The 113396-nt window shown below is 38.2% G+C and carries 98 protein-coding genes and 2 pseudogenes; 70 read left to right on the forward strand and 30 right to left on the reverse strand.

Annotation, left to right across the window (positions count from 1 at the left end):
* The 13 genes from pepN to H5090_RS10435 all read left to right on the forward strand — a co-directional run.
* On the forward strand, positions 1-2589 hold a 2589-nt coding region (pepN, locus tag H5090_RS10375; RefSeq protein ID WP_182695646.1), incomplete at its 5' end, for an aminopeptidase N.
* Complete coding sequence (locus tag H5090_RS10380; protein ID WP_010552655.1) at positions 2590-2811, forward strand: DUF2835 family protein; 222 nt, start codon at positions 2590-2592, stop codon at positions 2809-2811. It abuts the gene before it with no gap.
* Between the two features lie 252 nt (positions 2812-3063).
* Positions 3064-5163 carry a DUF1302 domain-containing protein gene (locus H5090_RS10385; protein WP_182695647.1) on the forward strand — a complete coding sequence of 700 codons (2100 nt, stop codon included), beginning with the start codon at positions 3064-3066 and terminating at the stop codon, positions 5161-5163.
* 13 nt (positions 5164-5176) lie between these two features.
* Entirely contained in the window at positions 5177-6541 is a 1365-nt protein-coding gene (locus tag H5090_RS10390; RefSeq protein ID WP_182695648.1) for a DUF1329 domain-containing protein, read from the forward strand.
* A 126-nt stretch (positions 6542-6667) separates the two neighbouring features.
* Complete coding sequence (locus H5090_RS10395) at positions 6668-7663, forward strand: YCF48-related protein (protein ID WP_182695649.1); 996 nt, start codon at positions 6668-6670, stop codon at positions 7661-7663.
* Positions 7663-9984 (forward strand): RND family transporter, encoded by a 2322-nt coding sequence (locus tag H5090_RS10400; RefSeq protein ID WP_182695650.1) that lies wholly within the window; start codon positions 7663-7665, stop codon positions 9982-9984. Before H5090_RS10395 ends, H5090_RS10400 begins: the two co-directional genes overlap by 1 nt.
* 208 nt (positions 9985-10192) lie before the next feature.
* Positions 10193-15034: an NAD-glutamate dehydrogenase gene (locus H5090_RS10405; protein WP_182695651.1), complete on the forward strand. Its 4842-nt coding sequence runs from the start codon at positions 10193-10195 to the stop codon at positions 15032-15034.
* Between the two features lie 120 nt (positions 15035-15154).
* Entirely contained in the window at positions 15155-16165 is a 1011-nt protein-coding gene (gene pyrD, locus H5090_RS10410) for a quinone-dependent dihydroorotate dehydrogenase (protein ID WP_182695652.1), read from the forward strand.
* Positions 16166-16282: 117 nt separating this feature from the next.
* A complete protein-coding gene (locus tag H5090_RS10415; RefSeq protein ID WP_182695653.1) occupies positions 16283-16813 on the forward strand; it encodes a cell division protein ZapC domain-containing protein in 531 nt (176 codons plus the stop codon).
* Positions 16814-16904: 91 nt separating this feature from the next.
* Positions 16905-19022: a bifunctional 23S rRNA (guanine(2069)-N(7))-methyltransferase RlmK/23S rRNA (guanine(2445)-N(2))-methyltransferase RlmL gene (rlmKL, locus tag H5090_RS10420; RefSeq protein ID WP_138489126.1), complete on the forward strand. Its 2118-nt coding sequence runs from the start codon at positions 16905-16907 to the stop codon at positions 19020-19022.
* Positions 19015-19254, forward strand: a complete 240-nt coding sequence (locus H5090_RS10425; protein WP_002961779.1) for a glutaredoxin family protein — start codon at positions 19015-19017, stop codon at positions 19252-19254. Before rlmKL ends, H5090_RS10425 begins: the two co-directional genes overlap by 8 nt.
* A 15-nt stretch (positions 19255-19269) precedes the next feature.
* Positions 19270-21183: an ABC transporter ATP-binding protein gene (locus H5090_RS10430; RefSeq protein ID WP_002961781.1), complete on the forward strand. Its 1914-nt coding sequence runs from the start codon at positions 19270-19272 to the stop codon at positions 21181-21183.
* An 11-nt stretch (positions 21184-21194) separates the two neighbouring features.
* Positions 21195-22952: a DUF3466 family protein gene (locus tag H5090_RS10435; protein ID WP_182695654.1), complete on the forward strand. Its 1758-nt coding sequence runs from the start codon at positions 21195-21197 to the stop codon at positions 22950-22952.
* A gap of 102 nt (positions 22953-23054) precedes the next feature.
* On the opposite strand, the gene H5090_RS10440 is transcribed toward H5090_RS10435, so the two are convergent.
* The gene (locus H5090_RS10440; RefSeq protein ID WP_024595571.1) at positions 23055-23561 is read right to left on the reverse strand and encodes a DUF2062 domain-containing protein; all 507 of its coding nucleotides are present in this window, start codon (positions 23559-23561) and stop codon (positions 23055-23057) included.
* Here H5090_RS10440 and H5090_RS10445 point away from each other — a divergent pair.
* Genes H5090_RS10445 through tcdA form a run of 7 tightly spaced genes read left to right on the forward strand, consistent with a single transcriptional unit; the run spans position 23541 to position 31002 of the window.
* Positions 23541-25808 (forward strand): DNA internalization-related competence protein ComEC/Rec2, encoded by a 2268-nt coding sequence (locus H5090_RS10445; protein ID WP_182695655.1) that lies wholly within the window; start codon positions 23541-23543, stop codon positions 25806-25808. The genes H5090_RS10440 and H5090_RS10445 overlap by 21 nt on opposite strands.
* A gap of 60 nt (positions 25809-25868) precedes the next feature.
* The gene (msbA, locus tag H5090_RS10450; RefSeq protein WP_182695656.1) at positions 25869-27614 is read left to right on the forward strand and encodes a lipid A export permease/ATP-binding protein MsbA; all 1746 of its coding nucleotides are present in this window, start codon (positions 25869-25871) and stop codon (positions 27612-27614) included.
* Positions 27611-28591, forward strand: a complete 981-nt coding sequence (gene lpxK / locus H5090_RS10455) for a tetraacyldisaccharide 4'-kinase (RefSeq protein ID WP_165743199.1) — start codon at positions 27611-27613, stop codon at positions 28589-28591. The genes msbA and lpxK overlap by 4 nt, the downstream gene beginning before the upstream one ends.
* Complete coding sequence (locus tag H5090_RS10460; RefSeq protein ID WP_182681254.1) at positions 28581-28778, forward strand: Trm112 family protein; 198 nt, start codon at positions 28581-28583, stop codon at positions 28776-28778. Before lpxK ends, H5090_RS10460 begins: the two co-directional genes overlap by 11 nt.
* Positions 28766-29527 carry a 3-deoxy-manno-octulosonate cytidylyltransferase gene (kdsB, locus tag H5090_RS10465; protein ID WP_165743201.1) on the forward strand — a complete coding sequence of 254 codons (762 nt, stop codon included), beginning with the start codon at positions 28766-28768 and terminating at the stop codon, positions 29525-29527. The genes H5090_RS10460 and kdsB overlap by 13 nt, the downstream gene beginning before the upstream one ends.
* Positions 29524-30204, forward strand: coding sequence for a TIGR01621 family pseudouridine synthase (locus H5090_RS10470; RefSeq protein WP_182695657.1), 681 nt, complete (start codon positions 29524-29526; stop codon positions 30202-30204). The genes kdsB and H5090_RS10470 overlap by 4 nt, the downstream gene beginning before the upstream one ends.
* Positions 30205-31002, forward strand: coding sequence for a tRNA cyclic N6-threonylcarbamoyladenosine(37) synthase TcdA (gene tcdA, locus H5090_RS10475; RefSeq protein ID WP_182695658.1), 798 nt, complete (start codon positions 30205-30207; stop codon positions 31000-31002).
* Between the two features lie 6 nt (positions 31003-31008).
* Here tcdA and H5090_RS10480 read toward each other — a convergent pair whose 3' ends face one another.
* From H5090_RS10480 to H5090_RS10490, 3 genes are all read right to left on the reverse strand, one after another.
* A complete protein-coding gene (locus tag H5090_RS10480; RefSeq protein ID WP_182671593.1) occupies positions 31009-31425 on the reverse strand; it encodes a SufE family protein in 417 nt (138 codons plus the stop codon).
* A 33-nt stretch (positions 31426-31458) separates the two neighbouring features.
* Complete coding sequence (locus H5090_RS10485; RefSeq protein ID WP_182695659.1) at positions 31459-32685, reverse strand: SufS family cysteine desulfurase; 1227 nt, start codon at positions 32683-32685, stop codon at positions 31459-31461.
* A 115-nt stretch (positions 32686-32800) separates the two neighbouring features.
* A complete protein-coding gene (locus H5090_RS10490; protein ID WP_002961796.1) occupies positions 32801-34087 on the reverse strand; it encodes a citrate synthase in 1287 nt (428 codons plus the stop codon).
* A gap of 420 nt (positions 34088-34507) precedes the next feature.
* Here H5090_RS10490 and sdhC point away from each other — a divergent pair, with 420 nt between their 5' ends.
* The 8 genes from sdhC to sucD all read left to right on the forward strand — a co-directional run bounded on the left by sdhC (position 34508) and on the right by sucD (position 44371).
* Entirely contained in the window at positions 34508-34885 is a 378-nt protein-coding gene (gene sdhC, locus H5090_RS10495; RefSeq protein ID WP_122975019.1) for a succinate dehydrogenase, cytochrome b556 subunit, read from the forward strand.
* Positions 34876-35223, forward strand: coding sequence for a succinate dehydrogenase, hydrophobic membrane anchor protein (gene sdhD, locus H5090_RS10500; RefSeq protein WP_002961798.1), 348 nt, complete (start codon positions 34876-34878; stop codon positions 35221-35223). Before sdhC ends, sdhD begins: the two co-directional genes overlap by 10 nt.
* Positions 35224-36996: a succinate dehydrogenase flavoprotein subunit gene (gene sdhA / locus H5090_RS10505; protein WP_002961801.1), complete on the forward strand. Its 1773-nt coding sequence runs from the start codon at positions 35224-35226 to the stop codon at positions 36994-36996.
* 10 nt (positions 36997-37006) lie between these two features.
* The gene (locus tag H5090_RS10510; protein ID WP_002961804.1) at positions 37007-37723 is read left to right on the forward strand and encodes a succinate dehydrogenase iron-sulfur subunit; all 717 of its coding nucleotides are present in this window, start codon (positions 37007-37009) and stop codon (positions 37721-37723) included.
* Positions 37724-37814: 91 nt separating this feature from the next.
* Complete coding sequence (sucA, locus tag H5090_RS10515) at positions 37815-40634, forward strand: 2-oxoglutarate dehydrogenase E1 component (protein ID WP_033021680.1); 2820 nt, start codon at positions 37815-37817, stop codon at positions 40632-40634.
* A gap of 3 nt (positions 40635-40637) precedes the next feature.
* Entirely contained in the window at positions 40638-42155 is a 1518-nt protein-coding gene (gene odhB, locus H5090_RS10520) for a 2-oxoglutarate dehydrogenase complex dihydrolipoyllysine-residue succinyltransferase (RefSeq protein ID WP_039487977.1), read from the forward strand.
* 177 nt (positions 42156-42332) lie between these two features.
* On the forward strand, positions 42333-43499 hold the full coding sequence (gene sucC, locus H5090_RS10525) for an ADP-forming succinate--CoA ligase subunit beta (RefSeq protein ID WP_002961809.1): 1167 nt from the start codon (positions 42333-42335) through the stop codon (positions 43497-43499).
* Positions 43499-44371, forward strand: coding sequence for a succinate--CoA ligase subunit alpha (sucD, locus tag H5090_RS10530; RefSeq protein WP_002961811.1), 873 nt, complete (start codon positions 43499-43501; stop codon positions 44369-44371). The genes sucC and sucD overlap by 1 nt, the downstream gene beginning before the upstream one ends.
* Positions 44372-44429: 58 nt before the next feature.
* Here the strand turns inward: sucD and H5090_RS10535 are convergent, their stop codons facing one another.
* On the reverse strand, positions 44430-45500 hold the full coding sequence (locus H5090_RS10535; RefSeq protein WP_182695660.1) for a DUF3083 family protein: 1071 nt from the start codon (positions 45498-45500) through the stop codon (positions 44430-44432).
* 218 nt (positions 45501-45718) lie between these two features.
* Here H5090_RS10535 and glnS point away from each other — a divergent pair, with 218 nt between their 5' ends.
* A complete protein-coding gene (gene glnS / locus H5090_RS10540) occupies positions 45719-47377 on the forward strand; it encodes a glutamine--tRNA ligase (RefSeq protein ID WP_182695661.1) in 1659 nt (552 codons plus the stop codon).
* 274 nt (positions 47378-47651) lie between these two features.
* Here glnS and fur read toward each other — a convergent pair whose 3' ends face one another.
* The 5 genes from fur to H5090_RS10565 form a co-directional block, all read right to left on the reverse strand.
* Positions 47652-48095 carry a ferric iron uptake transcriptional regulator gene (gene fur, locus H5090_RS10545; protein WP_002962922.1) on the reverse strand — a complete coding sequence of 148 codons (444 nt, stop codon included), beginning with the start codon at positions 48093-48095 and terminating at the stop codon, positions 47652-47654.
* A 186-nt stretch (positions 48096-48281) separates the two neighbouring features.
* Positions 48282-48809 carry a flavodoxin FldA gene (fldA, locus tag H5090_RS10550; RefSeq protein WP_007586856.1) on the reverse strand — a complete coding sequence of 176 codons (528 nt, stop codon included), beginning with the start codon at positions 48807-48809 and terminating at the stop codon, positions 48282-48284.
* Between the two features lie 14 nt (positions 48810-48823).
* Positions 48824-49102, reverse strand: coding sequence for a LexA regulated protein (gene ybfE, locus H5090_RS10555; RefSeq protein ID WP_002962928.1), 279 nt, complete (start codon positions 49100-49102; stop codon positions 48824-48826).
* A gap of 2 nt (positions 49103-49104) precedes the next feature.
* On the reverse strand, positions 49105-49326 hold the full coding sequence (locus tag H5090_RS10560) for a DUF2788 domain-containing protein (protein WP_002962930.1): 222 nt from the start codon (positions 49324-49326) through the stop codon (positions 49105-49107).
* Between the two features lie 95 nt (positions 49327-49421).
* Entirely contained in the window at positions 49422-50189 is a 768-nt protein-coding gene (locus H5090_RS10565) for an alpha/beta fold hydrolase (protein ID WP_002962931.1), read from the reverse strand.
* A 220-nt stretch (positions 50190-50409) separates the two neighbouring features.
* Here H5090_RS10565 and seqA point away from each other — a divergent pair, with 220 nt between their 5' ends.
* The 7 genes from seqA to H5090_RS10600 all read left to right on the forward strand — a co-directional run bounded on the left by seqA (position 50410) and on the right by H5090_RS10600 (position 58659).
* Positions 50410-51006, forward strand: coding sequence for a replication initiation negative regulator SeqA (gene seqA / locus H5090_RS10570; protein ID WP_182695662.1), 597 nt, complete (start codon positions 50410-50412; stop codon positions 51004-51006).
* Positions 51007-51015: 9 nt separating this feature from the next.
* Positions 51016-52653, forward strand: coding sequence for a phosphoglucomutase (alpha-D-glucose-1,6-bisphosphate-dependent) (pgm, locus tag H5090_RS10575; protein ID WP_182692743.1), 1638 nt, complete (start codon positions 51016-51018; stop codon positions 52651-52653).
* A gap of 119 nt (positions 52654-52772) precedes the next feature.
* Positions 52773-53825: a succinylglutamate desuccinylase gene (astE, locus tag H5090_RS10580; protein WP_182695663.1), complete on the forward strand. Its 1053-nt coding sequence runs from the start codon at positions 52773-52775 to the stop codon at positions 53823-53825.
* Positions 53826-54090: 265 nt separating this feature from the next.
* Positions 54091-55305 (forward strand): thiamine pyrophosphate-dependent dehydrogenase E1 component subunit alpha, encoded by a 1215-nt coding sequence (locus H5090_RS10585; protein WP_002962935.1) that lies wholly within the window; start codon positions 54091-54093, stop codon positions 55303-55305.
* The gene (locus H5090_RS10590) at positions 55305-56282 is read left to right on the forward strand and encodes an alpha-ketoacid dehydrogenase subunit beta (RefSeq protein WP_182695664.1); all 978 of its coding nucleotides are present in this window, start codon (positions 55305-55307) and stop codon (positions 56280-56282) included. Before H5090_RS10585 ends, H5090_RS10590 begins: the two co-directional genes overlap by 1 nt.
* An 8-nt stretch (positions 56283-56290) precedes the next feature.
* A complete protein-coding gene (locus tag H5090_RS10595; RefSeq protein WP_182695665.1) occupies positions 56291-57877 on the forward strand; it encodes a dihydrolipoyllysine-residue acetyltransferase in 1587 nt (528 codons plus the stop codon).
* Between the two features lie 416 nt (positions 57878-58293).
* Positions 58294-58659, forward strand: coding sequence for a DUF805 domain-containing protein (locus H5090_RS10600; RefSeq protein ID WP_182695666.1), 366 nt, complete (start codon positions 58294-58296; stop codon positions 58657-58659).
* Between the two features lie 61 nt (positions 58660-58720).
* Here H5090_RS10600 and H5090_RS10605 read toward each other — a convergent pair whose 3' ends face one another.
* Both H5090_RS10605 and H5090_RS10610 read right to left on the reverse strand, forming a co-directional pair.
* Complete coding sequence (locus H5090_RS10605; protein WP_182695667.1) at positions 58721-59890, reverse strand: putative manganese transporter; 1170 nt, start codon at positions 59888-59890, stop codon at positions 58721-58723.
* A gap of 120 nt (positions 59891-60010) precedes the next feature.
* Entirely contained in the window at positions 60011-61636 is a 1626-nt protein-coding gene (locus H5090_RS10610) for a M28 family metallopeptidase (RefSeq protein WP_182695668.1), read from the reverse strand.
* A 113-nt stretch (positions 61637-61749) separates the two neighbouring features.
* Here H5090_RS10610 and H5090_RS10615 point away from each other — a divergent pair, with 113 nt between their 5' ends.
* The 10 genes from H5090_RS10615 to H5090_RS10660 all read left to right on the forward strand — a co-directional run bounded on the left by H5090_RS10615 (position 61750) and on the right by H5090_RS10660 (position 73192).
* Positions 61750-62562, forward strand: coding sequence for a DUF3025 domain-containing protein (locus H5090_RS10615; protein ID WP_096793172.1), 813 nt, complete (start codon positions 61750-61752; stop codon positions 62560-62562).
* Entirely contained in the window at positions 62559-63347 is a 789-nt protein-coding gene (locus H5090_RS10620) for an ABC transporter ATP-binding protein (RefSeq protein ID WP_024596859.1), read from the forward strand. Before H5090_RS10615 ends, H5090_RS10620 begins: the two co-directional genes overlap by 4 nt.
* Complete coding sequence (locus H5090_RS10625) at positions 63340-64548, forward strand: ABC transporter permease (RefSeq protein WP_182695704.1); 1209 nt, start codon at positions 63340-63342, stop codon at positions 64546-64548. Before H5090_RS10620 ends, H5090_RS10625 begins: the two co-directional genes overlap by 8 nt.
* A 137-nt stretch (positions 64549-64685) precedes the next feature.
* The gene (locus tag H5090_RS10630; protein ID WP_182695669.1) at positions 64686-66740 is read left to right on the forward strand and encodes a hypothetical protein; all 2055 of its coding nucleotides are present in this window, start codon (positions 64686-64688) and stop codon (positions 66738-66740) included.
* A 19-nt stretch (positions 66741-66759) separates the two neighbouring features.
* On the forward strand, positions 66760-67179 hold the full coding sequence (locus tag H5090_RS10635) for a hypothetical protein (protein WP_182695670.1): 420 nt from the start codon (positions 66760-66762) through the stop codon (positions 67177-67179).
* The gene (locus tag H5090_RS10640) at positions 67176-67613 is read left to right on the forward strand and encodes a hypothetical protein (RefSeq protein ID WP_170173886.1); all 438 of its coding nucleotides are present in this window, start codon (positions 67176-67178) and stop codon (positions 67611-67613) included. The genes H5090_RS10635 and H5090_RS10640 overlap by 4 nt, the downstream gene beginning before the upstream one ends.
* A gap of 80 nt (positions 67614-67693) precedes the next feature.
* Complete coding sequence (locus tag H5090_RS10645) at positions 67694-68857, forward strand: hypothetical protein (RefSeq protein WP_182695671.1); 1164 nt, start codon at positions 67694-67696, stop codon at positions 68855-68857.
* 88 nt (positions 68858-68945) lie between these two features.
* Positions 68946-69740 carry a hypothetical protein gene (locus tag H5090_RS10650; protein ID WP_182695672.1) on the forward strand — a complete coding sequence of 265 codons (795 nt, stop codon included), beginning with the start codon at positions 68946-68948 and terminating at the stop codon, positions 69738-69740.
* Positions 69737-69949: a hypothetical protein gene (locus tag H5090_RS10655; protein WP_010552728.1), complete on the forward strand. Its 213-nt coding sequence runs from the start codon at positions 69737-69739 to the stop codon at positions 69947-69949. Before H5090_RS10650 ends, H5090_RS10655 begins: the two co-directional genes overlap by 4 nt.
* 183 nt (positions 69950-70132) lie before the next feature.
* On the forward strand, positions 70133-73192 hold the full coding sequence (locus H5090_RS10660; protein ID WP_259395085.1) for an ATP-binding protein: 3060 nt from the start codon (positions 70133-70135) through the stop codon (positions 73190-73192).
* Positions 73193-73211: 19 nt separating this feature from the next.
* On the opposite strand, the gene H5090_RS10665 is transcribed toward H5090_RS10660, so the two are convergent.
* The 6 genes from H5090_RS10665 to H5090_RS10690 all read right to left on the reverse strand — a co-directional run bounded on the left by H5090_RS10665 (position 73212) and on the right by H5090_RS10690 (position 80078).
* A complete protein-coding gene (locus H5090_RS10665; protein ID WP_024596856.1) occupies positions 73212-74057 on the reverse strand; it encodes a UDP-2,3-diacylglucosamine diphosphatase in 846 nt (281 codons plus the stop codon).
* Positions 74058-74273: 216 nt separating this feature from the next.
* The gene (locus tag H5090_RS10670; RefSeq protein ID WP_182695673.1) at positions 74274-75998 is read right to left on the reverse strand and encodes a proline--tRNA ligase; all 1725 of its coding nucleotides are present in this window, start codon (positions 75996-75998) and stop codon (positions 74274-74276) included.
* A gap of 89 nt (positions 75999-76087) precedes the next feature.
* The gene (gene tsaA, locus H5090_RS10675; RefSeq protein WP_002961223.1) at positions 76088-76792 is read right to left on the reverse strand and encodes a tRNA (N6-threonylcarbamoyladenosine(37)-N6)-methyltransferase TrmO; all 705 of its coding nucleotides are present in this window, start codon (positions 76790-76792) and stop codon (positions 76088-76090) included.
* Between the two features lie 213 nt (positions 76793-77005).
* The gene (locus H5090_RS10680; protein ID WP_002961225.1) at positions 77006-77575 is read right to left on the reverse strand and encodes an outer membrane beta-barrel protein; all 570 of its coding nucleotides are present in this window, start codon (positions 77573-77575) and stop codon (positions 77006-77008) included.
* Positions 77576-77834: 259 nt separating this feature from the next.
* Entirely contained in the window at positions 77835-78299 is a 465-nt protein-coding gene (locus H5090_RS10685; RefSeq protein WP_024596822.1) for an acyl-CoA thioesterase, read from the reverse strand.
* 132 nt (positions 78300-78431) lie between these two features.
* Complete coding sequence (locus tag H5090_RS10690; RefSeq protein ID WP_182695674.1) at positions 78432-80078, reverse strand: electron transfer flavoprotein-ubiquinone oxidoreductase; 1647 nt, start codon at positions 80076-80078, stop codon at positions 78432-78434.
* Between the two features lie 221 nt (positions 80079-80299).
* On the opposite strand from H5090_RS10690, the gene H5090_RS10695 reads away from it, so the two are divergent.
* Positions 80300-81049: an electron transfer flavoprotein subunit beta/FixA family protein gene (locus H5090_RS10695; RefSeq protein WP_182695675.1), complete on the forward strand. Its 750-nt coding sequence runs from the start codon at positions 80300-80302 to the stop codon at positions 81047-81049.
* Entirely contained in the window at positions 81050-81976 is a 927-nt protein-coding gene (locus H5090_RS10700; protein ID WP_182695676.1) for an electron transfer flavoprotein subunit alpha/FixB family protein, read from the forward strand.
* A 139-nt stretch (positions 81977-82115) separates the two neighbouring features.
* Here the strand turns inward: H5090_RS10700 and asnS are convergent, their stop codons facing one another.
* Entirely contained in the window at positions 82116-83513 is a 1398-nt protein-coding gene (asnS, locus tag H5090_RS10705) for an asparagine--tRNA ligase (protein ID WP_182695677.1), read from the reverse strand.
* Between the two features lie 297 nt (positions 83514-83810).
* Here asnS and H5090_RS10710 point away from each other — a divergent pair, with 297 nt between their 5' ends.
* Positions 83811-84245: an ATP-binding protein gene (locus H5090_RS10710; protein WP_002961231.1), complete on the forward strand. Its 435-nt coding sequence runs from the start codon at positions 83811-83813 to the stop codon at positions 84243-84245.
* A 4-nt stretch (positions 84246-84249) separates the two neighbouring features.
* Here H5090_RS10710 and H5090_RS10715 read toward each other — a convergent pair whose 3' ends face one another.
* From H5090_RS10715 to bioA, 6 genes are all read right to left on the reverse strand, one after another.
* On the reverse strand, positions 84250-84879 hold the full coding sequence (locus tag H5090_RS10715; protein WP_182695678.1) for a Vat family streptogramin A O-acetyltransferase: 630 nt from the start codon (positions 84877-84879) through the stop codon (positions 84250-84252).
* A gap of 35 nt (positions 84880-84914) precedes the next feature.
* The gene (locus H5090_RS10720) at positions 84915-85931 is read right to left on the reverse strand and encodes an ABC transporter ATP-binding protein (RefSeq protein WP_024604310.1); all 1017 of its coding nucleotides are present in this window, start codon (positions 85929-85931) and stop codon (positions 84915-84917) included.
* A 14-nt stretch (positions 85932-85945) separates the two neighbouring features.
* The gene (locus H5090_RS10725) at positions 85946-87445 is read right to left on the reverse strand and encodes an iron ABC transporter permease (protein ID WP_182695679.1); all 1500 of its coding nucleotides are present in this window, start codon (positions 87443-87445) and stop codon (positions 85946-85948) included.
* Positions 87445-88485: an extracellular solute-binding protein gene (locus H5090_RS10730; protein WP_024606722.1), complete on the reverse strand. Its 1041-nt coding sequence runs from the start codon at positions 88483-88485 to the stop codon at positions 87445-87447. The genes H5090_RS10725 and H5090_RS10730 overlap by 1 nt, the downstream gene beginning before the upstream one ends.
* A complete protein-coding gene (locus tag H5090_RS10735) occupies positions 88486-89298 on the reverse strand; it encodes a hypothetical protein (protein ID WP_182695680.1) in 813 nt (270 codons plus the stop codon).
* Positions 89299-89469: 171 nt separating this feature from the next.
* A complete protein-coding gene (bioA, locus tag H5090_RS10740; RefSeq protein WP_182695681.1) occupies positions 89470-90771 on the reverse strand; it encodes an adenosylmethionine--8-amino-7-oxononanoate transaminase in 1302 nt (433 codons plus the stop codon).
* Between the two features lie 94 nt (positions 90772-90865).
* Between bioA and bioB the strand changes: the two genes are divergently transcribed.
* From bioB to H5090_RS10775, 7 genes are all read left to right on the forward strand, one after another.
* Positions 90866-91906 carry a biotin synthase BioB gene (bioB, locus tag H5090_RS10745; RefSeq protein ID WP_002961242.1) on the forward strand — a complete coding sequence of 347 codons (1041 nt, stop codon included), beginning with the start codon at positions 90866-90868 and terminating at the stop codon, positions 91904-91906.
* Between the two features lie 10 nt (positions 91907-91916).
* Positions 91917-93068: an 8-amino-7-oxononanoate synthase gene (locus H5090_RS10750; protein ID WP_182695682.1), complete on the forward strand. Its 1152-nt coding sequence runs from the start codon at positions 91917-91919 to the stop codon at positions 93066-93068.
* Positions 93065-93943, forward strand: a complete 879-nt coding sequence (locus H5090_RS10755) for a methyltransferase domain-containing protein (RefSeq protein ID WP_182695683.1) — start codon at positions 93065-93067, stop codon at positions 93941-93943. Before H5090_RS10750 ends, H5090_RS10755 begins: the two co-directional genes overlap by 4 nt.
* 72 nt (positions 93944-94015) lie before the next feature.
* Positions 94016-94699, forward strand: a complete 684-nt coding sequence (bioD, locus tag H5090_RS10760; RefSeq protein ID WP_182695684.1) for a dethiobiotin synthase — start codon at positions 94016-94018, stop codon at positions 94697-94699.
* A gap of 122 nt (positions 94700-94821) precedes the next feature.
* Positions 94822-96405, forward strand: a complete 1584-nt coding sequence (locus H5090_RS10765; protein ID WP_182695685.1) for an FAD-dependent oxidoreductase — start codon at positions 94822-94824, stop codon at positions 96403-96405.
* 212 nt (positions 96406-96617) lie between these two features.
* Positions 96618-97481 (forward strand): protease HtpX, encoded by an 864-nt coding sequence (htpX, locus tag H5090_RS10770; protein ID WP_182695686.1) that lies wholly within the window; start codon positions 96618-96620, stop codon positions 97479-97481.
* Between the two features lie 198 nt (positions 97482-97679).
* On the forward strand, positions 97680-97913 hold the full coding sequence (locus tag H5090_RS10775; RefSeq protein WP_259395086.1) for a hypothetical protein: 234 nt from the start codon (positions 97680-97682) through the stop codon (positions 97911-97913).
* Between the two features lie 110 nt (positions 97914-98023).
* Here H5090_RS10775 and gloA read toward each other — a convergent pair whose 3' ends face one another.
* The 3 genes from gloA to H5090_RS10790 form a co-directional block, all read right to left on the reverse strand.
* On the reverse strand, positions 98024-98551 hold the full coding sequence (gene gloA / locus H5090_RS10780) for a lactoylglutathione lyase (protein WP_182695687.1): 528 nt from the start codon (positions 98549-98551) through the stop codon (positions 98024-98026).
* 132 nt (positions 98552-98683) lie between these two features.
* A complete protein-coding gene (locus tag H5090_RS10785) occupies positions 98684-99169 on the reverse strand; it encodes a hypothetical protein (protein ID WP_182695688.1) in 486 nt (161 codons plus the stop codon).
* 19 nt (positions 99170-99188) lie between these two features.
* Positions 99189-99968: a hypothetical protein gene (locus H5090_RS10790; RefSeq protein ID WP_182695689.1), complete on the reverse strand. Its 780-nt coding sequence runs from the start codon at positions 99966-99968 to the stop codon at positions 99189-99191.
* 987 nt (positions 99969-100955) lie between these two features.
* On the opposite strand from H5090_RS10790, the gene H5090_RS21025 reads away from it, so the two are divergent.
* The 3 genes from H5090_RS21025 to H5090_RS10805 are packed head-to-tail and all read left to right on the forward strand — an operon-like array spanning position 100956 to position 104132.
* Positions 100956-102611 (forward strand): RHS repeat-associated core domain-containing protein, encoded by a 1656-nt coding sequence (locus H5090_RS21025; RefSeq protein ID WP_310736316.1) that lies wholly within the window; start codon positions 100956-100958, stop codon positions 102609-102611.
* Positions 102608-103582: an ankyrin repeat domain-containing protein gene (locus tag H5090_RS10800; RefSeq protein WP_182695690.1), complete on the forward strand. Its 975-nt coding sequence runs from the start codon at positions 102608-102610 to the stop codon at positions 103580-103582. Before H5090_RS21025 ends, H5090_RS10800 begins: the two co-directional genes overlap by 4 nt.
* Positions 103583-103637: 55 nt before the next feature.
* The gene (locus tag H5090_RS10805; RefSeq protein WP_182695691.1) at positions 103638-104132 is read left to right on the forward strand and encodes a DUF6795 domain-containing protein; all 495 of its coding nucleotides are present in this window, start codon (positions 103638-103640) and stop codon (positions 104130-104132) included.
* A gap of 204 nt (positions 104133-104336) precedes the next feature.
* On the opposite strand, the pseudogene H5090_RS10810 reads toward H5090_RS10805, so the two are convergent.
* Positions 104337-104667 (reverse strand): annotated as a pseudogene (locus tag H5090_RS10810) (transposase); the annotation flags it as partial.
* A gap of 223 nt (positions 104668-104890) precedes the next feature.
* On the opposite strand from H5090_RS10810, the gene H5090_RS10815 reads away from it, so the two are divergent.
* Positions 104891-105649: an immunity protein YezG family protein gene (locus H5090_RS10815; RefSeq protein WP_182695692.1), complete on the forward strand. Its 759-nt coding sequence runs from the start codon at positions 104891-104893 to the stop codon at positions 105647-105649.
* Here H5090_RS10815 and H5090_RS10820 read toward each other — a convergent pair.
* Positions 105646-105885, reverse strand: coding sequence for a transposase (locus tag H5090_RS10820; protein WP_182695693.1), 240 nt, complete (start codon positions 105883-105885; stop codon positions 105646-105648). The two genes, H5090_RS10815 and H5090_RS10820, sit on opposite strands and share 4 nt — an antisense overlap.
* 178 nt (positions 105886-106063) lie before the next feature.
* Between H5090_RS10820 and H5090_RS10825 the strand changes: the two genes are divergently transcribed.
* The 10 genes and pseudogenes from H5090_RS10825 to H5090_RS10870 all read left to right on the forward strand — a co-directional run bounded on the left by H5090_RS10825 (position 106064) and on the right by H5090_RS10870 (position 113315).
* Positions 106064-106804 carry a PoNe immunity protein domain-containing protein gene (locus tag H5090_RS10825; protein WP_182695694.1) on the forward strand — a complete coding sequence of 247 codons (741 nt, stop codon included), beginning with the start codon at positions 106064-106066 and terminating at the stop codon, positions 106802-106804.
* 427 nt (positions 106805-107231) lie between these two features.
* Complete coding sequence (locus H5090_RS10830; RefSeq protein WP_182695695.1) at positions 107232-107465, forward strand: hypothetical protein; 234 nt, start codon at positions 107232-107234, stop codon at positions 107463-107465.
* Between the two features lie 14 nt (positions 107466-107479).
* Positions 107480-108412: a hypothetical protein gene (locus H5090_RS10835; RefSeq protein ID WP_182695696.1), complete on the forward strand. Its 933-nt coding sequence runs from the start codon at positions 107480-107482 to the stop codon at positions 108410-108412.
* A 70-nt stretch (positions 108413-108482) separates the two neighbouring features.
* Entirely contained in the window at positions 108483-108875 is a 393-nt protein-coding gene (locus tag H5090_RS10840) for a hypothetical protein (RefSeq protein WP_182695697.1), read from the forward strand.
* A 346-nt stretch (positions 108876-109221) separates the two neighbouring features.
* Positions 109222-110412, forward strand: a complete 1191-nt coding sequence (locus tag H5090_RS10845) for an ADP-ribosylglycohydrolase family protein (RefSeq protein ID WP_182695698.1) — start codon at positions 109222-109224, stop codon at positions 110410-110412.
* An 840-nt stretch (positions 110413-111252) separates the two neighbouring features.
* Positions 111253-112116, forward strand: a complete 864-nt coding sequence (locus H5090_RS10850; RefSeq protein ID WP_182695699.1) for an immunity 49 family protein — start codon at positions 111253-111255, stop codon at positions 112114-112116.
* A 44-nt stretch (positions 112117-112160) separates the two neighbouring features.
* Positions 112161-112553, forward strand: a pseudogene (locus H5090_RS21085) (DNA/RNA non-specific endonuclease); the annotation flags it as partial.
* Between the two features lie 5 nt (positions 112554-112558).
* Complete coding sequence (locus H5090_RS10860) at positions 112559-112720, forward strand: hypothetical protein (RefSeq protein ID WP_182695701.1); 162 nt, start codon at positions 112559-112561, stop codon at positions 112718-112720.
* 9 nt (positions 112721-112729) lie between these two features.
* The gene (locus H5090_RS10865) at positions 112730-113170 is read left to right on the forward strand and encodes an immunity protein YezG family protein (RefSeq protein ID WP_182695702.1); all 441 of its coding nucleotides are present in this window, start codon (positions 112730-112732) and stop codon (positions 113168-113170) included.
* Positions 113136-113315 carry a hypothetical protein gene (locus H5090_RS10870; RefSeq protein ID WP_182695703.1) on the forward strand — a complete coding sequence of 60 codons (180 nt, stop codon included), beginning with the start codon at positions 113136-113138 and terminating at the stop codon, positions 113313-113315. Before H5090_RS10865 ends, H5090_RS10870 begins: the two co-directional genes overlap by 35 nt.
* Positions 113316-113396 lie beyond the last annotated feature (81 nt).

Below are 113396 nucleotides of genomic sequence, written 5' to 3' on the forward strand. Positions count from 1 at the left end.
GAATCAAGTAAACCTCAAGCACAATATCTTAAAGACTATAAAGCTCCTGACTTTCTAATTGACCACACAGAGCTAACATTTGACTTACAGCCTTTATCAACCAAAGTAAGCTCTTTACTAACACTTACCCGAGTTGGTGATAAAAAAGCACCTTTAGTGCTTGATGGTATTGATTTGAGTTTACTGTCTTTATCTGTTGATACAGTTGATATAACGGATTATGAAATTGTCGGTGAGCAGCTAATAATTAATAACCTACCGGATAGTTGCCAATTAAGTATTGTGACCGAGATATCACCTGAGACAAATACTTCTTTAGAAGGTTTATATTTATCGGGCGGTGCGTATTGCACACAGTGCGAAGCGCAGGGGTTTAGAAAAATCACCTATTACATGGATCGCCCTGACGTACTTGCCACGTTTGATGTAACTATTATTGCGGATAAAAAGTATCTACAACTTCTTTCTAATGGTAATCAAGTAGATAGCGGTGAAACATCAGATGGTCGTCATTTTGTGAAATGGCAAGACCCATTTAAAAAGCCGAGCTATTTATTTGCACTTGTAGCGGGCGATTTTGATGTTTTGAAAGATACTTACACGACTAAAAGCGGCAAAGACGTAGAGTTAGCATTATTTGTTGATAAGGGTAATTTATCTAAAACACCTCATGCTATTGCTTCACTTAAAAAAGCAATGCAATGGGATGAAGAACGCTTTAATTTAGAGTATGACCTTGATATTTATATGATTGTAGCCGTCGATTTTTTCAACATGGGCGCGATGGAAAATAAAGGGCTAAACGTTTTTAATAGTAAATGTGTATTAGCCAATCAAGAAACAGCGACAGACAAAGACTACCATACGATTGAATCCATTGTAGGGCATGAGTACTTTCATAACTGGACAGGTAACCGAGTTACTTGTAGAGATTGGTTTCAGTTATCGCTAAAAGAAGGGTTAACCGTATTTAGAGACCAAGAGTTTAGTAGTGATTTAGGCTCTCGTGCACTTAACCGAATTGATGCAGTTAAAGTAATGCGTACGCATCAGTTTAGCGAAGATGCAGGCCCTATGGCGCATCCAATTCGTCCTGAAAAAGTTATTGAAATGAATAACTTTTATACTGTAACAGTATACGATAAAGGTGCTGAAGTTATCCGTATGATGCACACGTTACTGGGTGAAACTAATTTTCAAAAAGGGATGACACTTTACTTTGAGCGCCACGATGGGCAAGCAGTAACATGTGATGACTTTGTCAGTGCAATGAGCGATGCATCAGGTGTTAATTTAGAGCAATTTAAGCTGTGGTATAGCCAATCGGGTACACCGCGCTTAAATGCAATACAACATTTTGATAGCAGTTCAAATACGTATACATTGACAATAGAACAAGCAGCACCGGACAATCAGCCAGACAATAAACCACTTCATATACCTTTTGCTATTGAATTACTTGATGCGAATGGGAAAAGTATTGCTCCGCAATATAATGGTAAAAAACTAGATCATGTGCTTGATGTAACAAGTACGACTCAAACATTTAGCTTTGATAATATCTTAGAAAAGCCTGTTGCGGTTTTACTCGAAGATTTTTCTGCACCTTGTATTTTAAATCAGCAAACAACAGAGCCCGAACTATTGCATATTATGCGTTTTGCACGCAGTGATTTTTCACGTTGGGATGCACAACAGCAGCTATTTATTAAAGCGATTAAGTCTCAGATTACCGACACGACTAATAGCATGTTAAGCAGCGAAACTATAAATGCGCTACGTGTACTTATAAACACCAAAGAGGGTGATTTAGCCTTAATTGCAGAGCTGTTTAAACTGCCAAGTTTTGATACATTAGCCGCTGAATTTGAAGTAATACCTGTTGATGAGATTATTGAAATAACAGAAAAGTTTGAGCAACAAATTGCTGACGAACTTGCTGATGAACTGCTTGCTTGTTACGAATCTCTTGAAGATGATGGCAGTATAAGTGCAAGCTCTGTTGCTAAACGCGCTTTAAAACAAATATGCTTGCATTATTTGGCTAAAACTCAAAAGCCAGAGGCTGTAAGCTTTATTAAAGAAGCCGCAAGTTCGACTAATATGACCAATGTACTTGGTGCACTAAGCGCAGTGGTAAAAGCATCCCACCCTATACAAGAAGAGCTTTTGAATCATTTTGATAGTCAATGGCGCCATGATGTTTTAGTGATGGATAAGTGGTTTGCACTGCAAGCTATGCAGTCAGGCAATAAAGCTATAGATAATATTAAGGCACTTTACGAACATCCGTGTTTTGATTTTTCAAACCCGAACCGTGTACGTGCACTTGTAGGAAGCTTTAGTCACTTTAATACAGCACAATTTCATCGCTCAGATGCCCAAGGCTATACGTTATTAGGTGACTTGTTAATAAAACTTAATGCAATTAATCCACAAAATGCGTCTCGTATGCTAACACCGTTCATGTCATGGAAGCGTTACGATGATGTTCGCTCTCAAGCAATGAAACTGCAATTACAACGCATAGCTAATCTAGATGGACTAAGTGCTGATTTGTATGAAAAGGTTGAAAAAGCGCTCGCATAAATGATTGAGTATTATTTTACCTTAAGATTGAGCTATAACGAGTGCATGGATTACTACCATGGCCGTTTTAGCTCTTTACAAGTTGTAGAAGATGGCGGTAAAACGATTCGTTTTGCTGCTACACATTTAAGGCCCTTCATTTCAAGTTTAGGTGTACGTGGCCGTTTTAGACTCTTATTAACCCCCGAAAACAAGTTTATCCGTCTAGAGCGAGTGGCCTGACACTCGGTTTTTATGTTATATATACATAAAAATATTGTATTTTTGTTAATTTCAATTTGTCCTATTGTTAAATTACGTGTATAAATTATCTGGTACGACGTCTTACCAATACGTAAGCGTCAACCAAAATATAAAGTATACGGAAGATTAGAGCGAGTATTTGTAATTTCACTGATTCGCTTCTATCGTTATGATTACACTAAAAACAATAACTTGATCACACAAAATGACCCGCGACAGGGGGGAACCAAAATGATAAGAAGATCGCTTTTTGTTAAAAATAGAATCGCTATAGGTATAGCAGCCGCTAGCTTAGGTTTATCTGCAGCAAGTACACAAGCTGTAACATTTGAAGCTGGAGGTTTTGACATTACCTTCGATTCAACCTTTTCATATGGGCAAAGTGTTCGCGTAGAAGACAGAGACTTTAGCCTAATTGGTAAAAGTAACAATCCGGCATTTGATTGGACAGGTTACAACCCTGCGCTAAACAACACTATTTACTCATCTCAAGATGTATGGGCTCAACCTGGCTCTTATTCAAATAATGGTGATGCTGGTAATTTAAATTTTGACAGTGGTGACTCATTTTCAAAACTTTTGAAGGGAACACACGACCTTTCAATAAATAAAGATAACTACGGTTTGTTCACTCGCTTCATGTATTTTTATGACTTTGCGTTGATGGATGGCTATCATGCATATTCAAATCCTACATCAGGGCGGGGGGTTGATCCGTGTGATGATAAAGACACTAAAGCGCAAAGCTGTGCAGATATTCGTTTATTAGATGCGTTTGTGTGGGCTGATTTTGATTTAAATGATGGTAATAACCCTTTATCTGTCCGTTTAGGTCAACAAGTAGTTAACTGGGGTGAGAGTACACTTATATCTCATGGTATTAACGTAAACCCAGTTGATATTGACCGATTGAAAGCGCCAGGTGCTGAGCTTAAAGAAGCATTCATACCTGTAGGCATGCTTTGGGCATCGCTTGGCATTACTGACAACATTACCCTTGAAGGTTTCTACCAATACCAATGGCAAGAAACGCGTTTGCCCGCAGCTGGTACGTATTTTTCGACTAATGACTTTGCAGCAGAAAATGGTTATCAGCAGAATGTTCAATTAGGTTTTACGTCTAATCCTGATATTGATGTTGCTTTTTTAACAGATAGCTTGAATAACTTAACATCTGATTTTGCATTAGCCGCAGCAGCACAAGGTATTGATCCTTCAAGTGCAGAAGGAAGTGCTTTATTAGCTCAAATGTATCTTGCATACCCAACTAAAGTTGCTTTAAAAGGTAAAGGGGATAATGGTAAAACAGAGCCTGAAGATGGCGGTCAGTATGGTTTACGTTTAGGTGTATTTTTACCTGAATTTAATGATACTGAAATTGCACTCTATCACGTGAATTATCATAGCCGTCGACCGCTTATATCTGGTCGCGTATCAAACTTTTCACAAGCTGCAATTGCCCAAGATTTAGCGATGATCATGACAACAGAAATCACGTCAGATAATGTTGCTGATTTAACTGCTTTTTCTAAAGCTGAAAACGAGTACCCTGAAGATATTAAGTTATATGGTTTAAGTTTTAATACGACTATCGGCGAAACAGCCTTCGCGGGTGAATTTGCTTTTCGCCAAGATGAACCGCTACAAATTGATGACGTAGAGTTACTTTACACAGCTATGCCTGAGCAATTGGCGGTCGCTGGTATTCGTCCTGATTTTGCGGGTATTTCGCAAATGAGTATAGGCGATGCGGTAAGCTCAGTTGGTGCAGGTGAAGTTGCCAAAGGCTACATTGAACGCGACACATCACAAATTCAATTTACAGCAACACATTTATTTGGCCCTTCATTAGGTGCTGATAGTTGGGCTGTAGTTGGTGAAGTGGGTGTAGTTAAAATTCACGATATGCCTGGCTATGACGAAATGCGTTTAAATGTATCAGGCACTGGCCGTAGTGGCACAATAACAGGCCCAGGTACTACTGATTATTCAACATTGCAACTTGGTCTATCAAATGGCGCTGAAGAGAAATCATTCGCTACAGCATCGTCTTGGGGTTACCGCCTAATTGCGAAAGGCGATTACTTCAACTTTTACAAAGGTATTAACTTTTCACCACGTTTTGTATTTTCTCATGACGTAAACGGTAATACACCAGATCCTATGTTCTTATTTATCGAAGATCGTAAATCTTTAGGTGCTACGATGAACTTTAACTACCAAAATGCGTGGTCACTTGATGTGAGCTATAACTCGTTTTGGGGCGGTGGCGGTGTTAATACATTCTCAGACCGCGATTACGTTTCTTTTAACTTAAAATATTCTATTTAGGGGTAACATTACTATGATTAAAAAACCTACCCTCATTGCTACAGCATTTTGTAGTTTGTTTGCAAGCAGCGCAGCCTTGGCTAAATTAAGCGCTGATGAAGTTGCTCAATTAGGCCAAAACTTAACGCCAATGGGTGCAGAAAAAGCTGCGAATGCTGATGGTTCTATTCCAGCGTGGAATAATGGAATTACAACAGCGCCTGCAGGTTATAAAGCTGGTATGCATCATCTTGACCCATTTACAGCTGATAAAGTGCTTTTCACTATCGATAAAAGTAATATTGAAAAGTACAAAGCCAATTTAAGTCCGGGTCAAATTGCTTTATTTGAAGCATACCCAGACACATTTAAAATGCCAGTGTATGAAACACGCCGCTCAGCTTCGTACCCTCAGTTTGTTTATGACGCGACTAAAAAGTTTGCACCGACTGCTGAATTAATCGAAGGCGGTAACGGTATTAAAAATACCGCGATAGGTATTCCTTTCCCTATTCCTAAAACAGGTTTAGAGGCAATTTGGAATCACTTATTACGTTACCGTGGCCAGTCTATTGAGCGCTTTGGTGGTCAAGCTGCACCGACTGCATCTGGCTCTTACAACTATGTTGGTTTTGATGAGCAGCTATTAGTTAAATACTCAGACCCAAGCGCAACACCTGCAGAGCTACAAGACTCAAACATTTTGTTTAAGTTTAAACAAAGCGTTACAGAGCCTGCACGTTTAGCGGGTACTGCATTATTAGTTCATGAAACAATGGACCAAATATTAACGCCGCGCCAAGCATGGACTTATAACTCGGGGCAACGTCGTGTTCGTCGTGCACCTAATGTTGCATATGATGCACCAGGCACAGCTGCAGATAGCCTGCGCACTACCGATGATTTTGATATGTTTAATGGCTCACCAAATCGTTACAACTGGACGCTAAAGGGTAAGCAAGAGTTATACATACCTTACAACAGCTATAAACTTCATAGCGACAAGCTAGAGTACAATGATATTTTAATGCCTGGCCATATTAACCCAGAACATACACGTTACGAAAAACATCGTGTTTGGGTTGTTGAAGCTAACTTAAAAGATGATACACGCCATATCTATAAAAAACGTGTGTTTTACATTGATGAAGATAGCTGGCAAGTACAGGTTACTGATATTTATGATAACCGCGACCAACTTTACCGTGTAGCCATGGCTTATGGCCTTAACTATTACGAAGTTCCTACACAGTGGAGTACTCTTGAGGTTTATCATGATTTGAATTCTCGTCGTTATTTAGCAATTGGTTTAGATAACCAAGAAAAAATGTACGATTTTTCAAAGTCGTTTAACGATAACGAATTTACTTCAAGTGCTTTACGTCGCGCAGGTAGATAGTATTAAACTAGGCACTTAACAATATGTTAAGTGCCTTTTCCTTTCTCATCGCGTTTGTCTTACAGCGCGCAACGCACTCCCTAGTAAAAAGACAAACAACTCTCTCGTACAAGGCGATTAAAATTTATGAAGTATTTGGTATATGCCAGCCTGATAATAAGCGGTGCGAGTGTTGCACAAGAAGCCCCTAACTATGCAATCAGTGCAACAAATGCAGCTAAAACCTTACTCACTGATATAACTAACACGGGTAATGGCTTAATTGCTGTTGGTAAACACGGTACTGTTATTAAAAGTACATCGGGTGATTCATGGCAACAAGCTGAGCTAGTTCCAACTCAAGTGCTCTTAACTGCCGTTGATTTTAGTAACGAAAATAATGGATGGGCGTGTGGCCACGATGCAACAATCATAAATACTACTGACGGTGGCGTTAATTGGCAGCTACAACAAGCATTACCTGAATTAGACAAACCATGTTTAGATATTTTATTTGAAGATGACTTAAAAGGTTTTGCAGTTGGCGCATATGGCATGTTTTATCAAACTACAGACGGTGGTCAACATTGGCAAAAGCGCTTTTTAGATTCGCTACTTTTTAGTGATGATCGTGATTACTTAAACGATTTAAAAGAAAATGACCCACAAGGATACGAAGCGGAAACTGCTTCTATCTTACCGCACTTTAATCGTATAGAAAAAACAGACAATGGATTAATGCTCGTTGGTGAAATGGGTTTAATGGCCAGAAGCGTTGACGATGGTCAAACTTGGCAAAGAATAGAAGAAGTTTATCCCGGTTCATTCTTTGCAGTTGCCTCTGATAGCACTCAAGAAATTGTGGCGGGGCTACGAGGTAATGTTTTTGCAAAGCAAAGTGGCGAAAAGCAGTGGCAGCATTTTGAAAATGTTAAAACAGCGACGATTAATAACATTATTAATTATAATAACAAACAATGGCTCATGCTCGCTAATAGTGGCGTTATTTTTCATCTTCAAGATGGGTTACTCACCCATGAGCAGCTTGCTGACGGTAAAGCGATTCTTGATGGTGTAATTTTAGATAACAGATTGATCATGGCTACAGAAGATGGCATTAAAGTGAAGGAGTTAACCCCTTAATGCATAAGTTACTCGATTTTATTGAAAAGGCGATTTTTAGACATCGCTTAATTATGCTTATAAGTTTTGCACTTATAACCTGTTTACTTGTATTTAAAGCGACTCAAATTCAACTTGATGCATCGTTTAATAAAAATATCCCGTTAAATCACGATTACATGAAGGTATACACTAAACATGAAAAACAGTTTGGTGGTGCAAACAGTATTTTAATTTCAGTATGTGACGACAGCGGAGATATATTTAATCCAGAATTTTTTACTCAATTAAAAGCGGTTCACGATCAGCTTTATTTTATTCCTGGTGTAAATCGTCCTTTAGTGAATTCTATATTTTCACCTAGTGCTCGCTTTGTAGAAGTAGTAGAGGATGGCTTTGCCGGTGGTCCAATTATTCCTGCAAACTTTAAAGCAGATACGCGTGGATTAGGTGTAGTAAAGGAAAACATTGAAAAAGCAAAAGTTGTAGGGCGTATGATTGCCAGCGATTACTCTTGTGCAATGGTAACGGCTCAACTTTTAGAAACAGATCCTCAAACACAACAAAAATTAGACACATTAGCTTTTGCACAAAAGCTAGAAAGTGATTTAAGAGAGCCTTTAAGTACAGACAAAGTAAGTATTCATATTATTGGCTTTGCAAAAATGGCTGGTGATATAGCTGAAGGCGCAAAAGGGGTAGTCGCATTTTTTGCCATTGCTATCGCCTTTACCTTTATTATGGTTTGGCTATTTTGTGGCAGTTTAAAGCTAACTATTTTGCCAATCGCGTGTTCTATTATTGCTGTTATTTGGCAATTAGGCCTGCTTTCAAGTTTAGGGTTTGGACTAGACCCTATGTCTATTTTGGTGCCGTTTTTAGTGTTTGCTATTGGTGTAAGCCATGGTGTGCAGATGATCAATGCGATTGGCAAAAAAGTAGGTGAAGGAAAAAGTACGCGAATTTGTTGTCAGTCAAGTTTCAGGGCTTTATTAATACCTGGTGGTATTGCACTGCTTTCAGATACCGTAGGCTTTTTAACATTACTTACTATTGATATTGGTATTATCCGCGAACTTGCTATTACAGCGAGTTTAGGTGTGGCAGTAATTATATTTACAAATTTAATTTTGCTGCCAGTTTGGGCGTCGTACATGAACTTTGAAAACAGTGTACATATTCAATCTGGTGATGCTGAGAAGCCTAATATACTTGATAAGATCAGAGACATTTTAGTAAAAGCAACCGATCCTAAAATCGCTAAAATGATTATCGGTTTTACCCTTGTTTTATTTGCTCTAGGCTACTGGCAAGCAGATAAAATGCGTATAGGTGACTTACACGCAGGCGCGCCATCTCTGCATCAAGATGCCCGTTATAACCAAGACACGTTTTTAATTTCGGATAAGTACACTATCTCGTCTGATATTTTAAAAGTAATTGTAGAGGCGTATCCTGCAGCATGTACTGAGCATGATGTGATGGAGCGTATAAGCCGTTTTCAATACAAAGTTGAGAATGTGGCCGGTGTGCAGTCTGCTGTAAGTTTGAGCTCTGTAGCTCAATCGGTTAACGCGGGCTACAACGAAGGCAATTTAAAATGGCAGAGTTTGCCACGAAATTCAGCAAGCTTAGTACAGTCAACGTCTCGAGTTGAAACTAGTACAGGCTTACTTAACGGTGATTGTTCAGTTATGCCAGTGATTATATTCTTAGATGATCATAAAGCACAAACTATCGATACCGTAATTAAGAGTGTTAAGCAATTTGCCCAAGAAGAGGGCACTGATAAATTGGCATTTAAATTAGCGTCAGGACCTGTGGGCGTAATGGCAGCTACTAATGAGTCTGTATCAGAAGCACAAATACCCATGATGCTTTACGTTTATGGTGCCGTTATTATTTTATGTTTAATGAGCTTTAGAAGCGTAAAAGCAACAGTAGCCGTGGTATTACCGCTTTATATTGTATCAACCCTTGCCCAAGCACTTATGGTACAGCTGGAAATAGGCTTAACAGTTTCTACTTTACCTGTAATTGCATTAGGTGTAGGTATTGGTGTTGATTACGGTATTTATATACTGTCGTCGATGATGGGGCAGCTTAAGCAAAACGTACCGCTTAGTGTTGCTTATCGTAATGCGCTTGTTGAGCGTGGCAGCGCGGTTCTATTTACTGGTATTACATTAGCTATTGGTGTGAGCACTTGGATATTCTCAGATCTTAAATTCCAAGTTGATATGGGTATACTATTAACCTTCATGTTTTTAGTGAATATGTTAGGTGCAGTGTTGTTATTACCCGCAATTGGTAGCCTTCTCTGGACTGACCAGAAAAAATAATGTGAATACTTTTGCTCCTAAATGGCCAGTAATGGCCATTTATATCTATATTTTGTGAATAGATGACCAAATAGCTGAAATGCTTAAAATGTTTTCATCGAAAAGGCTGTTTATTAGCTGTAAAAGGGTTAGAATTTAACTGACTCCACGCTAATAATACGCTGTACAAATATTCTGCTTTTAGCAGTAATAGATTAAGGAACATACAATGACACGAAATGAAGGCCAAGCCTCGGTTATCCTAGATAATGTCTGTAAGCTGATCCAGAAAAAAGTTCGCGCTGATAATGTGTTACTCGTTGAGAAATTCGCCAAAGCCTTGTACAGCAATATGTCTAAAGAGGATTTGGCAAACCGCAACGATAGTGACCTATATGGCGCAGCATTAAGCCTTTGGAACTCGCTAGAAAAAAATACTACTGACGACGCTGTTATCCGCGTTTTCAATCCAGAAGTGGCAAAAGATGGCTGGCAGTCATCACATACAATCGTTGAAATTATCACTAAAGATATGCCGTTCTTAGTTGATTCTGTTCGTATGGCCATGACTCGTGAAAATATCGCCTCTCACTTATTACTTCACTGCCCATTAAAAATTAAGCGTGATGAAAACGCTAAAATTTCTGGATTATCAAATTTAAAAGCAGAGCAAGAATCTTCATCTACTAAAACAGTATTTTTTATTGAAATTGACCGTCAAACAGATTCTTCTGTGATTGAGTCTTTCAAAAAAGAATTAGAGTCTGTGCTTGTTGATGTATCAGTTGCTGTTGATGATTGGCAACCAATCCGTAAAAAATTGATTGCAGTGACTAAAGAGTTACCTAAACGTCATCATAATAAAAGTAAAGATGAAGTTTCAGAAACAACTGAGTTTTTAGATTGGTTAGCTAAAGATAATTTTACCCTAATGGGTTACCGTGAATATGAGTTAAGCCCAGTTCAAGGTGATTACCAACTAAAAGGTAAAATGGATACAAGCCTAGGCTTGATGAAAAACTCGACTGAAGAACACACTCGCTTATTATCAGAATTACCTGAAGTTGCACGTCAAGAAGCTCGTAGCAGCAACCTACTGATTTTAACAAAAACTAACTCTGTTTCTCGTGTTCATCGTCCAGCTTACATCGATTATGTAGGCATTAAGCGTTTTGACGATGAAGGCAATGTAATTGGTGAAGACCGCTTTATCGGTTTATTTTCATCAAGCTTTTACAATAACAGTGCTACTGATGTACCTGTGTTAAAAAGTAAAATTAATCGCATTATGGAAATGTGTGATTTTGCTAAAGGTACTCACGCTTACAAAGCTGTTTTAAATATTTTAGAAACCTACCCACGTGATGAGCTAGTTCAAGCGCGCGAAGGTGAGCTACTTGAAGTTGCTATGGGTGTGTTACAAGTACAAGAGCGCGATATGTGTCGCTTGTTTGTACGTAAAGATGCGTATGGTCGTTTTTTATCTTGTATGGTTTATGTACCTCGCGAGCGTTATAACACGGCTCTTCGTCGTGAAACGCAAGATATATTAGCTAATGCATTTAATTCTGACGATAAAGTCGAATTTACTACTTATTTCTCTGAGTCAACACTGGCGCGTACTCATTACACCGTTCGTGTGACCGACAACAAGATCGAATATAATGTGAAAGACATCGAAAACAATTTAGTAGAAGCTGCACGTACGTGGGAAGATAAACTTCAATCTGCTCTTTTAGAGTCTGCGGGTGAAGCTCGTGGTAACGATTTAAATCGTAAATACTGTAACGCGTTTGCACGCTCATACAAAGATGAAGTGCTTCCAAGTGCTGCGGTTGTTGATATTGAAAAGTTAGAACTACTTAGCGATGAAAACAAACTAGAAATGCTGTTTTATCGTCCTCAAGAAGAAGCAAACAGCAATATTGTACGATTAAGCTTATTCCATAAAGATGAGCCGATTCACTTATCTGATGTCATGCCAATGCTTGAAAACTTTGGCCTTCGTGTTGTTGGTGAAACACCATATTCAGTTAAAACTAGCGATGGTCGTATCAACTGGATCATGGACTTCTCGATGCTTATTGACAGCAAAGGGATGGCAGATTTTGATAAAATCTCAGCACGTTTTCGTGCTGCATTAACAAATGTTTGGGGCAACCGTCTTGAAAACGATGGTTTTAACCGTTTAGTGTTAATGGGTGGCCTAACAGGCCGCGAAGCATCTATCTTACGTGCGTACGCTAAGTACATGCGTCAAATTGGTGTAACTTTCTCACAAAGCTACATAGAAAGTACATTTGCAAATTATCCAAATATCGCAGCGCAAATTGTTAACTTGTTTGCTAAAAAGTTCTCAGTTAAAAGCCCTGCAAGTGCTAAAACACTTGAAAAGCTAAGCACGCAAATTTATTTAGAGCTTGAAAATGTAGCAAACCTTGATGATGACCGTATTATACGTTTATACGTAGATATGATTGTTGCGACGCTGCGTACTAACTATTTCCAAAAAGACGATGCCGGACAGTTTAAGTCTTATGTGTCGTTTAAAATACAACCTAGCTTAATTCCAGATGTACCACTTCCTTTACCTGCGTTTGAAATTTTTGTTTATTCTCCGCGCGTAGAAGGTGTGCATTTACGTTACGGCAAAGTAGCGCGTGGTGGTCTGCGTTGGTCAGATCGTCGTGAAGACTTCCGTACTGAAGTACTTGGCTTAGTTAAAGCACAACAAGTTAAAAATACGGTAATCGTACCTGTTGGTTCTAAAGGTGGCTTTGTATGTAAACAACTACCGACTGAGCGTGAAGCGTTTATCAAAGAAGGCCAAGAGTGTTATAAAATCTTTATCCGTGGTCTTTTAGATATTACTGATAATATTGAGCGTGGTGAAATAGTACCTGCGCGCGATGTTGTTCGTCACGATGAAGATGATGCTTACCTAGTAGTTGCAGCCGATAAAGGAACCGCTACTTTCTCTGATATCGCAAATGGCATTGCTAACGAATACAATTTCTGGCTAGGTGATGCATTTGCATCTGGTGGCTCGGTTGGTTATGACCATAAGAAAATGGGTATCACAGCAAAAGGCGCATGGGAGTCAGTTAAACGACATTTCCGTGAAATGGATATTGATTGTCAATCTACCAATTTTACAGTAGTAGCAATTGGCGATATGGCAGGCGATGTATTTGGTAATGGTATGCTCTTATCTAAGCATATTCGTCTACAAGTTGCCTTTAACCATATGCACATTTTTGTTGACCCTAATCCAGATGCTGCTACATCTTACCCTGAACGCGAACGTTTATTTAATATGCCGCGTTCTTCTTGGGAAGATTACAATAAAGAGCTAATTTCTGCCGGTGGCGGTGTGTTCTCTCGTGCAGCTAAATCAATTACGCTTAGCCCAGAAATGAAAAAAATGTTGGGCACTAAAAAAGCTAGTATGACACCAAATGAGTTAATGAAAGCCTCATTAATGATGGAGTTTGATTTACTGTGGAATGGCGGTATTGGTACATACATTAAACACTCTAAAGAAACTGATGCCGATGTAGGGGATCGTGCAAACGATGCACTACGTATCAATGGTAGAGATTTAGGCGCTAAAATAATAGGTGAGGGCGGTAACTTAGGTGCAACGCAATTAGGTCGTGTTGAATTTGCAGCTAAAGGTGGTCGTGTTAATACTGACTTTATTGATAACGTAGGGGGTGTTGCCTGTTCAGATAACGAAGTTAACATTAAGATTTTACTTAATGGCTTAGTCGCTGAAGGTGACCTAACACGTAAACAACGTGATGAGCTACTTTACTCAATGACAGATGAAGTTTCTGAATTAGTATTAAAAGACTGTTACCGTCAAACACATACTATTTCAATTACGCAGTCTAAAGGAACTTCAACGCTCAAAGAAAAGATTCGCTTTATTCATGCGCTTGAAAAAGAAGGCAAGTTAAACCGTGCTATCGAATTTATTCCAAGTGATGAAGAATTGGCAGAACGCGCCGCTGCAGGTAAAGACTTAACTCGTCCTGAGCTTTCAGTGCTAGTGTCTTACGCAAAAATGGTATTAAAAGAGTCTTTAGTAAGTGATGAAATTACTGAAAACCCTTACTATCGCCAATTGCTTGTTAAGTCATTCCCACGTCCATTGCGTGAGAAGTTTAACGATGCGATGAACAACCACCCACTTCGTAAAGAAATTATTGCAACTAAACTTGCAAACAGTATCGTTAACGATATGGGTTTAAACTTCATGGTACGTATGCATGAAGAAACTGGTGCTAATGAAGCTGAGATAGCAATGTGTTACTCAATTGCTAGCGAAATATTTGAAATGCGTGAAACATGGTCTTCTATTAGTGCACTTGATAATAAAATACCAGCAGCAGTTCAAACTGAAATGCTTTACCAACTTCGTCGTACTGTGCGCCGTGCAACGCGTTGGTTCTTACGTCACCGTAATAAGTCACAAACTATTGAACAAGGAATTGAATTCTTTGCGCCAACCTTTAAAGATTTAAGCGATAACTTAAATACGTATATGATTGAAAAAGAAAATGATCGTATTGTAATTGAGGCCAATAAGTTAATTGACGCGGGCGTTCCAACAGATATAGCTAATCGTATTGTTTCTTTATCAAGCTTATTCTCTGTGATGGATTTAGCAGAAGTTGCGAATAGTTCAGGTAAGAGTATTTCGATGGTGTCCAATACTTACTTTAAACTAGGTGCAAGAATGGGTCTGCATTGGTTCTTAGAGCAAATAACTAAGCAACCAGTAGCAAATCATTGGCAAGCACTTGCTCGCTCGTCTTATCGAGAAGAGCTTGATTGGCAGCAACGTACGTTATCTGAAGTTGTATTAAATAGCTTTGAAGGTGATGAGAGCGATGTTGATAGTCAAATAGACGAGTGGATGGATAGCCAAGATTTATTACTTCAACGCTGGAAACAAATGCTGGCTGAGTTTAAAACATCACAAAGCCACGACTTTGCTAAGTTCTCGGTCGCACTTCGTGAACTTATGTTGTTAAGCCACAATTGTGATACATCAGGAAAATAATTTAGCTTTAATCAGTTAATTGTTTAGTAAATAAATAACTGATTGTTAAAATTGTTATACAATACCTCAGCCTTGTCTGAGGTATTTTTTTGTCTAAAATTTAAAAAGAGGATTATATTGATGTTTTATGATTTAGCTCGCCGTTTTATGTTTACCCGTGATGCGGAGTGGGCGCATGAGTTTGCACTTAATAATCTTCGTCGTTTTACCAATACACCTTTAAATTTAGCTTGGTCGCAAAATATTTCTGATAAGCCAGTCGATTTTTTGGGTCTGAAATTTAAAAACCCTGTAGGGCTAGCAGCTGGCCTTGATAAAAATGCGGAATGTATTGATGCATTTAGCCAAATGGGCTTTGGTTTTATTGAAGTTGGCACTATTACGCCGCGTGCTCAAGCTGGTAATGATAAACCTCGTATTTTTAGGTTGCCAGAATCAAACGCTATTATTAACCGTATGGGTTTTAATAATAAAGGCGTTGATAACTTAGTTGCAAATGTAAAAGCAGCAAAATACAGCGGCATACTCGGTATTAATATTGGTAAAAATAAAGATACGCCAAATGAACAAGGTAAAGATGACTATATTCATTGTATGCGTAAAGTGTTTGAACATGCCTCATATATTACGGTAAATATTTCATCACCAAATACACCTGGCTTGCGTGATTTGCAATATGGCGCTGCACTTGATGATTTACTGCAAAGTCTTAAAAACGAACAGTTAGATTTAGTTGCAAAGCACAATAAACAAGTACCTATGCTTGTAAAAATTGCACCGGATCTAGATCAAATTCAAATTCAGCAAGTAAGTGAATCACTTTTAAATAATAAAATCGATGGTGTAATTGCCACCAACACCACGCTTGAGCGAGCTGCAGTTATGGGCCAGCAATATGCAGAAGAAGCCGGCGGTTTATCAGGTCACCCTGTTAGAATGCGCTCTACAGAGATAGTGAGTGAATTGAAACGCTTAACACAAGGTAAATTACCAATCATCGGAGTAGGCGGAATAGATGATGCGCAATCAGCAAAAGAAAAGTTCGATGCAGGCGCAAATTTAGTCCAGGTTTATACTGGGTTCATCTACAAAGGCCCACAATTGGTAAAGTCGATCGTTAACGGCTTATAAGGATCAGTTATCTAAGCTTTTGATCGTTCGATAAATGTTCTAAGCAAGCATTTTAAAAGTGGTCAAAAGCGGTTATACTGTGAGCAATAATTATTCAACATACCCAAGGAGGAGTAAATGTTACAAGCATCAAAGCAATGGCAGTGGATTACTTGTCCTAATAAAAATCGTTTGTTACTTGATTTAAATGACGACATGCAATTATGTACGCCCTATAAGTTAAGACAACTCACCGATTCTGTTTTTAAAAATCCACGTTTTAGTTTAGAAGATGCTGCATTTTATGAACAAGTTTATAACTATTTAGATGGGTTTGAATTGTGGTCTGCTGCTCAAATTTGTCAAATATCGCTAAATGCAACCGCCGTTAAGTATCACTTAAAACCCGTTTTATCAAAAAGCTGGTTTTTTGAAGAGTACACTGGAACAGAGCCAAGTGTAGAAGCAATAGTAAAATTAATATCTAAATCGCAGACTGGCGATTTTTTAATTGTAGAGCATTGCCCTGATGCATCTATTTGCTTAAATTTAAGCGAAACCTTTAAATTAGACGAAAATTTATCTTTAGCACAATTTGAAGTAATCCGTATTTTGAATAATCGAGTCCACCCCATCTTAAATCAGCAATATCAAAGTCAAACCGCCTAACCAAATTTAAGTCTTAAGCGTGTCTTTATGGCGTGTTTGTCGCCCAACCTATGTTATAATCCTGCGCAATTAGCTATTAAGGGTTATTACTTTGCAATTTATCGCACTTACTTCTATCGGAATCGAAAATTTATTGGTTGATGAACTAACAGAACTTGGCGCAACTGTGTCTAAGCAAACTGTTGGTTCTGTTCGTTTTGAGGCTGACTCATTACTGGCGCAAAAGGTTTGTTTATCAAGTCGTTTTGCAACGCGTGTGCTTATGCTTATTGAAGAAAAAGAAGGCGTAGATGACAAGAATAGCCTGTATAATTTTGCTCGCTCGCAACCTTGGCAAGAGTGGTTTGGACCAACTCAAACATTCGCTGTCGACTTCAACGGTACCAATGACTCATTAAAAAACACACAATTTTCGGGTCTTGTAATAAAAGATGCGATTGTTGACTACTTTAATGATTTATACGAGCAGCGTCCTAACGTTGATAAGCAAGATGCAAATGTGCGTGTTGTTGCACGATTAAATCGTTACGGCGTTTCTATGTATATTGATTATTCGGGCCCTCGTTTATCTGAACGTGGTTACCGTCAAGGTCAAGGTAAAGCACCAATTAAAGAACATTTAGCTGCTGCATTAATTAAACGAAGTGGTTGGCTTGATAATGTAAAACAACCTTTATTCGATCCATGTTGTGGTGCGGGTACTATTTTAATCGAAGCGGCTGGGATGGCACGAAACGAAGCACCGGGATTATTTCGTGAAGGCTTTGCTTTTGAGCGTTTACCCAGTTTTAGAGCCGCTAAGTTTAAAGAACTTAAAGAAGAGTTACTTGCTAACATTACCGATCCTAAATTGTGGTTAATTGGCCACGATTACGATGAACAAGTTTTAAATAAAGCGATTGATAATGCCAAACGTGCTGAGCTTGATGATGTTATTAAGTTTAAGCAAAGCGATGCAACTAAACTTACTGCTGTTGCAAAATTACCGGGTGTTGTAATTTCAAACTTACCTTATGGTGAACGTATTGGTTCTATGGCTGAGCTTGTTGATTTACACCGTAATTTAGGTGTTGGCTTTAAAAAGCACTTTAATCATTGGAAACTTGCCTTACTAGGTATGGACGAGAGCTTATTTAAACTTTTAAAACTTGTGCGCCTTAAGCGTTATAAGTTTAAAAATGGCCCACTTGATGTTGAACTTAACTTATATCAATTAGATGATAAGCAAGTAAGTTTGACTACCGATGATAAAAAAGCGCTTAATTTTGAGGGCTCTACGTCATTCGCAAATAGATTGAAAAAGAATAAGCAAGGCTTAAAAAACTGGCTTAAACAAAATAAAGTAGACGCTTATCGTGTTTATGAAGCGGATATCCCTGAGTACAATGTTGCTGTAGATATCTACGGTGATTCTGCGGTTATTTTTGAATATGCAGCGCCTAAAGAAATTGATGAAAAAACATCAGAAAAACGCCTGCAAGACGTAATAACATTGACTTCGCAACAACTTGATATCTCACCTGAAAATATTGCTGTAAAAGTGCGTAAAAAGCAAAAGGGCGAAGAGCAGTATACGGCCATGTCTAAACAAAACCGAACTATGGTAGTTGAAGAGTTTGGTGCTAAGTTTAAAGTTAATTTATTTGACTACTTAGACACAGGTTTGTTTTTAGATCACCGTTTAATGCGTCGTTATATTCAAGAAAATGCGAAAGATAAGCGCTTTTTAAACTTGTTTGCATACACAGGTACTGCCTCTGTGCATGCTGCACTTGGTGGCGCTAAAGCAATTACAACAGTTGATTTATCTAAAACCTATTTAAAATGGGGCCAAGATAACTTCGATTTAAACAATATCAGTAATACACGTTACCGTTTTGAACAAGCAGATTGTTTAAAATGGTTAGAGCATGCGACAGCACAATATGATTTGATATTTTTAGACCCTCCAACGTTCTCAAACTCAAAACGTATGAAAGACGCGTTTGATGTGCAAAGTGATCACATTAAATTATTAACGTGGGTTAAAAAGATCTTAAGTCCATCAGGTACTTTGATTTTCTCTAATAACAAACGTGGTTTTGTAATGGATGAAGTTGGCCTGATTGGTTTAGGTTTAAAAGCCGTTAATATCTCAGATAAAACGCTATCACCAGACTTCAAACGTAATAAAAAAATCCATAATAGCTGGCTAATTACGCATGGCTAAATGGATTTTATATCATACTGATGGCTGCCACTTGTGCGAACAGGCTGAGCAACTTATCACTGATGTACTAAATGACAACAGTGAGTTATTACTAATCGATATTATGACTGATGAGCAGCTTATTGCTGAGTATCAAATTACTATTCCTGTATTAAAAAGTGAAAAAGGCGAGAAATTATATTGGCCTTTTACTTTACACTCTGTGCGCGAATTTTTAGCACAAGCAGAATAAGAGCAAATAAGAACTATGGATTTAATAAGAATTTTAAAAGCACAACTTGCTTTTGGTACACATGCTTTGCTTAACAAAGCAGACGCTGTTATAGAAAGTGGCGAAAGAGTGTGTGTAGTTGGTCGAAATGGCGCGGGTAAGTCAACGTTATTAAAAGTACTCGATGGACAAGTTGTTTTAGATGATGGTGAAATAAATCAGCTTGGTGGTATTCGAATTTCTCGTTTAGAGCAAGATCCACCAAAAGGTGCAAGCGGAACTGTATTTGATTACGTTGCACAGGGTATGCCAGAAATCGCTAACCTACTCATTGATTTTCATCATGTTAGCAACGAACTGCAAACACAATGTACTGATAAGTTATTAAATAAACTTGAACGTTTATCAAACCAACTTGAAGCCGCTGATGGTTGGCGTTTTGATAGCCGAATTCAATTAGTTTTGACACAATTAGAATTAACACCAGAGGCTAAGCTTGAGTCTCTTTCTGGTGGCTGGTTACGTAAAGTAGCACTTGCGCGTGCACTTGTAAGTGAGCCTGACTTATTATTACTAGATGAGCCAACAAACCATTTAGATATGGCAAGTGTAATGTGGCTTGAACAGTTTTTAAAAGAATTTAAAGGCGGCATTGTATTTATATCGCATGACCGTGCGTTTATTCGCGCTGTCGCTACGCGTATTTTAGATTTAGATCGCGGTAAACTTATTTCGTACCCAGGTGATTACGCGACTTATCTAGAGCAAAAAGCGCATGATTTAAAAGTAGAAGAAGCGCAAAATGCATTGTTTGATAAGCGTTTAGCTGAAGAAGAAACGTGGATTCGCCAAGGTGTTAAAGCGCGAAGAACGCGTAACGAAGGGCGTGTTCGAGAGCTAAAACAGCTACGTAATGAGCGCAAGCAACGTGTTGATCAAGTTGGAAAAACTGACTTTAATATTGAAACAGCTGATCGCTCAGGTAAGTTGGTATTTGAAGCTAAGAACCTTTGCCATGCATTTAAAGACAAAGTTATTGCTGATGATTTTTCGACACTTGTAATGCGTGGCGACAGAATTGGCTTAGTAGGCCCAAATGGTATTGGTAAAACAACACTATTAAAACTAATGTTTGGTGATTTAGAACCTGATAGTGGTATTACTAAGCAAGGTGTTAATTTAGAGTTTGCTTACTTTGACCAATACCGTGAAAAACTTGACGAAGAAGCAACTGTTCAAGATAACGTTGCCGAAGGTAAACAAGAAGTGATGATGGGCGGTCGTTCACGCCATGTTTTAGGTTACCTGCAAGACTTTTTGTTCCCTCCAGCACGCGCTCGAACCCCGGTTAAAGCACTCTCTGGTGGTGAAAAAAATAGACTGCTATTAGCTAAACTGTTTTTAAAACCATCTAATATACTTGTTCTCGATGAGCCAACGAATGACTTGGACATTGAAACGTTAGAGTTATTAGAGGACATTATTAATCAATATCAAGGTACAGTGCTGATTGTAAGCCATGACCGAGAATTTATTGATAATACATGTTCTAGTGTATGGGCATTCGAAGGCAATGGTAAAGTAACAGATATCGTCGGTGGTTATAGCGACTATGAAGCTTATGTAGGTTACTTAGCTGAACAAGAAAAAAAAATTCAGCAACAACCAGTAAAAAAAGTTGAAAAAGTAGCCGCTCCAGCTGCAAAACCAGCAGCTAAGACAAATAAACTCTCTTACAAATTAAAACTTGAATTAGAGCAACTACCGAATAAAATGGAAAAACTAGAAGCTGAAATTGAAGCTCAACAAGCTGTAGTGAGTGACGCAAACTTTTTTAAACAAGAGAGTGATGTAACAACTAAAGCATTGAACCATTTAGCACAACTTGAGTCTGACCTTGAAGCTGCCCTTGAGCGCTGGGAAGAACTTGAAGAATTACAGAATCAGTAGTAAGGACTAAAATGAAATATAAATTACTCGCTGCCAGTATTTTAGCGACATTAAGCACTTCAGCAACAAGTGCGACGTACCAGTTAAGTGAATTAGGGACTCTTGAAGACGCTAAATATTCTTATGTAACAGATGTAAGCGAAAGCGGGCATATTATTGGTTTCGCAAATGGTTTATACAATTTACCTATTGATACCAGCTATATAGATTTTACTGAAAATGTTATTGAAAGTGCTTACGACAGCACAGAAGCAGCATATGAATTAAGTGATAAAGAAATTACTTTCACACTTGATGACATTGAAAATAATGATGCCGTAAGCACTAATCCTGATGCTCATGCTTTTATGGTTAGTTTTTTGGCAAATTCGAATTTAGGAATTCCGTCTAACTTTGAATATCAAAAAATGAGCTCTTTAGTTGGGATTAAATTTAACGAATCAGAGATTACTGAACAACCGATTTTTGATATAGCTTCTGTTGATTATGATGGATTAACTCGTTCTACTGTCAATCTTTTAAATGCAGTAAGTGAAGATGGCGTTACAGTCGGTTGGGGTAGCGCCCCATACGATAAAGTATCTTTTACACCTGATGGCGAAGATGATGCAGAAACGTGGTTTACTCATGAATTTATAGAACGTGGAATTGTAATAAGCGCTGATGGCAGTGTAAGTGTTGAGTTAGAGCCTGAGTTTAATGAATACGGTGGCACAAGCCGCGCTAACGATATTGTTAAAACTAACAGTGGTTATACCGTTGTAGGTAATATGTCTACAAGCATTCCAGATGACAGACAAGATAATATTGATGATAACTGTGATAATGAAGACGAACCTACGTCAGTATGTATCAACTTGTTAAATTCAAATATTACACGAGGCTTATTTAATAAGCGCGCTGTTAAATGGGAACTTGATGAATCACTTAATATCACGTCTGTTGAAGAGCTTGGTATGGCACTGACACCTGATGAAGGTGAAGCGGAAGATGATGCATTTACAAGTACTGCTTTAGCAGTGAACAGCAACGGGACAATTGTAGGTTCATCGAATACACGTTATTACAAAAATGACGATACAATTCTTACAATGCCAGTTTATTTTAAAGACGGTGCGGTTGTTGATTTTATTAATCAAGAAGATGACTGGCAGTCTGGTAAATCAATTGCTATTAATGATAACGATGTAATTACAGGTTATGCAACTAAACGTATTGAAGGTACTCTTCGTAATAAATTCTTTTACCATGATATAGCAACGGGTAGTACGGTTTTCCCTACTGATTACTTTTCAAGCTCAAGTTCTTACGGTAACGATATAAACAACCAAGGTTATATTGTAGGTGAAGGGGAAGTGGGTGTTTCTGATAGCTCGCGACTCAAAGAGGCCTTTATTTACAAAATTGGTGAAGACAAAATCACTAATCTAAACGATTTACTGCCTTGTTATGACACCGACGGTGAAACTGATTACGCTTATACTATGGTTGAAGCGACTGCTATCAACGAAAATAATGAAATATTTGGTACTGCGACTAAAACAGTTGAAAAGCTAGATTCATTAGGCGGTGTAGTAACTGATATTAATGGTGAAATTGAATATGAGAGTATTGCAATAGCAGTTAAACTAACGCCCATTGCAAATGGTGAAGTAGAAAGCTGTGCTCCAGTAGAAGCTGAAGTTTATGAGCGTAACTCTGCTAGCTTCCCTTGGTATACATTATTGTTATTACCACTGGTTGGCTTAAGGCGTGTATTTCGCTTTTAAAGTTTATTGATTATAAAAAAACCAACTTGATAAAGTTGGTTTTTTTTCGTCTATAATATTTTATTAGATTAGGATTGCAGCGATTATTTAGCTTTAACGCCACTAATTATTTCGTGATAACCATGCTTTTTTCACAGAGCGGCGCCAAATAATATCGATACCAAAATATCCTATAATTGATGCAATAGAAGCACATACTAATGAACCTAATAAAAATGCAGGACCAATTGTTTCTATACTTTCTAAAAACCAAGACCAACTTGCTTCAAATACAAAGTGTTGTTCTGGCTGATTAAGTATTAACGTACCCACTAAGTATGAGCCATAAAAGATAGGTGGCATGGTTAATGGATTCGTAAGCCATACTAAAGCAACTGATATGGGTAAATTAACCCTAAATAATATAGCACCTGCTGCGGCTAAAACCATTTGAAAAGGAACAGGGATGAAAGCAAAAAATAACCCGACCGCGAAGGCCCCTCGAGCTGAACGTCTATTTAAATGCCAAAGATTTGCGTCTTGCAAAAGTCGTCCAAATATTTTTAGTGATTTATGATGTCTAATTTTATTTGGATCAGGTAAAAATCTTTGGATCGTTTTTTTAGCCATTTAAAGCAACCATTTACATCAGTGTGGATAAGTCTTGGGTTTGTAATTGGCTGTGTAGCAACCGTGTTTTATTATCAAACTCTCGAATTTACAGTCTTCACAATTTTCATTGTAATAGTGAGCGCTTATTTTAAGCCGTTTTTAAACGTATTGTTAGGCTTTATTTGTGCAATTTGCTTTGTTGGTATGCATTTCTACCTTTTTTATAGTTTTGAAATACCAAAATCGAACGAAAAGTATGCACTTGATTCTACATTAGTTGTTGAAGAGGTTATTTCTGATAAAAAACCTCAGTATATCAAAGCCAAAATAGTGGCATTAGATGGGAGTAGTTTTTCGAGTTTTAGAGCACCCAAAGCAATGCTCAGTGTTAATTCTGCACAGCCCTTTACAGTCGGGGATGAATTCTCTGCATTAATCCATTTAAAATATTTTCGCAGTAATAAAAATTTTAATGTGTTTGATAATGAACGTTATGCATTTATAAATAGAATATTATTTAAAGGCAAAGTTCTCAATAAAGAGCTTAATATAATACACAGCGATAAACAAAGCATCGTACTAGATTATCAAAACTTCATTAAAAATACCTATACAAATACAAGATTGCAGTGGCTCTATTATGCATTACTCAGTGGTGATAAATCGTTAATGAGCTATACAGATAAACAATTAATGCAATCACTTGGGTTAAGTCATTTACTGGCTATATCGGGTTTACATATTGGTTTGATTTTTAGCTTTGGTTATTTATTCATTCGATTTATCTGTACGAAAATAAACTTTTCAATTGGTCAATCATTTAACCTTACACTTTACTACAGTTCGTTCGGTTTTATAGCTGCATTAGTTTACGTATATTTAAGTGACTTTTTAGTATCAGCAACGCGAGCGCTAATTATGCTGGGTTGTTATTTGTTACTTTATTTTCTTGCTAAACAGCCGCTGCGTTGGCGTAGTATTTTATTTGCCTTGGTTATAGTGCTTGCTGTTAATCCATTTAATTTACTTAATCCAGGTCTGTATTTTTCATTTTTAGCGGTCGCTATAATTTTTACTGTTATTAATAAATTACCAATATTAAATACACGAATAAAAAACAAAATTATTGCGTTATTTGTTATTCAAGTAGCATTGTTTATCGGTTTATTACCACTTTCACTTTATTTTTTTAATGGCGTAAGTATTGCGGGACTAGTGATTAACTTAATTGCGATACCGTTTCTTTCCATCATTATTTTACCATTTTTGATTGTTTTTACATTACTGAGTACTTTTATAGATATAGGTAATTTAATACATTTGTTTGATACAGGGTTATATGCGTTATTTAAATTACTTTATGAAATACCCGAGTCGTTAAGATGGCTGACAACAGGAAGAATCGAGTTAATATTCGTCATTTTTACCTATATTACTATGTTGATGATTTACTTCCTCCCCTATAAATTGCTCTGTTTCATTCCTTTAACAGTACTTTTATTGAATAATCTTCTAAAAGAAAAGCCTAACTGGCAACTTCATGTGTTTGATGTTGGGCATGGTCTCATGGCATTAATTGAAAAAGATAACCAAGTGCTTATCTATGATTTTGGTCCAAGTTATTTTAATCGTTTTAGCCGTACGCGAAGTATCTTATTGCCTTATATAAAAGCAAATAATTTCACAGTAAAAACAGCGATTCTAAGTCATGAAGACAGCGATCACGCTGGAGGAATACAGCATTTTATTGAAGCTGGATTTGGGGAAACATTAAAGCAATTTCACCCTGAAAATACACTTAATGTGTGTGAAGTCCAAAGTGTTGATTTTGTCGGTTTAAGAGTAGAAAGCTTTAGCACTAGAGGGTATGGGAATGAAAACGACGATTCATGCGTTGTTAGAGTATCGAGTAATACTCATAGTGTGTTATTTACAGGTGATATATCAAAATCCCGTGAAGCCTCTTTATTAGCGAATAATATACCGTTGAAAAGTACAGTCATGTTAAGCCCTCATCATGGCAGTGATACATCCTCAAGTGTTAATTTTATTAGTGATGTAGCCCCTAAAGTTGTGATTCATTCAAGTGCTTATAAAGGACAGTGGGAATTTCCCAAGCCCGTTGTTGTCGAGCGTTACAAAGCAATAAGCGCCGAGCAATTTACAACAGGCGTTGAAGGACAAATTAGTATTAAATTCTACTCAAACAATTTGGCCATAGAAACAGCAAGAGGGCAGGAAAGTTATTGGTTTATCAAAGATTGACGTTTAGTTTTATCTCATCGAAGGATACAATACAGGGAGTTACTGTATTTAGAGAGTGTTATGGATCAAAGTACTGCACAAATTTATAAACGTCTTGTCTCGTATGTTGGCGCATACAAAAGCGTTGCTTTTATCGCAATTGTTGGGATGATAGGCTATTCAGCAATGGATGCTTTATTCATTCAATTAATGAAGCCGTTTATTGATCAAGGTTTAAACCAGCGAAATACAGAAGTTTTAAAGTACGCTCCTTTTGTCGTTATCGCGTTAGTACTAGGGCGTGGTGTTTTTAACTTTATGTCTTCGTACTGTTTAAGTTATGTGGGCTCTCAAGTTGTACGCTCTTTACGCCAAGAGTTATTTGAGCACATATTGCATTTACCCGTTTCTTTTCATGACAAAAACTCAACAGGCGATTTAATTTCAAAAATCACTTTTGACACAGAGCAAGTTCAACAAGCAATTACTAAAGCGTTACTTATTGTTGTACGTGAAGGGGCCTTTGTTGTCTTTTTACTTGGTGTAATGTTTTATACCAGTTGGAAGCTCTCACTTATATTTTTAGTCATCATCCCTCTCGTTGCCATTATTGTAGCGGTTGTATCGAAACGTTTTCGCCATATTTCTAAAAGTATCCAATCAGCTATGGGGCAGGTTACACGTAGCTCTGAACAAATGCTTAGCGGACATAAAGTTATTCATGGATTTGGCGGACAAGATCAAGAGATCAATCACTTCTCGAGAATTAATAATCATAACCGCCAGCAGCGCATTAAAATGGATGCGACAAAAGCTTTAAGTGTATCAATTATTCAAATATTAGCTGCCAGTGCCATGGCTGTTATTTTATGGGCTGTATCTCTTCCATCAATGATTGATACGATTACCTCAGGTGACTTCATGGCATTAATTGCCTCAATGATGATGTTATTGCGACCGCTAAAACAACTCGCCAATGTTAATAGTGATATGCAGCGTGGTATCTCTGCCGCGCAAAGTATTTTTTTAGTTTTAGATGAAGAAATGGAAAAAGATACTGGCACCGTTTCAGTCGATAAAGTTAAAGGGTTAATTGAAGTTAAAAATGTAACCTTTAAGTACCCAACAAAAGATGAAGCCGTATTAAACGACTTGTCGCTAACGATTAAAGCGGGTGAAAGTATTGCCTTAGTAGGGCGCTCAGGCTCTGGTAAATCAACAATTTCTAATTTATTACCACGCTACTATGACTTAGAGTTACCGAGTGAAATATTACTTGATGGTATAGCTCTGCAGGATTATAAATTAACAGATCTACGTCGCCAATTTGCTTTAGTGTCTCAACAAGTCGTGTTATTTAACGATACGATTGCTAACAATATTTGTTATGGCATAAAGCATGATGTGTCTGAGGAAGAATTAGAGCAAGTTGCTAAACAAGCGCATGTTTGGGAGTTTGTTAAAGACCTGCCAGAGCAATTAAACACCATGGTAGGTGAAAATGGTGTAATGCTCTCCGGCGGTCAACGCCAGCGTATAGCGATAGCACGTGCAATATTAAAAGACGCACCTATTTTGATTTTAGACGAGGCTACATCAGCACTTGATACCGAATCAGAAAAGCTTATTCAGCAAGCATTAGAAACGCTAATGAAAGATAAAACCTCAATTGTTATTGCGCATCGCTTATCTACTATCGAAAACAGTGACCGAATCTATGTTATTGATAACGGTCGTGTAATTGAAAGTGGCGATCACAATAGCTTATTAGCAAATGACGGTACTTATTCAGCCCTTTGCAAAATGCAGTTTGGTGATCAGGCGTGAGTAAAATAGAACAAAGCTGGTATAAACCATTTGGTCTAATTACTTTACTGTTATTACCATTAAGTGCTTTGTTTTGGGTTGTATCGTCATTTCGAAAATACTTATACAGCGCTAAAATACTTAAACCTTTTGAGTGCAAAACGCCTGTAATTGTAGTTGGCAATATAAGTGTTGGCGGTAATGGTAAAACGCCTTTTGTTTTGTGGCTGTATGGTCATTTAACACAGCAAGGTTTATCAGTGGGAATTATTAGTAGAGGATATGGTGGGCAATCAGAAAATTACCCGCTGTTAGTTACTGAGCTTGTAGATGCTCAGCAGGCTGGAGATGAGCCCGTACTTTTATACCATCGTTTAAAGTGCCCAATAGCGGTTGGGCCTAATAGACAACACAATATCGATTTATTAGAAAATAATTATACACTCGATGTTATTATTTCTGATGATGGAATGCAGCATTATAAAATGCCTCGTAGCATTGAGTGTTGTATTGTTGATAGTGAGCGTCGTTTTGGTAATGGCTTTGTAATGCCAGCAGGGCCACTTCGTGAAACAACTAAACGTTTGCAAAGTGTCGATATAGTAATTGAAAATGGTGGTGAGGCTAATAATAGCTACACATTACAAGTAAGTAATCTTCGCTTGGTTAATTCAAGCGATTATGCAAAAAGTAACGTAAGTGAAGCACATGCAATAAGTGCAATTGGGAACCCTAAACGGTTTGAAAACTCATTAGAAGCACAAGATATTACGTTATTATCGACTCATCATTTTAGAGATCATTATGCTTATACAGTAGATGATTTTGCACAATTTGGTGATGATTGCATTATAATGACCGAAAAAGATGCCGTTAAATGTAAGTCCTTTGCAAAGCCTAATTGGTATTATTTACCAGTAGATGCACAACCTACCGATAGCGTAATAAACAAATTAAATTCAATATTAAAAGAAAAAGGAATACTCAATGGCCTTTGATACAAAATTACTCGAGATAATTGCGTGCCCTGTTTGCAAGGGAAAATTACGCTTTGATAGAGACAACAACGAACTAATTAGCACAGCAGCTAAGCTTGCTTATCCTGTTCAAGATGATATTCCAGTATTACTTGAAAATGAAGCACGAGAACTATCTCTAGAAGAGGTTGAAAAGTGGAATTCGTAGTTGTAATTCCTGCTCGTTTTGCATCGACCCGACTACCAGGTAAACCGCTTGCTGATATTTGTGGCAAGCCAATGGTTCAACACGTTTACGAAAAAGCATGTTTATCAGGTGCTAGTAAAGTAGTTATAGCAACCGATCATCAAAAAGTATTTGATGCAGTAAGTATGTTTACTAATGATGTAGTAATGACGCGTGAAGATCACCAGTCGGGTACTGAACGATTAGCTGAAGTGGTTGATTTTCTTAAACTTGATAGCAATACAATTGTGGTTAATGTACAAGGCGATGAGCCATTACTTGCACCAGAAAACGTATCTCAAGTTGCTGCACTATTAAGTGATTCAACAGCACCAATGGCAACGTTAAGTGTTGCTATTGAAGAACGTGATGAAGTATTTAATCCTAATGCCGTTAAAGTGGTTAGCGATATAAATAAAAATGCCCTGTATTTCTCTCGTGCAAGTATACCGTTTGATAGAAATACGATGATGGATGATAGCACTGCCCTTAATTTAGCACCATTTCAACGCCATGTAGGTATTTATGCGTACAGAGCGGGTTTTATTAAACAATACATAGAGCTGAGTGTATCACCATTAGAATTACTTGAATCACTTGAGCAGTTACGTGTTTTGTATCACGGTTATAAAATTAAAATAGAACAAGCTCAAATAGCCCCTCATGCAGGTGTAGATACGCCTGATGACTTAGCTAAAGTGATAGCGCATATTAAAAGTAAAAACGTGTGAGTGAGCAAGTAAGTAAGATAATAAAAGTTGTTTATACACATAACGACTTTTATATTTTAGAAAAGCCAGCGGGTCTTAATTTTCATTCTGAAGAGGGACCCGGCTTTGTTGTTTTAGCCGAACAACAATTATCGCAAAAGCTTTATGCCGTTCATCGTTTAGATAAAGTGACATCAGGGCTTATTATTTTAGCAAGAAACAAAGCCGCTGCAGCCGCCTTTACTGTTATGTTTACTGAGCATGCGATTGCTAAATTTTATTTAGCGATTAGTGATGCTAAACCAAAAAAGAAGCAGGGGTGGATAAAAGGCGATATGGCTAAGTCTCGCCGTGGCTCGTTTAAGTTACTAACGAGTACACTTAACCCTGCAATCACCCGATTCTATTCTCTGAGTTATAAGCCAGGATTTAGAGGGTATATTTTAAAACCTTACTCTGGCAAAACACATCAACTAAGAGTGGCACTAAAAAGTGTGGGCGCAGCTATTTTAGGCGATGCAATGTATTCAGGCGCGCCTTCTAATCGTACCTATTTACATGCATATGCGTTAAGCTTTTTATGGCAAGGTGAACAAATACAGCTAACTTTATTACCCGATAGTGGTGATGAGTATTTGGCGTTAATTAAACATCAAGATTTTCAAGCATGGCAATCGCCATGGCAACTGGATTGGTAAATGAGCGAAAAAGTTACAGATATACGTTTTGGTGGTATTAAACGTTTATATGGTCATCAACAGTTTGATTGGCTTCAAGAAGCACATTTTTGTGTAGTAGGTATTGGTGGTGTAGGAAGCTGGACAGCAGAAGCACTTGCGCGTACTGGTGTTGGTAAAATAACACTTATAGATTTGGATGATATTTGCGCCACTAACGTAAATAGGCAAATTCATGCGTTAACGGGCACTATTGGTCAAGCTAAAGTCGATGCAATGAAAGCGCGCTGCGAGCTTATTAACCCAGAATGCCAAATTAGTGTAATAGATGACTTTATTACGCTTGATAATATTCAAGAGCATATTCAAGGTTTTGATTATGTAATTGATTGTATTGATGCAGTTAAAGAAAAAGCAGCATTAATTGCTCACTGTAAACGTAATAAACTACCTATAATTACAACTGGTGGTGCTGGCGGGCAAACAGATCCTAGCCAAGTAACTTTTGGTGATGTAGCTAAAACTACGCAAGACCCATTACTTGCAAAGGTGCGCTATATTTTGCGCAAGCAATATAATTTTAGTAATAATCCTAAACGTAAGTTTAATATTGATTGTGTTTACTCAACAGAGCAATTGGTTTACCCAGGAAGCGATGGCAGCGTATGTCATGCTAAGCAAAATGCTGATGGCACAATGAATATGGACTGTAATAATGGTTTTGGCTCTGTGACTATGATCACAGGAAGCTTTGGTTTTTTTGTTGCTGCAAAAGCGGTGCGTAAATATCTAGATAAAAAACAACGCTCACAAGCTTAGTTTTCGTTAACTAAGCTTGTGTTGTGCCATGGTTTGAATTTTTTCAACCATGGCTTTAATACCATTACCACGTGATGCGCTTAAGTGGCTTATAAGGCCGAGCTTTTCAAATTCTTCATACGCATTTTTATTCACTACCTGTTCTGGTGTAAGCCCGTTGTAAAGCGCTAAAATAATGGCTAATAATCCTTTTACTATACGAGTATCAGAGTCACCTATTACAACAAGTGTATTTTCGGTTAAGTCAAATTCAACGAACATCCATACTTTGCTTTCACAGCCTGGTACAAGTGCATCATCAGTTTTCAAAACATCAGCTAAAGCCGGTAACGTTTTTCCTAAAAGCATTATCTCACGATATTTTTGCTGCCAAGCGGTCGCATTTTTTATAGATTCTGTGACTTTTTTAAACGTATTTGTCATGAGTTATCCTAATTAATTCTATTAAACTGGCGTTCAATCTAATAAAGCGATACATTTTTTAAGTGAATCAATGAATATATCTACATCTTTGTAGGTATTATAAAAAGAAAAACTCGCTCTTAACGTTCCATTAAGCCCTAAATGTGTCATTAATGGTTGCGTACAATGGTGTCCACTTCTGACTGCAACCCCATATCCGTCAAGTAAAGTTGCCAAATCATAAGGATGTTCATCTTTAAAATTAAAACAGAGTGTACCAATATTGTCAGATAGGTTGCTGAATATGGTAATGCCATCCACCTTTACCAATTTTTGTGCCGCGTAACTAAACAATTCTTGTTCATATTGCTGTATTTGCACGTGATCTAATTCATTTAAATAGTCTAATGCGGCACCAAAGCCTAAAACTCCAGAAATATTTGGTGTGCCAGTTTCAAATTTTGCAGGCGCAGGGCGATAAGTGCTATGAGTTAAGTAAACTTTATCGATCATTTCACCGCCGGATTGGTAAATATCTAGCGTATTTAGCTCTTCATATTGGCCATAAAGTACACCTAAGCCTGTTGGACCGAGCATTTTATGGCTTGAGCAAACATAAAAGTCACAGTTTAATTCACGTAAATCGGGTTTTAAATGCAGTGCACCTTGGGCTCCGTCCACTAAAACAAGCGAATTCACCTCTTTTGCAGCTACAATTAGTGGCTTTAAATCAGTGATATTACCCAGTGTGTTCGATGCTTGTGTAATAGCTAATAAGGCAGGTTTTGTTTCTTTTATAAATTCACAGCATTGTTGGGTGTTTAGCGTGCCATTACTATTAAGCGGCAGAGAGACTAATTTAGCTCCCGTCTGTTGGCTTACTAGTTGCCAAGGCACTATGTTTGCGTGATGCTCAAGCGGAGATATTATTATGGTATGACTTTCATCTAAACGCTTTTTTAAGCCGTTAGCGACCAAATTTATGGCTTCTGTAGCACCTTTAGTCCATACAATCTCTTTACTTAAGACATTAAAAAACCTTGCAGCTTTATCCCGAACTTGTTCATAAGAATAAGTGGCCTGTTCGCTAAGTGTATGGCGTCCACGGTGTACATTTGCATTTTGAGACGTATAAAACTCAGTAATTGTATCTATAACTGATTGAGGCTTTTGTGAGGTTGCTGCTGAGTCTAAATAAACAAGCGGGCAGCCGTTTATTGTTTGATTTAATGTCGGGAAGTCGTTTCTAATTTTATTTATATCAAACTTTAAAGTAGGCATAGCTCATCTACATAGTGTTTTTAAGGCAGGGATTGTAATCGGTTTATGATAATTCTCAAGTGCTGTTAATAAAAAAAGGCCGCAAAATGCGGCCTTTTAAACTAACCAGCGCTAATTAACGCTTGTCAGTTGATACGTAGTCACGTTGAGTGTAACCAGTATACATTTGGCGAGGACGGCTGATCTTATGACCAGGTTGAGATAGCATCTCATCCCAGTGAGTGATCCAACCAACAGTACGTGCCATTGCAAAAATTACAGTGAACATGCTTGTTGGAATACCAATCGCTTTTAAGATAATACCAGAGTAGAAATCTACGTTAGGGTATAGTTTCTTCTCTACAAAGTACGGGTCTTCAAGGGCAATTTGCTCAAGCTTCATAGCAATATCAAGAAGTGGATCTTGGATATTTAGCTCAGCTAAAACTTCATGACACGTTTGACGCATTACTGTAGCACGTGGGTCGAAGTTTTTGTAAACGCGGTGACCAAAGCCCATAAGGCGGAATGGGTCAGCTTTGTCTTTAGCTTTAGCAACGTATTCATCAATACGGTCCACAGAGCCAATCTCTTCTAACATGTTTAAACATGCTTCGTTAGCGCCGCCGTGAGCAGGTCCCCATAAAGAAGCAATACCAGCTGCAATACATGCATACGGGTTAGCACCTGATGAACCAGCAAGACGAACTGTTGAAGTCGATGCATTTTGCTCATGATCTGCATGAAGCATAAAGATTTTGTCCATAGCTTTAGCAGTTACAGGGTTAACTTTATATTCTTCAGCAGGCACAGAGAACATCATGTGTAAGAAGTTTTCTGCGTAGCTTAAATCGTTACGTGGGTATACAAACGGTTGGCCGATGTTTGTTTTATAGGCCATTGCAGCAATAGTTGGTAACTTAGCAACTAGCTTAACTGCACTTGTTTTACGTTGTTCTGCATCAGTAATATCAAGGTCTTCATGATAAAAAGATGATAATGCACCCACTACGCCACAAAGCATTGCCATTGGGTGAGCGTCAAAGCGGAAACCTTGGAAAAAGTTAGCAATTTTCTCGTCAAGCATAGTGCTTGTAGTGATTTCATTCTTAAAAACTTCGTATTGTTCTTTAGAAGGTAACTCACCATTTAAAAGTAAGTAGCAAAGCTCAATATAGTTAGAATCTTCAGCTAATTGCTCAATTGGGTAACCACGGTGAAGTAGTACACCTTTACCACCATCAATATAGGTGATTGCAGATTCACAAGAACCAGTCGACATGAAACCTGGGTCATAAGTAAAGTGACCATGTGAACCTAACGTACGTACGTCGATTACATCTTGGCCAGCAGTGCCTTGATAAATTGGAAGTTCGATTGGATCTAGTCCATCAATATGGACTGTGGCTTTTTTATCTGCCATCGCTATGTATCTCCTATTAAGATATCTATTCTGATTTTTAGATTTTAAAGTTCTGAAATCTGTTTTAAGCACATCTTCGCATTTTAACGTGAAAGAGGGGGTTAAAGTCAATTTTTATAAACATTATGCATATATGTATAATAAATATTCGGTATTAATTAAATATAATACTATTGGCTAATTCGCAAACATCTCTAAATAAACAAGAATTGTAAAAAGTCCTGTGGGTATATATACTAACGGTGGTTTTAAACCGTATTGTATTTGGGTAAACATATTCTTAACAGCTTAAAATTTACTGTTTTGTGAACTTTAACTATTTTGATACGTTTATTCTGATAGTTCCATCAGTAATATTTGGTGGGTTTTTAGAAAAACAAGTAGATGAGCTCCACTGTGAGCAAAGATGGGCAAGTAACTGTGAAAAAGCAAAGACCTGTAAATCTAGATCTAACAACTATATCTATGCCGGCAACGGCTAAAGCTTCAATTTTTCACCGCGTCACCGGTGTTGCATTGTTTTTTGCTTTAACGTTTGTCATTTGGGCTTGGTCTGAGTCTCTCTCTTCAGCTGAAGGTTTTGAATTCGTCAAGGGTCTGTTTAACGGATTCATTGCCAAATTTATAGCTTGGGGCACTGTTTCTGTATTAGGTTATCACCTTATTGGTGGCATCCGTCATATGATTATGGATATGGGACATTGGGAAGAACTTGAATCAGGTAACCTCAGCGCTAAAGTATCAATGGCTCTTGGTGTTGTGTTTGCCGTATTGGCAGGGGTGTGGATATGGTTTTAAATCAAGCAACTCTAAAACGTGATGGTGTACAAGATTTCGTATCTTTACGTACCACGGCATTAATAATCAGCGCGTACGCGATTTTTATTATCGGCTATTTTTTAGCGACGCCAGAAGTCACTTTCGAAGCCTGGACAGGCCTCTTCTCTAACCTAGCAATGAAAGGGTTTACTTTAATTACCCTTATTTGCATTATGGTTCATACCCGCATTGGCCTTTGGCAAGTTCTTACAGACTATGTTAAGTGTTCGAAGTTGCGTGCTGTATTAGGTTTTGTTTTAAACCTAATGGCCGTTGCTTACGTAGCTATTGGTCTAATCGTATTATGGGGTGTTTAAGTGAAATATTCTGTTCGTGAATTTGACGCCGTAGTAATTGGTGCAGGTGGTGCTGGTATGCGCGCTGCTTTAGCAATTACAGAATCTGGCAAAACGTGTGCATTAATATCTAAAGTATTTCCAACGCGCTCACACACTGTATCTGCTCAAGGTGGTATTACAGTAGCGCTTGGTAATTCACACGAAGACAACTGGGAATGGCATATGTACGATACCGTTAAGGGTTCCGATTTTATCGGTGACCAAGACGCTATTGAATACATGTGTCAAACTGGCCCAGAAGCTATTACTGAATTAGAAAACATGGGACTACCATTTTCTCGTTTTGAAAATGGCCGTGTTTACCAACGTCCTTTCGGTGGTCAATCGAAAAACTTTGGTGGTGAACAAGCCGCACGTACTGCTGCTGCAGCTGACCGTACTGGTCATGCTTTACTTCATCTTCTATATCAACAAAACGTTAAAAACAAAACAAATGTATTCTCTGAGTGGTATGCACTTGACTTAGTTAAAAACGACAATGGCGATGTAGTAGGGTGTACAGCAATTGAGATTGAAACAGGTGAAATCACTTTCTTCAAATCTAAAGCAGTTGTATTAGCCACTGGTGGTGCAGGTCGTATATTCGCATCAACAACAAATGCTCACATTAACACCGGTGACGGTGTTGGTATGGCAACACGCGCTGGTATTTCTATGCAAGACATGGAAATGTGGCAGTTCCACCCAACGGGTATTGCAGGTGCTGGTACTCTAGTAACTGAAGGTTGTCGTGGTGAAGGCGGTTATCTTTTAAATAAAGATGGCGAGCGCTTCATGGAACGTTACGCACCAAATGCAAAAGACTTAGCGTCTCGCGATGTTGTTGCGCGTTCAATGATGACTGAAATCCGTGAAGGTCGTGGTTGTGATGGTCCTTGGGGTCCTCATATCAAGCTGAAACTTGACCATTTAGGTGAAGAAACGCTTAACCTACGTCTTCCTGGCGTATGTGACCTAGCTAAAACTTTCGCTCACGTTGATCCAGCTAAAGAGCCAATTCCAGTAATTCCTACTTGTCATTATATGATGGGTGGTGTTCCTACTAACGTAAATGGACAAGCACTACAAATCGATGCTCAAGGCAACGAAAAAGTAGTTGAAGGTTTATTTGCTGTTGGTGAGATTGCATGTGTATCTGTACACGGTGCAAACCGCCTAGGTGGTAACTCATTACTAGATTTAGTTGTATTTGGCCGCGCTGCTGGTAACTTCTTAGGTAAATACCTTAAAGATGTTGAAGTATCAAAAGCGGCTTCAGAGTCAGATTTAGAAGCGTCTCTTGCACGTTACAACCGTTGGGAAAATTCAACGGCTGGCCAAGGTGAAGATCCAGTTCAAATCAAAAAAGACCTACAGCAATGTATGCAGCTTAACTTCTCGGTATTCCGTGAAGGCGATTCAATGGCTTCAGGTCTTCAAGAACTTAAAGAAATTCGTGAACGTCTGCAACATGCTCGTCTTGATGATAAATCATCAGACTTCAATACGCAGCGTATCGAATGTCTTGAACTAGATAACTTAATGGAAACAGCTTACTCAACTGCAGTAGCTGCAAACTTCCGTACAGAAAGCCGTGGTGCACATTCTCGCTTTGACTACCCAGATCGTGATGACGAAAACTGGTTATGTCACTCAGTATTCAATCCTGTAACGGATGAAATGAGTAAGCGTGATGTAAACTATGCGCCTAAAACGCGTGAAGCTTTCCCACCTAAAGCACGTGTTTACTAGGAGATAGACGATGGCACAAGTACAATTTTCAGTTTATCGTTATAATCCAGATGTTGACAACGCTCCTCGTATGCAAGAATACACCTTGCAAACAGAGGAAGGTCACGACATGATGGTGTTAGATGCACTTATTCTTTTAAAAGAACAAGATCCTACACTATCTTTTCGTCGTTCATGCCGTGAAGGTGTGTGTGGGTCTGATGGTGTTAACATGAATGGTAAAAATGGTTTAGCATGTATTACTCCTTTATCTACGCTACAAAAAAATGGCAAAGGTAAAATTGTAGTACGTCCGTTACCAGGCTTACCTGTGGTTCGTGACCTTGTTATTGACATGAGTCAGTTCTACACTCAGTACGAAAAAGTTAAACCTTATTTAATTAATGATCAGCCTGCAGCAGGCGAGCGTCTTCAATCTATTGAAGAACGTGATAAATTAGATGGGCTATATGAGTGTATTTTGTGTGCATGTTGTTCGACATCGTGTCCTTCGTTCTGGTGGAACCCAGACAAGTTCATTGGTCCAGCAGGCCTTCTTCACGCTTACCGTTTCTTAGCTGATAGCCGAGATACAGCAACTGAAGAACGTTTAGCGGATTTAGACGATGCGTTCAGTGTGTTCCGTTGCCACAGTATCATGAACTGTGTTAGCGTTTGTCCTAAGGGTCTTAACCCGACTAAAGCAATTGGGCAAATCAAATCTATGTTATTAAACCGAGCGGTTTGATTACTTAGTAAACGTAAGATGGCTAATACAGATTATTAGCCATCTTGTTATGATAACTATTAATTTCTGCGCTAAAGAAAAGGGCTTATAAATGCACGAAGGTGTGATGAAGGCATGGCTAGAATCTTCACATTTAAACGGCGGCAACGTTGCTTATGTAGAAGAGCTTTATGAAGCGTATTTAGACGATGCGACTTCTGTGCCAGATGAATGGCGAGAAGTGTTCGAACAATTACCTAAAGTTGATGGTGTGGATGTTGAAGTAAAACATTCAGAAGTTCGAACGCAGTTTGCACAGCTTGCAAAAAACAAGCATAGAGAAGTAGTGGTAGCAGAGGGTAGTGGCGGTGACCTTAAACAGGTTAAAGTTCTACAACTTATTAATGCTTTCCGTTTTCGTGGACACCAAAATGCAAACCTAGATCCATTAGGTATTTGGCAACGAGAGCGTGTACGAGATTTAGAGCTAGAGTACCACGACTTATCTTCAAGTGATTTTGACCGCGAGTTTAACGTAGGATCGTTTGCCGTAGGCCGCGATACTATGCCTTTAGGTGAACTATACCAAGCACTAAAAACTACATATTGTGGTTCAATTGGCGCTGAGTATATGCACATCACATCAACAGAGGAAAAGCGTTGGTTACAACAGCGTTTAGAATCTGTCCAGTCTAGGCCAAAATTCGAAAAAGACGAAAAGCTGCGTATCCTAAAAGGATTAACTGCTGCTGACGGACTTGAAAAATATTTAGGGGCTAAGTTCCCAGGTGCTAAGCGTTTCTCACTTGAAGGTGGCGATGCGTTAGTTCCAATGTTAAAAGAGCTTATTCACCGCGCTGGTGAAAGCGGCCAACAAGAAGCTGTTATTGGTATGGCTCACCGTGGTCGTTTAAATGTTCTTGTAAATGTACTTGGTAAAAATCCATCAGAGTTATTTGATGAGTTTGCTGGTAAACATAAAGAAACATTAAGTTCTGGCGATGTTAAATACCACATGGGTTATTCATCTGACTTTGCTACTAAAGGTGGCAATGTTCATATGGCGCTTGCGTTTAACCCGTCTCATCTTGAAATTGTAAACCCAGTTGTTATGGGCTCAGTACGTGCTCGTCTTGACCGCTTAGGTGACAGTTCTGGTATTAAAGCTTTACCAATTACAATTCATGGTGATTCTGCGGTTACAGGCCAAGGTGTTGTACAAGAAACGTTTAACTTATCACAAACTAACGCGTTTAGTTGTGGTGGTAGTATTCGTATTGTTGTAAATAACCAAGTTGGTTTTACTACATCTAAACAAGACGATGTACGCTCTACAGATTACTGTACTGACATTGCTAAAATGGTTCAGTCACCTATCTTCCATGTTAACTCTGATGACCCTGAAGCAGTTGCATTTGTTACTCAAATTGCACTTGATTTCAGAAACCAGTTTAAACGTGACGTAGTAATCGATTTAGTATGTTACCGTCGCCATGGTCACAATGAAGCTGATGAGCCTAATGCCACTCAGCCTGTTATGTACCAAAAAATTAAAAAGCACCCAGTTCCACGTTTAATATACGCAGATCAACTTATAGCTGAAGGCTCTTTTTCTGAACAAGAAATAAAAGCACTTGCTGATGAGTACCGTAATGCATTAGACGAAGGCAACTGTGTTGTTTCAGAAATACAACCAGAGACATCGCATTCTTCAGATTGGGCAAAGTATGTTGGCCATGAGTGGGATGTTGATTACGATGCTAGCGTACCTGTTGAAGAGCTCAAAGCACTCGGTGAGAAAATCGCTTCTTACCCAGAGCAATATAAAGCACAGTCACGCGTTAAAAAGATTTACGATGATCGTAAATTAATGGCTTCTGGTGAGAAACCTCTAGATTGGGGTATGGCAGAAACACTTGCTTATGCAACAATTGCAACTGAAGGCACTGACATTCGTTTAACTGGTCAGGATTCAGGGCGTGGAACATTCTTTCATCGTCATGCTGTTGTTCACAGTCAATCAGACGGCGCTACTTATACACCTCTACAGCACTTAAGCGAAGATCAAGGTACTTTTGAAGTATTTGACTCTGTTTTATCTGAAGAAGCTGTTGTTGCTTTTGAATACGGTTATGCAACTGCAGAGCCTACTTCATTAGTGCTTTGGGAAGCACAGTTTGGTGATTTCGCCAACGGTGCACAGGTTGTATTTGACCAGTTCCTAAGTTCTGGTGAGCAAAAATGGGGCCGTTTATGTGGTCTTACAATTTTGTTACCACATGGCTATGAAGGACAAGGTCCAGAGCATAGTTCAGCTCGCTTAGAGCGTTTCCTACAACTATGTGCTGATCACAACATGCAAGTATGTGTTCCATCTACTCCTGCACAAGTTTACGCTATGCTTCGTCGTCAATCAGTTCGACCACTACGTCGTCCGTTGATTGTTATGACGCCTAAGTCGTTGCTTCGTCATCCTCTTGCAACTTCATCGCTTGAAGAGCTATCGCATGGTGTTTTCCATAATATGATCGACGAAGTTGATGATATTAACCCTGAGAAAGTTGAACGCGTTGTATTTTGTAGTGGTAAAGTTTATTACGAACTATTACAAGAACGTCGTAAGCTAGAGCAAGATAATATTGCTATTGTTCGTGTTGAGCAGTTATATCCGTTCCCACATGACGAAATGCAAACAATTATGGAGCGTTACCAACACGTAACTGATTTTGTATGGTGTCAAGAAGAACCACAAAACCAAGGTGCATGGTACTGTTCACAACATCACTTTATTGATGCAATCCCACAAGGTGCTAAATTAAAATATGCAGGACGTAAAGCGTCTGCATCACCAGCGTGTGGTTACATGTCAGTACATACTAAAGAACAACAAGCGCTCGTTGCCGACGCGCTTACTATAGAAAATAAAGGATAAGCAATGAGCACAGAAATTAAAGTTCCTGTTCTTCCTGAGTCGGTTGCAGATGCTACCGTTGCTACATGGCATGTAAGTGTTGGCGACAAAGTAACTCGCGATCAAAACTTAGTAGACATTGAAACAGATAAAGTGGTTTTAGAAGTTGTTGCACAGCATGACGGTGTAATTACAGAAATATCACAAGAAGAAGGTGCAACCGTACTTGGCGATCAAGTTATGGGTTTACTTGGTGATGCTGATGCAGCGCCAGCAAGTGAAGGTTCATCTAAAGAAGAATCAGCACCAGCTAAATCAGAAGACGCGCCAGCGGCGCAATCAGCACCAGCATCAGAAGGTAAAGAAGTGGACATTAAAGTACCTGTACTTCCAGAATCAGTTGCAGACGCAACAATTGCTACATGGCATGTACAACCAGGTGACGCAGTAACACGCGACCAAAACTTGGTAGATATTGAAACAGATAAAGTTGTTCTTGAAGTAGTAGCTCAAGAAGATGGCATCATGGGTGATATCATTCACAACGAAGGCGATACTGTACTAGGCGAGCAAGTAATTGGTTCGGTTAAAGCAGGCGGTGCACCAGCGGCTCCAGCTGCAAAAGCAGACGAAACGCCAGCAGCAGATTCTAGCGAAAGTTCAGATGTGTTAACACCATCAGTTCGTCGTTTAATTGCTGAGAAAGGCTTAGACGCTTCTAAAATTAACGGCACGGGTAAAAATGGCCGTGTAACTAAAGAAGACGTTGATACGTTCTTAAAAGCACCAGCGCCAGCGGCTAAAAAAGCAGAAGCTTCTGCTCCTGCAGCACCGATGGGCGATCGTACTCAAAAACGTGTTCCTATGACTCGCCTGCGTAAAACGATTGCTACACGTCTTCTTGAAGCTAAAAATTCAACTGCAATGTTAACAACATTCAACGAAGTGAACATGGAACCAATCATGAGCCTTCGTAAGCAGTACCAGGAAGTATTTGAAAAGCGTCATGGCATTCGTTTAGGTTTCATGTCTTTCTACGTGAAAGCGGTAACTGAAGCACTTAAACGCTTCCCAGATGTTAATGCATCAATTGATGGTGACGATATTGTTTACCATAACTATTTTGATATCAGCATTGCAGTATCTACTCCACGTGGTCTAGTTACTCCAGTACTTAAAGATTGTGACAAACTATCTGTTGCTGAAATCGAAAAGGGTATTCGTGAATTAGCACTTAAAGGTCGTGATGGTAAGCTAACGCTTGCAGATATGACCGGTGGTAATTTCACTATTACTAATGGCGGCGTATTTGGTTCATTACTATCTACACCTATCATTAACTTGCCACAGTCTTCAATTTTGGGTATGCATAAAATCCAAGACCGTCCGATGGCTGTAAATGGTAAAGTAGAAATACTTCCTATGATGTATTTAGCTCTTTCTTATGACCACCGTATCATTGATGGTAAAGAATCAGTTGGTTTCTTAGTGACTATTAAAGAGTTACTTGAAGATCCAACTCGCTTATTGCTAGATGTTTAATCTAGTTGTATGAAATGTAAGCTGTGAATGAACATTCACAGCTTTTTTTTTGCGCCTTTGGTCTTACTGGGGTTTTCATGTTAAGCCTTGGGATCTATACTAGGTGCGCAATTTGGGATAGTTGTTTATTTGAAAAAATATTCAGCTCTTTTAGTATAAAAAATTGGATAAAGCATCATGAATTTGCATGAGTATCAGGCAAAACAACTTTTTGCCGAATATGGTTTACCAGTTTCTCAGGGTTTCGCTTGCGATACACCTGAAGAAGCTGCAGCAGCTGCTGAAAAAATCGGCGGTGATATGTGGGTTGTTAAAACTCAGGTTCACGCAGGTGGACGTGGTAAAGCTGGCGGTGTAAAGCTAGTAAAAACTATCGACGAAGTAAAAGCGTTTGCAGCTAACTGGTTGGGTAAAAACCTAGTTACTTACCAAACAGACGAGAAAGGTCAGCCAGTAGCTAAAATTTTAGTTGAAAGCTGTACTGACATTGCTAACGAATTGTACCTAGGTGCAGTAGTTGACCGTGCATCTCGCAAAGTAGTTTTCATGGCGTCTACTGAAGGCGGCGTTGAAATTGAAACTGTTGCAGAAGAAACACCAGAGCTTATCCACAAAGCTGAAATTGATCCATTAGTGGGTCCTCAAGCTTACCAAGCACGTGAACTAGGCTTTAAATTGGGTCTTAACCCAGTACAAATGAAGCAGTTTGTTAAGATCTTTATGGGTCTTGGTAACATGTTTACTGATTTTGATTTCGCACTACTTGAGATCAACCCGTTAGTAATTACAGACGAAGGTAACCTTCACTGTCTTGACGGAAAAATCGGTATTGATGGTAATGCACTTTACCGTCAACCTAAAATCCGTGAGTTCCACGATCCATCTCAAGAAGATGCACGTGAAGCACACGCAGCAAGCTTCGAGCTTAACTACGTTGCTCTAGATGGCAATGTTGGTTGTATGGTTAACGGTGCAGGCCTAGCAATGGGTACTATGGACATCGTAAACCTACACGGCGGCAAACCGGCTAACTTCCTAGATGTTGGCGGCGGCGCGACTAAAGAACGTGTTTCTGAAGCATTCAAAATCATCCTTTCTGACGATAATGTTAAAGCTGTTTTAGTAAACATCTTTGGCGGTATCGTACGTTGTGACATGATTGCTGAAGGTATCATTGGCGCAGTTAAAGAAGTTGGCGTAAATGTACCTGTAGTTGTACGTTTAGAAGGTACTAATGCTGAATTAGGTCGTGAAGTTCTTAAGAACTCAGGTCTAGATATCATTGCTGCTGAATCACTAACAGACGCTGCTGAGAAAGTTGTTGCTGCTGCGGAGGGCAAATAATGTCTGTATTAATCAATAAAGATACAAAAGTTATCTGTCAAGGTTTCACTGGTGGCCAAGGTACTTTCCACTCAGAGCAAGCGCTTGAGTACGGTACACAAATGGTTGGTGGTGTAAGCCCAGGTAAAGGCGGTCAAACGCACCTTGGTCTTCCTGTATTCAACACAGTTCGTGATGCTGTTCAAGAAACTGGCGCAACTGCTTCAGTTATCTACGTACCAGCTCCTTTCTGTAAAGATGCAATCTTAGAAGCTATCGATGCTGGCATCGAGCTGATTGTTTGTATCACTGAAGGTATCCCTACGCTTGATATGGTTGACGTTAAAGTTAAACTAGATCAAACAGGTACTCGTATGATCGGTCCTAACTGTCCAGGTGTTATTACTCCTGGTGAGACTAAGATTGGTATCATGCCTGGTCACATCCACAAACCTGGTAAAGTAGGTATTGTTTCTCGCTCTGGTACTTTAACGTACGAAGCGGTTAAGCAAACTACTGATGCTGGTTTTGGTCAGTCTACGTGTGTTGGTATTGGTGGTGATCCAATCCCAGGTACTAACTTTATCGACGTTCTAGAAATGTTCGAAAAAGATCCACAAACTGAAGCAATCGTAATGATTGGTGAAATTGGTGGTACTGCAGAAGAAGAAGCTGCAGAGTACATCAAAGCTAACGTAACTAAACCTGTAGTATCTTACATTGCTGGTGTTACTGCACCAGAAGGTAAGCGTATGGGTCACGCTGGCGCAATCATCGCAGGCGGTAAAGGTACTGCTGATGAGAAATTTGCTGCATTAGAAGCTGCGGGCGTAAAAACTGTACGTTCACTTGCTGAAATCGGTAAAGCACTTAAAGAGAAAACAGGCTGGTAATTGCTTGTTTCCTCTGAAAAGGCCCGCTTATGCGGGCCTTTTTGTTATTGAGGTAAATTTAGAACGGATAACTAATATGCTGAAAAAAGCGTACAGACAAATCTTGTCGTTGCTTATTTATGGCCAGCTCGTTACATAGTGCATGAATTGTTTTCTCTACTTGGTTCATAAAGCGGCCATAACCAATTTCATGTTTATCCTGCTGCGTTGCGACAATAACAAAATGTAGTGTTTCTACTAATCTTGTTGTTTCATAAAAATACTTAATTTGATTTTCATTTGATTCAACATCAAAACTCAACTTTTGTAACTCTGTATTACCTTCATTTTTATCTATTTTACTGTTTCGGACAATGGGTATTGCGCCATTAGCTACCATTGCACCGTGTGTTAGTTTGTTTTGTTCACATGCGCGTTTAAAACTATCTGCAAAGTAATCATAAAACTTTTCCACATCGTTATTGTTCACCATTGTTTGAAACTGTGTTTTGATGGCCCGAGAAAGCGCAATGGTAAATGTTGCGTAAGTCATTTCAGCATAGTCACTAGGAATATTACATTGCCTTGATTGATAACGAGGGTAGAGGCTTCTGAGTTTATATCCATAACTCTCTTTATTTCCCTTATCTTTAGCAAATAAATCGTAAGTTAGATGTTGGTGATCGCGAAGTTTAAATTGGGGCTGATTTATAAATAACTGTTCTTGGAGTAAGTTTAATACTTTTTGCACTCTATTGTGAAACAAAGCTGAGTTTGCACGTAAGTCTTCACCCGTGGCTAAAAACAAGAAACGTATTTTCTTACTTTTTATATCTGGTGAGTAATAAATTTTATGTGCCTCGTGATAACGAGGGTTATAAAAAAACAACATCTGCTTGTCGGTTTCTAGTTGATATGACTCATCATGAAAGCGTATAACCGGTAGTTTATCGTTTGCTAATAAATGTACATTATGCAGTTCATACTCATCACAACATGCAAATAATTGACGCGCAATACGCTCGTAGCAACAGTTTATAGTGCTAAAGCTATTATAAAATGCTTCGTTGGGTATTATTTCAGCCAATAAATAGTGGTTAGCGCGTGCATTAGTTGGAATATATACACGGTGTTGATTAAGTGTCGCCATCTTAGAATCCTTATAAAGTAGGTTATTTAGCTACTATAATTGGCTTTGATGACCTAAATGTTGCGTTAAAACAAATTTTATTCATAAACAATTGAACAAGTGGATTAAAGTTAATCAATATCTAAAATAAACCTTAATCTATTGCTGTATGTTAGTGTATGTTTTTGTAATAATGCATTAGTTTTGTTATTACGTAATATTTAGAGGATCACACTCCTATGGCGGAAATTGAGAATCGCCCAAGTAACTTTATTAGAACCCGAATTGATGAAGACTTAGCAAGTGGCAAACATGCGACAACGCATACACGTTTTCCACCTGAGCCAAATGGTTTTTTACATATTGGCCATGCCAAATCAATTTGTTTGAATTTTGGTATCGCAAAAGACTACAACGGTTTATGTAACCTACGTTTTGACGATACAAACCCTGAAAAAGAAGACATTAACTACGTTAACTCTATTAAAGAGGATGTACAGTGGTTAGGCTTTAATTGGGATGGCGACATAAAGTATTCTTCTAACTATTTTGATACTTTATATGGTTATGCAGTAGAGCTTATTGAAAAAGGCTTAGCGTACGTTTGTTTTTTAACTGCAGACGAAGCACGACAGTACCGTGGTACATTAAAAGAGCCAGGTAAAAACAGTCCTTATAGAGATACTTCAGTTGAAGAAAACCTAGCGTTATTTGAAAAAATGCGCGCTAGCGAATTCAAAGAAGGTGAATGTGTACTGCGTGCTAAAATTGATATGGCAAGCTCATTTATGGTGCTTCGCGATCCAATTATTTACCGTGTACGTTTTGCTCATCATCATCAAACAGCTGACAAGTGGTGCATTTACCCAATGTATGACTTCACTCACTGTATTTCTGATGCGCTTGAAGGTATTACACATTCATTATGTACATTAGAGTTTCAAGATAACCGTCGTTTATACGATTGGGTACTTGATAACATTAGTTTAGAGTGTCACCCACAGCAAATTGAGTTTTCGCGCTTAAATCTTGAATACACTATTATGTCAAAGCGTAAGCTAAATGATTTAGTAGTAAATAACTATGTAGAAGGGTGGGATGACCCTCGTATGCCTACTATTGCAGGTTTACGTCGTCGTGGTTATACACCAGGTTCAATCCGTGAATTTTGTTTGCGTATTGGTGTAACAAAACAAGAGAATATGGTTGAAATGGGCATGCTTGAAGCCTGTATCCGTGAAGACTTAAACGAAAATGCACCACGTGCAATGGCTGTACTCGATCCTGTTAAAATCGTTATTGAAAACTACGATGCAGATAAAGTTGAAACTTTATCAGTGGCTAATCACCCAAATAAAGAAGAAATGGGGCGTCGTGATGTTCCATTTACTCGTGAAATCTATATTGAACGAGAAGACTTTAAAGAAGAAGCGAATAACAAATTCAAACGTTTAGTACTTGATAAAGAAGTACGCTTACGTGGTGCTTATGTTATTAAAGCGCAGCGTGTTGAAAAAGACGAAAATGGCGAAATCACAACTATCTTTTGTACTTACGACAGCGAAACACTTGGTAAAAACCCAAGTGATGGTCGTAAAGTAAAAGGTGTTATTCATTGGGTTTCAGCACCAGAGTCTATTAGTGCAGAAGTTCGTTTATACGACCGCTTGTTTAGCGTACCAAATCCAGCAGCTGCAGAGGAATTTGAAACTACGCTAAACCCGGAGTCACTGGTTGTTTTACCTAATGCTAAATTAGAACCATCGCTTGCTAATTCACAAGCAGAGCAGGGCTTTCAGTTTGAGCGTACAGGTTATTTCTCTCGTGATTCTAAATCAGAGAACGTTGTATTTAATCAAACAGTGGGTCTTCGCGATTCATGGTCTAAAACTCAATAAGTAATACCAATTCGCTTAATTAAGTGATCTATTTTGAGGCTGGAAAAACGTGTTGATAGCTAGGCAAAAAATTCGCTATTTAGTTGTTCTAAATGAGCATTTTTTAACGCAGGTAGCGACACGTTTAGCCCCGCGAAATGATTAAGTATTATTGCGGATTGGTATAATACTTAAAATATACCCAGGATTTACTGGGTATATTCAATATTATCGTCTTTTAGGCACAAAAAAAACCTGCACTTAGCAGGTTTTTTTATTGCTTTTAAAAGCGATATTAGCTGTTAGCGTCGCTAAATTCTTTACACGCTGCTTTATCATTACACTCACCGTATAAATACAAAGAATGGTTTGTAAGAGTAATACCATTTTCTTCAGCAATTTCTAGTTGACGACGCTCAATCATGTCATCTTCAAACTCTACCACTTTGCCACATTTCAAACATACTAAATGATCGTGGTGAGTGCTTCCAGAAAGTTCAAATACTGATTTTCCGCCTTCAAAGTGATGACGGCTTACAATACCCGCATCATCAAATTGGTTAAGTACGCGGTATACAGTTGCAAGACCAATTTCTTCACCTAGATCCAAAAGAATTTTGTAAACATCTTCAGCACTGATGTGTTGGTTATCTGGAGATTGTAAAATCTCTAATATTTTAATACGCGGTAAAGTTACTTTTAAACCGGCTTTTTTAAGTTCCAAGTTATGATCAGTCATTAAATCTGTCTCAATTTTATTTGGTTATACTAGACATCTTGCAAAGATGTACACGACACATTAGCAACAAACAGGATAACGTGCCTAAGCGTTAAGTGCAAAGAACAATTGATATATATTGCCACTAAAGCTTAAAACGCTAACTGTTTGATAATTATTTAAACAGCTAGCGATATATGCAGTAAATTAGTCAGCTAATTCACTTAAACACATTTCTTCATATACTTGAGCAGACCATGCTTTAACACGTTGTTCTGTAAGCTCTGGTTGACGGTCTTCGTCGATACCCAAACCTACAAAGTGCTTATCATCAGCCATTCCTTTAGATGCTTCAAAGTCATAGCTTTCACTTGGCCAATGGCCCACAACAATAGCGCCACGTTCAGTAACAATATCGTTGATCATGCCCATTGCATCTAAAAAGTACTCAGCGTAATCTTCTTGGTCACCACAACCAAAAATAGCAACAAGTTTACCTTCAAAGTCTACTTCCTCAAGTTCTGGGAAAAAGTCATCCCAGTCACATTGAGCTTCACCGTAGTACCAAGTAGGGATACCGAATAAGATTAAATCAAATTCAGCAATCTCTTCTTTAGAGCTTTTTGCAATATCATGAACAGCCACTAGCTTTTTACCCAATTCTTTTTGGATCATTTTTGCTACGTGTTCTGTGTTACCTGTGTCACTTCCGAAAAAAATGCCTACACTTGCCATGGATTTAAAACCTTTTATGTATCAATAGCCAATCTTTCTTGTAAAATCGTTTCAATCAGCGCACTGCGGCTAATATTTTGTGCATCTGCCATATCACTCAATGCTTGATATAACTGCGATGAAACTTTAAATTCAACACGCTTTAAACCACGTGCTTTATCTCTTTTTATTTGATTACGTTTATTTACCTTTAACTGCATATCCCGAGAAAGGGGATTGGTTTTAGGTCTGCCTGGGCGTTTTTCGTATTCAAATAAATCGAGTGTAGTTCTATCTGTTTCTGACTTCGCCATGCTTAACCTACACCTGCGCCTTGCCAAAATACTTGAATAAGCCCTTTAGCAATAAAGCCTGAACAACCTAAAAAGAGCACGCCCCAAACAATGTATTGTCCGAACTTTGGCACATTGCCACTTTTTAGTACGTCTTTAATTGCCATGCCGATGAATATGAAAATACCGGCTAAGCCAAAATACAACCCTAGGGTATCAAATTCGTTAATTAACTGACTGACCATCAACGTATAACCTTTAAATTAAACGGCGCGTACTATAGCATATAAATATTCATATATTTAGTGCGCTGAATTAAAAACACGCGATTAAAATTGCTTTAAACCGCAGTTAAAAAGTCATTTATCGCTTTATTAACAGCAAGAGGCTTTTGAGCATGAAGCCAATGACCTGCGCCATGAATAATTTTAGCCTTGGTGTTTTTAAAGCGTGCTGTAATTGCAGTACGATGCTCGGGCAATATATAGTCAGAATCATTACCTTTAATGAAAAGAGTATCGCATAAACAAGAATTGTTTTCATTAACATTGGACGTAATTGTCGAATATTTTTCGTCAAGCACATTTAGGTTAAATCGCCATGCAAAATGACCTTCTTCATTTTTAGCGAGGCTTTTAAGTAAAAACTGTCGAACCCCTAGCTCTTCAATATAAGGCTGCATAATTGCATCAGCTTGCTTTCTATCATCTATTGACTGCGTTGAAACTGCTTTTAATGCTTGTAATATTTTTGTGTGGCGAGCAGGGTAACTAACAGGTGCGATATCAAGTACAACCAATTTATTTACCAGCTCAGGGTGTGTTAGTGCTAATTCCATTGCGACTTTCCCACCCATAGAATGCCCAACTAAATGAGCTTTATCTATGTTTAAATGTGCTAATAACTCGACAATATCTTGAGCCATTGCAGGGTAGTTCATTTCATCACTATGAGGAGAAAGCCCGTGGTTGCGTAAATCAACGTTAATAACATTAAAGTGTTCACTTAATGGTTTTGCTATTACATTTAGGTTTTCTAATGATCCAAAGAGTCCGTGGATCAAAATAACATTAGGGCCTTGCCCTTGTTGCTTGTAATTTAACTGCATACACGCCTCCTGAAAATTTCGCCATAGTTTGCCGAGCATTGCTCTAAAAAGCAAAAAATACAGCGACTATTTATTAAATTGGGCTTTTGTTTGTTAAATCAACAACAATCAAGTAAATATTAATATGTTTACGGGAGTGCTTGTTGTAACTCGCATTTCTGATTGGTTTGGGTATAATCACACGGGAGAAAAAAATGTGACCCGTAATGACAGGAAGAACATGAAACAAATCGACATAGACGACGAGTTATATCAGTATATTGCAAGCAATACGCAAAGTATTGGTGAAAGTGCATCCACTATTTTACGTCGTTTATTAAATCTGAGCGGCGAAAAAATTCAAACCGCAAACGTAGAACTAACTCAAAATAATCAAACTGCGACTACGTCTACCGCCACATTAAAATGCTCAGAGCTACCTGCTGCTGAGACTTCAAAAAAACAAACGCCTGTAGCTCACGCACCCGTGAAGCAAAAAAGCGATAATGTTTTTAATGTATTAAATAAAGAAGAGCTGGCAATGCAGAAGGGTGTTGTTGGGCGCTTTTTGTTTATTTTAAGTGCATTTTACCGCACACATAAAACTGATTTTTCGGCTGTACTAGATATAAAAGGGCGTGACCGTGTTTACTTTGCTACTAGTAAAGAAGCCTTAGTAAATAGCGGCAGTAGTATGAACCCTAAAAACATAACTGATAGTGAATATTGGGTTATGACAAATTCTAATACAACGCGTAAAAAAATGATGCTTCATGAAGTTGCTCTTTGCCTTGGATATAGTGCAGAGCAAGCTGAAAAAATTCGCGATTACCTGTAAGGAAATATAATGGCTATTCACTCAGGCGCAGGCAAAACTGCTCCACAATCAGCACTGGTTAACGTACCTAAATTAGTATCTGCGTATTACTTAAACGAACCTGATCTTGAACAAAATCCAGAGCATTGTGTTGCTTTTGGTACATCAGGCCACCGTGGTTGTTCTTACGATGTTAAATTTAACGAGTCACACATTTTAGCGATTACTCAGGCTATTTGTGATTATAGAAAACAAAATGATATTTTTGGTCCGTTATTTTTAGGTAAAGACACACACGCACTGAGTGAGGCTGCATTTAATTCAGCTATTGAAGTTTTAGTTGCTAACGAAGTGCAAGTGATAACGCAAGAAAACGGTGACTTTACACCAACGCCAGTTATCAGCCACGCCATAGTTAGCCATAACAAGCTGCACCCAAATGAGCTTGCAGACGGGATTGTTGTTACGCCTTCACATAACCCTCCTGAAGATGGTGGCTTTAAATACAATCCACCTAATGGCGGACCTGCTGATACCGACGTCACTAAGTGGATTGAAGACAGAGCAAATCAACTTTTATTAGAAGACTTGGTTGAAGTTGAGTTATTCCCATTCGCTAAAGCTTCACGTTCAGGCTTTATTCGCTACGAAGATTTAATGACTCCTTATATTGATGATTTAGCAAATATCGTTAATTTAAAAGCCGTTAGCGATGCAGGTATCAAAATTGGTATCGATCCACTAGGTGGTTCAGGTATTAATTTTTGGCCTGTTATTGCTAAAAAATATAATTTAGATTTAACCGTCGTTAATGATGTTGTTGACCCACGTTTTGCTTTTATGCCACTTGATAAAGATGGCAAAATTCGTATGGATTGTTCATCACCTTATTCAATGGCAAACCTTATTGCATTAAAAGATGACTTTGATGTGTCTATTGGTAACGACCCTGACTACGATCGCCACGGTATTGTAACGCCAGATGGTTTAATGAATCCAAACCACTTTTTAGCAGTGGCAATTGATTACTTACTTAAACACCGTGATTGGAATGAAACAGTAGAGATTGGTAAAACACTGGTTTCTAGCTCTATGATCGATAAAGTAGCAGCGCGCAATAATCGAAAAGTAAAAGAAGTACCCGTAGGCTTTAAATGGTTTGTTGAAGGCTTAAGCAAAGGCAAGCTTGCATTTGGTGGCGAAGAAAGCGCAGGTGCTGCATTCTTACGTTTTGATGGCTCTGTATGGTGTACAGATAAAGACGGCTTTATTATGGGACTACTTGCTGCAGAAATACTTGCAGTAACAGGTAAAACTCCATCAGCGCTTTATAAAGAACTAGAACAAGAGTTTGGTTCTCCAATTTATAAACGCCTTGATGCACCGGCCTCAAGCGGCCAAAAGTCACGTTTAAAAGCATTAAGTGCTTCTGATGTTAAAGCAGATACACTTGCTGGTGAACCTATTTTGCAAAAACTGACTCATGCACCAGGTAACGATGCGGCAATTGGTGGTTTAAAAGTGGTCACTGAAAATGGCTGGTTTGCAGCGCGTCCATCAGGTACTGAAGATATTTATAAAATATACCTTGAATCATTTAAAGGTGAAGAGCATTTAGCGTTACTTGAAAAAGAAGCTAAAAAGCTTGTAGATTCAGTTATAAGCTAACTTAATCTAATAATTTTAAAACGGCTGATTTATTCAGCCGTTTTTGTTTCTATACCTCTACCTTGTGCATATATATGCATAAGAGTTTACTCTCACATTATTTTTAAAGGGCTTATTACATGTCAGCCAATCCATCTTACTTAAATGAATTAAAACAAACGGGCGATTTTTTAACGCTTAGTCGTGACAACGAATGGCATTTAGATGCAGGTGAATTTGTTTTAGATAATGGAACTCGTGTAAATATACACGATACCGGTGTAATTGAGTTTCAACCTGCTGTTAAAACAAGCAAAGATGTAATTTATTCAAGCGCTGTACACGGTAACGAAACTGCGCCAATTGAAATTTGTGATGCGCTCATTAAACAAATTATAAAAGGTGAGTTAGTCCTTAAGCAGCGTGTTTTATTTATTTATGGTAATCCACAATCAATTAATATTGGTTTGCGTTTTGTAGAAGAAAACTTAAATAGATTATTTAATGGTCACCATACAGTTGAAGGTGTACCAATGAATAATGAACGAAACCGCGCTGCAAAGCTTGAGCAATACGTAAGTGACTTTTATGCTCGTGGCCAGCAATGCAGTAGCCGATGTCATTACGACTTACACACTGCAATTAGAGGCTCTAAAAACGAAAAATTTGCTGTGTATCCATTTTTACATGGTAAGCCATGGAAAAAGTCACAGTTACAATTTTTATTGAGCTGTGGTGTAAATACCGTACTTATGATGAAATCACCCGCAACAACGTTTAGCTATTATTCGTCGTTTGTTCATGGTGCAGACTCGTTTACAGTAGAGCTGGGTCAAGTTAAGCCATTTGGCCAAAATGATATGACCCGCTTTGAAAAAACAAAGCAAACATTAACTGCATTAATTAGCCAAAATGAAGTTAAATACCCTGATTTTAATGCAAGTGAGTTTGAGTTATTTGCAGTGCACCGCACAATTAATAGAACGCAGGATGATTTTAGTTTCCCTTTTTCTGATGATGCTGAGAACTTTACTGGCTTTGCGAAAGGTGAACTACTTGCAACCGACGGTGATACAGCGATTTACGCAGACGTTGAAGGTGAGGCTATTATATTTCCAAATGCGAGCGTAGCATTAGGTCAAAGAGCACTGCTTACTGTTATTCCAATGGATATTGATAGCAATTTCGTCTAATTAAACTCATCAGACCACTGGTAGCTTCAAGTTAACTATATGATTACTATTAACTAAAGTAACCGTATCGTTAACTTGCCACTTATTTAACTTGTATTTGCTTTTGTTTCGTCCCAGATGTGTTGAATAACACTTTACGTTAACGTAAAGTGTTGGCAGCTTTAATTAAAGATAGTGCAGATGTTGCAAAGTTTAACCAGCAACAATCACCCACAATAATAATTTAAAGGGGCACTGTTTTACCGACAACAAAAGAAGGTAGGTTATGAGTAATCCAAATAACGTATCGCTGAATATTAACCACGAGCTTGAATTTATTGATGGCCAAGCACTTAATATTCCAACCCTTAGTATTTTAACTGAGGACGGCGACATTCATCCTAGTGCAACCGCACCTGATATTTCAAAACATACCGCTATTAAGTTATATGAAACAATGCGTTTTATACGTTTGTTAGATGAACGTATGCAAGGCGCGCAGCGCCAAGGTCGTGTTAGTTTTTATATGCAATGCCTAGGCGAAGAAGCCGCAGTTACAGCCTCTGCTGCTGCACTTGATCAAGATGATATGATCATGGCGCAATATCGTGAACAAGCAGCCCTGCATTATCGTGGCTTTACGCTTGATCAATTTATGAACCAAATGTTCTCAAATGAATTGGATTTAGGTAAAGGTCGCCAAATGCCAATCCATTATGGTTCTAAAGCGCTAAACTACATGACGATTTCATCGCCACTGGGTACGCAAATACCACAGGCCACAGGTTATGCATATGGTCAAAAAATAAAGCATATCGACGCTAAAACAGGTGAGCTTGCAAGCACAATTGATAACGTGACTATTTGTTACTTTGGTGAAGGTGCTGCATCAGAAGGTGACTTTCATGCGGGCTTAAATATGGCGGCTGTTCACAAAGCGCCGGTTATATTTTTTGCACGTAATAACGGCTATGCCATATCTACCCCTGCTGATGAACAGTTTAAAGGCGATGGTATTGCGTCGCGTGGTGTAGGTTATGGTATTAAAACAATTCGTGTTGATGGCACAGATGCACTTGCTGTGTATGCAGCGACCAAAAAAGCACGCGAAATAGCCTCAACACAAGGTGAGCCTGTGCTTATTGAATCGATTGCTTATCGATTAGGCGCGCATTCTACATCAGACGATCCCAGTGGTTATCGCTCTAAAGATGAAGAGGCAAATAATCAAATCTGTCCTATTGATAAATTTAGAAAATGGTTGGTCAAGCAAGATTGGTTAAACGAAGAAGACGATATAAAAGCAAAAGAGTCGATTCGTGAAGAAATTTTAGCAGCGCTTAAGCGTGCTGAAGTTGTTGCCAAGCCGGCTTTAGAAGAATTGGTATCTGACGTTTACGATACACCAATTCCATTATTGCAACGTCAGTACGAGCAATTAAAAGAACATATAAAACAGCATCCAGATGCTTACCCAGTAACTGCAGGGAGAATTAAGTAATGGCTAAAATGAACATGCTCCACGCAATTAACTCTGCCCTCGATATTACGATGAACGAACACCCTCAAGCCTGTATTTTTGGCGAAGATGTTGGTTACTTCGGTGGTGTATTTAGAGCAACATCAGGCTTGCAAGAAAAGTACGGTAAGCATCGCGTTTTTAATACGCCTTTAACCGAACAAGGTATTTTAGGCTTTGCTAATGGTTTAGCGGCATTTGGTGCGCCTGCATTAGCAGAAATTCAATTTGCTGATTATATTTTCCCAGCGTTTGATCAAATAGTAAATGAAGCCGCTAAATTTCGTTATCGCAGTGGTAATGAATTTAATGTAGGTAACTTAACTATTCGTACGCCTTATGGCGGTGGTATTGCTGGTGGCTTATATCACTCGCAATCACCCGAAGCTTATTTTGCACATACACCGGGCTTAAAAGTGGTTGTACCGCGTAACCCTTATCAAGCTAAGGGTTTATTACGTGCCTCTATTAAGGATGATAACCCTGTCATATTTTTTGAGCCTAAGCGTTTATATCGTGCATCAACAGGCGAAGTGCCAGAAGAAGATTATAGTATTGAATTAGGCACGGCTGAAGTAGTACAAGAGGGTACCGATATTACGCTTTTAGCGTGGGGTGCTCAAATGGAGATTATTGAAGAGGCAGCAAAGCAAGCAAGCGAGCAAGGTATAAGCTGTGAAGTAATAGATCTTCGTAGTATTTTACCATGGGATGTTGAAACGATTGCTAAATCGGTTATTAAAACCGGCCGTTTAATCGTGAGCCATGAAGCGCCTATAACTAATGGCTTTGGTGCCGAGATAGCAGCAACAATACAACAAGAGTGTTTCTTGCATTTAGAGTCACCAATTTTACGTGTATGTGGTCTAGATACACCATACCCGTTGGCACTTGAAAAAGAATACGTACCGGACGCACTAAAAGTGTTGGCTGCAATTAAACAATCAATGGATTTTTAGGGGTTACCATGGCGAAAGATTTTATATTACCCGATATTGGTGAAGGCATTGTTGAATGCGAAGTAGTTGAGTGGCTAGTACAAGAAGGCGATACCGTATCTGAGGATCAGCCAATTTGCGATGTTATGACAGACAAAGCATTAGTACAAATTCCGGCAGTGCATGATGGCGTAATTTCAAAGTTATATTATCAAAAAGGTGAAATTGCTAAAGTACATGCTCCTTTATTTGCTATGGATGTAACTGGTGATAGTACGAGTAATGAAGTAGTAGAAGAGCCTGTTCAAGCTGAAAATCAAACTAATAACAATGCATCTGATGTAGTTGAAGACTTTATACTACCAGATATTGGTGAAGGTATTGTTGAGTGTGAGATTGTTGATTGGTTAGTCGCTGAAGGCGACGAAATAGAAGAAGACCAAGCGGTTTGTGACGTAATGACCGATAAAGCATTAGTGCAAATTCCGGCAAAATATACAGGCACAGTAAAAAAACTATATTACCAAAAAGGTGAAATAGCAAAAGTACATAGCCCGTTGTTTCAAATGACAATTGCAGGCAGTGCAGCAAAACCAAATGTTGATATAAACCAAGCGGTCGTAAAGGCTCAAACTAATGCCGTCGCTGAAAAAGTTGCCCCTGTTAAAACGCAGCAAGCTGCTAAAGTTATTAATCAAAAAGCGGTTGCATCACCTGCGGTTCGTCGTAAAGCACGTGAGCTAGATGTTGATTTAACGTGCGTACCAGGTAGTGGTAAAAATGGACGTATTTACAAGCAAGATATTGAAGAGTTTGTAAAAGGCGAAGTGCCAAATAGTATTGATACTTCACCGCTTAATAGCGATGCTTCTCAAAGTGCAGTACAAAACCAAACACAGAATCAAAGCGGTGGCGTACGAGTAGAGCAAATTAAAGGCATTAAAGCGGCCATGGCCAAGCAAATGGTGGCTTCGGTTTCAACTATTCCGCACTTTACTTTTAGTGATGAAATCGACTTAACGCAGCTTATAGCTTTGCGAAGCTCCTTAAAAGAGCAGTACAAAGCACAAGGCGTTAAGCTCACCATGATGCCATTTTTTGTAAAAGCACTCTCGCTAGCAATGAAAGAGTACCCTGTACTGAATTCAAAAGTGAATGATGATTGCTCAGAGCTTACCTATTATAACGATCATAATATTGGTATAGCGGTTGATTCAAAAATTGGCTTGTTAGTGCCTAATATTAAATCGTGCCAGAGTAAAAGCATTATTGATGTGGCAAATGATTTAACCCGCTTAACTCATTCTGCGCGAGAAGGGCGTGTTGCACCGGATGATTTAAAAGGTGGGACAATTAGTATCTCTAACATTGGTGCGATTGGCGGCACTATCGCAACCCCCATCATTAATAAACCAGAAGTGGCTATTGTTGCATTGGGTAAACTGCAGCACTTACCGCGTTTTGATGAAAGTGGCCAAGTTGTGAGTAAAGCTATTATGCAAGTGAGTTGGTCTGGCGATCATCGCGTTATTGATGGCGGCACTATTGCACGCTTTAATAACCTATGGAAATCGTACTTAGAAAACCCATCGGCAATGATGATGGCTATGAGTTAATAATATAATTGTTTAACTAGGGCGTGTTGATCTTTGATGGTTGAATTTACAGCAGTATGTTTGGTTTTTAGGCAAGGCAGAGCCTATGAAGTGTGGTTACTCCCCATAAGTAGGCGATAACGCAGCATAAATGCCAAACATGCGCTGCCCTTCGGGTTCTGCCTAGGGGCGATAAACTCTTTGTTGCTCGGTTTTTACTTAGCCCACTAGGTTACAAACCTCGCGCCGCGATTAAATCGTCCCTAGATTGAACAAATTACAATCCGCAAAGGTCAACACGCCCTAATAAAAAAACCAGCAATTTGCTGGTTTTTTGTTTTAAATGAGTCTGTTTTTATTTAAGATACATGTGTTACTAAAAAGTAATAAAGTTAACCCCGTTAGGGAATATAAAAAAATAACACTAAGGAAATTTCATGGAACATTATATGAACGCGCTTCGCAGCTACGCGGATTTTTCAGGCCGTAATCGTCGTAAAGCATATTGGATGTTTGTATTATTTAACTTCATTTTTTCGGTAGTTTGTAATGCGATTGATGGTGTACTAGGTACAATGTTCATTGGCACTATTTATAGCTTAGCGCTATTAATTCCTGGCTTAAGTGCTGGTGCACGTCGCCTTCATGATACTGGTCGTTCAGGCTGGTGGCAGTTACTTTGGTTAGTGCCAGTAATTGGTTGGATTGTTTTAATTGTTTTTCTTGCACAAGACTCACATGAAGGTGAGAACGATTATGGCCCAAATCCAAAAGAACTAGCTGCAGAGCCAGCAGCCGTATAAATAAAATAAGTTAACATCCTAAAAGCTCAGCAATAGCTGAGCTTTTTTGTTTATGGCAATTTTAACTTAAAAAGTAAAGGCCATAGCCAACGGCCAAAGCAGGAATAGATGTATACACAGTCGCAATTACAGCCGCTTTAGGTGCCATTGCAATTGCAGGAAATAACGCATCACCATCGTTAGATATTGCATTAGCAGTTAATGCACTAAATGGAATGATCCCCTGAATATATAACGTAGTAACAATTATTTGCGGACCACAACCGGGTAAAAAACCAATCACCACAGCAATAAGTGGCGCTAAATAAGCATAATGTGCAAACCAGTTTTTTAAATCAAGCCCTGCAATATTTACTAAAATCTCAAACAACATAAAGGATGCCACTACCCATGCGGTCACAAAGTGTGTGTCTTGAAGTACTTTAATAATTTTAGAAGGTGGATTACATTCATCGTCTTCTGAGGTTACTTCTTTATAGCTTTCACCTTTAGAAGAATACGCCCATATAGTTACAGTAAATAACGCCATTGCAGCACCAAAAATACTAATACTTGTGCCTGTGTATTTTCCAAATTGATCAAAGTCGACATTAAACGCAATTAAAAAAGCAATAATGAGGCTTGGAATAATAGCGAACATCCAAACTGGTTTGCTTATTTTAATTATACGAGTTGGCAATACTTTAACTTGGTGTTTTTGTTCTTGCTTAGTTGGGCGTAAAAAGTCTTTTGCATGAAGGGCATTTACTATAGCACCACAAAGCGTGCCTACGACTAAGCCAATGGCCATTATGGTTAAACCTTCAGTAGGGCGAGTGGCAAGGAGTAAAAATGCGGCATCTCCCATTGTAGCTGTTAAAACAGCAACAATAGCCCCAAAACTTGCTTGGCCTTTTGTAAACTGGGTAACCACTATTATTGCACCACCACATCCAGGAAGGGCACCTAAAACGGCAGCAAAAAATATTTCTAATACCGGCGATTTAGCACTTAAATAACTAAGCTCTAATTGAGGTAAATGCTCTATGGCGTAGTAATAAATTAATAATGTAGCAGCAACAAATACGCTAACTTGAAAAAAAGCATCACTTAGTGCTGTTATTGTAATTTCACGAAGTGATGGCACAGCTAAGCATACCAGTAAAAAAAGTGGTAATAATAAACGTTTATTTTGGCTAACAAAGCGTTTAGAAGCGGGCGTAATAAATCCTATTTGAGAGAGTAAAATCATATAGTGTTACCAATTAAATAAACTTAGTAACACTGTATATTTTTATTAAATGATAATCAATATCATTTGCATCTATTTAAATCGATTACTCTCTTTGAGTTTTTCGATGTTAAACCAATGCTACTTACGTTGAAATTCTGAGTTTGCATTCCACGTTGGCCATTGCTCTTGCTCCGAAATATCAAAACCTACTTTATAAAACAATTGTAAGTCTTGAACAGCACCCGATAAATCCCATTCGTCACGGTAACGATCACATGGTTGATGATAACAACCGCGAAGTACTAAACTCATGCGTTTACGGTAATTAGCTGTCTCTTCGTCAGCTGCGACTGTGCCGCCACCTGCGTACATGGCTGGAATCCCCATATTAGCAAATGCAAAGTGATCAGAGCGGTAATAGCCACCAGATGATGGTTTAGGATCGCCTGATATTGTTCTGCCTTGCTCTTTAGCTGCAGTTGCTAAAAACTCATCCATTTGTGACTTACCAATACCGACCACATTCATGTCTTTTACTTTGCCTAATAAATTTAAGCTATCCATGTTTATGTTAGCGACTGTTTTATTAGCTGCAATCACTGGGTTAGCTGCATAGTATTTAGAACCTAGTAAGCCTTGCTCTTCAGCAGTTACCGCTAAAAATGTCATTGAGCGGCTAGGATGCTTAGGTAATTTAGTAAAGGCTTCAGCTACTTCAATAAGCCCAGCTGTACCCGTTGCGTTGTCGTGAGCACCGTTGTAAATTTGATCGCCTTTACGTGTTTTATCTGTACCTAAGTGATCCCAATGCGCCGAGTAAATAACATGCTCATCTGGTTGCTCGCTTCCTGGTAACGTAGCGATAAAGTTATACGACACTGATTTTTTAATCGTATTTTTAACATTAACAGAAGCAGTTAAATCGCCCATATCAACATGGTAAGCACTTTTAGCAGCATTTGTTTTAACGGTATCAAAATCTAAACCTGCTTTAGTGAAAAGCTCTTTTGCTACGTCAGTTGTAACCCAGCCTTCAACAGCTACACGATCCATATTGTTGTTTTCTTTTTGAAAACCAAACTGCTCACCGCTCCAAGAGTTTTCAACTACTGACCATGGGTATGACGCAGGTGCTGTTTCATGAATAATAATTGCTCCAGCTGCACCTTGTCGACTTGCTTCTTCATATTTGTATGTCCAACGACCGTAATAAGTCATTGCGTCGCCAGTAAATAAAGCAGGGTCTTTTGTTGCAAAGCCCGGATCATTAACCAGCATTACAACCGTTTTGCCCTTGACGTCTAACCCTTCGTAGTCATTCCAATTGTATTCAGGTGCATTAACGCCGTAGCCCACAAAAACAAGTTCAGAATTTTCTATGCCTTCTTGTGCGCTAATGCGGCTGCTACCCATAACCATGTCTTTTTTATATTGATAGTCTTTACCACCAATACTAAGCACCATGTTTGAATCAGCTTCTAAAGAAACCAATGGCACTTCTTGTAAGTAACTGTCGCCATTACCTGGTTTTAAACCTAAAGCTTTAAACTGCGCAGTTAAATAATCAAGCGTTAGCTTTTCGCCAGGTGATGAAGGAGCACGGCCACCAAACTCATCCGATGCGAGCACTTTTACATGTTTAGCCAGTTCATCAGCTTGAATACTGTTATAACCATTTGTTACATCAGTAGGGGTAATACTTGTTGTTGCGCAACCTGCTAAAACAGCAGTAGCGAGGAGTGTGAGAGAGAAATAATGTTTCATGTCAGCTCTTTTTTTGTTTTAAGTTGTGATTAGTATATTAACTTCTATTAAGCAGAACCAGTTTTTGCGGTAAACTTCTCGTAAATTATAGGCATAAATGGTTAAAGGTTTAAATGAAGCGTTTTACTCCCCCCGAGCAGTGGCAAATCAGTAGTTTAGAAACAGGTGCATTTGCGCATTTACGTGAGCTATTTAAAGTTAACGAACTAACAGATTGGCCGGCGCCGCAGTGGTTTTCTCCATTTTTAACTGCTATTAATGAGAATAATATTCCTATTACTTTTGAAGATGATGCAAAGGTAGATTTTGGCGAGCGGTATTACGAGCAAGTAATTTTTGAAACGGGTGTTGTACCTACACGTAGTGAAAATTGGCATGACTTATTTGGTGGGTTTATATGGTGTTTATTTCCAAAAACCAAAGCGTTAATAAACCATAGACATGTGCAAGATATAGCTGAGCATGGACTGCAACAGCGTACTAAGCATCGTAATGCACTAACGCTTTTTGATGAGTGTGGTGTTGTATTAGCTATAAGTGAGAGTAAATGGCAGCAGTGGCTTTGCGATCACCAATGGAAAACTGCATTTGTTGAACACAAACATGAGTGGGGTAAAACAATAAAACCTTTTATGTTTGGTCATGCTAATTATGAAATGCTAACAAAGCCTTATATAGGTTTAACGGGTAAAGCGTTATTTGTTTGTGTACCTAATGAAATATTTTGTAAAGATTTAGTAACTCAATATCAGTACCTTGACCAAGCCCTTTATGAGATGATTAATACAGATAACTGCTTAGCCGATAACAAAAAGCTTTCACCACTGCCTTTATTAGGTGTGCCAGGCTGGCATGACGAAAACAAAGATGACTCTTTTTACAACAATACAGATTATTTTAGAGCGAAACGAAGGATGCGAACATGATAGAAGTTGCTGGGCTTAAAAAGAAATTTAAGCTAACTAAAGATCACAAAAAAAATAAAATAGACGACATCGATCCTCGTGAAGATAAAGACTACTTTCACTCAGTACGAGACGTTAGTTTTAGTTGCGCTAAAGGTGAGGTACTTGGATTGCTCGGCCCAAATGGTGCGGGAAAAACGACGACACTGAGAATGATTTCAACCGCGTTAAAGCCCGATGAAGGCTCAATAACGATTGCTGGAAACGATATTGTAAAAAAACCGCTACTGGGCCGTAAGTCTATTGGATTTTTATCAGGCTCTACGGGGTTGTATGGCCGCTTAACTGTAAAAGAAAACATAGAGTATTTTGCAAAGCTTCATGGCATGAACAAAAGCGATATTGCATCGCGTTGTGATGAGCTATTTACATTGCTAGACATGCATAAATTTGTAGATAAACGGGCAGAAAACCTTTCAACGGGGATGAAGCAAAAAGCAAATATAGCGCGTGCAGTTGTTCATCGCCCAGCAGTTGTTGTGCTTGATGAGCCAACAACGGGCCTTGATATAATGACAACACAAACAGTTATTAAATTTATCAAAGGTTTAAAGGCGCAAGGGACGCCTGTTATTTTCTCAACCCATCATCTAGATGAAGTAGCCCTTTTATGTGACCGTGTCGCTGTAATTAACGAAGGTATTAGCTGTTTTGACGGGACAGTAGAAGAGTTTAAACAAGCAGGTAATAGTGATGAGCTTAACCAAGCGTTTATGAATATATTAACGGAGAAACATGATGTTTGAGGTATTTAAAAAGGAATTAAGAGAGTTATTACGCGATAAAAAAACGCTATTATTTGTAGTCGCGCTCCCTGTTGCTATATTTCCGTTATTGTTTGCCGTAATGGCATTTATAAGCTCGCAAGCTGCAATGGACGCTGAGCAAAAAGTAAACACTTACGCGATTATCAACGGTGACTACGCACAAGAGTTTACAGATAAAGTGTTTTATCACAAAAGTTTTGAGCTTTATAAAGGGGATAGAACCTTTAACAATATTGATGAGCTTAAAGCAGGTGTAATCGCTGGCGATATTGATATGGGTATTTATTTACCAAGTCATGCTGTGCAAACATTGGACGATGGAAAACAAAGCCAGTGGCAGGTTGTTTTTAACGATTCAAAATCTATCAACTTTTTATTCGAACGCGTTAAAGAGCTCGCAAAAGAATACAGTGACGTGCTGCAAACTCAAAAGCTAATCAGTTTTGGTATTGAAGAGTCTGTTCAAAAATCTATTCTTAATCCAATTGAAGTCATAAAAGTAGATACAGCCGATAAACGTGAAAACCTTGGCGAAAAAATTGGCGGGTTTTTACCTTATTTACTTATTCCATTAGTATTGATGGGGGCAACTTATCCCGCTATTGATTTAGGCGCTGGCGAAAAAGAACGCGGCACGCTAGAAACACTCCTACTTACACCTATTACGCGTACAGAGCTGGTGCTTGGTAAATTTATAACCTTGTTAACTACATCCATTGCCTCCACAACGATAACCGTCTTAAGTATGGGCTGTTGGATAGCATTGGCGCTCGCATTTGCCGATCTTGATTTTATTAAAGCCGCGTTTAGTACATTAGCAGTTACCGATTTACTAATGATATTTGTACTATTATTACCTGTTGCAGCTATATTTTCGGCCTTAGCTCTGGCTATATCTATCTATGCTCGCACGTTTAAAGAAGCGCAGAATTATATGGCACCACTTAGTATGGGCGTATTTTTCCCGATTATTATTTCAATAATGCCAAATATGGAACTCACTGCTAAAACAGCATTCATTCCTGTTACAAACGTAGCATTAGCAATTAAAGAAATAGTAAAAGGGACTGTTGATTACACATTTGTAGGCTTAATATTTTTAGCCACTGCAATCATTGCTGCTGGACTATTGGCATTTTGTGTTAAGTGGTTTAACAGAGAAGACGTTCTTTTTAGATAAAATTGTTAATTATAAAAAGCACCGCTGTAGTGGTGCTTTTTTGTTTTTGAAGCCAATTTTTAAAGTGGTTTGTATTCGGTGATTAAATAGTTTAAATTTATTGGCTGAACTATGGATTATAAAACAAGGATGGATTCTTGAAAACACCACTATTTTGCCTCTCGCTATTGAGTGTTAGCTGTGCTTTTAGCTCGCTAACCTACACAACACCATTACAAGCAAAAACCATTCAACCAACTTCTCAGTTAGGAACTTGGCAAAACAAAGATGAAGACGGTGATGGCGTGCTTGATGAGCAGGATGACTATCCGTTTGATGCCGATAAAACCACAATGTCGGTTGTTCAAGAACAAGAGTTTAATAACAACGTTGGCCAAGCAAACCCAGTTGGGAATATACCTTTTAAAGCTGCGGGGGTTATTGCTAAAAATGTAGATATAGATGATTTTAAATTTAATATCCCCAGCTCAATGCTATTTGAAGACTTATCAGTGACGTTTATACTTTTTAAAGATGATTCACGTTTTACACCGTCTTTAACGATTATTAACAATAATGGTGATGTTATTTCTTCTATACCAACAAACATTGAGCTCGTTGGTAAAGTCGGTCAGGTTATTACTTTTTCACCTAAGCAAGCGGGTGAATATAATTTAAGTATTACTGATAGAAATAACTTAGGTGCAGGTAGCTTTACATATACGGTACATGCGTTTATTGATATAGATAAAGACGCAGTTCCTACAAACAAAGAGCTTGCTTTGGGAATGAATCACCTAGGTCAACATACCGATGATGACAAAATACCCGATGGAAATGAGTACCATATTTATACAGCTAACTTTAGCTTTAGTCATGACGTCGACAATGATGGTACTCCAAACTGGCTTGATTTAGACAGCGATAATGATGGCATTACTGATTATATAGAATCAACCTATGATTTAGATGATGATAAAAAACCAGCATTTATAGACTTAGATAGTGACAATAATGCTGTTCTAGATTCAGATGAATTAAACTTAGTTGAGTTTATCCGTTACGATCTCGATGGTGATGGCATACCTAACTTTTTAGATACTGACGACGATGGTGACTTTTTGTTTGATGAAAATGACTCTCAGCCACAAGAAAAACTAATTGGTATAAATAACTTATATCCATCAAATACCCCAGTCATTAGCTCTGCAACATACTCTCATAGTGACGAGGCAGTATTTATTAACAAAGTTAGGCCGTTTTTCCCTACTAATTTAAATGCAGAAAATCTAAAAGGTGATGCGGCACATTTGGTAATATTAAAAGGGGATGACAAACAGCCTATCGTTAATTTACCAGTCACGATTACATCAAAAAATAAAATTGAATTTGTTATACCTAATTATCCAAAGGTTGCTCTTGGTGGTGAACCAATTACATTTTTTCTAGCTATAGATGGCTATAAAACCAACAGTATTGATGCCACATTACTGCATTCAAAAACACCAGTTATTACAGGCATTCCGACTAGAAATGTAGTTGAAGGCGATAAAGTATTAATAACTGGTGCAAATTTAGAAAGTGGTACTGCATTAGTTTTTGCAGATGGCCCAACAATACAGTTGGATTATATAGATGATACTAATGCTAGTTTTATTGTGCCTAGTGATGTTGGTACAGGCTGGTTTAGCTTACAAAATGTATATGGTGAAAGTAACTACTCAAGTATCAAAAAAGAACACGTTATATCGCTAAAGGTTGTAATGCCTGATTACTTACATATTAAGGGGCCTTTTTATATAGATAATTTAGACGAAGAGTTTAATGTTATTAATGCTTTTAATAACAAACAGGTAAAAATAAGCTCAACCACTGATTATATTTCTCTTTATTACAAAAACGGCATTCGATTATTCCAAAGTTACATAGCCGATGATAGCCAAATAGAGCTAAGTGTTGATAGTACGCTTAAATCTTTTGTTTTACGTGCTTTTGCATATCAAAACAAAGTTGAGAATGTCCAACAGTTAAAAAATAAAATAAGTGATTTAGTATCATACAAAGAGTTTAAATACTGGTACGAAGAAAATTTGCGGAAAGAGTCGATTGACGCATTTTTAAAAGATGACTCTTATAGCATTATTGGTAAAGCCACAGCAGTGGCAGATGATTTATATAAAAAGCTAAAAAGTGAACGTAAAAATAATAATTAAGAGTGAATAAGGGAACGTTATGTTAAAAAAAACCATGTGTGTATTGCTTGGTTCATTAGTTTTGCAAGGGTGTGTAGACTCATATTCTGTTAATGATGTTATTGAAGGTTCTGTCGAACTAAATCCCGATATTGGACTGTTAAATTATAAAGTCAGTGTTGAAGGTCTAGAGCGTGGTTGTTATATATACCTCTCTAAACCAGGTAACGACTTTTGGCATGTAGAAGATCAACAAAAAATGTTACAGGGAGTTTCTTGTTTTAATAATAAGCGAAAGTTATTTGCTCAAGCACCTGACGTTAGTAGTTTTACTTGGACAGAGGCTGATGGTGGATTTAATTTTACTATGGATGCCACAGCAATCAGTGTAGATGAGGAAAAGCTTAATGTTTACACAACGTCCCCCTTATTTGTTCCGTTCACAAAGGATTTAAAATGAAATCACAATTAATAGCCTTTTCTAGCATTATGTTTTTAAGCACATCAGCTTTTGCAGATGAATCAAATGTGAATTTTCCTGCTAAGGATAATCAAGATCCATTATTTATAAAAAAATGCGAAGAGTTTAGAAAAGCAAAAGCTGATAAAGACATTGATACCTTGATGTCTTTTGTACCAAAGCATTTCAAAGATACTGAGGACGAAAAAAAACGCGCTATCGCATACTTGAGTAAAAAGGCAGAAAAGTTTCAAAAGTATGTAACAAGCCCTGAATTCGAGGTTTTATCTCAAAAATTATCAACTGAATCGAAATCTAATTATGCACAGGTTGATATAAGAGCCCAGTATGGTGAAAAAAAATTCGTGTCTGACGGCTGTGTATTTGAACTTACCAAAGAAGATGGTTGGATAATCATTATTGCGTCTAGTTAATTAGCTTTTGACTACTTTAAGTATTTATATGTTATTAGAGTATGTAACTAAGCATACTCTTTTTGTTTAAAGAGGGAATTTTGGCTAATTCAATTATATTAAAATCACTATTAGAAACGATTAAATGGCTATTCATTTGGCTAACTGTAGCAGGCCTTGTACTAGGTGTTTTAAGCCAAGGCTTTATTTTTGATACAACCGATGGGCTTGATGTTTTATTAATTATTGTGCTTTTGATGTTTCAACACCGGTTAAAGTTTGATGAACACAATAATCAAATAGATATAAAGTTGGGGGCTTATTTTTTTAAGAAAGAAATCTTCACGTATAGTCACCACTCCATTGATACAAACAGTATAAACACAATATCGTTTAGAGCAGATAAAGCTGTAAATATCATAGATATCAATTACACCTCAGCACAAGGCAAATTGAGCACTTATACGTTTAGGTGTTTCAAGCAAGACAAACAAGCGCAGCTATTAGTGAATAAGCTTTCAACCGTTGAGCGCGTTTATACTGCTAAACGTGAAGAGGCCGAGGCTGAAAAAACAAACTCAGCAACAGTAAACAAATTTTCAAAAATATTCCCACAAAATACTATTTTAGGTAATGCTGAGGCTAAAAATAATATTCCTATACTTAGATGCGCGCTACCACTCCCTGATAGTAAGAAAAACTTAGTTCATTTCATTGTTGTGTGTTTTGCTTTGCTTTCGCTATTTATTGCGTTCTCATCACAAAACTGGAAACCTTCTTTTGCATTTTTAGTAATAACTTATGCAAGTTATTACTTCGCTAGGGTTATTGTTTGTAATAAATACTATTTTATAAAAATAGCGCCCTTAAGCTCCATTATCATAAACGATGATGAGCTTTATTTACCTGCATTATTATTTACCGATCAAAAACCGCGTACATTAACTAAGCAGGATATTATTAGCATTGAGGCTAAGTGGAATTACGATTACGACTCAGTTGAAGGAGCAATTGGAAGAACAACTAAAAGGTCGCATTTAATCTCACTAGTATTTAATACAACAAAGGGGCAGAGTATCCCACTGTCTCATTGGAGTGTTGATAGTAAAACACTTGTGTTTTCATTATTAAAATATAAATATCCAGTATCGTTAGACAGAACAAGCCAAATGGTTTACCCATTTAAACTTCACGTAGGGCTATTCGTTTTTTTGTTTATACTCATTATACTTGTTATGAGCCTGCCAAAAATTATATCTACTTAATGATAGGTACTTTTGTATAGGCGCTGATTACAGTTCAATGCAGCGTGGTCACGCCGTTTTTAGGTTGCTAACTTTTAAGGATAAAGTTTTGAAAAATATATTTAAATTTATAGTCGTTCTTACCGCAAGTTTGTGTGGTTATGCACACGCACAAAATAACCTAACACTTAATTATCAAGTCACTAAAGAGTTAAATCATTTTGCATACATTAAAATAAAAGTCACCGATAAATACCTCCGTACAGACTATGTTTTGCCAAATAAAACCTTTACAGAAATGACTATTAAAGATGATGGTCAATATATTTTAGATCATCAAAAAAATATCGCATACAGATTAGATTATGCTTTAAATAAAGAAAATAGTGATAAAGCTTTTACTGATATGATGAAACACGCGCCAGGGTTTACTAAAGAACAAATTTATGAAATGAGCTTAGATCCTAAAAACGACCCTAATAATTATATCGCTTACGAAAATGAAGGAGAAAACATATTTATAGGGTATTTTGATGATGAAAAAGTCCAAACAGTAAAAACGAGCTCATTCCCAAACCAATTTCTATCATCTGCTGAATATACTTGGCTTTTAAAACGAGCACGAGAAGATACTTATTTTGGAAAAACGTTTGTTGGTTTTTTAGATGTGCCTTTAATAGATTTTATGCGTAAATTTAAGTACGAAACAAATCAAATACCGACAGAAATATCATTGCATAATGAAGGCAAAGCTGTTTTTTTAAAGACTGTTAGTAACAGTGAAATAGATGAAAGCGAAGTTGAAATAGAGCCTCAGTTTATGATTAAAGACATAACTAATGAATCGGTTCAATTTTTGAAGAATTTAGAGAGTATTGCTAGGGAACAAGGAGTAATAGAATGAAAAAAACCACAAAAAAACTTATTAGATTAATGGCTGCGTCACTTATTGGTTTAATGCTTTTGAGTTATGGGCTCTTAGCAATGACTCTTGATACTGAGTCTAATCCAATAATCAACTATATCTGTATAGGAGGAGGGTTTATTTTCTGCATGGTTATAGTCATATTTGTTGTGAAAGAAGGTCTGAACAATCAGAGCATTCCTAAATAGTCCTTTAGGTCCAACGTTTGTTAATTTGAATTAACCTTTTGCAAATGCAGCTTTTTAGGTAGTACATTAGTACTTAATTATGTAAAAACATTAGAATTAATAAGGATAACTGATTAGTTAGATGGTCCAATTATTCCTATAATGCTCTATACTAATAACAATAAAAATTTATGGTGAAGGTAAATGTTAAAAAGAAATATTTTGTTGAATGTAACAAAAAATAATAAATTAATGCTCGTTGCAACAACAATATTTGTTCTTATAGCTTTGCCTTCTCTATACATGTTCGATCAAAAAGTAAGAAGTGATGTTTATAATTCAGCTCAAATAGAATTAAAGCGTGAACTTGAAACAAAGAGCTATTCATTAAAAAAACATCTTAAAGACAGTGTTACCGCCATTCGTTTTTTAGATGCTACACCACCAATACAAGGCATTACCCGCGCTAAAGAAAATAAACTAATTGATCCTGTTCTTGGTACGCCAATAGATGTTTGGCAAGAGCGCTTAGCAAGTATTTTTACTGGTTTTATGCAGACCGATGACAGTATTTTGCAAGCTCGCTATATTATGCTCGAAGATGGTGGGCAAGAGATTGTTAGAGTTGACCGAAATCAACTTGGAGAGATTAATCGACTGCAAGGTCTGCAATTACAAAAAAAAGGTCAACGCGATTACATAATCAAAGCAAGCATGCTTGATAAGAAAAGTGTCTATATTTCTCCAATTAACTACAACCGTGAAAATGGACAGATACAAGAACCTTATATAAGCACTTTTCGTGTTGCTAAGCCTGTTTTTGATGAAAATAATAAAATATTTGCAATATTAGTTACTAATTACTTTGCGGATAAATTACTTGAAGATTTAACAGTTGAATCTCCACAAGGGACGCAGATTTACCTTATGAATAATGAAGGTGAATTTTTATATCATCCAAACCCTCAACTTCGATTCCGTTTTGAATTTAATAAAACTAAAACATGGTCTGAAGAATTCTCTACTGCAACCACCATGACAGAGCAAGGCACTTTACCAATAAGTAATTATCCAGTGGCTTACACTTTAAAAAAACGAATTTCGATTGAGGGTGATATAGCCATGCTACCTTTAGAGCTTGGTGTAAGTGTTGATACAAAAACATTGTTTGCAAAGGTGAATGAGAGACGTCAAAACTTTATTGCAATGTTAGTGGTATTTTTTAGCATATTTTTAGTTATTGCTTTTTTATACCAACGTTTTATAAACCGTAAGCTGTTAATTAATTCTCTAAAAGAGCAAAACAATAAAGTAATAGAAAATTCTTTGGATGCTATTTTTACAATTGAGCAAAACGGCGAAATTGTTCACTTTAATAATACCGCTAAAGAGGTTTTTGGTAGTTCAATTACAGGCACTAATCCTGATTTTGTCTCGCTGTTTAATTTAAACAACGCAGACACTAATTGTATTCAAGAGACTATTACAAACGGTTCAAAAATGCCGTTTGAAGCTATCTACACAGATGGTTATGGCAACAAACAATACTTTTCTATCACGCTTAGTAGTATTTTTGACGTATATACTAACCGTTATCAGGTAGCGGCTATTTTAAGAAATATTAGCTCATTAAAAAATACGCAATCAGAGCTCGAAGCGTTAAACAGTACTCTGGAGCTAAAGGTTTCACAAAGGACCATTGAACTAGAACGTGCAATTGACCAAGCATTAGCAGCAAGCCATGCAAAAAGTGACTTTGTAGCAAATATCTCTCACGAAATACGCACACCGATGAATGGCGTTTTGGGTATGCTTGAAATGCTCAAAGAAGATGGCTTAACCGAACAACAATACCATTATTTAAAACTAGCAAATAGCAGTGCTAACTCACTGATGAACTTGATTAACGATATTCTCGATTTTTCGAAAATAGAAGCGGGTAAGCTTGATATTGATAATCATACATTTGATGTTGTGACAGTATGTAGCGATATGATTAGCTCTTTAGCGTTACAGGGCCAGCGCAAAGGTCTTGAAGTATTTTTAGATACTAAAGATGTAGTAGACAGAATGGTTATTGGCGACAGCCATCGCCTTAAACAAATTTTAATTAACTTAGTTAATAATGCATTTAAATTTACCCACCGAGGTGAAGTAAGTTTAACTGTCGGTTCTAAGTACATAACTGACTCAAAATTATTAATGAGCTTTACAATAAAAGATACCGGAATTGGTATAGCGCCTGAAAACATAGACAAACTATTTGAAGTATTTACACAAGAAGATTCAAGTACAACCCGTCATTTTGGTGGTACAGGCTTAGGCTTATCTATATGTAAAAAACTTGCTCAGTTAATGGGTGGTAATATTACGGTTATAAGTAAAAAGGGCGCGGGTAGTACCTTTACCGCAACGGTTGAGCTACACGTTGCACAAGAGAAAAAATTAAACACAGGTATAGAGCTTGCTACAAGTATCAACGTAGCTGCATTAATAGCGCGCGATAACGTTTATAAAAACGTATGCGACTTATTGTTATTAACCTGCAAAGTAAAAGCAGAAAACATTGTACGACTTGACTACTTTAGTGAGCACAAAGAGTTTGAAGCTGACTTATTATTGATTGACGATGAGCATCCTCAAATTGATGCCCTTATTGATTATTGTAAACAGTTTAATAAAAAGTATGTCTTAATTTTACGCGACATGGTGACCGATAAACCGACTAAAATGATATTACCTGAGGGTAGCCACATTCTAAATAAACCACTCACTCAAGATCAATTTAGCTATAAGTTAGCCAGCTTATTTGGTGCTAGTAGTGACTGTATTATAGCGCCACCTAAAGGCTTGGAAGAGGAACAAGTAGAGCCTGACCTATCTGCGTATCATGTATTATTAGTTGACGATAATATGATAAACATTGAAGTAGCTAAGGCAATATTAAAACGTACTAAAGTAAAAATCACTTGTGCGTCAGACGGTATAGAAGCCTTAGAAGCACTGAGAGAAAACGAAGAGCAAGCTTTTGATGTTATATTAATGGATTGCCAAATGCCTAATTTAAATGGCTACGATACCACAAGTGAAATTAGAAATAGTAAGGCAGGGGTAGATTATACTCACATACCGATTATCGCTATGACAGCGAGTGCGATGGAAGGTGATAGAGAGCGTTGTTTAGCTGCTGGAATGAACGACTACATTACTAAACCAATTAAACCACAAACTTTAAAAGACAAGCTAATTACTTGGTTAAGTTAATCGTTTTGAAAATCAGCTGCTAAGCAGCTGATTTTTTTGGTTTGGTATTTGTTGACGTATTTAAAGGCGTGTTAAGAATAGCTATGTCTGCGCTATCGAGTATAAATTGTGTATCTGACCAATGTAGTAATTCTATCTTTCCATCTTGCTGCTCTACAAGCGCAGTACAGCTCTCAATCCAATCACCATCGTTACAGTACATAATACCGTCATCCACTTTAATTTTGGGATGGTGAATGTGTCCACAAATAATACCGTCTACGTTTTGTTTTTTAGCTTCATGAACTGCGGCATCTTCAAAGGCACTAATCGCTTCTCGAGCTTTGTGTACCCGAGCTTTTATCCACGATGCAAGCGAGTAGTAGTTACCACCAAATATTTTACGTATACGATTGGTCCAGCGATTTAAAAATAATAAAAAGTCGTATCCTGCATCCCCCGCAATACTAACAAGTTTGTTATAACGAGTCGCTGAATCAAAGTCGTCGCCGTGTATAAGTAAAAACCGTTTATTAGCTTTAGTGGTGTGAATAAACTGCTGGTGGATTTCAACACCAAATAATGTTTGATTTATATAGTTTCTAAACGCTTCATCATGATTACCGGGAATATAAATGACACGTGTACCGCTAGCTGCTTTTGTTTGTATGCAGTTTAATACTTCATAATGAGAAGGGTGCCAATAAAACTGTCGCTTCATTGACCATAAGTCAATAATATCACCCACTAAATAAAGTGTGTCAGATTCTACCGAGTTTAAAAAATCAAGTAAGTAATCAGCTTTACAATCTTTGTAACCTAAATGAACATCAGATATCCAAATGGCTGGATAATGTTGTTTTTTACGCAGTTGATTGTTTGTCATGCCCGTCATCCATAGTGTAATAATTAAACACTGTAGATAAATCTAATGACACTTATAAGACACTTTAGCGAAGCCTCCATGACAATTTATACCAAGGCCGTAATTAAATGATTTCTACAAAGCTAGGAAAGGTGAGTCATTGAGCAGCTATTATTACGCATAAAAAAGGCCGCATTTTATATGCGGCCTTTTAGTCTATTTTGAGCGTACGTGTTATTAACCTTTAACAGCCGCTTTAATTGCATCAATTGCTGTATCAATATCAATCATTAGCTTTTCACCGGTGCGGCGGTTTTTAAGCTCAACTTTATTCTCGTCAAGGTTACGCTCACCAATTACAAGCGTGTAAGGTACACCAATTAGCTCCATGTCATTAAACATAACACCAGGGCGTTCTTTACGGTCATCAAATAACACATCAAGACCTGCATCTTTTAAACCCTGGTAAAGGTTATTTGCAATATCAGGAATACGATGTGATTTGTGCATGTTCATTGGAACAATCGCTAAATCGAATGGCGCGATTGATTGTGGCCAAATGATCCCGTATTGATCGTTGTTTTGCTCAATAGCAGCAGCAACAATACGTGAAACACCAATACCGTAACAACCCATGGTCATGGTTTGGTTTTTACCACCTTCGTTTAATACTCCCGCTTTCATTGCTTCTGAGTATTTAGTGCCAAGTTGGAATATATGACCTACTTCAATACCGCGTTTTATTTGTAAAACGCCTTGGCCACATGGACTCATATCGCCTTCAACAATATTACGAATATCAGCAACTTCGTAATCAGTTACGTCACGATCCCAGTTAATACCACTGTAATGCTCGTCGTCTTTATTAGCACCGGCAACAAAATCAGCAAGGATATTAGCGGCTCTATCAACAATAATAGGCATAGATAAGCCCACAGGGCCTAATGAGCCAGGTTTTGCACCAATAGCAGCAACAATATCTGCCTCTGTTGCCATTTCAAGCGGAGAGTCTACTAATGGGTGCTTTTCAGCTTTTAATTCATTTAAATCATGATCGCCACGAAGTACAAGCGCCACTAAACCACGTGCATCGTTTTCATCAGGTGCACCGTAAACAATTAAGGTTTTAACACCACGATGAGGTTTTACACCGTAATGCTTTTTAAGCTCATTAATTGTTTTAGCGTCAGGAGTAGGGAATGCTTTTAACTCTTTACTTGCTTCTGGGCGTGGTTCGTTTGGCGCTAGTGCTTCTGCTTTTTCAATATTAGCTGCGTAATCACTGCCATCACTAAATGCAATGGCATCTTCGCCCGACTCAGCAAGTACATGAAACTCGTGCGATAGGCTACCACCAATAGACCCAGTATCAGCAAGTACAGGGCGGTAATCAAGGCCTAAACGCTCAAAAATGTTACAGTATGCTTTATGCATTGCTTGATAAGTCGCATCTAAACATTCTTCACTTAAGTGAAAAGAGTAGGCATCTTTCATTGTAAATTCACGAGCTCGCATCACACCAAAGCGAGGGCGGCGTTCGTCGCGTACTTTAGTTTGTACTTGATATAAAGTAACTGGTAACTGCTTGTAGCTGCTTATTTCTTTACGTACGAAATCAGTTATTACTTCTTCGTGTGTTGGACCAAGTGCAAACGTACGGTTATGACGGTCTGTGAAGCGCATAAGCTCAGGACCAAATTCATTCCAACGGCCAGACTCTTCCCACAAATCAGCGGGTTGAATTACAGGCATTAGCATTTCAATAGCACCTGCTTTGTCCATCTCTTCGCGTACAATGTTTTCTACTTTACGTAGCACACGTAAACCAGAGGGTAACCAAGTGTATAAACCCGAAGCGACGCGACGGATCATACCGGCTCTAAGCATTAACTGATGCGATACGATTTCAGCATCTGATGGCGTTTCTTTAAGTGTTGCGAGTATATATTGGCTTGTACGCATGTTTTTTCCGAAATAGAGTAATTATGTTCTTTTAATAGAGCTTAAGTTTAACAGCGGATGCTTTTACACTAAAGCGCTAAGTGAGTTATTTAGTTTTTTTCTATGTTTGTTACTACGTTATGCTCGCCATTGACTTGCCAGCGAATATTATAATTGTACAAAGTCATACCATAGCTTTGCTCGCCGTCTTTTTGTTTTTTATAGGCAGGGCGGGGATCTTGTTTTAAAACATTAGCTATAAAATCATGTAAATCTGGGTATTGTGTTTGCGCATTAACAAACTCAATTGCCTGAGGGCTAAATTCAACCGTCATTTGTGTTTCTGGGCGTGTATCTGCAAAGCCAGCACTGGCGTCAAGCATTGCATCTGAATAGGGTAAGTACGGTTTAATATCGATAATGGGTGTGCCATCAAGTAAATCAATGCCAGCGAGTAATAAACTAAGTTGTCCGTTTTTATATTCAATACCTTCAAGTTTTACTGCGCTCATACCAATCGCGTTTGGTCTAAATGTAGCCCGGGTAGCAAATACACCTTTTCGCTCATTCCCACCTAAACGAGGTGGGCGAACCATAGCAGAATAACCTTTATCGGCCGTTTCATGAAAACGAAATAACAACCAAATATGAGTAAATTCATCTAAACCACGTACAAACTCTTCGCGATTAAAATCAGGTGCAAAAATAAGTTTTGCCTTGGCTTGTGGCACTAAACGAGGCTGCCTAGGTATAGCAAACTTTTGTTTATAAGGAGATTCAATGTGGCCAATAGCCGAAATGGTATAATCGCTCATAGTACTCGGGTACAAATAAAATAGAGCGCTATTCTACCTGCATTTAGTATTTATGGCATTAGTGTAAGTAAGTTTATTGCTTATAGACCAAGCGGTTTAAAATCACTTATTAGACTGAGTGGTTTATATTTTGTATTAATATATTTAAAAAGGACCTAAAACAAAAAAGGGCAAGCTCATAAGCTTACCCCTCTGATACATGTTAAAGATTAATTAAAACATGTATTGAACTGATACAGACGCTACATCCATGTCTGGATCAATATCGTCATCAAGTTTGTAGCGTTCGTACTCTAAACGAAACTGTACATTTGTTGTAAGTGCGTATTCAATACCCGCACCGTAAAATGCATCACCACCATCTGTAGACGCTGTTACGCCACCTACTGGTAAATCTTGTGTGTAATCTGCATCCCACTCAAGCCAACCGCCTTTTGCATATACAGAAAAGCTCTCTGTTATTGGGTAGCCCAAACGTGCGGCAAGCGATACGCCATCAATTTCAGCTTTGCTGTCTATATCACTTACTTCATCAAAGTTTTGATAAGCAAGTTCTAAGCTTAGGTATTCGTTAAACTGAGTACCAATATAGCCTTTAAGCATTTGTGCATCGTCGTCAAAGTCAGTGTCGTTGTCACTGTCTTCAAATTCAAAAGAATATTGACCGTAACCGATACCAGTATAAATACGTGGAGAATCGAAATCAGAAATGTCAGCGTGTGCTGCAGAGTTAAAACCCAGTGTTGCTAGTGCAATAGCTGAAAGAGAAAGTGTTTTAATCATTGAATAGCTCCTTTACAAAAAATAATCAAATGCTTGATTTCATTAATCAAACTTCAATTATCTACTTGCAGCGAGCGTGCCAATATTAAAATGGATTAAAAACACGCCATAATTGGTTCTTTTGTATTGGTTTTTACATTGTTTAGCGTGTTTTATAATCAAAGTGAACTTTTGCGTAATCGTGTACTCTAAAATAGGTTGTATGTTTTACAAAGTATAATGAGTTTTTTACATAGCCTTACTCTATTTAAATTACTAATTAGACTTTATGAAGCAAGTTTTCTGTTTCAATTGCTATTTCTTTCATTTTTATAGCGTAATTTTCTAATTTAATGTCTTCATCGGTCACTGCTTTAAACGAAGGCACTTCTATTGGGTAGCCCGTTTCATCCATTGCAATAAAGCTGATAACACAATGGTTTGTTTCAACCATATTTTGCGTTTTTGGATCGCCACACCTAACTTGAATAAATATTTGCATGCTACTTCTACCCGTATGGGCAATTTTAGCTTCTACTTCGACTATTTGACCCACTAAAATAGGGCGTCTAAATTTAACACCCGCAACCGAAACCGTTACGCAGTAATGACCACTCCAACCTGCAGCGCACGCATAACCTGCTTGGTCAATCCACTTCATGACGGCCCCACCATGAACTTTACCACCAAAATTAACATCAGTAGGCTCTGCTAAAAAACGAAAAATAACTTTTGACGACGGCATAAATAACACTCTTATTATTAAAACTACTATTAGCATAACGTAAAAAAGGGGCCGAAGCCCCTGCAATTTAGGATATGTTTATAATTTATATGTAAAAAACGTAGTTATATAGCTATACAGCGCATAATTTAGTTACATATTAGGATAATTTGGCCCACCCGCACCTTCAGGTGTTACCCATGTAATGTTTTGGCTTGGGTCTTTAATATCGCAGGTTTTACAGTGCACACAGTTTTGGGCATTAATAACAAACTCTTTATTGCTTGCAATTTCTTGTACTTCGTAAACGCCTGCAGGGCAATAACGTTGTGCGGGTTCATCAAATTTAACTAAATTTACGTTAATAGGAATTGACGCATCTTTAAGCTTTAAATGACACGGCTGTGATTCTTCGTGGTTAGTATTTGATAAAAACACACTTGAGAGTTTATCAAAGCTAAGGTGTCCATCTGGTTTTGGGTATGCAATTTTGTCAGCGGCGCTAGCATCAACAAGGGTAGAGTGATCGGGCGTATTATCTTTAAACGTAAAGGGTAAAGCGCCATTAAAGATGTTTTGATCAAGCGTATTGTACGCACCACCTAAAAATTTACCGAGTTTGTGCATAGCAGGGCCAAAGTTACGAGATTGATATAACTCTTTATATGCCCACGATTGCTCAAACGCAGTTTGATAATGAGTTAAATCGGTATTTGCTAACTCATTTTGCAATGCTTCAAAAATAACCTCAGCGGCAATCATTCCTGATTTCATTGCGGTGTGGTTACCTTTAATTTTTGCAAAATTAAGAGTGCCTGCATCACACCCAACAAGTAAACCACCAGCAAAATGCATTTTTGGTAATGAGTGCAAGCCACCTTTAGCAATAGCACGCGCACCGTAAGCAATACGTTCAGCGCCTTCAAGTACGTTTTTAAATACAGGATGGTGCTTCATTTGCTGAAACTCATCAAACGGGCTCAAATGTGGGTTTGAGTAATTTAAATCAACAATTAAACCAACAACAACTTGATTGTTTTCACTGTGATACATAAATGCACCACCATTAGTATCGCCGCTAAGTGGCCAACCTGTACCATGAACTACCTTGCCAAGCTCATGTTTACTTTTATCTATTTGCCAGATTTCTTTAAAGCCTAAACCATAATGCTGCGGTGATGAATCTGCATCAAGTACAAACTCATCGATTAGTTGTTTACCTAAATGACCTCGACAACCTTCAGCAAAAATAGTGTATTTTGCACGAAGCTCCATGCCTGGCATGTAACCGTCTTTTTCATTACCATCTTTGTCTACACCCATATCACCAGTAATAATGCCTTTTACTGCTTCATCTTCAATTATTAAAGAGTGTGCGCTAAATCCTGGAAATATCTCTACGCCTAAGCTCTCAGCTTGCTCTGCAAGCCATCGACATACATTGCCCATAGATACAATGAAGTTACCGTCATTATGAAATGTTTTTGGTGTAGCAAAGTGGGGGATTGATGTCGCTTTTTGCTCGTTATTAAACCAATAAATTTCATCATTAGTTACTTTGGTTGTAACCGGTGCGCCAAGCTCTTGCCAATTAGGTAGTAGTTCATCCAAAGCTCTGGTTTCAAAAACAGCACCAGAGAGTACATGTGCACCTACTTCAGAACCTTTTTCGACTACGCAAATCATGCACTCTTGTTGTTTTTCTTGTGCTAATTGCGCGAGTTTAATTGCACTTGAAAGCCCAGCAGGGCCTGCACCAACAATTACTACATCAAATTCCATGGTTTCACGTTCTACCATAATAACCTCTTTATCTATGACGGACTTATTTAAATGTTTACTACGCATTTAAATAAGGTGTACAGCCTATTTATAACCTTGCAAATTAAACGTTACAGACTGTGAATAGTTAAAGGTTATTTTAGGTTGACGTTTACGTCAACAGGAAGTAGTCTAATTTCATAAAATAAATAGGTTGACGTGCACGTTACCTTGTAGGTTTAAATAATTATGGAGTTCCTATGAAAGTTCTCGTACCAATAAAAAGAGTGATTGATTACAACGTAAAAGCACGCGTTAAAAGTGATAACAGCGACGTTGATTTAAACAACGTTAAAATGGCAATGAACCCGTTTTGTGAGATTGCTATAGAAGAAGCAATTCGCCTTAAAGAAGCCGGTACCGCCACTGAAGTGGTTGCTGTAACTATTGGTGCAAAAGCATCACAAGAACAATTACGAACAGCATTAGCATTGGGTGCTGACAAAGCCATTCACATCGAAACCGATGAAAAGCTCGAGTCACTTCATATTGCAAAACTACTCGCTAAAATTGTAGAGCAAGAAACGCCTGAACTTGTCATTTTAGGTAAGCAGTCAATTGACTCAGATAATAATCAAACAGGTCAAATGCTTGCTGCATTAACTAATCGCGGGCAGGGTACATTTGCATCAAAAGTAGTTATTGAAAATGGCAAAGTAAACGTAACACGCGAAGTTGATGGCGGGCTGCAAACGGTAGCACTTAATTTACCGGCAGTTGTTACAACTGATTTACGCTTAAATGAGCCTCGCTATGCATCACTGCCAAATATTATGAAAGCCAAACGTAAGCCGCTTGAAGTAATAACAGCAGATTCGCTTGGTGTTGATTTAACACCGCGTATGCAATTAATAAGTGTAGAAGAGCCAGCTAAACGCACCGCAGGAATTATTGTAGAAGACGTAGCGCAGCTTGTAGAAAAATTAAAAACAGAGGCAAAGGTGATTTAAATGAAAACACTCGTAATTGCAGAGCACGACAACGGTGCCTTAAAACCAGAAACCTCAAAAACTATTAACGCCGCAGTAAAAATGGGTTTTCCTATTGATGTACTAATTGCAGGTAACAACTTAAGCGCAATGAGCTCACAAGTGGCCGGCATTGATGGCGTAGCTAATGTTTTAGTTGCTGATAATAGCGTTTATGAACATCAGTTAGCTGAGAGCATGAGCGATTTAGTTTTATCAATTAGCGACAACTACAGCCACATTGTTGCAAGTGCTACTACAACGGGCAAAAACTTTATGCCACGTGTTGCTGCGCTATTAGATGTTGCGCAAATTTCTGAAATTATCGCAGTAGTGGACGCCGATACATTTAAACGTCCAATTTATGCAGGTAATGCAATCGCCACGGTTAAATCACTCGACAGTAAAAAAGTAATTACCGTACGTGCCAGTAGCTTTGATTTACAAGGTGAGCAATCAGCTGTTGCTATAACAAGCATTGATACAGTATCAGATTCACAATTAAGCAGCTTTGTAAGTGTTGAGCAAACCGAATCAGAACGCCCTGAGCTTACAGCAGCTAGTGTGGTCATATCGGGTGGTCGCGGTATGCAAAACGGCGAAAACTTTGCATTACTTAATGGTATTGCCGATAAACTAGGTGCAGCTATTGGTGCATCGCGTGCAGCAGTTGATGCAGGCTTTGTAGCTAACGACATGCAAGTAGGGCAAACAGGTAAAATTGTAGCACCTAACTTATATATTGCTGTAGGTATCAGCGGTGCTATTCAGCATTTAGCCGGTATGAAAGACTCAAAAGTAATCGTCGCGATAAATAAAGACCCAGACGCACCTATTTTTCAGGTAGCTGACTACGGTTTAGTGGCTGATTTGTTTGAAGTACTGCCACAGTTAGAGAGTGCTTTATAGCCTTTAAATAAACAAACTTATTCTGGTTGAAAGCCGTGGTGCTCTTTGAGTGCTGCGGCTTTTTTATTCGGTAGATTAAAGACACAAAAAAACCAGCCAATTGGCTGGTTTTTAGTATTTATAAACATCTTACTAAATATTAGTAAGTTGCGCTGCCTTTAGTACGAGGGAAGGCAATAACGTCACGTACGTTGCCCATACCTGTTACATAAGCAACTAAGCGTTCAAAGCCTAAACCAAAGCCTGAGTGCGGCACGCTACCGTATTTACGTAAATCGCGGTACCAGCTGTAATCTTCTTTGTTTAAGCCCATTTCTTCTAAGCGTGCATCAAGTACATCAAGACGTTCTTCACGTTGTGAACCACCAATGATCTCACCAATACCAGGTGCTACAACATCCATTGCGGCAACGGTTTTACCGTCTTCGTTTTGGCGCATGTAAAATGCTTTAATGTCACGTGGGTAGTTTTTAATAACTACCGGTGCTTTAAAGTGCTCTTCAGCTAAGTAACGCTCGTGCTCAGATTGTAAATCTACACCCCATTCAACAGCGTACTCAAACTTTTTGCCACACGTTTTAAGGATTTCTACAGCGTCTGTGTAGTCAACTTGTGCAAAGTCTTTATCTACAAACTCTTCTAAACGCGTAATTGCGGTTTTTTCTACACGTTGTGCAAAAAATTCCATGTCATCACGGCGCTCTTCAAGTACGGCTTTAAACACATACTTAAGCATGTTTTCAGCAAGTTTTGCTATATCTTCTAAATCAGCAAACGCTACTTCAGGTTCTACCATCCAAAATTCTGCAAGGTGTCGAGATGTATTTGAATTCTCTGCACGGAATGTTGGGCCAAATGTATAAATTTTTGACATTGCAGACGCGTAAGTTTCTCCATTTAACTGACCAGATACAGTAAGGAATGCTTCTTTACCGAAGAAATCTTCGCTGTAATCAACTTCGCCTTTGTCTGTAAGTGGTAAGTTTTGCATATCAAGCGTTGATACACGGAACATTTCGCCAGCACCTTCACAGTCACTTGCCGTAATGATTGGCGTGCTGATCCAGTAAAAGCCTTGCTCGTGGTAAAAACGGTGAATAGCTTGTGCTAAACAGTTGCGTACACGAGTTACCGCGCCAATCATATTTGTACGAGGGCGAAGGTGAGCGTGCTCACGTAAGTACTCAATGCTGTGGCGCTTTGCCGACATTGGGTATGAATCTGGGTTTTCTACCCAACCTAACACAGTCACTGAGTTAGCTTGAATTTCGTAAGATTGACCTTGGCCAGCAGATTGAACTAAAACACCAGTAACCGACACAGAACAACCGGCTGTTAAGCTAGTAACTTCATCATAATTATTCAGTGAATTAGGAACTACCGCTTGAATAGGATCAAAACACGAACCGTCATGAACGGCTAAAAATGAAATTCCTGCTTTTGAATCGCGGCGAGTACGGATCCAGCCCTTAATTGTTACTTGGCTGTCTACCGCAACATTGCCTTTTAATAGCTCTGAAATCGCTAAATGGCTCATCTTCACTCCAATGATATAAGTTGCCTAACTATTTTATTTTAACTGTGCGCAACACTCGGGCATAAATTGCACATAAACGGTGCTGCACTTGAACCCTGTATCTTACCTAGTAAAGTTAAATAAAAAAACTATTGTGGGCAACTCTTTAAAAGTTTTTATGCATGCGGTTTATTTTTAAACAGTTTTTAGAGTTTAATTGCCACTATTATGATTTGTTGCTCTGAAATTTAATGATTTTGTGGCATTATTAACATCCAAACTAAATTAATATTTATTCACCCTTAAAAAATCGATGCTATGAAACAAGTTTTTATTTTACGAGGACTACCAGGAAGTGGTAAGTCTTACTACGCGCAAAGCCTTGCTGACGAATTAGGTGGAGCCGACGAAAGTCAGTATCTAATTTGCTCAACTGATGATTACTTTAATAATGAGCAGGGCGAATATCATTTTGATAAATTTAAGTTACCACAATTTCATAATTTAAATTTGGCGCGCTTTATAAATGCACTTGCTCAAGGCATTCCATTGGTGATTGTAGATAACACCAATATTAAAAAGTGGGAATTTATAGCTTACTCTCAAGCTGCCGTTGCTTTAGGTTATCAAGTAAAAGAAGTGATAGTGGGTGAAGTAAAAGACAAAGCTATGCAGCACCTATACGCTAAACGAAACTCACATAATGTGCCGCTAAAAACTATAAGTAAAATGGCCTACATGTTTGAGTGGTAATCACTTAGAGATTAGATAAGGCTTTTATATCGCATTGTGTAATGGCATCTAAATGAGCAGTGATTTTTTCATTGCTCCAATCCCACCAAGCTATATCTAGCAGCGTATTAATTGTTTTATCGTCAAATCTGGTTTTTATCACTTTAGCGGGATTTCCACCTACAACGCTATAAGCAGGTACATCGCAGGTAACAACTGATTTACTGGCAATAATAGCGCCGCTGCCAATTTTTACCCCGGGCATAATTGTAGCGTTATAACCAATCCAAACATCATGACCAATTTCTGTATTGCCTTTAAAGGGTAAATCATTTGATTTTGGTACAAATTTTTCCCAGCCATTACCAAATATAAAAAATGGATAAGTAGAAAATCCAGAAGTTTGATGGTTAGCGCCATTCATTATAAAAGTAACGTCTTTAGCTATCGCACAAAACTTACCTATGATCAGACGATCCCCAATAAAATCGAAATGGTAAAGCACATTTTTTTCAAAATTCTCAGGGCCATCAGGATCGTCATAATATGTATAATCGCCTACTTCAATATTGATAGAAGTAATATAGTTTTTTAAAAAACCTACTTGAGGAAAACCTTCCATTGCTGAAGGATTATTGGGGTTTGGTCCGTTCATGGGGTTTCCTCTTAATTTTGAGTTAGGTATAGATATTAATCTATAGATTTATAAACCGCTAATGGGTGCGAGGTACTTAGTGATACATGCACTTCGTCGCCTGGGTTTACCACAACTTCATGGCTTACTCTGCTAGTTACAACCGTAGAGCACGCAAGTTTTACAGCGCACAAGCGGCTGCCACCTTCAAAGCGTACCCAAATTACTTCGCCGTTATTGCCAACACTGCTTTGTACAAGTAACACATCGTCTGGTCGAAGTAGTACATCAACGTCGCCACTCTCACAGTCAACGCCATGAGCGGGCGCATTACCAATTGAGGTAGTGGCTTGTCCTTGGCTAAATTGGCCGCTAATAAAGCTGGCTTCACCTAAAAAGCGTGCCACAAAGCGATTATTTGGCGTGCTAAAGCAGCGCTCTGGCGTGTCAATTTGCTGAATTTTGCCGCCTTTTAGCACACCAACACGATCGCCAACTGAGAGTGCTTCTTCTTGGTCGTGTGTTACCCAAATCGCCGGTACGCCAGCGGCTTTAAGTGCGTTTCTAATATCCCAACGAAGCATGTCTTTAAGAGCGGCATCTAAGTTTGAAAGCGGCTCATCAAGTAATACAAAGTCAGGTTGGTGGGCAAGGGTACGCGCAAGTGCAACGCGCTGCTTTTGTCCGCCAGAAAGCGTTGCTGGTTTTTTGTCTCTAAAATCGCTCAACCCAAGTAGGTTTATCCAATACTCAGCAGGGGCTGTATCTTTTAATCTAAAGCAAATGTTTTGCTGTACGGTTAAGTGCGGAAATAACGCAAAATCTTGAAATACCATGCCTACACTGCGTTTTTCAGGAGGTATTGTTAATTTGGGTGTAGCGCGCCATTTACCTGTGTTTATTTCGCCTTCGCTAATAGGTATAAGGCCAGCAAGGGCTTGTAAAATTGTACTTTTACCACAACCTGTTGGCCCTACAAGCATAAGGATTTCGTTTTCACCCAGCGAAAAGTTTAAATCGCTTACTACGCGGTTACTGCCATAATCTATAGACAACTGACTTACAGATAGCATTGTTTCTTAAATCCTTAATGTTCAAACTGGTTGCGTTTTTCGCCAGACATCATAATAGCTAACCCGCAGGCAGATATCACTACTAACAATAATCCAGGAATCGCGGCGCGACCAAAATAGCCCGCTTCGTATACACGCCATAAATAAGTAGAGAGGGTTTCAAACCCTGTTGGTCCAAGTAGGAGCGTGGCTTCTAGTTCGCGCATTGACTCTAAAAATACCAGTGCTGCACCGGCAATAATACCGCGCATAGTTAAGGGTAGTGTTATGCGAGTAAATACTTCACGTGGGCTTGCCCCTAATACGCGCGCAGACTTCACTAAGCTTGGATCTAAGTGTTCGGTGCTTGTTCTAACAGAGCCTACAGCAAGTGGTAAAAATCGCAGCATATAAGCAATAATAAGCAATCCCAGTGTTTGATATAAAAACGGCAACTGCAAACCACCGTAAACAAGCGCTGTGCCCATTACTATACCCGGAATACCAAAACCAAAGTAAGTAACACGCTCCATTATACGACCCGCTTTTCCACTCAGTGCAGCATGTGCAACAGGGATCGCAACGATAACGGCTACAATTGCCGCAATACCCGATGCATACGTAGAGTTCCATGCAATATTAAAATCAAATGAGCTAAAACCATCGCGAGCTAACCAAAGCGAAAATATAGCCAAAGGCAAGCCAATAGCAAGCAGTAAAACAGGTACAAACGTAACAAACATGGCACTTAATTGTACTTTACTTGGAAATAAAATTAACGGGCGACCATGGCGCTCAGACGCTGTTTTTATTTGTGATTCAACTAAAAGTAAAAAACCGACAATAACCATCAGCTGAAGTGAAAGCATTGCAGCGCGTCCTAACGCAAAGGCGTTGTATTCAACATAAATTACGCGGGTAAAGGTATCTAAGCGCATCATTGCCGGCGTGCCAAAGTCTGATAACGTATAAAGCGCGACTAACAAAGAGCCTGCTGCAATACCGTTAACTACGCGCGGTAATATAACTTTAAATATACTTTGCGTCATCGACATTCCAAGCGTTCGTGCTGCATTAACCATACTCGCATCAAGGCTAAGTAGGGATGAGCGAGTTGTCATCATTACAAACGGGAAGGTATAAAGCGTCATTACAATGGCAGCGCCGGTTAGGCCATACATTGATGGTGTTTCTATTCCTGTTAAGGTATTTATTTCGCCACCGGGGCCAAAAGCAGCATAAAGTGTAAATGCGCCAATATAACTGGGAATTGCCAGTGGGGCTGCAAATACAACCAGCCAGAGCTTTTTAAATGGTAAATGCACATACGCGCTAATAAACGCCAGTGGCACACCAATTAAAATAGACCCAAGTACCGTTAAACCCATTAACGATAACGTGTTACCTAAAATTTGAAGATTGTGGGTGTCAAACACTGAGCTCGCATCGCTTGCAAGCACAATTAATACATAAACAGGGGTAAGCGCAACAAGCGCTGCAAGCAGCGCCATTGGATAAGAGGCAGGTATTTTCATTACAATACGCCGCTGCTTCGCATCAAATCTATAGTAGGGCGTAAATCAGCTAGCTGTGTTAAATCTACTTTAGGTGGAGAAATATTAGCAAGTGACGGTAAACCCTCAGGTTGGGTAATACCATTTACTAACGGAATTTCGTACGCTTCACTGGCTAAGTAACCTTGTACTTCTTTACTTAGTAAGTAACGCATAAAGTTAGTTGCAAGCGGATCGTCGTTAAGCGCTAATACACCCGATGCATTAACTAAACAGCCCGCATCATTTTGTGTAAATGCTAAATCTAGCTTGGCATTAGGTTTACCTGATTTTAAACGCAAAGTGTAATAGTGATTAGCAAAACCAATATCAACTTCACCGCGTTCAACGCCCATAACAACACCTAGCTCGCCGGCGTATGTTTTAGCACGTTTTTGAATCTTTTTAAGCCACTTAGCGGTTTTGTCATCGCCTTCTAAGATTCGCATTGCGGTTACAAACGATTGAAAAGAAGCGTAGGCGGGTGCCCAGCCAATACTTAAATCGCTGTCGGCAATTTCCATAATACTTGTTGGAATTTGATCTTTAGTCAAACGCGACGTGTTATATGGCAATGTACGAATACGGCCAGTTACAGGTGCCCACTCTTTATATCTAAATTGTGGTTGTAACTGAGCAGATAAATCACCTGGGATAGGTTGTGCAAGGCCAGCATCGGTTACTAAACCAATTGCGCCTGAATCAACTGCCCAAAATAAATCAGCGCGGCGAACGCCAGCTTTAGCTTCTGCAACAATGGTATTTGCTAAAGCAGCAGTAGGACCTCGGCGTATACCGAGTTTAAAGTCTGGATTTTTTTTCTGGATTGCTTGTAATACGTTTTCATACAAACCACCTTCGCCTCGGCCTAAATAAAGCGTTAACTCGCCTTTAAGCTTTGGTAAATCGTCAACAGAAACAGGGTTTGCTATATCAGCGGCTAGCGCACGAGAAAGAGGCAGTGGCAATGAGCCAACCACCCCTAACGCGGCTAGGCCTTGAATAAAGGTCCTACGCTTCACTTAAAATACATCCTTACGTGCTTTTTCGGCTTTTTCTATTAAAACCTTAGCGCGGTCTAATTTTGTTTGCATATCACTGATCACATCGCGTACTTCGTCTACGCTTTTGCTGTTTGTAATGGCTTGTGGCAGTGTTACGTTAAAGTCTTTTTCCAGCACTTCAACTAGTTTTGCATCTTGTTCAATAAGAGTTCCTTCAACGCCTTCAAACAGGTGCAGATAAGTATCATGAACAATTTCAGTTGCTTCGTCTCGTAAACGCTCAGCAAATTTAGCTACTACACGGTCTAATTTGTGCTTAATTTCATCAATTGTGGCACTTTGTGTCATTTGAGTTGTAGCCGTTGCTTTTACAGTGTCTAACAAGCCTTTTTGCTGGAATTTTGCAGCAAGCTTAACAGCCCCAAGACCTTGCCACAAGGCTATGTTCATCGCTTTTTGCTGTTTACGAACTTCATCAGCAGGCTCTTTATTATCAATGGCCATTTTTACGCCATAAAGACCCTGCCAAATAGAAGCGTATACTGGTACAAAGTTAGTTTCTATTGCGCTGTGAAACTTAACTGATTCCCAATATTCAATTAAATCATCAGTTTTTACAGATTTTGCGCCTTTAGTATCGTAGTCGCTTACCATGGTATCAACTTTGCCTACCATCCATTCTACTTCTTCTGCGTAACTTTTAAGGTTAGCTTGAAGATGATTAACATGCTCGCCAATAGGGCCGTTAGCTAATACTGGTTGAGCCATAAACGCCGAGGCTAGTAAAAGGCTTGCACCTAAAGTTTTGGCTGGTTTAAATAGTAATTTCATAGCAAAGAAGTCCAAAAAGGTAATTGTAAATGATAGACATTATCATATAGCTAATGGTTAACGAGATCAATAACTACAAACTCGCTTAATAGATAAAAACACTAAATGTAGCGGTAGGTTACAGCAAATAGCGCTATAACCTGTATTAGGATTAGTTATTGAGACCGACTATTAAGCGTAATGCTTGCCTTTAATGGCATTATAAATGGCATCACACAGTGTTTTTATACTTGTGTCGTCACTTATATACGGTGGCATAAGGTAAATTAGTTTACCGAATGGGCGTATCCATACACCTTGCTCTACAAAATAAGCCTGAATTTTAGCAACATCAACATTGCCCGCAGCCTCGTTCAGTTCAACAACGCCTATTGCTCCTAAGGTACGCACATTGGCAACCGCATCTAGTTCACTGCATTTATTAAGTTGTTGTAGCTGGGTGTTTAGCTGCTTTATTCGTTGTTGCCAGTTTTGCTTAAGTAATAAATCAATACTTGCGCAGGCCGCTGCACAGGCAAGCGGGTTACCCATAAACGTAGGGCCGTGCATTAAAACACCGGCTTCACCTTCGCTTATGCCAATGGCTATTTTATCGCTAGTGATAGTGGCCGATAGCGTCATTGAACCGCCGGTTAATGCTTTACCAATACACATTATATCGGGTTCTATATTGGCGTGCTCTACAGCAAATAATTTACCTGTACGGCCAAAGCCTGTGGCAATTTCGTCGCAAATTAGCAGTACGTTATATTGGGTGCATAATTTACGCACGCAGGCTAAATAATCAGGGTGATAAAAGTTCATACCACCTACGTTTTGTACAATAGGCTCAATGATAAAGGCGGCTACTTGGCTGTGGTTTGCTTTAAAGTATTCTTCAAGCTCTTGGGCTTCAGTTTGGTTAAACTCGAACCCAAATTGACTAACCGGTGCAGGCACAAAAACGTGTTCAGGTAAAAAGCCTGAATATAAACTATGCATTGAATTAACTGGGTCGCATACGCTCATGGCTGCAAAGGTGTCGCCATGGTAGCCCTTGTAAGGCGTCATTAATTTTTGTTTTGTTGTAATGCCTTGGCTTAACCAATATTGCAGCGCCATTTTTATTGCTACTTCAACGCTTACCGATCCGCTGTCGGCTAAAAACACTTTAGTTAAACTAGGCGGCGTTATATTTACTATTTTTTTGCACAGCTCTACCGCGCTGTTATGCGTAATACCGCCAAACATAATGTGGCTCATATTATTAATTTGCTCAATCATGGCGTTATTTATAACAGGGTTATTATAGCCATGTATTGCGCTCCACCACGAGGCCATGCCATCGATTAATTGCTCGCCAGTTTCGAGGTGAATAATATTTTGATTAGCATGTGTAACAGGGTATACCGGAATTGGCTTAGTCATCGATGTATATGGGTGCCAAATGTGCTCACGATCAAAATCAAGGTCAATCGTATTCTTTTTAATCATATGTAAACTTTAACTTGGTGGGCTTCGTTGACAATGGTACTTCAACTCGTAGACTAAGCCAATATCACCGCTGAGAAAAAAATAAGAGAGTATTATGGAACTTGCACCTGTTCGTCACGATTGGACCCACGCTGAAGTTAAAGCATTATTTGAAATGCCATTTAACGATTTACTGTTTAAAGCCGCATCGGTTCACCGTGCTAACTTCAACCCAAATGAAGTGCAAATTTCTACGTTGTTATCAATTAAAACAGGCGCTTGCCCAGAAGACTGTAAGTACTGCCCGCAGTCGGGCCATTACAGAACTGATTTAGAACGCGAACGCTTAATAGAAGTAGAAAAAGTAGTAGAGCAAGCACGCCTTGCAAAACAAAAAGGCGCTACCCGTTTTTGTATGGGGGCTGCATGGTCAGATCCAAAAGACAGAGACATGCCATACATTTCGCAAATGGTTAAAGAAGTAAAAGAGCTAGGGTTAGAAACCTGTATGACGCTAGGTAAACTCACAAATGAAAAAGCCCATGAACTTAGAGACGCTGGGCTTGATTACTACAACCATAACCTTGACACGTCACCTGAGTATTACGAGCAAATTATATCAACCCGTACTTTTCAAGATAGATTAAATACCATTGACCACGTACGCGATGCCGGTATGAAAGTATGCTCGGGCGGAATAGTCGGTATGGGTGAGCAAGCAAGCGACCGTTTTGGACTACTTATGCAACTAGCTAATTTGCCACAACAGCCAGAAAGCGTGCCTATTAATATGCTCGTTAAAGTTAAAGGCACTCCGCTTGAAAACGTAGACGATTTAGATCACTTTGAATTTATACGTACCATAGCAACAGCGCGCATTATGATGCCACACAGTTATGTACGTTTATCGGCAGGGCGTAACGCCATGAACGAGCAAATGCAATCGATGTGCTTTTTTGCAGGCGCTAACTCAATATTTTATGGTGATAAACTCCTTACCACCGAAAATCCCGACGCTGATGCCGATATGAACCTAATTAAAAAACTAGGCATGAACCCAGAAAAACGTCACGACTATTCAGACGAAGCAGTTGAAGCCTCGCTTTCATCGCAAGTAGCCGACAAAGCAACCTCTGAATTGTTTTACGAAGCGTAGGCTTATATCAATGCCTTTTGATTTTATAAACACGCATCTGCAGGCTCGCCTGCAAGGTGCGTTACTTCGTAAACGCCACGTAGTACAACATGCAACAGCGCGCACCATAACGGTTAATAATAAAACCTACCTTAACTTTGCCAGTAACGACTACTTAGGCTTTGGTGATGAGGCTGTTAAACTTAATGACTCCCACGCATTAGGGAGTCACAGCTCAGCATTGGTTACCGGTTATCAGGCGCAGCAAAAAGCGCTTGAACAGTACTTATGTGAGCAATTTGGTTATGGCGCAGGAATGCTATTTAACTCAGGGTTTAGCGCTAATAGCAGCGTAATTAAAGCGCTGTTTCAAGATAAAGCGGCTGCACAAAACAGCGCTATTTTTCAAGATAAGTTAAATCATGCAAGTTTGATTGACGGGGCTATGCACTCAAACGCGGCATTAGTGCGTTTTAATCACAACGACATGAATCACTTACGTTCAAGGCTCGAAAAATCAAAAGCGCAAAACAAGCTAATTATAAGCGAAGGTGTGTTTTCGATGGATGGCGATACCGCGCCTCTTAAGGAATTACTCGCACTTGCAAAACAGCACAACGCATGGCTAATGATTGACGACGCACACGGCTTTGGTGTATTAGGTAAAACAGGCTTAGGCAGTTGCGAAGCGTTTATTACTCAAACGCTGCCAGATATATTAGTCATTACTTTTGGTAAAGCAGTGGCTAGTAGTGGCGCGTGTGTATTAGGAAGTAAACAGTTTATTGATTACATGCTGCAGTTTAATCGCGATTACACGTATTCAACCGCCATGTCGCCGCTTATGGCAAGTCACACTCTCGCGCGTATTAAAAACATAAAAACAGCCAATGATAAACGCGATAAGCTAAATGCCAATATTGCATTATTTAAGCAACTCACTAAAACCCATAATATTGCAGTAATGGAATCAAATACAGCCATACAGCCCATTGTATTAGGTTGTGCTGAGCAAACGTTACAAGCGGCAGATAAACTTAAACAACAGGGTATTTGGCTCACTGCAATTAGACCGCCAACGGTTGCACATAACACCTCACGTTTACGCATTACTTTAACCGCCGCACATACCGAGCAAGACATAACGCACTTAGTTAAGCATTTAGTAGGTGCAATAGCATGACTGCTCAGCCAGTATTAAAAACAGATCTAGTGCAAACACAACTTGTAAAACCGTGCCTAGTGAGTAGCGATTCAAATAAAGAATTAAATAAGGAGCCAAATCGAGAGCTAAACAAGGAGCTTAAAAAGTCTACACAAAGTAAGTTTTCAAAAGCGGCGGCGAGTTATAACACCCATGCAAATGTACAAAAACATGCTGCGAGCGATCTATTTTCACTCATAAAACCAAGCTTTAATAAAAATAAGCTTTGTGTTGATTTAGGCGCAGGCCCGCTTGTTAATACGCATACCTTACAAAGTATGTTTGCAAGCGTTATTGCCATGGATTTGAGCTTAAACATGCTGCAAAGTAGTGATTTAACCACACCCAAAATATGCGCCGATATGGATAACTTACCGCTACAAGCAAACAGTGTTGATGTTATTTACAGTAACTTTGCAGTGCAGTGGTCTGCTAATTTTTCGGCTTTAATGCAATCACTTTACAGCATATTAAAACCAGGCGGGCAGGCGTACATAAGCACTTTGGTAGAGGGCTCACTAAATGAAATAAAAACAGCTTTTGCAGCGCTTGATTCAAACAGCCACATAAATACCTTTAATAGTGAACTGTATATAAACCAATCAGTCCAAAATGCAGGATTTACTATTAACAGCGCTAAAAAACGTATTTATACCGATGAATACACAACACCTTTAAAAGCTATTGCCTCTATTAAAGCCATTGGCGCAACAACGCAAAATCATACCAATACGCGCCAAGGGTTACTTACCAAATCGGCGCTACAAAAAGTATGCAGTGCGTATCCGCTTATAAATAATAAAGCATGTGTGTCTTATCATGTGGTGCTGTTATCATTAGAAAAAAGCCATTAGAAAAAAGCGATTAATTGCTTAAGTTAAAACTTAAAATTAAACCAAACTTAGATTCAGATCATAAGGCAACGCATGAAAGAATTTTTTATAACAGGCACCGACACCGATGCCGGAAAAACCCACGTTACCAGTTTGCTATTAAAATTACTTGCCCAACATAAAAAACAAGCCATTGGCTTTAAACCCCTTGCTGCTGGCTGCGAAATGGCGTTCGATCAACTAGTAAACGCCGATGCCCTTATACTAATGGAAAGCGCAACAGTGAGCGCTAAATACGACGTAGTAAATCCGTTTGCGTTTGCACCGCCTATTGCACCTCACATAGCCGCTGAGAAAGTTGGAGTGAGTATTACTGTAGATAAACTAAGTGATGCTTATAAAAACGTAAAACAACAGGGCGCTGACATTATACTTACCGAAGGCGCTGGTGGTTGGGCATTACCTATTAATAAAAACGATTATTTATACGACTGGGTTAAAGCAGAAAAAATGCCGGTAATACTCGTTGTTGGCATGAAGCTAGGTTGCTTAAATCATGCATTACTAACCGCTGCGCATATGCAAAGTATGGGAATAAACTGCGTTGGCTGGATTGCAAACCAAGTAGATAAAAACATGGACGAGTACCAAGCAAACCTTGATTCACTTAAAGCACGTTTACCGTTTCCAATACTTGCTATAAGCCCATACAGCGAGCAAACTCCTAAGTTACAAATATACAAAAGCTTGCTTAGTGCGTTATCTATAAATACTTAAGTGGTTTAAAAATATTTACTTTTTTAGGTAAATCTTGAAATAGTCAGCCTTAGTACACATATAAACGTTTATAAATACATAGCTTGCTTTAAAGACAATGTTACTAAGGACATAACGACTATATGACGCACCCATTTATTGAAAACTACGCCCCAGATGCGCACGTAAGCGCTGAGCCAAAAGCACTAAACTATGGCTTACCTAAAAAACGCGTAGGTATAATAGGTGGAGGCACAGCTGGCGCCACAATAGCCATTAGACTTGCTGCGTTAGGGCTAGAAACTTATGTGCTTGAAAAGAAAAAGTCGTTAATTGATGGCCCTCCAATGTGCCATTTGCATGCGGGTGGCAACTTATATCGTGAAATACCCGACGAAGACTGCATAGATTTACTCAAGCAATGTATAGATATTGCGCGCCTTTATCCTTACACCATCGATGTTCGCCCCACAGTATTTGCAGTGCCTAAACGCGATGACGACTCACCGGAAGATTTATTTCCGCGTTTAAATAAATTAGTAAAAGCCTACAGCGAGCTTGTTGAGCAAGATAGCGCTAATAAAGTATTAGGCGAGCCAGAGCATTATTATCAGTTATATAGTTATGAGCAAATGCTAAAGCTTGCCAAGCAAAAACAAGTAGCCAAGCCCACGTCGTTAGATGAGTGGATGATACCCGTTGCTAAGCATTTAGATTTAGACAAGCTAAAGTTTCCGCTAATTGTTGCACAAGAATATGGTTGGAATATATTTCGTTTATCGGCCAGTGCACAACTAGCACTTGCACAGTACAAACACGCTCATGTTTTAACAAGCACCAGTGTTAAAAATGTATCGCCAGTTATAAATACCAATAATGATAAGCAAACACTTAAGTGGCGCATTGGGTATCAATCAGAGCCAAGCCTTGATGAACAACATGATAATTCAACCAATACACAAGCCGATTCACAAACCATTGAGGTAGATTACCTAATTAATGCGTGTGGTTTTCAAACCGGTATTATTGACGACCTCGTTGGGGTAGATGTAAAACGCATGGTCGAATTTAAAGCCTCTTACATTACTCATTGGCAAGGTGCTGGTGGGCAAATACCCGAAATAATTATTTATGGTAACCGAGGTACGCCAGAAGGTATGGCGCAGCTAACCCCTTACCCTAACGGATACTTTCAAATACATGGCATGACTAACAACATTACATTGTTTAATGATGGGTTAGCTGATGCCACGCCAATGAGCGCACAACCTAAACTTCCCAATAAATACCTGCATTATATTAAAGATGGCTGGGACAAAGCAGCATTGCAAACACGTACCCAAACAGCAATTGATTATGTAGCCGAGTTTGTCCCTGCGTTTAAAACTGCTAATAAACAAAATAATGCCTTGTATGGCGGGCAACAAATCCCAGGTGATGACGACACCTTGCGCGTAGCCGATGTAAGTTTATATTCGCATATTAGTTACGCACGGGCCGAAAATGTTAAAGCATCGTCAACGTTAATAGCGGCAGATCAAATAGTGGGTGAGTTTATAAAATTAGGAATAATAAGTAGCGATCCTGCTGTAAATCATCACCGAAGTACCCACCAATGGTCGTACCTTAAACATAATAGCGGCGAAAAAATTGACGAAGTTGCACGCATATTGGCACACGAGCGTGGTTTTCCGATTGATATGGCAGAGCTTAATAACAGCTTGTAATAAGCTGATTTATAAAGAAACTTTAGTCTTAAATTTGCTGTAAAACTCTTCCTAAAAAAATTATCAATAAACACATAAATAACACTTGTGTTATGACATAGTTTGTCACAGAATAGCGCTAACGTTATGACATAGTGTGTCATGACGCAGTGGTTGCTTTAACCTAATTTAATTTTATGTTCGGTGATCAAACCTATTTTTGTGAGGACAATATGAAACGTATATTTTTGTTTTTATTAACTAACCTAGCGGTTATGTTGGTATTAGGTGTAGTGCTTTCAATAATAATGAGTGCGCTGGGCTTAAGCCATCGTAGCCTTGGCGGAATTTTACTTATAGCCACAGTATTTGGTTTTGGTGGATCGTTTATTTCGTTATTTATGTCGAAATGGATCGCTAAAAAATCAACAGGCGCGCACGTAATTACGCAGCCTCGAAACGAAACCGAACATTGGCTTGTACAAACGGTATCTGCGCAAGCACAAAAAGCAGGTATCAAAATGCCAGAAGTGGCTATTTACGACAGCCCAGAAATGAACGCGTTTGCAACGGGCCCAAGTAAAAACAACTCGTTAGTGGCAGTAAGCACAGGCTTAATGCACAACATGACCAAAGATCAGGCCGAAGCCGTGCTCGCCCACGAAGTATCGCACGTGGCTAACGGCGACATGGTAACGCTTACGCTAATACAAGGCGTGGTAAATACCTTTGTAATATTTGCCGCAAAAGTACTGGCAGGCATTGTAGATAACTTTATTAATAGCGATGAAGAAGAGGGCGGCAGTAGCTGGACATACTTCTTATTCGATATGTTATTCCAAGTATTATTTGGCGTGCTAGCAAGCATAGTGGTTGCAAGTTACAGCCGTAAACGTGAGTTTGCAGCCGACAGCGGCGCAGCAAAACTAGTTGGTGCTGATAAAATGCGTTCCGCACTTGAGCGATTAAAGCAAAACCATCCTTCGCAATTAGAAGGCTCAATGATGGCCTTTGGTATAGCAAGTGGCGAAGGTGTTGCTGAGCTGTTTTCATCCCACCCGCCGCTTGATGCTCGAATCGACGCACTACGCAAGTAACTATGTAAGTTAGTAAATATTCTAAGCCAGCTTAACCGCTGGCTTTTTTATGTTTACGTTAAAAAGCTAAAATCTAATGTACTGTGTTTATATACAGTGCATTGTGTTGTATTATAAAATCGTTACTTTTTTAAGCTAGCACAAAAAAACTTAATCGCTAATGTAAGCCAAATTAACACTAAAAATGAAAACGATGCATTGTATGTTACATGCATAGGGCAGGTAAAAAACGAATCAAACTTCACCTTTAAAAATATAAAGTTTAAGGTCGATTTTTTAACAGATCAAAACACGCTAGTCGATACGCTATCAATAACCGACGAAGACCTAATTATACTTCCTAATGACTCAACAAACTTTAGAGTAAGAGATATTGCGCAAAAACAAGCGGCCAGTTATAACAATTGCCAAGTAACAATAACCGATGCCTAGGCTTATAAATTACTTGTTGTAGTTATTTAAAGCTATTTAAAGTGTCAAATTAGTGAGTAAAAATAATTAAGAAAACCAACTTTAAGCTGGTTTTCTGATATAAACAGTGATTACTGAGAAAGAATAATCTCAGTAATTCCTTCGGCAGATAGTATTTCAATCCAGTAGCCGTCAGGGTCTTTAATAAATGCTAAGCCTTTCATTGAGCCATCATCTGGTTTTTTAACAAACTCAACATCGTATTTTACAAAGCGCTCACAGGCTTCGTAAACATCCGGTACGCTAATACCAATATGGCCAAATCCTTTAGGTTCTTGGTTACCACTGTGGTAGCCCTCAAAGCTGTCGTCGCTTTCAGTGCCCCAGTTATGGGTTAACTCAATTAGCGCAGGGCGACGAAACACCCATTCTGCTTTAGTTTTATCATCACCTTGTGGTAATTCTTGCTCGTAGCCTAAAAAGTAAAGCGTAAACTTCATACCAGGAAAATCATACTTACCTAACAGCTTCATACCTAATACATTTTGGTAAAATTCAAGCGACGGCTTTGGATCTTTAATACGTAACATAGTTTGTTGCATAACAAAGCCCTGAGTGGCCTGTTCAACTTGTTCTGGAGATTCGTTATAGTTAGACATGGTGATCCTTTTAATGATTGGTATTACATCAATATATTCTAATACACTTAAAAATTTTATTAACCCACATAAAGTAAATATTATAAAAAAGCCAGCTTATAGCTGGCCCATATCAATAGTCATATTAAACTATTAGTATAATTCTTTAATACTTTTAGTAAAGTCAGATGCTCGTCTTGTCATTTTATGACCTGATTTAACTTTTAAAACAGTATCATCAAGTGAAAACTCACTCTTTGAATCTTTAAAATCTTGTTTTGCTGAAACAGTAACCTTTGTCAACAGTGCTAACTCTTCTTTATAATCAGCATCATCTTTACATATTTCAGAAACAGCCTCTAAAACAGCTACTGTGCGTTGACCCGCATGAGACATAATCCATTGGCTTTGGTATCTATCATCAGCAAGCTTAGCTTCATTAGCAGCAGCCATTTTCTTAAAGTCATCCCAATCAACATTTACATCTAATTTAGCGTTTCCACAAGAAGCTTTAACTTTTGCAACTTCTTCTGCAATACTTGCATCTGCAGCTCTAATTGCTTTTTTGTCTTTGATAGATGCATAAGCAGATGAGCTGAAAACAGCAATAATAAGTCCGGCTAAAATTTTTTGTTTCATAACTTCTTCCTTTTAGTGTTTAAAAAATATTATATATTGCTTCATAACTAACTTCAGGCAGATTCTCTACCTGGTTACCTAATTGAATCGTGAGTTCGCTTTTATTAAACTCTGCACTTTGAGTATCGGGAGTGCTCGATGGTAAAACCTTAACACTTTTTATATCTTTTACTGCTAAGGCATAATCATTGTCAATTAAACATACTTTTTCTAATGATTGTAAATAAGCTGAAAGTTTAGATGGGGTAGTCTTCAAATTGTTTTTGCCAAAGTTAGACCAAGCGACATCAAGGACAATTTGCGTACCACACTTTTCATTAAGGCTTTTTAAATGTTTTTTATACAACTTTTTAGCTTCAATTTTGCTAAAGGTTTCAAATTGTCGTTCTTTGTATTTTTCAATAATTCTTCTTTCTTTAGCTTTGTCTATAGAGCCCTGATAAATAACTTTAGTTACAGTACCATCGTCTAAATATACATTTGAATAAGAAACTAGAGTGCCAGATATTATTGTTTGGTCTTTATCGTTTCTAAAATTAACATTAGGCATGCCAATTAGTTTTAGGTAATAGCCTTCTCCAATATCGTTTTTGAACCTTTTATATAATAAAGTCTGCTCATCGAAGTGATGCTCGAATCCTCGGTAGTTAACATAGTATGTATCTTGTTTTTCATTAGGTACAATGAATAGCTGTGCTTCACGCTCTGAGTCATAACTGTAATAAACTTTGGATGTTTCGGTGGCAGATAATACGTTGGTAGATAACAAAAAAGCAGATAAAATTAGTGGTAATTTCATGTTTTAGTCCTTTAAGGTAAATATTAAATAAAATATTACATCCAGTAATTTAGCAGTACTATACTGCACTCTTTTATTTGCGTCAAAATTTACAGTAATAGATTTTATTAATATTATTTACATTCATAATTAGTGTAAAAAAGCAATAAGTGGTCGCTATTTAAACTGACTTATCTATTTCACCTTATCAGTTTAGCAAGAGCTTAAACTACTGACACGAGGATTATTTACTTCTAGTGATTCCCTAAGTGAAAACAGCTCTTAACATAAAAAAGCGAAGACGTAAGCAGTCAACATACAAAATTAACCTCACTATCCTGTAACCGCTTAGCCTCAGTAACGCAAAGCAATAAACGCCATGTAAAAATAGAGCGCGACAGCCTTGGCCGCGTAACTGCGCAGCATGCAAGCCTTGCAAGCGACTCACATATCGTTAATAACGCCAATTACTACAGCTACACAAAGCAAGGTAAAATTGCGCGTGCACATAATGCGCAATCAACACTTAAACAAACGTTTGATAAAGGCGGCAGGCTTCTGTGCGCCGAGCAAGTAAATAACCAGCAACAAGCGCATACCTTAAAATACAGTTACGACGAATACGGCAAAAGGCAAACCCTTACCCTGCCAGACTCAACCACGCTTAAATACAGCTACAACCAGTTTGGCCAGCTAAGCGGCATTAACTTACTGCAAAACAATAGCAAAGAGGTTGAACTTGCGAAGCCGCTTGTAACATTAAGCTACGACAGCCAAGGCAATATTAAAACCCAGCAGTTTGGTAACAGCATAACCCTTACTCAACAGTTTAATGTATTTAACCGCATAACGCAGCAGCAGCTTACACATCCATCGCAAACATTATTTGATACCTGTACGTACAACTACGACAGCGTCAACCAGCTTATTGCCCGTAAAAACGAAGGCGTAAGCAGCCAAAATATCAATTTTGAATACAACAGCCTCGGCCAGTTAATACAACCAAAATTGGCAGGCTCACGTGCTGATACAACCACATACTACCAGTGGGATAGCTTTGGTAACCCACAAAGCCAAACAGTTAAATCAAACACAAGCGATGCAGACCTTAGAGATACAGGCGAGCAGGGAATAGAACATGATGCAGCCAGCAACGAGTATACAGCCAGCTCTTCTATTGATTTAACGCGCGCCACCCATAGCGAATACAATGAGTTAGCAGCAAATAGTAGTGAAAGTAGTAGTAAAAATAGTAGCAACGCTGACTCAGTAGCAAACAATGAAGGCACTAACAACACCACAATAAACAGTGCCACCGACGCCGACCGCCTAACACACTTTGGCGACAGCGACTTTTACTACGATGAGTTCGGTAACCAAATACGCGAAACCGGCAAAGGCATTAAAACCCGTCGTGAATACAACGCGTTTAATCAGTTAAGCTGTTTTAACAACAACGGCACGCTTACCCAATACGACTACGACCCACTAGGTCGTCGTATCGCCAAGCACACTGAGCACGGTAAAATTGACTACATTTGGGATAACGACCAGTTAATCGGCGAATGCCAACACGGTGAATATACCTGGTATATCAACCTGCCGAATCAATTTCACCCAGTTGCGCTGATTAAACAAGGTGAGGTGTACTACTACCACCTAGACCAACTTAATACCCCACGTTTTGTAACAAACAGCAGCGCGCAAGTAGTATGGGAAAACCAAGCCGATGTGTATGGTTATGAAGAACCAGAAGTCGAGTTTGAGTTTAATAAAGAAAAAACCTTCACTCAGCCAATACGCTTTCAAGGGCAATATTTAGACGAGGAAAGTGGCTTACATTACAGCCGCTACCGCTATTACAGCCCCAAACAACAGCGCTTTATAAACCAAGACCCAATAGGGTTAGTGGGTGGGATAAACCATTACCAATATGCACCCAATCCGGTGAATTGGGTGGATCCAATGGGATTATTGTGTGCAGAGGGTGAAAAAAGATTAAAAAATAAGCTGGATTCGTTAGTAGGTAATGGTTTTGATCAAGATACAGTAGATGCGATTTTTAAAATGGCGATAGCATGTACTCCAATTGATAATAAAGATATATCTACAATTGATTATCCACCAGAAGGAGGGGTGAATCGTAAAAAGCATGAGTACAGCTTTGAAAATATTCTTCCTGAAGAAAATAAAATTACAATAACAAGAGAGACGCCATCGGGCAAAAGGATATCTCAAACCGTCAGTATAAAAGATTTTGCTCAGCAGCATATTGATAACAATGAAAAAGTAGCCAACATTCATTGGGGTGAAATTTTAGAAAAAGAGCATGGCGTTGCTAAACCAAGCCCCGAAGAGATGGAAAATGCGCATGCTCACCATATTGTATTTAAAGAGGGTAGTGGTAAGCAAAAAGAGTGGGTGCTTAAGAGTAAAGCTATTTTAGAGAAACATAATATTGATTGGCTTAAAGGTAAAGAAAATCTAGTATGGGCACCTAATATTGAAGGGTTACATACTGAAGAAATGGCTAAGATGGTTTACAAAGCTTTAGCTGATGCTGATAAGACAAAACCGCCAAAAACTAAAAAAGCAGTAATTAAAGCCCTAAGAAAGATGGGACGTATTGCTGCAGAACATACAAGAGGTAATTCATACACATGAGCCAAGAGTTAGTACAAACCGCAATGGAATTTGTTATTGAAGATGATGTAAAGTCTTTACAGTCTTTTTTTAAAAAATACCCAGAAATAGTTGAACATGTTTTTTTTGGCGATTGTAACTGGTTACATAAAGCTGCTGATTATGATTCGCCTAAAGTAATTGATTTCTTGGTAGGTATTTTTGATATAGAAGGTATAGACCGCTTTGGATATACTCCACTTTGCATAGCACTAATTAGTGATGAAATAATACCTACAAAAAAATTAATCGAGTTAGGTGCTAATGTAAATCATAATGCTGGTGGTTCACCTTTATCACATGCTGTTTATAGCCAAAGTAAAGAATTACTCAAACTATTGATAGAAAATGGCGCCAATAACGAAACTAAAGAAGAACTTATTCGCTTTGGCCGTGGTCAAGGTTATAAAAACATTGAAGAGGACTTAAACGAACTTAATTATGTCTCAGCCATAACTGAAACGTTTAAAGATAAGTTAAGCGCTCACTATGGCGCACTGACTGATGTGCAAAGTAAAGAGTTTCCGTGTGTTTTATATTCAAAACAAGCAAAGGGTAAATTTGCTGTTTTTTCTGAAAACATCAATAAAGATGCTGAAATAATGTTTGAAGTAACAAAACAAGGTTTTGATACGGCAGAAGAAGTGCTTACTCAATCATACCCGTGGTTGTTTGATTGGTTGGAAGTTATAAACCAAGTAGAAATAGACCCAACTCAACGGGTAATTATTATTTCTAGAGAAGTTGAATGCACGCCATATCAAGGTATTGCTTTATTGCTTGAAGAGAAAATTAGCTATAACAATAATCCTGTAAATATTTATAGATTATTTCCGCTTTACCAAAAAGAAATAGATGCCGAAAAACAATATGGCATAGCTGCGTTACTTAAACAGTTTGAAGTAAAAGGCGTCAGTCAAGCAATTCTTAAAAATCGAAAGCCAATACTTTAGTATGTTTCGGTAGAGTTTATTTCTAAGGTATTTTTAGGTAGGGACTAGAACCACTATGTTTGGTTTAATAAAAAAATATGACGTACACATGTGCTCTGAAGTTAAAGGGATTATTACTTTAAACGGCAATCCCGTTGAAGGTGTTTTAATTAATCGCAGCCTCAAATTTGCACATAAAATTGAAAAAGAAGATCAGGTTATTACAGCTTCCGATGGCACGTTTTATATGCCTGAAGTTGTAGTTGAGTCAAAAATACCTGGTGATATGTTCTCCCATGAAGTTACTTATCAACTTATTACTGCAATTCATGGCGTTGAAGAATATGAGCTTTGGAGCTCAAAGCTCAATGGCATAAAAGAACGAAGTGAATATAAATACAAGTTAAGTAGCTTAAATGCTGACTTAGAATCTACAGAAGTAAACTTTACTTTTCCTAATTATGATAATCCAAATTTGGAATTTGATGCTTCTAGTATATGTAGATGGGAACATGATTTTGAAATATATGAGATAGAAGATAGCGAAGATTATTTTAAAGATTTTAGATAAAAGGGAATTTATATGAATATTTTATCACCTAGTGTTGCATCACAATTAGCTGAATTTGCATACGATAGTATTGGCGTTGTGTCTGATCGCTCCTCAAATATAGAGATAAGAATAAACAAGACACCCAACCTAATTTTTGCAGTTTGGCTACAGTTTTGCTTTTTAAATTAGAGTGGGTGTCTAGTTAAGTTTAACGAAACGCTCTCGTTGATTTAGTTTCTCGATTAACGAGAATTGTTCAGGGAGTCGGACATCAAGAGAGCGGTAGCCTTTTTTAATATATCCTTTTCTAATTCGATGCGTTGGATTTGCTTTTTAAGTTCGCGGGTTTCAATTTGTTCGGGCGTCATTGGCGAAGCAGATGGTGTCTGGCCATTCCGCTCTTGCTTTAATTGAGTAACCCACTTACTGACGGTTGATTTACCCCCCCCATCGCTTTGGCTGCTTCTTCTTGAGTATAACTTTGGTCAACTACAAGCTGAGCTGTTTCTAATTTTATTGTTGCAGAATACGTTGCGCGTTTTAATTTCGTCATTTTTTCACCCAAATTTGTATGCTTATTAGCATAACATTTCTTTCTTAATGGGTGGCCAAAATCACTGTACCACTACAGAGACGGTAAAGATGGGAAAGACGTTCAAGTGGAAATATTGATAGAATACGATGGTGATGCCACTAAACCAAAGTCATAACGTGTAACCACCGCCTTAGACGGGGTGATGAAAAACCCCCAACACTTTGATAATTAAGGAATTGATTTGTTTGATGATATAGATGAAATATATAACCATATTGGGCAGAGTATGTTTGAACACTTACCTGAAAAATGGGACAAAGCATACTTAGAGGTGAATTTATACAGATTAAATGTGTCAATATCGATTGGCTCTAAATACACTTATGCTCAACAGACTTTTGATTTTGATTTAGATGTCATTAATGGTGTTTATAAGAATTCAATGTGTAATAAGGCCTTTTATGCTCTTTATATGATTATGCAAAAGGATGAAGATGATGTGCCTTGGAATAAAGCGCGTTTTGAAATGACATCCGAAGGCGACTTCTCAATTGACTTTAAATATGATGAAGATTTCGCGTGGTACAAATCACTCGATATCGATAGTCAAGAATATGACGATCTTGATATAGAGGTTATAAATCAAATAAAGTCATGGGAAGGCTTGCCTGAAAGTTACCCTAGGTATTGGGCAAAAACGCTATTAGTGCTTCCAAATATTGATTCGTTAACGAGAGCAGATGTTTCTGCGTTTACTTTAAAACATAATAACTCAGCATTGTTGAAAGAGCACTGGCAAGATAAGTACTCCGATAATGCAATGCGCTTATGGGAAGAGGTCAAGCAAGCCTATAAAAATAAACTGGAAAGCAAGTACAGTATAGAAGAATTAATATTTGTCCTTAATTATGATTTTGCTGTTATGCCTTATCAAAACCCTGAGGAAGATGATTTAGGGTTTTATAAATGGATATTTATAGAAATTTCAAAACTAAGTTAAAAATATTTTAGTTTTTCATATTCTATGTATAAAAATTTAAATAATAAAGACACCCATCTTAATTTTGCAGTTTTAGTTTCAAATTCATGGTTTTTAGCAAGCGCGATCCATCGTTGCAAGGTTGAATAACCGATGCCTAATTCAAGCGCAATATCTTCTAGGCGAACATCATCACATTGAGATAATGCTTTTTCAACAGCTTGAACTTTAAATTCTTGTGTAAATCGACGTCTCATTTTATCTGCCTCTATTAAAAGTTAGAGGCGACAACTATCCTGACACAGGGGGAGAAAGATAAAGTAGGAGTCCAAAAACTACTAATTCGCAATAAAAAAGATGGAAGCCTGTCAGTAAAAGAATTAGATAAAATGCAAAAATAATAGTTAAAGCACCTGAGCTATAAGAGAACAAATCATGTTACGAGATACCTTAAAAGATAAAGCATATTATGACGAACGTATAGCGTTTAAAAAAGAATGTATTGAAGAAGATGTTGAGGAAGTCAAATTTGATGATACTGATTCAATTGAAGTCAAAATGAAAGGTACATTTAGGCTAGTCAGTGACTCTCTGTACTTATTACATCAAAAGTATTCACGTGGTGATGATTTATCATTTTTAAAACCAGATCTTCTAAAAATACTAGAATACCGCCAATGGCAAAAGAACTATGCTGATGCCTTGCCTGATATAGAGCAGGCTGAGCGTATAGGTTGGGAGGAAATACGTGAAGACTATTTAGAAGACTTCTTAAAATGGCTGAGTTTTGCTTATTGCCTAGATATGGGAAAAGAGTATTACCTGAATATATTGTCTTTAATTGGTAATCAAGGTCTTGATTCATTATTTGATAGTATTGCAGTTGAAATGGGGGATGTTGGACGCGTAGTATCCAAAGAATTACTTTTTAAAAAGCGGTTTAGCAAGCTTTATAAAGTTATTGAAAGTGAGCCAGAACAACGTCCTAACTTAGTAAAGGCTTATTTAGAGGCTTGGTATAAGCTAGAAGGAAGCCCAGATTACCATTTAATGGATACTGATGCATATATAGGTTACTGGTGTTGGGAAGCTGCTTTAGTCGTTAAGCTATATAATATTGACGATAGTAGTTTTATCGATCATGAATACTACCCAAAAGATTTAGGATTAAACTAGATACCCATCCTAATTTATATTTGATGCATTAGGTAAAGTTCAAACTTCAGAGTGAGCTATTAATACTTGCGACAATTCAATGTCTTTGATGAAGATGCCGCGCTGGAAATGTCTTTATTAGGAGTACTTCTACGAGAGCTCGGTGGTGAGAAGACGTTAGTGCCATTCAATATAGTTGCGAGAGGGTTTCTAGAAGCACGAGGGAGCAGAGACTGACTTTATCCGTTATGTAGTGGTACAGTGATTTTGGCCACCAATTAGTAAAGACTTTGGTAATTACAATGAAGCCGATGCGATAACATACTTTGTATTTGATGATCAAAGTAAAGGTACTGAGCACAGATACCTTACTGATGTTGAAAAAGACTATGCTAAATCGCTTGATCAAAAAGGCGAGTACGCCACAGTAAATGAGTGGCTAGATCATATGGAGAGTGAGACAGCAAAGTCGCTTAGTATGGAGACAATAGAAAGGGCGCCAGGCGTATATGAGGCGAGGATCCCAGAAGAGGAAGCAGCTTTAGTGGCCAAGGCAATTCGAATAGATGCCGAAAACTACTTAGATAGCGCTGGGGTTGATAAAGATGCGCAGATGTCTAACTTAGTCGGTGGTGGTGATGTACCAATTACTGATGGTATAAAAGATGATGATGATTTCTAATCTAGAGGTTTATGATGGAATACGAAATAGTACATGTTATTGATGTTACTGCAAGGGATGATAAAGACTATGCATTAACTACCTATTACAACGAGGCATCCCCTATTAATGCAGTAGGGTCTGTACAAGCTTTAACTAGAAATAATGGGTCTACAAGATCAAGAACATTTTTAGGTGCTAATTTTCAACTTAATGCTATGTGGTTGTCACTCAAAGGTAATTTATGGGTTGTTGATGACCAAGGTGACGTATTTACTAACGCCAGCATTAATTTTAAGCAGCCGCCATTCGAGCGATTAAAATTTAATTCAGGTAGTTTTGATATTAAGTGGAATGTTACTGAAATATTTAAAGGCCAGTTAAATGCTATTTGGGGAACAACAGACGAAGATGTTTGGGTTACTTCCTTTGCAGGCCCAGCATTTCATTGGGGCGGTCAGTCTTGGTCTAAGTACACACTTCCAAAAGCGCCAAATGCAATAGATGGCTCAGCTTCTGATGACGTATACGTTGTTGGTTATGATGGAAATATACATCATTTCAATGGGAATGAATGGACTAAGATAAACTTACCCTCAGGCATTCCCCAACAAGATGCGTTTACCGATGTAAAAGTACTTTCACGAGGAAAGGTTTTTATTACTGGTCGAAGTGGCTGTTTATTAGTAGGTAATGCAAATGATGGCTTCACAGATATTGGGTCTGCTAAATATTCATGGTATGGGGTTGGGGCAATAGACGAGCGCATTTTTCTTGCCGGTGGCGAGCAAGGTATATTCGAATTAATTGATGGGCAATTTGTATGTCTGAAAGATAAAGGGCAGCCTGTAGGTGTATTTGAAACCCCTAACGCCATTAATTTTATACCTGCAGAGCAACAACCAAACCCATGGTTTGTAAGGTATGAACCAGGGGCTAGCAGAGAATGGACGAAAGTAAATACTTAAATAGCTAGCAAAACCTGATTCTTATAAAAGTCAAATTTCAAAGTATATTTAATAGAGTTGTTTAGGATTTGTGAAAATAAAAAGAATGTTTAACACAGAAGGTGACTCACCTAGTACAACCCTGTCATGGGTCTATAAAGAAGAGCTAATTGAAATAAATTTTAGCTTTGATGCTAGTGCTGTTCTTTCTAAAAAGCTAAACCTAGTTTTTGTTGAAGCATATGTCGATATGGAAGTTCAGCTTTTTAAGTTAAATGGTAATTATGTTGAAAAATACAAAATTGCTACTTTAGAGCATTATAGCTTCCGTGGTTTAAATCAAAATATGGATTCAAAAACAGGTGTTTCACTATTATTTCACCCTGATACCAATGAAGTTGGTAATGAATGGGGAGATACAGAACAATATGAATTTATAAAAGAGGATAATACTTTAGGTAAGTATCTTGATATTTATAGATAATAAATTAAGTTGGTGTTTATTAGCCTGACTATTGGTTATAACCGCTACAGTTACTACAGCAACAGCGTTTTATAAACTAAGGTGCGATTTTTTAGTGGGTGGTATTAATCATTACCAGTACGTATTGCCCTCGGCTTACTTGTTATGTCCGTTGGATTGTTGAGTAAAGATTGTGATACAAAAATAATAATATAACTTACATTAAATGATGTATGTTAAAAGTTCATCAAGCAATTTAGACAAGACAAATGAGGAAGAAGTATTGTTTCAGTCGGAAACTAAATTTAGAGTTACTAATCGTAAAAAGTAAATGGTAAAACTCTCATAGAGTTGGAAGAGGTTTAAAATGAGTGAAAAAAAATATTATGATGATTCTGGTGAGTTAATTACCTCTTCCGCAATAATTCGAATGTTAGAAATGGAAAATAAAATTCCTAATGATCTCCGATTTCCTTTCATGACAAATAAATTAAGTGGTTCTAGAGAGCCTCATAAAACACAATGGATGTCATCATATAATGTTTATCGTATCGCTGTCCCAAGACCTACTGATGGGCAATGTAAAGAATATTATCAGCGTATAGGAGTTGATTGTGATGATGACATTAACCGTTTTCGAGGTGCTTTACTTGGATGTGCGCTTGGCGATGCTTTAGGCACAACGCTTGAGTTTAAAGCTCCAGGAACATTTGAGCCGATTGATGATATTGTTGGAGGTGGGCCGTTTAACTTGAAAGCCGGGGAGTGGACCGATGACACTAGCATGATGTATTGCTTAGCTCATAGCCTTATCCGTACTAAAGTTTGTGATCCTAATGATCAAATGGATTTATATTGTAAATGGTGGAAAGATGGTGTTTTCAGTGTAAATGGTAAATGTTTTGATATTGGTAATACTGTCGTTAATGCTCTGAAAAACTATGAGAAAACAGGCGATCCTATAGCTGGTAGCACTGAACCAGATTCTGCTGGGAATGGGTCGTTAATGCGCTTGGCACCAATACCAATTCGTTATTATAATAATTTTGAATATGCCATTAAATACGCAGCTTTAAGTTCTATAACAACTCATGGCGCAGAAGAAGCTGTGGACGCATGCCGTTATTTTAGTGGATTGATTTGGGGAGCTTTACATGGTGTTTCTAAACAAAGCTTGCTAGATGGGATTTATACAGCTATTGACGGTTACTGGGATAAATACCCATTATGTCAATCGATCATTGATCTAATAGTAGAAGCTAAATATAAATCTAAGAGTGCTTCGCAAATACGCGCTAGTGGTTATGTGATGCATACTCTAGAGGCTGTTTTATGGGCATTTTATCATTCTGATACATTTGAGTCTGGTGCTATTTTAGCCGTTAATTTAGGTGAAGATGCTGACACAATAGGCGCTATATACGGGCAACTTGCAGGTGCCTATTATGGAGAACGTGTAATTAATTATCATTGGGTGAAAAAAGTGAAAGAATTCCATGTTTTTTATTTAAAAGCTCAAGAGTTTAAAGGGTTGATTGTTTCGGAAATAAATCAATAGAAACACTTTAAAGTTAATAAATATCAATAGTAAGAATCATCCAAACCACAAGGCTTGGTGGTGTAATTTGTATTAGTTCAGACAAGATATAACACATTAACTTGGAAAAGTGAGAGTTAACCGTTTTGATAAAGGTGTCGAATCTTTAAATTAAAATATATAAGAGGTAACTCTCATGCCACATCCTAATAACCCAATCATTAAAAACAAAGAATAAACTAGACACCAACATTAATATTCACGCTGTGTGGACTAAGTACAACGCTTTTATAATTGTAAAACGGGCAGTTTTTATGGCAACCTCATGAAATCATCAAGTAAGTTTGTTTGATACAAATTAGTACCACTTTATTTCGCGTTACGTGCGCCGTGCATTTTTTATGTGGAAGAGACTACTTTACAGGCAAGCCTTACAAGCATCGCATAGGACGGTTTGAAGAGAAACGCCGTTAGCTAGCTAAGGTATTTTGTATTGACGTCTGTGCTTATACTGCAATGGTGCAGTTTTTTTATGCGTGTTATCTAAATGCAAGCGCAATAATTACCCATTTAATGGATTAAATGATGGTAACTTAGCCATAAATATAAAATGTTAGCTTAAAAAGTAAATTCAGTATCACAGTTTGGTTTGGTCAATTAGAGTGGGTATTTGGTTAATTTCATTACATTTAACAGAGCGCAAAAATATTCAAGAGTAAATGCTAAGTTAAGTCCGCCTAAAGCTCCTGTAAATAAGTATATTGGTGTAGTGGTACAGTGTTAAGCAAAAAGCCAATGACAGTGGAATGAAGAAAACTATTGAAGTTACAAAGTTTAAAGTAAAAGTTTAAAGGGTAAAAAATGATAAAAAGTCACTATAGTTATGGCCAAGTTTCTTATGATGATATGGTTGAGGAATATATTGAAGATGACGAGGATAGCCTCTTTCTTATAAAAGCAGGCGGTGGTATGTCTTTTCATGAAGAATTTGAGAGAAACCTCATTAGGGCTTTTCCTTTAGAGGCGGTAGAGAATCCAAATAGCAAAAACGCATGGCTTTATTTAACACGCGGACAGCAAATGGCTTTAGCAGCATTTCAGAGTAACGCAAGTGTAGGTAAACCATTTATAGTAGCTTACGATAATGATTTTATAGAGGTTATAGGTGAGGCTGATGATTTCTCAACTAAGGTTGAAGTGTGGTTGCCTGCTTTATATAGCGCTATTATATTGCGTAATAAACAAGCTATTGATTTTTTAATAAAGATTGATAATAGCGTTTTTGCAGAGGCTAGTTTAGGTGAGCAAAACCGCCCATTTGACTACGCATTGGTTAATTTACTTAAAGCACTATTTACGCCAGGTGCAAATTTAGCCTCAGCAATCGAAAAAGCATTAGTTGCCAGTAACCCAGATGATTACGAAGACTTTGCTTATTTATACGCTAGCCGTTTAGATTGGCCCCTAGTAGATATTATTATGGCTATTTTTAGTGATGAGGGTGAGCATGCTTATAATAAGGAAATGAAAAAAGCGCTATTACTCCATAAAGAATATTTTAATACAGGAAAAGACAGTAGACGTGCTGATCGTCGGGGCGCCATTTCAATCCCTCTAACAGCAATGGCTGTACTGGCTAAAGATGTAAAAGGGTACGATTTAACCATTGAAAATGGCTATATCCCGCAGTGGATTATTGATGGTAAACCTGCTGAATATAAATAAAGCAGCACTTGCAGCCTGAATGGGGTATGTAGATTTAAACCCTATTTGAGCGTAAATCGTACCTTTAACTTGTAGAGTTAACAGGGCAAATAATGCGAGAAGATAAACGCGGCTATATTGATAATATAAACCTTTCTTTGCTAGAAAGACTTAATATATCCCCAGAAAACTGGTTAAAACTCACAACCCGATTTACACGTATATTTCATACTGCAGTAGGCAGACCCACTTCACAATGTTCTGGTCAACTAAAAGACCAAAATCGTTATGGCGAATGGCGACAAATGGAAAAAGAGTGGGGCAAAGAGCTAGATAGAGGTAAAAGCGTTGAGGTAGAAATATTGGTACAATACGATGGTGATAATACAACACCTAAAGTAATATTTGGCGAGTACATAGTTGCTGGAAAACCTGCACCATTTAGATTTAAAAACTAGGATAAATGATGTTTAAAACGTTAGATGAAATATATAGCCACATTGGTCAGGCGATGTTTAATGCTTTGCCTGAAAGGTGGGATACCGCTTGGTTTGATATTTTTTTAATTCATCCTGATGGTGTAACACAATCCAACCAGCAATACAGCCTTAATGATGATATATAATATTTCAATGTGAATAAAATCAACGGTATCAATAAGTATGCAGAGTGTGATGATGCTTTTGAGGCACTCTATAAAATAATGCAAAAGGATGAAAACGATGTGCCTTGGAATAAAGCGCGTTTTGAAATGACATCCGAAGGCGACTTCTCAATTGACTTTAAATATGATGAAGATTTTGTGTGGTACAAATCACTTGATATCAATAGTCAAGAATATGATGAGCTTGATATAGACGTTATAAATCAAATAAAATCATGGGAAGGATTGCCTGAAAGTTACCCTAGGTATTGGGCAAAAACCCTATTAATACTTCCAAATATTGATACGTTAACGAGAGGAGATGTTTCTGCGTTTACTTTAAAACATAATAACTCAGCATTGTTGAAAGAGTACTGGCAAGATAAGTACTCCGATAATGCAATTATGGGAAGATGTAAAGCAAGCCTATAAAAATAAAGCGGAAAGCATATACAGTATAGAAGAATTAATATTTGTCCTTAATTATGACTTTGCTGTTATGCCTTATCAAAACTCTGAGGAAGATGATTTAGGGTTTTATAAATGGATATTTATAGAAATTTCAAAACTAAATTAAAAATATTTTTGGCTTACATACTTTATTTAAAAAAATTGAAATAACTAAGACACTCACCTTAAATGTTAGGTACTTACTTAC

The sequence above is a fragment of the Pseudoalteromonas sp. SR43-5 genome (assembly GCF_014163835.1).
Taxonomy (GTDB): Bacteria; Pseudomonadota; Gammaproteobacteria; order Enterobacterales; family Alteromonadaceae; genus Pseudoalteromonas; species Pseudoalteromonas distincta.

Excerpts from the sequence above, each read along its gene's own strand:
- H5090_RS10680 (WP_002961225.1), bottom strand. The coding sequence starts at position 77,575 with ATGATTAAAACACTTTCTCTTTCAGCTATTGCACTAGCAACACTGGGT.
- H5090_RS10750 (WP_182695682.1), top strand. The coding sequence starts at position 91,917 with ATGCCTTTTGATTTTATAAACACGCATCTGCAGGCTCGCCTGCAAGGT.
- bioB (WP_002961242.1), top strand. The coding sequence starts at position 90,866 with ATGGAACTTGCACCTGTTCGTCACGATTGGACCCACGCTGAAGTTAAA.
- htpX (WP_182695686.1), top strand. The coding sequence starts at position 96,618 with ATGAAACGTATATTTTTGTTTTTATTAACTAACCTAGCGGTTATGTTG.
- H5090_RS10620 (WP_024596859.1), top strand. The coding sequence starts at position 62,559 with ATGATAGAAGTTGCTGGGCTTAAAAAGAAATTTAAGCTAACTAAAGAT.
- H5090_RS10700 (WP_182695676.1), top strand. The coding sequence starts at position 81,050 with ATGAAAACACTCGTAATTGCAGAGCACGACAACGGTGCCTTAAAACCA.
- H5090_RS10560 (WP_002962930.1), bottom strand. The coding sequence starts at position 49,326 with ATGGTCAGTCAGTTAATTAACGAATTTGATACCCTAGGGTTGTATTTT.
- H5090_RS10870 (WP_182695703.1), top strand. The coding sequence starts at position 113,136 with ATGCAATTATGGGAAGATGTAAAGCAAGCCTATAAAAATAAAGCGGAA.
- H5090_RS10695 (WP_182695675.1), top strand. The coding sequence starts at position 80,300 with ATGAAAGTTCTCGTACCAATAAAAAGAGTGATTGATTACAACGTAAAA.
- msbA (WP_182695656.1), top strand. The coding sequence starts at position 25,869 with ATGGATCAAAGTACTGCACAAATTTATAAACGTCTTGTCTCGTATGTT.
- H5090_RS10585 (WP_002962935.1), top strand. The coding sequence starts at position 54,091 with ATGAGTAATCCAAATAACGTATCGCTGAATATTAACCACGAGCTTGAA.
- fur (WP_002962922.1), bottom strand. The coding sequence starts at position 48,095 with ATGACTGATCATAACTTGGAACTTAAAAAAGCCGGTTTAAAAGTAACT.
- H5090_RS10400 (WP_182695650.1), top strand. The coding sequence starts at position 7,663 with ATGCATAAGTTACTCGATTTTATTGAAAAGGCGATTTTTAGACATCGC.
- H5090_RS10805 (WP_182695691.1), top strand. The coding sequence starts at position 103,638 with ATGTTTGGTTTAATAAAAAAATATGACGTACACATGTGCTCTGAAGTT.
- fldA (WP_007586856.1), bottom strand. The coding sequence starts at position 48,809 with ATGGCAAGTGTAGGCATTTTTTTCGGAAGTGACACAGGTAACACAGAA.
- H5090_RS10655 (WP_010552728.1), top strand. The coding sequence starts at position 69,737 with ATGAAAAAAACCACAAAAAAACTTATTAGATTAATGGCTGCGTCACTT.
- H5090_RS10425 (WP_002961779.1), top strand. The coding sequence starts at position 19,015 with ATGGCTAAATGGATTTTATATCATACTGATGGCTGCCACTTGTGCGAA.
- H5090_RS10485 (WP_182695659.1), bottom strand. The coding sequence starts at position 32,685 with ATGCCTACTTTAAAGTTTGATATAAATAAAATTAGAAACGACTTCCCG.
- H5090_RS10435 (WP_182695654.1), top strand. The coding sequence starts at position 21,195 with ATGAAATATAAATTACTCGCTGCCAGTATTTTAGCGACATTAAGCACT.
- H5090_RS10510 (WP_002961804.1), top strand. The coding sequence starts at position 37,007 with ATGGCACAAGTACAATTTTCAGTTTATCGTTATAATCCAGATGTTGAC.
- H5090_RS10640 (WP_170173886.1), top strand. The coding sequence starts at position 67,176 with ATGAAATCACAATTAATAGCCTTTTCTAGCATTATGTTTTTAAGCACA.
- H5090_RS10790 (WP_182695689.1), bottom strand. The coding sequence starts at position 99,968 with ATGAAATTACCACTAATTTTATCTGCTTTTTTGTTATCTACCAACGTA.
- H5090_RS10690 (WP_182695674.1), bottom strand. The coding sequence starts at position 80,078 with ATGGTAGAACGTGAAACCATGGAATTTGATGTAGTAATTGTTGGTGCA.
- sdhD (WP_002961798.1), top strand. The coding sequence starts at position 34,876 with ATGGTTTTAAATCAAGCAACTCTAAAACGTGATGGTGTACAAGATTTC.
- H5090_RS10820 (WP_182695693.1), bottom strand. The coding sequence starts at position 105,885 with ATGAGACGTCGATTTACACAAGAATTTAAAGTTCAAGCTGTTGAAAAA.
- tcdA (WP_182695658.1), top strand. The coding sequence starts at position 30,205 with ATGAGCGAAAAAGTTACAGATATACGTTTTGGTGGTATTAAACGTTTA.
- H5090_RS10430 (WP_002961781.1), top strand. The coding sequence starts at position 19,270 with ATGGATTTAATAAGAATTTTAAAAGCACAACTTGCTTTTGGTACACAT.
- H5090_RS10605 (WP_182695667.1), bottom strand. The coding sequence starts at position 59,890 with ATGATTTTACTCTCTCAAATAGGATTTATTACGCCCGCTTCTAAACGC.
- H5090_RS10845 (WP_182695698.1), top strand. The coding sequence starts at position 109,222 with ATGAGTGAAAAAAAATATTATGATGATTCTGGTGAGTTAATTACCTCT.
- H5090_RS10395 (WP_182695649.1), top strand. The coding sequence starts at position 6,668 with ATGAAGTATTTGGTATATGCCAGCCTGATAATAAGCGGTGCGAGTGTT.
- H5090_RS10755 (WP_182695683.1), top strand. The coding sequence starts at position 93,065 with ATGACTGCTCAGCCAGTATTAAAAACAGATCTAGTGCAAACACAACTT.
- asnS (WP_182695677.1), bottom strand. The coding sequence starts at position 83,513 with ATGAGCCATTTAGCGATTTCAGAGCTATTAAAAGGCAATGTTGCGGTA.
- H5090_RS10665 (WP_024596856.1), bottom strand. The coding sequence starts at position 74,057 with ATGACAAACAATCAACTGCGTAAAAAACAACATTATCCAGCCATTTGG.
- H5090_RS10565 (WP_002962931.1), bottom strand. The coding sequence starts at position 50,189 with ATGCAGTTAAATTACAAGCAACAAGGGCAAGGCCCTAATGTTATTTTG.
- H5090_RS10590 (WP_182695664.1), top strand. The coding sequence starts at position 55,305 with ATGGCTAAAATGAACATGCTCCACGCAATTAACTCTGCCCTCGATATT.
- sucC (WP_002961809.1), top strand. The coding sequence starts at position 42,333 with ATGAATTTGCATGAGTATCAGGCAAAACAACTTTTTGCCGAATATGGT.
- H5090_RS10660 (WP_259395085.1), top strand. The coding sequence starts at position 70,133 with ATGTTAAAAAGAAATATTTTGTTGAATGTAACAAAAAATAATAAATTA.
- H5090_RS10765 (WP_182695685.1), top strand. The coding sequence starts at position 94,822 with ATGACGCACCCATTTATTGAAAACTACGCCCCAGATGCGCACGTAAGC.
- H5090_RS10670 (WP_182695673.1), bottom strand. The coding sequence starts at position 75,998 with ATGCGTACAAGCCAATATATACTCGCAACACTTAAAGAAACGCCATCA.
- H5090_RS10380 (WP_010552655.1), top strand. The coding sequence starts at position 2,590 with ATGATTGAGTATTATTTTACCTTAAGATTGAGCTATAACGAGTGCATG.
- H5090_RS10785 (WP_182695688.1), bottom strand. The coding sequence starts at position 99,169 with ATGAAACAAAAAATTTTAGCCGGACTTATTATTGCTGTTTTCAGCTCA.
- H5090_RS10625 (WP_182695704.1), top strand. The coding sequence starts at position 63,340 with ATGTTTGAGGTATTTAAAAAGGAATTAAGAGAGTTATTACGCGATAAA.
- H5090_RS10735 (WP_182695680.1), bottom strand. The coding sequence starts at position 89,298 with ATGAAATTACTATTTAAACCAGCCAAAACTTTAGGTGCAAGCCTTTTA.
- pgm (WP_182692743.1), top strand. The coding sequence starts at position 51,016 with ATGGCTATTCACTCAGGCGCAGGCAAAACTGCTCCACAATCAGCACTG.
- H5090_RS10825 (WP_182695694.1), top strand. The coding sequence starts at position 106,064 with ATGTTACGAGATACCTTAAAAGATAAAGCATATTATGACGAACGTATA.
- glnS (WP_182695661.1), top strand. The coding sequence starts at position 45,719 with ATGGCGGAAATTGAGAATCGCCCAAGTAACTTTATTAGAACCCGAATT.
- pyrD (WP_182695652.1), top strand. The coding sequence starts at position 15,155 with ATGTTTTATGATTTAGCTCGCCGTTTTATGTTTACCCGTGATGCGGAG.
- H5090_RS10440 (WP_024595571.1), bottom strand. The coding sequence starts at position 23,561 with ATGGCTAAAAAAACGATCCAAAGATTTTTACCTGATCCAAATAAAATT.
- bioA (WP_182695681.1), bottom strand. The coding sequence starts at position 90,771 with ATGATTAAAAAGAATACGATTGACCTTGATTTTGATCGTGAGCACATT.
- H5090_RS10480 (WP_182671593.1), bottom strand. The coding sequence starts at position 31,425 with ATGACAAATACGTTTAAAAAAGTCACAGAATCTATAAAAAATGCGACC.
- H5090_RS10830 (WP_182695695.1), top strand. The coding sequence starts at position 107,232 with ATGGAGAGTGAGACAGCAAAGTCGCTTAGTATGGAGACAATAGAAAGG.
- sucA (WP_033021680.1), top strand. The coding sequence starts at position 37,815 with ATGCACGAAGGTGTGATGAAGGCATGGCTAGAATCTTCACATTTAAAC.
- H5090_RS10390 (WP_182695648.1), top strand. The coding sequence starts at position 5,177 with ATGATTAAAAAACCTACCCTCATTGCTACAGCATTTTGTAGTTTGTTT.
- H5090_RS10600 (WP_182695666.1), top strand. The coding sequence starts at position 58,294 with ATGGAACATTATATGAACGCGCTTCGCAGCTACGCGGATTTTTCAGGC.
- seqA (WP_182695662.1), top strand. The coding sequence starts at position 50,410 with ATGAAACAAATCGACATAGACGACGAGTTATATCAGTATATTGCAAGC.
- H5090_RS10850 (WP_182695699.1), top strand. The coding sequence starts at position 111,253 with ATGATAAAAAGTCACTATAGTTATGGCCAAGTTTCTTATGATGATATG.
- H5090_RS10490 (WP_002961796.1), bottom strand. The coding sequence starts at position 34,087 with ATGGCAGATAAAAAAGCCACAGTCCATATTGATGGACTAGATCCAATC.
- H5090_RS10415 (WP_182695653.1), top strand. The coding sequence starts at position 16,283 with ATGTTACAAGCATCAAAGCAATGGCAGTGGATTACTTGTCCTAATAAA.
- sucD (WP_002961811.1), top strand. The coding sequence starts at position 43,499 with ATGTCTGTATTAATCAATAAAGATACAAAAGTTATCTGTCAAGGTTTC.
- H5090_RS10635 (WP_182695670.1), top strand. The coding sequence starts at position 66,760 with ATGTTAAAAAAAACCATGTGTGTATTGCTTGGTTCATTAGTTTTGCAA.
- H5090_RS10715 (WP_182695678.1), bottom strand. The coding sequence starts at position 84,879 with ATGAACGGACCAAACCCCAATAATCCTTCAGCAATGGAAGGTTTTCCT.
- gloA (WP_182695687.1), bottom strand. The coding sequence starts at position 98,551 with ATGTCTAACTATAACGAATCTCCAGAACAAGTTGAACAGGCCACTCAG.
- H5090_RS10385 (WP_182695647.1), top strand. The coding sequence starts at position 3,064 with ATGATAAGAAGATCGCTTTTTGTTAAAAATAGAATCGCTATAGGTATA.
- H5090_RS10610 (WP_182695668.1), bottom strand. The coding sequence starts at position 61,636 with ATGAAACATTATTTCTCTCTCACACTCCTCGCTACTGCTGTTTTAGCA.
- tsaA (WP_002961223.1), bottom strand. The coding sequence starts at position 76,792 with ATGAGCGATTATACCATTTCGGCTATTGGCCACATTGAATCTCCTTAT.
- H5090_RS10405 (WP_182695651.1), top strand. The coding sequence starts at position 10,193 with ATGACACGAAATGAAGGCCAAGCCTCGGTTATCCTAGATAATGTCTGT.
- H5090_RS10685 (WP_024596822.1), bottom strand. The coding sequence starts at position 78,299 with ATGCCGTCGTCAAAAGTTATTTTTCGTTTTTTAGCAGAGCCTACTGAT.
- bioD (WP_182695684.1), top strand. The coding sequence starts at position 94,016 with ATGAAAGAATTTTTTATAACAGGCACCGACACCGATGCCGGAAAAACC.
- H5090_RS10725 (WP_182695679.1), bottom strand. The coding sequence starts at position 87,445 with ATGAAAATACCTGCCTCTTATCCAATGGCGCTGCTTGCAGCGCTTGTT.
- odhB (WP_039487977.1), top strand. The coding sequence starts at position 40,638 with ATGAGCACAGAAATTAAAGTTCCTGTTCTTCCTGAGTCGGTTGCAGAT.
- H5090_RS10595 (WP_182695665.1), top strand. The coding sequence starts at position 56,291 with ATGGCGAAAGATTTTATATTACCCGATATTGGTGAAGGCATTGTTGAA.
- H5090_RS10460 (WP_182681254.1), top strand. The coding sequence starts at position 28,581 with ATGGCCTTTGATACAAAATTACTCGAGATAATTGCGTGCCCTGTTTGC.
- H5090_RS10835 (WP_182695696.1), top strand. The coding sequence starts at position 107,480 with ATGGAATACGAAATAGTACATGTTATTGATGTTACTGCAAGGGATGAT.
- H5090_RS10710 (WP_002961231.1), top strand. The coding sequence starts at position 83,811 with ATGAAACAAGTTTTTATTTTACGAGGACTACCAGGAAGTGGTAAGTCT.
- H5090_RS10800 (WP_182695690.1), top strand. The coding sequence starts at position 102,608 with ATGAGCCAAGAGTTAGTACAAACCGCAATGGAATTTGTTATTGAAGAT.
- H5090_RS10720 (WP_024604310.1), bottom strand. The coding sequence starts at position 85,931 with ATGCTATCTGTAAGTCAGTTGTCTATAGATTATGGCAGTAACCGCGTA.
- H5090_RS10615 (WP_096793172.1), top strand. The coding sequence starts at position 61,750 with ATGAAGCGTTTTACTCCCCCCGAGCAGTGGCAAATCAGTAGTTTAGAA.
- ybfE (WP_002962928.1), bottom strand. The coding sequence starts at position 49,102 with ATGGCGAAGTCAGAAACAGATAGAACTACACTCGATTTATTTGAATAC.
- H5090_RS10860 (WP_182695701.1), top strand. The coding sequence starts at position 112,559 with ATGATGTTTAAAACGTTAGATGAAATATATAGCCACATTGGTCAGGCG.
- H5090_RS10535 (WP_182695660.1), bottom strand. The coding sequence starts at position 45,500 with ATGGCGACACTTAATCAACACCGTGTATATATTCCAACTAATGCACGC.
- astE (WP_182695663.1), top strand. The coding sequence starts at position 52,773 with ATGTCAGCCAATCCATCTTACTTAAATGAATTAAAACAAACGGGCGAT.